104 protein-coding genes and 2 pseudogenes (1 of these 106 only partly in view) are annotated in these 113221 nt (G+C 60.9%); 63 read left to right on the top strand and 43 right to left on the bottom strand.

The annotated features are described in order from the left end of the window. Nucleotides 1–387 carry the 3' end of an IclR family transcriptional regulator gene (locus PKE98_RS17435; protein ID WP_271196595.1) on the top strand. The gene continues 480 nt to the left of window position 1, outside the view, so 387 of the gene's 867 nt are visible here — the last part of the coding sequence; its start codon lies off the left edge, out of view; it ends in the stop codon at nucleotides 385–387. A gap of 60 nt (nucleotides 388–447) precedes the next feature. Next, a complete protein-coding gene (locus PKE98_RS17430) occupies nucleotides 448–1602 on the top strand; it encodes an acyl-CoA dehydrogenase family protein (RefSeq protein ID WP_271196594.1) in 1155 nt (384 codons plus the stop codon). Nucleotides 1603–1689: 87 nt separating this feature from the next. Here PKE98_RS17430 and PKE98_RS17425 read toward each other — a convergent pair whose 3' ends face one another. Then, complete coding sequence (locus PKE98_RS17425) at nucleotides 1690–2574, bottom strand: LysR family transcriptional regulator (protein ID WP_271196614.1); 885 nt, start codon at nucleotides 2572–2574, stop codon at nucleotides 1690–1692. A 143-nt stretch (nucleotides 2575–2717) separates the two neighbouring features. On the opposite strand from PKE98_RS17425, the gene PKE98_RS17420 reads away from it, so the two are divergent. Genes PKE98_RS17420 through PKE98_RS17405 form a run of 4 tightly spaced genes read left to right on the top strand, consistent with a single transcriptional unit; the run spans nucleotide 2718 to nucleotide 6371 of the window. Next, nucleotides 2718–3722 carry an LLM class oxidoreductase gene (locus tag PKE98_RS17420; RefSeq protein ID WP_271196593.1) on the top strand — a complete coding sequence of 335 codons (1005 nt, stop codon included), beginning with the start codon at nucleotides 2718–2720 and terminating at the stop codon, nucleotides 3720–3722. A 1-nt stretch (nucleotide 3723) separates the two neighbouring features. Then, nucleotides 3724–4524: a sugar phosphate isomerase/epimerase family protein gene (locus PKE98_RS17415; protein WP_271196592.1), complete on the top strand. Its 801-nt coding sequence runs from the start codon at nucleotides 3724–3726 to the stop codon at nucleotides 4522–4524. Between the two features lie 47 nt (nucleotides 4525–4571). Further along, the gene (locus PKE98_RS17410; RefSeq protein ID WP_271196613.1) at nucleotides 4572–5336 is read left to right on the top strand and encodes a sugar phosphate isomerase/epimerase family protein; all 765 of its coding nucleotides are present in this window, start codon (nucleotides 4572–4574) and stop codon (nucleotides 5334–5336) included. A 48-nt stretch (nucleotides 5337–5384) separates the two neighbouring features. Then, a complete protein-coding gene (locus PKE98_RS17405; RefSeq protein ID WP_271196591.1) occupies nucleotides 5385–6371 on the top strand; it encodes an LLM class flavin-dependent oxidoreductase in 987 nt (328 codons plus the stop codon). Between the two features lie 37 nt (nucleotides 6372–6408). Here PKE98_RS17405 and PKE98_RS17400 read toward each other — a convergent pair whose 3' ends face one another. The 3 genes from PKE98_RS17400 to PKE98_RS17390 all read right to left on the bottom strand — a co-directional run bounded on the left by PKE98_RS17400 (nucleotide 6409) and on the right by PKE98_RS17390 (nucleotide 7802). Further along, nucleotides 6409–6693 carry a YciI family protein gene (locus PKE98_RS17400; RefSeq protein ID WP_271196590.1) on the bottom strand — a complete coding sequence of 95 codons (285 nt, stop codon included), beginning with the start codon at nucleotides 6691–6693 and terminating at the stop codon, nucleotides 6409–6411. Nucleotides 6694–6776: 83 nt separating this feature from the next. After that, nucleotides 6777–7391, bottom strand: a complete 615-nt coding sequence (locus tag PKE98_RS17395) for a nitroreductase family protein (protein WP_271196589.1) — start codon at nucleotides 7389–7391, stop codon at nucleotides 6777–6779. A gap of 57 nt (nucleotides 7392–7448) precedes the next feature. Beyond that, complete coding sequence (locus tag PKE98_RS17390; RefSeq protein ID WP_271196588.1) at nucleotides 7449–7802, bottom strand: putative quinol monooxygenase; 354 nt, start codon at nucleotides 7800–7802, stop codon at nucleotides 7449–7451. A gap of 163 nt (nucleotides 7803–7965) precedes the next feature. On the opposite strand from PKE98_RS17390, the gene PKE98_RS17385 reads away from it, so the two are divergent. Beyond that, nucleotides 7966–8865: a LysR family transcriptional regulator gene (locus PKE98_RS17385; RefSeq protein ID WP_271196587.1), complete on the top strand. Its 900-nt coding sequence runs from the start codon at nucleotides 7966–7968 to the stop codon at nucleotides 8863–8865. Here PKE98_RS17385 and PKE98_RS17380 read toward each other — a convergent pair. Continuing rightward, nucleotides 8862–10217 (bottom strand): MFS transporter, encoded by a 1356-nt coding sequence (locus tag PKE98_RS17380; RefSeq protein WP_271196586.1) that lies wholly within the window; start codon nucleotides 10215–10217, stop codon nucleotides 8862–8864. The two genes, PKE98_RS17385 and PKE98_RS17380, sit on opposite strands and share 4 nt — an antisense overlap. Nucleotides 10218–10433: 216 nt before the next feature. On the opposite strand from PKE98_RS17380, the gene PKE98_RS17375 reads away from it, so the two are divergent. The 5 genes from PKE98_RS17375 to PKE98_RS17355 all read left to right on the top strand — a co-directional run bounded on the left by PKE98_RS17375 (nucleotide 10434) and on the right by PKE98_RS17355 (nucleotide 13047). After that, the gene (locus tag PKE98_RS17375; protein ID WP_271196585.1) at nucleotides 10434–11225 is read left to right on the top strand and encodes a DODA-type extradiol aromatic ring-opening family dioxygenase; all 792 of its coding nucleotides are present in this window, start codon (nucleotides 10434–10436) and stop codon (nucleotides 11223–11225) included. Between the two features lie 26 nt (nucleotides 11226–11251). Then, nucleotides 11252–11923, top strand: coding sequence for an alpha/beta hydrolase (locus PKE98_RS17370; protein ID WP_271196584.1), 672 nt, complete (start codon nucleotides 11252–11254; stop codon nucleotides 11921–11923). Between the two features lie 11 nt (nucleotides 11924–11934). Then, nucleotides 11935–12252, top strand: a complete 318-nt coding sequence (locus tag PKE98_RS17365) for an ArsR/SmtB family transcription factor (protein WP_271196583.1) — start codon at nucleotides 11935–11937, stop codon at nucleotides 12250–12252. Nucleotides 12253–12254: 2 nt separating this feature from the next. Next, nucleotides 12255–12560, top strand: coding sequence for a LysR family transcriptional regulator (locus tag PKE98_RS17360; protein WP_271196582.1), 306 nt, complete (start codon nucleotides 12255–12257; stop codon nucleotides 12558–12560). 166 nt (nucleotides 12561–12726) lie between these two features. Continuing rightward, a complete protein-coding gene (locus PKE98_RS17355) occupies nucleotides 12727–13047 on the top strand; it encodes a hypothetical protein (protein WP_271196581.1) in 321 nt (106 codons plus the stop codon). A gap of 65 nt (nucleotides 13048–13112) precedes the next feature. Here PKE98_RS17355 and PKE98_RS17350 read toward each other — a convergent pair whose 3' ends face one another. From PKE98_RS17350 to PKE98_RS17335, 4 genes are all read right to left on the bottom strand, one after another. Further along, nucleotides 13113–13757 carry a DsbA family protein gene (locus PKE98_RS17350; protein ID WP_271196580.1) on the bottom strand — a complete coding sequence of 215 codons (645 nt, stop codon included), beginning with the start codon at nucleotides 13755–13757 and terminating at the stop codon, nucleotides 13113–13115. Further along, a complete protein-coding gene (locus PKE98_RS17345) occupies nucleotides 13754–14185 on the bottom strand; it encodes a disulfide bond formation protein B (protein ID WP_271196579.1) in 432 nt (143 codons plus the stop codon). The genes PKE98_RS17350 and PKE98_RS17345 overlap by 4 nt, the downstream gene beginning before the upstream one ends. Before the next feature lie 138 nt (nucleotides 14186–14323). Further along, nucleotides 14324–14653, bottom strand: a complete 330-nt coding sequence (locus tag PKE98_RS17340; protein WP_271196578.1) for a hypothetical protein — start codon at nucleotides 14651–14653, stop codon at nucleotides 14324–14326. Nucleotides 14654–14726: 73 nt separating this feature from the next. Next, nucleotides 14727–15692, bottom strand: a complete 966-nt coding sequence (locus PKE98_RS17335) for a cation diffusion facilitator family transporter (RefSeq protein ID WP_373877880.1) — start codon at nucleotides 15690–15692, stop codon at nucleotides 14727–14729. A gap of 422 nt (nucleotides 15693–16114) precedes the next feature. Between PKE98_RS17335 and PKE98_RS17330 the strand changes: the two genes are divergently transcribed. From PKE98_RS17330 to PKE98_RS17315, 4 genes are all read left to right on the top strand, one after another. Beyond that, nucleotides 16115–16720: a TetR/AcrR family transcriptional regulator gene (locus PKE98_RS17330; RefSeq protein ID WP_271196577.1), complete on the top strand. Its 606-nt coding sequence runs from the start codon at nucleotides 16115–16117 to the stop codon at nucleotides 16718–16720. Nucleotides 16721–16832: 112 nt separating this feature from the next. Next, nucleotides 16833–17513 carry a type 1 glutamine amidotransferase domain-containing protein gene (locus PKE98_RS17325; RefSeq protein ID WP_271196576.1) on the top strand — a complete coding sequence of 227 codons (681 nt, stop codon included), beginning with the start codon at nucleotides 16833–16835 and terminating at the stop codon, nucleotides 17511–17513. An 82-nt stretch (nucleotides 17514–17595) separates the two neighbouring features. Continuing rightward, nucleotides 17596–19053: an NAD-dependent succinate-semialdehyde dehydrogenase gene (locus PKE98_RS17320; protein ID WP_271196575.1), complete on the top strand. Its 1458-nt coding sequence runs from the start codon at nucleotides 17596–17598 to the stop codon at nucleotides 19051–19053. A 44-nt stretch (nucleotides 19054–19097) separates the two neighbouring features. Further along, nucleotides 19098–20228 carry an alkene reductase gene (locus tag PKE98_RS17315; protein ID WP_271196574.1) on the top strand — a complete coding sequence of 377 codons (1131 nt, stop codon included), beginning with the start codon at nucleotides 19098–19100 and terminating at the stop codon, nucleotides 20226–20228. Between the two features lie 157 nt (nucleotides 20229–20385). Here PKE98_RS17315 and PKE98_RS17310 read toward each other — a convergent pair whose 3' ends face one another. After that, nucleotides 20386–21132 carry a carbonic anhydrase gene (locus PKE98_RS17310; RefSeq protein ID WP_271196573.1) on the bottom strand — a complete coding sequence of 249 codons (747 nt, stop codon included), beginning with the start codon at nucleotides 21130–21132 and terminating at the stop codon, nucleotides 20386–20388. Nucleotides 21133–21341: 209 nt separating this feature from the next. Next, nucleotides 21342–21470, bottom strand: a complete 129-nt coding sequence (locus PKE98_RS17305; protein ID WP_271196572.1) for a hypothetical protein — start codon at nucleotides 21468–21470, stop codon at nucleotides 21342–21344. A gap of 584 nt (nucleotides 21471–22054) precedes the next feature. Between PKE98_RS17305 and PKE98_RS17300 the strand changes: the two genes are divergently transcribed. Further along, complete coding sequence (locus PKE98_RS17300; RefSeq protein WP_271196571.1) at nucleotides 22055–22516, top strand: DUF3574 domain-containing protein; 462 nt, start codon at nucleotides 22055–22057, stop codon at nucleotides 22514–22516. Next, a complete protein-coding gene (gene speE / locus PKE98_RS17295) occupies nucleotides 22516–23379 on the top strand; it encodes a polyamine aminopropyltransferase (RefSeq protein ID WP_271196570.1) in 864 nt (287 codons plus the stop codon). The genes PKE98_RS17300 and speE overlap by 1 nt, the downstream gene beginning before the upstream one ends. 41 nt (nucleotides 23380–23420) lie before the next feature. Here speE and PKE98_RS17290 read toward each other — a convergent pair whose 3' ends face one another. The 7 genes from PKE98_RS17290 to PKE98_RS17260 all read right to left on the bottom strand — a co-directional run bounded on the left by PKE98_RS17290 (nucleotide 23421) and on the right by PKE98_RS17260 (nucleotide 32577). After that, the gene (locus PKE98_RS17290; RefSeq protein ID WP_271196569.1) at nucleotides 23421–23870 is read right to left on the bottom strand and encodes a DUF3574 domain-containing protein; all 450 of its coding nucleotides are present in this window, start codon (nucleotides 23868–23870) and stop codon (nucleotides 23421–23423) included. After that, entirely contained in the window at nucleotides 23867–25228 is a 1362-nt protein-coding gene (locus tag PKE98_RS17285) for an APC family permease (RefSeq protein WP_271196568.1), read from the bottom strand. The genes PKE98_RS17290 and PKE98_RS17285 overlap by 4 nt, the downstream gene beginning before the upstream one ends. 116 nt (nucleotides 25229–25344) lie before the next feature. Beyond that, the gene (locus PKE98_RS17280; RefSeq protein ID WP_271196567.1) at nucleotides 25345–27729 is read right to left on the bottom strand and encodes a TonB-dependent receptor plug domain-containing protein; all 2385 of its coding nucleotides are present in this window, start codon (nucleotides 27727–27729) and stop codon (nucleotides 25345–25347) included. 451 nt (nucleotides 27730–28180) lie between these two features. Next, nucleotides 28181–28849, bottom strand: a complete 669-nt coding sequence (locus PKE98_RS17275) for a sulfite oxidase-like oxidoreductase (RefSeq protein ID WP_271196566.1) — start codon at nucleotides 28847–28849, stop codon at nucleotides 28181–28183. 102 nt (nucleotides 28850–28951) lie between these two features. Beyond that, entirely contained in the window at nucleotides 28952–29995 is a 1044-nt protein-coding gene (locus PKE98_RS17270; protein ID WP_271196565.1) for a substrate-binding domain-containing protein, read from the bottom strand. 37 nt (nucleotides 29996–30032) lie between these two features. Next, nucleotides 30033–31043: an ABC transporter permease gene (locus PKE98_RS17265; protein WP_271196564.1), complete on the bottom strand. Its 1011-nt coding sequence runs from the start codon at nucleotides 31041–31043 to the stop codon at nucleotides 30033–30035. Then, nucleotides 31036–32577 carry a sugar ABC transporter ATP-binding protein gene (locus PKE98_RS17260; protein WP_271196563.1) on the bottom strand — a complete coding sequence of 514 codons (1542 nt, stop codon included), beginning with the start codon at nucleotides 32575–32577 and terminating at the stop codon, nucleotides 31036–31038. Before PKE98_RS17260 ends, PKE98_RS17265 begins: the two co-directional genes overlap by 8 nt. A 347-nt stretch (nucleotides 32578–32924) precedes the next feature. Between PKE98_RS17260 and PKE98_RS17255 the strand changes: the two genes are divergently transcribed. The 10 genes and pseudogenes from PKE98_RS17255 to PKE98_RS17210 all read left to right on the top strand — a co-directional run. Next, nucleotides 32925–33845 (top strand): ABC transporter substrate-binding protein, encoded by a 921-nt coding sequence (locus tag PKE98_RS17255; RefSeq protein ID WP_271196562.1) that lies wholly within the window; start codon nucleotides 32925–32927, stop codon nucleotides 33843–33845. Beyond that, the gene (locus PKE98_RS17250; RefSeq protein ID WP_271196561.1) at nucleotides 33845–34990 is read left to right on the top strand and encodes a phosphotransferase enzyme family protein; all 1146 of its coding nucleotides are present in this window, start codon (nucleotides 33845–33847) and stop codon (nucleotides 34988–34990) included. Before PKE98_RS17255 ends, PKE98_RS17250 begins: the two co-directional genes overlap by 1 nt. Continuing rightward, nucleotides 34987–35865, top strand: a complete 879-nt coding sequence (locus PKE98_RS17245) for a sulfurtransferase (protein ID WP_271196560.1) — start codon at nucleotides 34987–34989, stop codon at nucleotides 35863–35865. The genes PKE98_RS17250 and PKE98_RS17245 overlap by 4 nt, the downstream gene beginning before the upstream one ends. 132 nt (nucleotides 35866–35997) lie before the next feature. Continuing rightward, complete coding sequence (locus tag PKE98_RS17240) at nucleotides 35998–38172, top strand: TonB-dependent siderophore receptor (RefSeq protein WP_271196559.1); 2175 nt, start codon at nucleotides 35998–36000, stop codon at nucleotides 38170–38172. 8 nt (nucleotides 38173–38180) lie between these two features. Continuing rightward, complete coding sequence (locus PKE98_RS17235) at nucleotides 38181–39017, top strand: HAD family acid phosphatase (protein ID WP_271196558.1); 837 nt, start codon at nucleotides 38181–38183, stop codon at nucleotides 39015–39017. A gap of 41 nt (nucleotides 39018–39058) precedes the next feature. Then, entirely contained in the window at nucleotides 39059–39658 is a 600-nt protein-coding gene (gene pnuC / locus PKE98_RS17230; protein WP_271196557.1) for a nicotinamide riboside transporter PnuC, read from the top strand. Further along, nucleotides 39655–41052: an LLM class flavin-dependent oxidoreductase gene (locus PKE98_RS17225; RefSeq protein WP_271196556.1), complete on the top strand. Its 1398-nt coding sequence runs from the start codon at nucleotides 39655–39657 to the stop codon at nucleotides 41050–41052. Before pnuC ends, PKE98_RS17225 begins: the two co-directional genes overlap by 4 nt. Beyond that, complete coding sequence (locus PKE98_RS17220) at nucleotides 41042–41773, top strand: UTRA domain-containing protein (RefSeq protein WP_271196555.1); 732 nt, start codon at nucleotides 41042–41044, stop codon at nucleotides 41771–41773. Before PKE98_RS17225 ends, PKE98_RS17220 begins: the two co-directional genes overlap by 11 nt. A gap of 221 nt (nucleotides 41774–41994) precedes the next feature. Further along, nucleotides 41995–42156 carry a hypothetical protein gene (locus PKE98_RS17215; protein WP_271196554.1) on the top strand — a complete coding sequence of 54 codons (162 nt, stop codon included), beginning with the start codon at nucleotides 41995–41997 and terminating at the stop codon, nucleotides 42154–42156. Between the two features lie 47 nt (nucleotides 42157–42203). Continuing rightward, nucleotides 42204–42797 (top strand): annotated as a pseudogene (locus PKE98_RS17210) (helix-turn-helix domain-containing protein); the annotation flags it as partial. 196 nt (nucleotides 42798–42993) lie between these two features. On the opposite strand, the gene PKE98_RS17205 reads toward PKE98_RS17210, so the two are convergent. Beyond that, a complete protein-coding gene (locus tag PKE98_RS17205) occupies nucleotides 42994–43479 on the bottom strand; it encodes a hypothetical protein (RefSeq protein WP_271196553.1) in 486 nt (161 codons plus the stop codon). 526 nt (nucleotides 43480–44005) lie between these two features. On the opposite strand from PKE98_RS17205, the gene PKE98_RS17200 reads away from it, so the two are divergent. The 10 genes from PKE98_RS17200 (at nucleotide 44006) to PKE98_RS17155 (ending at nucleotide 54789) form a co-directional block, all read left to right on the top strand. Then, nucleotides 44006–45247 (top strand): SfnB family sulfur acquisition oxidoreductase, encoded by a 1242-nt coding sequence (locus PKE98_RS17200; protein ID WP_271196552.1) that lies wholly within the window; start codon nucleotides 44006–44008, stop codon nucleotides 45245–45247. An 11-nt stretch (nucleotides 45248–45258) separates the two neighbouring features. Further along, a complete protein-coding gene (locus tag PKE98_RS17195) occupies nucleotides 45259–46452 on the top strand; it encodes an SfnB family sulfur acquisition oxidoreductase (protein ID WP_271196551.1) in 1194 nt (397 codons plus the stop codon). Beyond that, a complete protein-coding gene (locus PKE98_RS17190) occupies nucleotides 46452–47816 on the top strand; it encodes an LLM class flavin-dependent oxidoreductase (protein WP_271196550.1) in 1365 nt (454 codons plus the stop codon). The genes PKE98_RS17195 and PKE98_RS17190 overlap by 1 nt, the downstream gene beginning before the upstream one ends. Before the next feature lie 24 nt (nucleotides 47817–47840). Then, on the top strand, nucleotides 47841–48638 hold the full coding sequence (locus PKE98_RS17185) for a MetQ/NlpA family ABC transporter substrate-binding protein (protein ID WP_271196549.1): 798 nt from the start codon (nucleotides 47841–47843) through the stop codon (nucleotides 48636–48638). After that, nucleotides 48638–49750, top strand: coding sequence for a methionine ABC transporter ATP-binding protein (locus PKE98_RS17180; protein ID WP_271196548.1), 1113 nt, complete (start codon nucleotides 48638–48640; stop codon nucleotides 49748–49750). Before PKE98_RS17185 ends, PKE98_RS17180 begins: the two co-directional genes overlap by 1 nt. Continuing rightward, nucleotides 49740–50384, top strand: coding sequence for a methionine ABC transporter permease (locus tag PKE98_RS17175; protein WP_271196547.1), 645 nt, complete (start codon nucleotides 49740–49742; stop codon nucleotides 50382–50384). The genes PKE98_RS17180 and PKE98_RS17175 overlap by 11 nt, the downstream gene beginning before the upstream one ends. Nucleotides 50385–50628: 244 nt before the next feature. Further along, a complete protein-coding gene (gene msuE, locus PKE98_RS17170) occupies nucleotides 50629–51207 on the top strand; it encodes an FMN reductase (protein WP_271196546.1) in 579 nt (192 codons plus the stop codon). A 10-nt stretch (nucleotides 51208–51217) separates the two neighbouring features. Continuing rightward, nucleotides 51218–52372 (top strand): FMNH2-dependent alkanesulfonate monooxygenase, encoded by a 1155-nt coding sequence (ssuD, locus tag PKE98_RS17165; RefSeq protein WP_271196545.1) that lies wholly within the window; start codon nucleotides 51218–51220, stop codon nucleotides 52370–52372. Between the two features lie 120 nt (nucleotides 52373–52492). Further along, nucleotides 52493–53680 carry an acyl-CoA dehydrogenase family protein gene (locus PKE98_RS17160; RefSeq protein WP_271196544.1) on the top strand — a complete coding sequence of 396 codons (1188 nt, stop codon included), beginning with the start codon at nucleotides 52493–52495 and terminating at the stop codon, nucleotides 53678–53680. A gap of 8 nt (nucleotides 53681–53688) precedes the next feature. Further along, the gene (locus PKE98_RS17155; protein WP_271196543.1) at nucleotides 53689–54789 is read left to right on the top strand and encodes a sigma-54 interaction domain-containing protein; all 1101 of its coding nucleotides are present in this window, start codon (nucleotides 53689–53691) and stop codon (nucleotides 54787–54789) included. 106 nt (nucleotides 54790–54895) lie between these two features. Here PKE98_RS17155 and PKE98_RS17150 read toward each other — a convergent pair whose 3' ends face one another. The 3 genes from PKE98_RS17150 to PKE98_RS17140 form a co-directional block, all read right to left on the bottom strand. After that, nucleotides 54896–55618: an ABC transporter ATP-binding protein gene (locus PKE98_RS17150; RefSeq protein ID WP_271196542.1), complete on the bottom strand. Its 723-nt coding sequence runs from the start codon at nucleotides 55616–55618 to the stop codon at nucleotides 54896–54898. Beyond that, complete coding sequence (locus PKE98_RS17145) at nucleotides 55615–56451, bottom strand: ABC transporter permease (protein WP_271196541.1); 837 nt, start codon at nucleotides 56449–56451, stop codon at nucleotides 55615–55617. Before PKE98_RS17145 ends, PKE98_RS17150 begins: the two co-directional genes overlap by 4 nt. 115 nt (nucleotides 56452–56566) lie before the next feature. Then, nucleotides 56567–57568 carry an aliphatic sulfonate ABC transporter substrate-binding protein gene (locus tag PKE98_RS17140; RefSeq protein ID WP_271196540.1) on the bottom strand — a complete coding sequence of 334 codons (1002 nt, stop codon included), beginning with the start codon at nucleotides 57566–57568 and terminating at the stop codon, nucleotides 56567–56569. 576 nt (nucleotides 57569–58144) lie between these two features. Between PKE98_RS17140 and PKE98_RS17135 the strand changes: the two genes are divergently transcribed. The 8 genes from PKE98_RS17135 to PKE98_RS17100 all read left to right on the top strand — a co-directional run bounded on the left by PKE98_RS17135 (nucleotide 58145) and on the right by PKE98_RS17100 (nucleotide 62586). After that, nucleotides 58145–58426 carry a DUF3077 domain-containing protein gene (locus PKE98_RS17135; protein WP_271196539.1) on the top strand — a complete coding sequence of 94 codons (282 nt, stop codon included), beginning with the start codon at nucleotides 58145–58147 and terminating at the stop codon, nucleotides 58424–58426. A gap of 200 nt (nucleotides 58427–58626) precedes the next feature. Then, entirely contained in the window at nucleotides 58627–58803 is a 177-nt protein-coding gene (locus PKE98_RS17130) for a hypothetical protein (RefSeq protein ID WP_271196538.1), read from the top strand. A 72-nt stretch (nucleotides 58804–58875) separates the two neighbouring features. Beyond that, nucleotides 58876–59334 (top strand): DNA methylase, encoded by a 459-nt coding sequence (locus PKE98_RS17125; protein WP_271196537.1) that lies wholly within the window; start codon nucleotides 58876–58878, stop codon nucleotides 59332–59334. 190 nt (nucleotides 59335–59524) lie between these two features. Further along, nucleotides 59525–60499 (top strand): lipid A deacylase LpxR family protein, encoded by a 975-nt coding sequence (locus PKE98_RS17120; RefSeq protein ID WP_271196536.1) that lies wholly within the window; start codon nucleotides 59525–59527, stop codon nucleotides 60497–60499. Nucleotides 60500–60765: 266 nt separating this feature from the next. Further along, nucleotides 60766–60957, top strand: coding sequence for a con-10 family general stress protein (locus PKE98_RS17115; protein WP_271196535.1), 192 nt, complete (start codon nucleotides 60766–60768; stop codon nucleotides 60955–60957). A gap of 160 nt (nucleotides 60958–61117) precedes the next feature. Beyond that, nucleotides 61118–61684, top strand: a complete 567-nt coding sequence (locus PKE98_RS17110; protein ID WP_271196534.1) for an ATP-dependent Clp protease proteolytic subunit — start codon at nucleotides 61118–61120, stop codon at nucleotides 61682–61684. An 88-nt stretch (nucleotides 61685–61772) separates the two neighbouring features. Continuing rightward, the gene (locus PKE98_RS17105) at nucleotides 61773–61961 is read left to right on the top strand and encodes a hypothetical protein (protein WP_271196533.1); all 189 of its coding nucleotides are present in this window, start codon (nucleotides 61773–61775) and stop codon (nucleotides 61959–61961) included. A 148-nt stretch (nucleotides 61962–62109) separates the two neighbouring features. Next, nucleotides 62110–62586, top strand: a complete 477-nt coding sequence (locus PKE98_RS17100) for a PA2171 family ribosome-binding persister protein (RefSeq protein WP_271196532.1) — start codon at nucleotides 62110–62112, stop codon at nucleotides 62584–62586. Nucleotides 62587–62663: 77 nt separating this feature from the next. On the opposite strand, the gene PKE98_RS17095 is transcribed toward PKE98_RS17100, so the two are convergent. After that, the gene (locus tag PKE98_RS17095) at nucleotides 62664–63620 is read right to left on the bottom strand and encodes a methyltransferase (protein WP_271196531.1); all 957 of its coding nucleotides are present in this window, start codon (nucleotides 63618–63620) and stop codon (nucleotides 62664–62666) included. 9 nt (nucleotides 63621–63629) lie between these two features. After that, nucleotides 63630–65063 (bottom strand): iron-containing redox enzyme family protein, encoded by a 1434-nt coding sequence (locus PKE98_RS17090; RefSeq protein ID WP_271196530.1) that lies wholly within the window; start codon nucleotides 65061–65063, stop codon nucleotides 63630–63632. Between the two features lie 196 nt (nucleotides 65064–65259). Here PKE98_RS17090 and PKE98_RS17085 point away from each other — a divergent pair, with 196 nt between their 5' ends. Beyond that, nucleotides 65260–66384 carry a carboxylate-amine ligase gene (locus PKE98_RS17085; RefSeq protein WP_271196529.1) on the top strand — a complete coding sequence of 375 codons (1125 nt, stop codon included), beginning with the start codon at nucleotides 65260–65262 and terminating at the stop codon, nucleotides 66382–66384. Between the two features lie 255 nt (nucleotides 66385–66639). On the opposite strand, the gene PKE98_RS17080 is transcribed toward PKE98_RS17085, so the two are convergent. Further along, a complete protein-coding gene (locus PKE98_RS17080) occupies nucleotides 66640–67209 on the bottom strand; it encodes a cysteine hydrolase family protein (RefSeq protein ID WP_271196528.1) in 570 nt (189 codons plus the stop codon). A gap of 49 nt (nucleotides 67210–67258) precedes the next feature. Then, nucleotides 67259–68083: an alpha/beta fold hydrolase gene (locus PKE98_RS17075; protein WP_271196527.1), complete on the bottom strand. Its 825-nt coding sequence runs from the start codon at nucleotides 68081–68083 to the stop codon at nucleotides 67259–67261. 237 nt (nucleotides 68084–68320) lie between these two features. Between PKE98_RS17075 and PKE98_RS17070 the strand changes: the two genes are divergently transcribed. The 3 genes and pseudogenes from PKE98_RS17070 to PKE98_RS17060 all read left to right on the top strand — a co-directional run. After that, on the top strand, nucleotides 68321–71134 hold the full coding sequence (locus PKE98_RS17070) for an ATP-binding protein (protein ID WP_271196526.1): 2814 nt from the start codon (nucleotides 68321–68323) through the stop codon (nucleotides 71132–71134). 162 nt (nucleotides 71135–71296) lie between these two features. Then, the gene (locus PKE98_RS27185; RefSeq protein WP_373877879.1) at nucleotides 71297–71449 is read left to right on the top strand and encodes a helix-turn-helix domain-containing protein; all 153 of its coding nucleotides are present in this window, start codon (nucleotides 71297–71299) and stop codon (nucleotides 71447–71449) included. A 182-nt stretch (nucleotides 71450–71631) separates the two neighbouring features. Beyond that, nucleotides 71632–72075: pseudogene (locus tag PKE98_RS17060) on the top strand (HipA domain-containing protein); the annotation flags it as partial. Nucleotides 72076–72128: 53 nt separating this feature from the next. Here the strand turns inward: PKE98_RS17060 and PKE98_RS17055 are convergent. Continuing rightward, a complete protein-coding gene (locus PKE98_RS17055) occupies nucleotides 72129–72983 on the bottom strand; it encodes a TIGR03915 family putative DNA repair protein (RefSeq protein ID WP_271196525.1) in 855 nt (284 codons plus the stop codon). Further along, nucleotides 72974–74194, bottom strand: coding sequence for a putative DNA modification/repair radical SAM protein (locus tag PKE98_RS17050; protein ID WP_271196524.1), 1221 nt, complete (start codon nucleotides 74192–74194; stop codon nucleotides 72974–72976). Before PKE98_RS17050 ends, PKE98_RS17055 begins: the two co-directional genes overlap by 10 nt. A gap of 542 nt (nucleotides 74195–74736) precedes the next feature. Here PKE98_RS17050 and PKE98_RS17045 point away from each other — a divergent pair. From PKE98_RS17045 to PKE98_RS17035, 3 genes are all read left to right on the top strand, one after another. Beyond that, nucleotides 74737–75003, top strand: a complete 267-nt coding sequence (locus PKE98_RS17045; RefSeq protein ID WP_271196523.1) for a hypothetical protein — start codon at nucleotides 74737–74739, stop codon at nucleotides 75001–75003. Between the two features lie 5 nt (nucleotides 75004–75008). Continuing rightward, a complete protein-coding gene (locus PKE98_RS17040) occupies nucleotides 75009–75533 on the top strand; it encodes a helix-turn-helix transcriptional regulator (RefSeq protein ID WP_271196522.1) in 525 nt (174 codons plus the stop codon). 102 nt (nucleotides 75534–75635) lie between these two features. Then, nucleotides 75636–76136 carry a GNAT family N-acetyltransferase gene (locus PKE98_RS17035; RefSeq protein ID WP_271196521.1) on the top strand — a complete coding sequence of 167 codons (501 nt, stop codon included), beginning with the start codon at nucleotides 75636–75638 and terminating at the stop codon, nucleotides 76134–76136. Between the two features lie 13 nt (nucleotides 76137–76149). On the opposite strand, the gene PKE98_RS17030 is transcribed toward PKE98_RS17035, so the two are convergent. From PKE98_RS17030 to PKE98_RS16995, 8 genes are all read right to left on the bottom strand, one after another. Further along, entirely contained in the window at nucleotides 76150–77472 is a 1323-nt protein-coding gene (locus PKE98_RS17030) for an esterase/lipase family protein (protein ID WP_271196520.1), read from the bottom strand. 257 nt (nucleotides 77473–77729) lie between these two features. Beyond that, a complete protein-coding gene (locus tag PKE98_RS17025) occupies nucleotides 77730–78452 on the bottom strand; it encodes an NAD(P)H-dependent oxidoreductase (protein WP_271196519.1) in 723 nt (240 codons plus the stop codon). Then, a complete protein-coding gene (locus PKE98_RS17020) occupies nucleotides 78449–80545 on the bottom strand; it encodes an acetate--CoA ligase family protein (RefSeq protein ID WP_271196518.1) in 2097 nt (698 codons plus the stop codon). Before PKE98_RS17020 ends, PKE98_RS17025 begins: the two co-directional genes overlap by 4 nt. 13 nt (nucleotides 80546–80558) lie before the next feature. After that, nucleotides 80559–81719 carry an acyl-CoA dehydrogenase family protein gene (locus PKE98_RS17015; RefSeq protein WP_271196517.1) on the bottom strand — a complete coding sequence of 387 codons (1161 nt, stop codon included), beginning with the start codon at nucleotides 81717–81719 and terminating at the stop codon, nucleotides 80559–80561. A 36-nt stretch (nucleotides 81720–81755) separates the two neighbouring features. Next, complete coding sequence (locus tag PKE98_RS17010) at nucleotides 81756–82547, bottom strand: enoyl-CoA hydratase/isomerase family protein (RefSeq protein ID WP_271196516.1); 792 nt, start codon at nucleotides 82545–82547, stop codon at nucleotides 81756–81758. A gap of 53 nt (nucleotides 82548–82600) precedes the next feature. Next, a complete protein-coding gene (locus tag PKE98_RS17005; protein ID WP_271196515.1) occupies nucleotides 82601–83488 on the bottom strand; it encodes a LuxR C-terminal-related transcriptional regulator in 888 nt (295 codons plus the stop codon). Between the two features lie 14 nt (nucleotides 83489–83502). Further along, a complete protein-coding gene (locus PKE98_RS17000; protein WP_271196514.1) occupies nucleotides 83503–84921 on the bottom strand; it encodes an aminotransferase in 1419 nt (472 codons plus the stop codon). A 55-nt stretch (nucleotides 84922–84976) separates the two neighbouring features. Continuing rightward, nucleotides 84977–86083 (bottom strand): polyamine ABC transporter substrate-binding protein, encoded by a 1107-nt coding sequence (locus PKE98_RS16995; protein ID WP_271196513.1) that lies wholly within the window; start codon nucleotides 86081–86083, stop codon nucleotides 84977–84979. A gap of 218 nt (nucleotides 86084–86301) precedes the next feature. Between PKE98_RS16995 and nhaA the strand changes: the two genes are divergently transcribed. Then, a complete protein-coding gene (gene nhaA / locus PKE98_RS16990; protein WP_271196512.1) occupies nucleotides 86302–87651 on the top strand; it encodes a Na+/H+ antiporter NhaA in 1350 nt (449 codons plus the stop codon). A gap of 102 nt (nucleotides 87652–87753) precedes the next feature. Here nhaA and glgB read toward each other — a convergent pair whose 3' ends face one another. The 3 genes from glgB to PKE98_RS16975 are packed head-to-tail and all read right to left on the bottom strand — an operon-like array spanning nucleotide 87754 to nucleotide 95346. Next, nucleotides 87754–89952, bottom strand: coding sequence for a 1,4-alpha-glucan branching protein GlgB (gene glgB, locus PKE98_RS16985; protein ID WP_271196511.1), 2199 nt, complete (start codon nucleotides 89950–89952; stop codon nucleotides 87754–87756). Then, nucleotides 89949–93314, bottom strand: coding sequence for a maltose alpha-D-glucosyltransferase (gene treS, locus PKE98_RS16980; protein WP_271196510.1), 3366 nt, complete (start codon nucleotides 93312–93314; stop codon nucleotides 89949–89951). The genes glgB and treS overlap by 4 nt, the downstream gene beginning before the upstream one ends. A 10-nt stretch (nucleotides 93315–93324) precedes the next feature. Continuing rightward, nucleotides 93325–95346: an alpha-1,4-glucan--maltose-1-phosphate maltosyltransferase gene (locus tag PKE98_RS16975; protein WP_271196509.1), complete on the bottom strand. Its 2022-nt coding sequence runs from the start codon at nucleotides 95344–95346 to the stop codon at nucleotides 93325–93327. 289 nt (nucleotides 95347–95635) lie between these two features. Here PKE98_RS16975 and PKE98_RS16970 point away from each other — a divergent pair, with 289 nt between their 5' ends. Beyond that, nucleotides 95636–96064 carry a YqaA family protein gene (locus tag PKE98_RS16970; protein WP_271196508.1) on the top strand — a complete coding sequence of 143 codons (429 nt, stop codon included), beginning with the start codon at nucleotides 95636–95638 and terminating at the stop codon, nucleotides 96062–96064. A 75-nt stretch (nucleotides 96065–96139) separates the two neighbouring features. Here PKE98_RS16970 and PKE98_RS16965 read toward each other — a convergent pair whose 3' ends face one another. The 3 genes from PKE98_RS16965 to nirA all read right to left on the bottom strand — a co-directional run bounded on the left by PKE98_RS16965 (nucleotide 96140) and on the right by nirA (nucleotide 98968). After that, the gene (locus PKE98_RS16965; RefSeq protein WP_271196507.1) at nucleotides 96140–96625 is read right to left on the bottom strand and encodes a DUF4174 domain-containing protein; all 486 of its coding nucleotides are present in this window, start codon (nucleotides 96623–96625) and stop codon (nucleotides 96140–96142) included. A gap of 247 nt (nucleotides 96626–96872) precedes the next feature. Continuing rightward, entirely contained in the window at nucleotides 96873–97304 is a 432-nt protein-coding gene (locus PKE98_RS16960) for a DUF934 domain-containing protein (RefSeq protein ID WP_271196506.1), read from the bottom strand. Further along, on the bottom strand, nucleotides 97301–98968 hold the full coding sequence (gene nirA, locus PKE98_RS16955; RefSeq protein WP_271196505.1) for a nitrite reductase NirA: 1668 nt from the start codon (nucleotides 98966–98968) through the stop codon (nucleotides 97301–97303). The genes PKE98_RS16960 and nirA overlap by 4 nt, the downstream gene beginning before the upstream one ends. Before the next feature lie 305 nt (nucleotides 98969–99273). On the opposite strand from nirA, the gene ccoG reads away from it, so the two are divergent. Continuing rightward, a complete protein-coding gene (ccoG, locus tag PKE98_RS16950; protein ID WP_271196504.1) occupies nucleotides 99274–100689 on the top strand; it encodes a cytochrome c oxidase accessory protein CcoG in 1416 nt (471 codons plus the stop codon). A gap of 95 nt (nucleotides 100690–100784) precedes the next feature. Then, nucleotides 100785–102194, top strand: coding sequence for a GntR family transcriptional regulator MpaR (gene mapR, locus PKE98_RS16945; protein ID WP_271196503.1), 1410 nt, complete (start codon nucleotides 100785–100787; stop codon nucleotides 102192–102194). A gap of 110 nt (nucleotides 102195–102304) precedes the next feature. Here mapR and epsC read toward each other — a convergent pair whose 3' ends face one another. Next, nucleotides 102305–103279 (bottom strand): serine O-acetyltransferase EpsC, encoded by a 975-nt coding sequence (epsC, locus tag PKE98_RS16940; protein WP_271196502.1) that lies wholly within the window; start codon nucleotides 103277–103279, stop codon nucleotides 102305–102307. A gap of 563 nt (nucleotides 103280–103842) precedes the next feature. On the opposite strand from epsC, the gene PKE98_RS16935 reads away from it, so the two are divergent. The 6 genes from PKE98_RS16935 to PKE98_RS16910 all read left to right on the top strand — a co-directional run bounded on the left by PKE98_RS16935 (nucleotide 103843) and on the right by PKE98_RS16910 (nucleotide 112699). Further along, the gene (locus PKE98_RS16935; RefSeq protein WP_271196501.1) at nucleotides 103843–106029 is read left to right on the top strand and encodes an ATP-binding protein; all 2187 of its coding nucleotides are present in this window, start codon (nucleotides 103843–103845) and stop codon (nucleotides 106027–106029) included. 84 nt (nucleotides 106030–106113) lie between these two features. Further along, nucleotides 106114–107121: a ligase-associated DNA damage response exonuclease gene (locus tag PKE98_RS16930; RefSeq protein ID WP_271196500.1), complete on the top strand. Its 1008-nt coding sequence runs from the start codon at nucleotides 106114–106116 to the stop codon at nucleotides 107119–107121. Further along, complete coding sequence (locus PKE98_RS16925; RefSeq protein ID WP_271196499.1) at nucleotides 107118–108767, top strand: ATP-dependent DNA ligase; 1650 nt, start codon at nucleotides 107118–107120, stop codon at nucleotides 108765–108767. Before PKE98_RS16930 ends, PKE98_RS16925 begins: the two co-directional genes overlap by 4 nt. After that, nucleotides 108764–111340, top strand: coding sequence for a ligase-associated DNA damage response DEXH box helicase (locus PKE98_RS16920; protein ID WP_271196498.1), 2577 nt, complete (start codon nucleotides 108764–108766; stop codon nucleotides 111338–111340). Before PKE98_RS16925 ends, PKE98_RS16920 begins: the two co-directional genes overlap by 4 nt. Then, nucleotides 111337–112005, top strand: coding sequence for a ligase-associated DNA damage response endonuclease PdeM (pdeM, locus tag PKE98_RS16915; RefSeq protein ID WP_271196497.1), 669 nt, complete (start codon nucleotides 111337–111339; stop codon nucleotides 112003–112005). Before PKE98_RS16920 ends, pdeM begins: the two co-directional genes overlap by 4 nt. Nucleotides 112006–112084: 79 nt before the next feature. Then, nucleotides 112085–112699 carry a hypothetical protein gene (locus PKE98_RS16910; RefSeq protein ID WP_271196496.1) on the top strand — a complete coding sequence of 205 codons (615 nt, stop codon included), beginning with the start codon at nucleotides 112085–112087 and terminating at the stop codon, nucleotides 112697–112699. The last annotated feature ends 522 nt before the right edge of the window (nucleotides 112700–113221 follow it).

Genomic DNA, 113221 nt, shown 5'->3' with positions numbered 1-113221 from the left:
AACACCACGATGCGCCGCCAGATCGGCAGTTACCTGCCCCTGGCGCAAAGCTCGGCCGGCCGGGCTTGCCTGGCCGCGATGCCGGAAAGCGAGCGGGAGTTTCTGCTCGACCACATTCGCCAGCGCGAAGCGGACCAATGGCCTGCCATTCGCAAAGGCCTGGATCGCGCGTTTCGCGATTACACCGATTACGGCTTTTGCCTGTCGATCGGCGAATGGCACCGCGACGTCAACTCCGTTGCCGTGCCGCTGTTACACCCGCAGTTCGGGTTACTGACTTTCAACTGCGGTGGCCCGAGCTTTCAACTGCCCCGGGACACGCTTGCAGACGACATCGGGCCCCGCCTGATCAACATGGTTAACAACATCGGCGCCGCTGCCCGCTAACGGTTCAGGGGTCGGCGCCCCTTACGAAATCGGCCCACGTGGTGGGCCACAGGAGCGCATATGATCCGTGATACCGAAACCCTGCAGATTCTGGTGGACTCGCTTCGCCAGTTCGTCAACGAAGTGCTGATTCCCCGTGAAAACGAGGTGGCCGAAACCGACGCGATTCCTGCCGATATCGTCGATCAAATGCGCGACATGGGCCTGTTTGGTTTAACCATTCCGGAGGAATACGGCGGCCTGGGTGTGACCATGGAAGAAGAGGTCAATATCGCCTTTGAACTGGGCCGTACCTCGCCGGCGTTTCGCTCCTACATTGGCACCAACAACGGCATTGGCTCCATCGGCATCTTGCTTGATGGCACCGAAGAGCAACGCCAGCACTACCTGCCCATACTGGCCAGCGGCGAGCTGCTTAGCTCCTTCTGCCTGACTGAGCCAGACGCTGGCTCCGATGCCGGCTCGTTAAAAACCACCGCCGTGCGCGACGGTGATTTTTACGTTCTGAACGGCACCAAACGCTTTATCACCAACGCTCCCGAAGCCGGCATCTACACCGTGATGGCGCGCACCAACCCGGCCATCAGAGGTTCTGGCGGCATCAGCGCCTTTATTGTTGAGCGCGGCACCCCAGGCGTTGTACTGGGCAAAGCCGACCACAAAATGGGCCACAAAGGCGCCCACACCTGCGACGTGATTTTCGACAACGCCCGCGTGCCCGCCAGCCAACTCATCGGCGGCGTAGAAGGCGTTGGTTTTAAAACGGCGATGAAAGTCTTGGACAAAGGCCGTCTACACATCGCGGCCCTCAGCGTTGGCGCCGCCGAACGTATGCTCGACGACGCCCTGCACTACGCCCTGGACCGCAAGCAGTTCGGCCAACCCATCGCCGAATTCCAGCTTATCCAAGCCATGCTCGCCGACAGCAAAGCCGAAATTTACGCGGCCAAGTGCATGGTGCTGGACGCAGCGCGCAAGCGTGACGACGGCAACAATGTCAGCACCGAAGCCTCCTGCGCGAAGATGTTTGCCACCGAAATGTGCGGCCGCGTGGCGGACCGTTGCGTGCAGATTCATGGCGGTGCGGGCTACGTCAGCGAGTACGCCATTGAGCGCTTCTACCGTGATGTGCGGTTGTTCCGCATCTATGAAGGCACCACGCAGATCCAGCAGGTGGTAATTGCGCGCAATATGATTCGCGAAGTGCAGCGTTAACAACCAGAAAGCCCCTGCTTCGGGGCTTGGCGGCCATCCCTGAAAGCGCAGGCGCGCCTGCCTGTTCACGGGATGGCGCTGTGGTACTCAAGGCATTAACCGCGCTGCCAGAAAATCGACAAACACCTTTATCTTTGGCAATGGCTGGCGGCTAGACGGCCACAAAATGCTGAGGGTGCGGCGGTCTTGAATGTAGCTGTCCAACAACGGCACCAAGCGTTTTTCTTCGATCGCCAGGGCGACGATAAAGTCCGGCAAACAGGCAATACCCTGCCCGGCTTCGGCCATGGCCAGTAACGGGTCGATGGCATTGGTGACGGCGGTTTGCGGCAGGTCCAGGTGTATCTGTTTGCCATCGGCAAATAGCGGCCAGGGGTCCAGTTTGCCGCTGGAGGGATAGCGGTAGTGCAGGCAGGCGTGGGCGTTCAAGTCCGCGGGGGCCTTGGGTACGCGGCGCGCTTTCAGGTACTTCGGCGCGGCCACCAGGCGGTGGCTGAAGCCATTGAGCCTGCGCATCATCAGGCGTGAGTCCTGTACCTCACCAATGCGCATCACGGCGTCAAAACCTTCCTCGATTACGTTGACCAGGCGATCGCTGAAGTCTAACTCCAGCTCAATGGCGGGATAGGTTTGCTGGAACGCTATCAAGTGCGGCATTAAGCGCATGCCCAGTTGCGGCAAGCTGATGCGTAGTTTGCCTTGAGGGTTGCCCGCCGCCTGAGTCAGTTCACGCTCGGCCACTTCCAGCTCGGCAAAGATGCGGTGACAGCGCTCGAGAAACAATGCACCTTCGGCTGTAAGGGTGATCGCCCGCGTGGAGCGATGAAACAGCCGCACTCCCAGCCGTTCTTCCAACTTGGTGATCGCTTTGCCAATCGCCGATGACGACACCTCTAATCGCCGCCCGGCTTCGGTAAAACTCCGCCCATCGGCCGCATGCACAAACGCCGACAACGCGCCCAACTGATCCATTTTCGCACTCACCATTACATCCTTACATTCCGCAATGTTTGGAATTCTAGCTTATTTTTCTTTCCTGCCTGGCCCCCTATAGTCGCTGGCATCCTGACTAGGGCCTCGTTTGCCCTGGGTCTCTCGTTAGTCTCGAGGTATCCATGACCTATCCCGAACTCCCTAAAGAGCTGGCCGAGCACCGCGGCTTTGCCCGCGTGTTTCAACCCGGGCATCTGACCTTTGGGTTTATCGCACCGCTGGAAAGTTACCCCGATAGCCCAGGCCCCACCCTGGCCAATCATGCCGACATGGCTCGCACGGTTGACCAGGCCGGCTTCTCGGCCATCTGGCTGCGCGACGTGCCATTCTATGACCCAAATTTTGGTGACGTTGGCCAGGTGATCGACCCCATGGTATATGCCGGCTACCTCGCCGCCATCACCGAAAAAATCGCCATCGGCACAGCGGGCATCGTGCTGCCGCTGCGCGATCCATTGATCGTTGCCAAGCAGGCGGCCAGCGTCGATCAACTGTTGGGTGGGCGTTTTATTCTCGGCCTGGCCACGGGCGACCGGCCGGTGGAATACCCGGCCTTTGGTGCGGATTTCGATAACCGCGCCGACCGTTTCCGCGATGCGCTGGCGGTGGTTCGTGCCGCCACAGAGCGCGCCTGGCCGGTGCATGGCTCGGCTTATTACGGCGAACTCACTGGCAACCTGGACCTGGTGCCCAAACCTCTGGCGCCGCGCCTGCCGACCATTGTGGTGGGCATGGCCGGCCAGAGCATGGAGTGGATCGCCGAAAACACCGACGGCGTGCTGTGGTATTTCACCGACCCAGCAAAAATCCCCGACATGATCAACCGATGGCAAGACGCCAGCCGTGGACAGCCGTTCAAACCCTACGGTTACGGCACCTTCTTCGACCTGGCGGCCGACCCCAACCTGCCCCTGCAAACCGGCCGCGTGCTGCGTGCCGGGCGTAACACCCTGATCGACCTGTGGCGCCGTCAGCAAGACCAAGGGGTTAATCACGTGGCCCTGAATTTCAAGCCACAACAACGCCCCGCTGCCGAAGTGATCGACGAGATGGGCGAATACATCCTGCCGCACTTCCCGAGCCTGGAACCGGCCCTGACCACCCCTTCTGCGCCGCGGAGCCGTTGAAATGCAACATGCCGCTCACGCCATGGATTTCATTTTCCAAACCAAGCTCGGCACTTACCCGTTAGCGGTGCAGTGCGAGATGCTCGCCGAACTCGGTTATCAGGGCATCACCGTTTCGTCCTGGAGCAAAGAGCTCAAGGACTTGCCCAAGGTAAAGGCCCAATGGGGCCTCGATGTCGGCGGTGTCTATGCCATCTACCGCCAAGGCCTTGAGGCCTGGTTGATCAACCTGTTCGAGACGATCGAAGGTTGCAACACCATCGAACTGGCGCTGCATTCCGGCGACAAGGTGCAGGAACAGGACGTGCGCATGCTTGAGCAGCTGTTGCTGATTTGCGAGCGCCGCAATCTGAACATTGCCCTGTACCCGCACATCCGTTACGGCATGCAAACGACAAGCGAAGCCGTGCAACTCTGCGAGCGTTTCAACCATCCGCGCCTGGGCATTGTGTTCAATGGTTATCACTGGTTCGCCACCCAGGAAGGCGAACTGGAGCAACGCCTGGACGCCCTGTGGCCGTGGCTGAAACAGGTAAACATCGCCGGTTGCCGGCTCTCGCCATTGGGCTGGGGTGGCGCCGCCACTATCGAGCCGCTGGATGAGGGCGAGATGGATAATTTTGTGCTGCTGGGCGCTTTGCAGCGCCGTGGTTATTCGGGCCAGGTCGGCTTTCTGGGTTGGGAGAGCATGGGCGGCGATGTGCATGGCAACCTCAGCCGCTCGCTCACCGCGTTCCGCTCTATGGAGCGGCGCCTGGCGCGCAACCCGCATTGGGCGTTGATGACGGACTTCCCACGGTGAACGGCGCAAACCCCATCCACGCTCTGGACTCGTTTTTCTATACGTCCATGGGCGTGTATAGCTTCCAGGCGCAGTGCGAGATGGTCGCCGAAGTCGGCTTTGATGCCATTACGGTCGCTGCCTGGGGCGGTACTCCGCTCACCGACCTCAGCCAACTCCCGAAGGTGAAAGGTCGGCATGGGCTGGATATCGCCGCGCTGTACCTGGTGCTGCACGAGGGGCGCAACGACGCTTTGGTTCGTCGAATCGTGGAGTCGGTTGAGGGCGTTGAGCTAATCGAATTGGCGGTGCAAACCTCGGTTAACGGCCTACCTGCGATCCTGGCCGTGATCGAAGGTTTGTTGCCGATTGTGGAGCGCCGAGGCCTGCGTTTGGCGTTGTATCCACATCGCAACCACGTGACGCAAACCACCGCTCAGGTGGTGGACCTGTGCAATTACTTTCACCACCCGCGCCTGGGCGCAGTGTTCAACGGCTACCACTGGTACGCCAGCCAGGAAGGTGATTTGCAGGGCTGCCTGGACGCGATGGCGCCCTGGCTTATGCAAGTCACCACCTCCGGCTCAGCGCTGTCGCCCCTCGGCTGGGGCGGCGTAGCCACCATGGAGCCGCCAGATCGCGGCGAGCTGGATAATTTTGCCCTGCTCGGCGCCCTGTCTCGCATGGGTTACACCGGCCGCGTTGGTGTACTTGGCTGGGATTACGGTGGCGATGTGTACCTGAAACTGCAGCGTTCGCTCAGCGCCATGCGCGGTATTCAGCAGCGTCTGTCCCGCCATCCGAACTGGGCCGATATCCCGCTCAACCGCTAATTCCGGGCACGGCGCGACACCGCTGGCCTCTATCGAACTGGAGTTGTTATGACTGCACTGTCTGTGCTGGACCTGATGATGATCGGCGAAGGCAAAACCTACGCCGACACCCTGGAAGGCGCTCGCCAATTGGCACGCCACGTTGAACAACACGGCTACAACCGCTACTGGATTGCCGAGCACCATGATTTGCCCGGCATCGGTTCCATGGCCACGCCCCTGATCGTGCAACACCTGGCGGCCTCCACCAGCACGCTGCGCGTCGGCGCAGGCGGCGTGATGTTGCCCAATCATTCGCCGCTGATTGTGGCCGAGCAGTTCGGCACGCTGGAGACCTTGTTCCCGGGCCGCATCGATCTTGGCCTCGGCCGCGCACCCGGTAGCGGCGGCCCTACAGTGCGGGCCATTCGCGGCCTTGCCCCGGAACGGGATTTTGCCCAGGACGTACAGAAGGTGCGCGACTACCTGCAAGACAATGGCCGTGAAGCTGTGCACGCCCTGCCTGGTCGTCATGACATACCGATGTGGATTCTGGGCTCCAGCCTGCAGGGCGCCGACCTGGCCGCACGGATGGGCCTGCCCTACGCGTTCGCCTCGCACTTTGCGCCACGAATGCTGATGCACGCCCTGGCCCATTACCGAGAAAATTTCCGCCCCTCCGAGTACCTGCAACAGCCGTATACCATGGCCGGGGTGAACGTTATAGCCGCCGATACACGCGCCCAGGCGCAGTATCTGGCCAGCTCTCATCAACAATGGGTAGTCAGGCTACACGCAGGGCGTCCAACGCTGCTGCCGGCGCCGGAGGAAGGCTACCTGGCAAGCGTCACACCAAGGGACCGACAGGGACTCGACCAGGCCATGGCCTGTACCGCTATCGGGGATAAAGAGGATGTCGGCGCGTGGCTGCGCGAATTCATCGCCACCACCGGCGTAGACGAGTTGATGATTGATGCGCGCATCTACGATTCAGCCGCGCGTTGCCGCTCCTATCAGTTGGCGGCGGAGTCGATTGGCAACCTACTCACCCGTTAACCGCAAAGAGCATACAGACGAGCGCTGAGGAGAAACCTCAGCGGTTGTCGACGCGTTTGATAAAGGGTCGCACGTCGATAGAGGCCCAGACATTTGCCTGGTTAAAGGGGTCGTCTTGCAGGAAGCGGGTAACCGCTTCAAGGCTGTCGGCTTCATAGAGAAAGAAGCTGCCAATCATGGTGATGCCGTCCGCCGTAGTCAGCGGACCCGAGATAAGCGTTTTGATCGGCGCCGTATTGAGGTACGCCTTGTGCGCCTCGTAATGTGCCAGGCGACGCTCCAGGGCATCGTCATGATCCAGGCAATAGACGGTGACGTTCATCCATTCATCTCCCCAGCGTTCTGCCTCGAAAACGCTGGTGCCCGGTCGTTACAACCAGGCACCCCGTTCAGCCTGCGAATGGCTTAAGCAAAGCTCAGTACGTCTGCAACAGCCAGCCGCGGTTTTTTCGGCCAGTTGTCTGCAGCGGCACGCCCGACGGTAACCAGCATGACCGGCACATCGGAAGCTTCAAGATTGAATGCCTCAGTCACAGCGCCCGCATCAAAACCAATCATCGGGCAAGAGCCCAGATCCAGGCCTTTGGCAGCGAGCATCAGGGTCATGGCCGCGAGCGACGCGGAACGAACAGCTTCATCACGCTGGAGGGCCGGGTTTGGGCCGTACATGTTGCTTGCCGCGCCTACCCAGCCTTCGTACGTGGCGTGGTCAAGGATGCCGACGGATTTTGCTGACGCCAGTGCGGCCGGCAAGGTCTCTTGAATGCCCAGTTTGCCGCACACGATAAAGGTGACGGCAGCGTCCAACACTTTCTGCTGCCCATAGGCAGCTGGATGCAGACGGGCTTTTGCTTCAGGCGAGCGTACGGCGATGAACTTCCAGTTCTGGCCATTGAACGCGCTGGGCGCTTGAGTGGCCAAGGCAATCAGCTCGCCGATTTCTGCATCGGATAACTGATGGGTTGGGTCGTAGTTGTTGACCGAGGTGCGGGAGGTAATGGCTTCAATAACGTGGGTCATGGTGTATCCAAAAAGGGACTGGTGAGTGGCTGACGGGGTGACTGCCGGCGACGCGACTCAGCGCGTGAAACCGTCGAACGAATTCATGTACTGCGCACCAAAGGCGTCCAGGTGTTTGCGCGTTGGCGCATCCGGGTTGCCGTACACCATCAACTGGGTGATCTCGACCAATTCCAGGAATTTGGCCCCGTACGGCGCGAAGGTTTCTTCGATATGGCTGACCACCGCATCGGCACGGTAGCGCTCAATGATGTGAGCCTCGGTGTGCGCATCGTTCACGCTGTATTGATACATCAGGGTGCCGGGTTCTTTGCTGGTGGCCGCGACAATGTTGGCAACCAGGGCTTTGAACTCGGTGAAGTTTTCCGGGGCCAGGCGCAGGGTAAAAATACTGATGACTTCGTCTTTCATGGGGCGTCCTCACAGAGCTAAAGGCAAACCATGCTGCGCGTGCAGGCAGAGGGTTGTGGAGTCAGCGGCCATGCTAAGGTAGAGCGGCAGGCAGATAAACAGCCTACAAATCACAGATAGGTAGCATAATTTGCTACTCGAATAAGCTCTCAGGAATGCGGACATGACCTCCGAAGACTCCTTCAGCGGCATCCATATTTTTCTCGCCACGGCCCGTTCGGCGACCTTCACTGAGGCGGCCGAACGGCTAGGCCTTTCCAAATCGGCGGTAGGCAAGGCCATTGCGCGGCTGGAGGCGCGGGTGGGCACCAGCCTGTTTTATCGCTCCACTCGCCGCCTCTCCCTTTCTCCGGATGGCGAGGCCTACTACAACGTGTGGTCTGCCGCTCTGGAAGATATCAAAGCCACCGAGGGCAACCTGGGCAACAAGCTCGGTGTACCCACAGGGCGGCTGCGAGTAGACATGCCGGTGGCCTTTGGCAAACAAGTGGTACTGCCGGTATTGCTGGAGATGAGCAAACGCTTCGCGCAGCTGCAACTGACCCTGACCTTCAGCGACCAACTGGTGGATCTCACCGAAGAGGGCATCGACCTGGCCATTCGCTTTGGCAGCGTCGACAGCGTGCCCGGCCTGGTGGCAAGGCGTCTCACATCGCACCGTTGGGTCACGTGCGCATCGCCTGCCTATTTAGCCGAACACGGCACCCCGCTCACCCTGGAAGACCTGGCGCACCATCGCGGCATCGTGGGTTATCGACGGGGCAGCCTGATGCCCTGGAAGATGACCCAGGCCGGCCAACCGGTGAAGTTCTCGCCGCCGCCTACCTACCAGTTTGACGATGCCGAAGCCATGATCGAAGCCGCCCGTGCTGACCTCGGCATTTGCCAGATGCCCCTGTGTTTGTTTGAAAAAGACATCGCCACGCACGCGGTGGTTACAGTGCTGGAACCGTTCGAGCCAGCACCGGTTGAGGTGCATGCCCTGTGGTCGAAGAGCAACCACTCGCGGCCGAAAATTCGCTACCTGGTGGACGAGTTATTGAAGCTCTATGGCCGAGACTAGGCCTTACCCCGGTTAATCAGCGTCATTACGCCAATGCACGCCACCAAGGTAATTGCCGATACCAGCATGGCGTTGGACATGCCATGGGCAAACGCCGCCGCATCGGCTCGGGCGATCAGGGTTCCGAACACCGCCACGCCAATCACCCCGCCCAACTGCCTGGCCGAGGCCATCAGCCCGGACGCAATGCCGGCATCGTGTTGAGAAACCGAAGCCAGCATGGTGTTGGTGATCGAAGGCACCGAACAGGCACTGCCAATACCCACCAGCATCAAGGCGCCGTTGAGCAGCCACAGTGACGAGTGCGGGCCGATTTGCGCCAGCGCCAGAAAGCCGATTACCTGAATGCTAAAGCCGGTGGTGATGATGCGTTTGGCGCTTACACGGCGGGCAATTCGCGATGACAGCAAGGTCGACAGGGTGAGCACTGCCGTCAGCGGAATAAACGACAGGCCGGTTTTAAAGGCGTCGTAATGCAGAATGGTTTGGAAGTAGATGCTGAATACAAACACAGTGCCGTAGAAGGTGAAATTGATCACCGCCCCGGCCAGCGACATGCTCACCAAACCGGCGTTGGTAGCCAGGCGTGCCGGTAACATCGGCGCCTTTACATGGCGTTGCACCCACACAAATACCAGCAGGAAGGTTACGGCGATGGCCAGCGCCGAATACGTCAGCAGCGTCCAGCCCTGGCCGCAGGACTCGGTCAGCGCATAGGTCAGCGACGCCAGGCAGATAGCGATGCTGAACTGCCCTCCTGCATCCACACTTTTTTCCACCCGCGGCGATGGCGCGGCGTAACGACTGATAAGCCAGATCGCCAACACGCCGATGGGCACGTTAATCAAAAACACGCTGCGCCAACCCAGGTAATCAATCAGCAGCCCACCCAACACCGGCCCGGCGGCTAGCGCGATGCCGCCACATGCGCCCCACAGCGCCACGGCCGATTTGCGCCGTTGCGGGTCTTCAAAAGAGATGCGAATAAGCGTGAGCGAGGTCGGCACCAAAAACGCCGCGCCCAGGCCTTGTATCAGGCGCATGGCAATCAGCATCGGCATGTTCTCCGCCAGCCCGCAGCCAATGGAGCCCAGGGTAAACACAGCAAAGCCGGTGGTGTAGGCAGTTTTCGCGCCCCACTTATCACCGCAGGCGCCGCCCAGTATCAGCAACGCCGAGAACACCAGGGCATAGCTATTGATCACCCACTGCAAACCGGTGAGGTCGGTATCAAAGGCCTGTTTAAGCGCACCGAGGCCTACGTTGACCACGCTGACGTCGAGCTGGACCACGAGAAAACCTAAGCAACAGGCCAGCAGAATGGGTTTAAGGCGCTGAGAGGGGGTGGACATGGGCATTCGAAGTAAAGGGAGGCGGCCATGCTAACCAAGGAAAGCACTCGGAAAAACGACCCTGAGCTCGCCAATGGGTAGACGTCAGCGCTACGGTCGCCCCGCTTGATTGTTTCATTAATCGGAACGGTTATTCACGAAGCAGCGTATTTATCTCCGAAACTGAATCTATAGACTTTGGCACATACCCAATGCCCCCCTAAACAGGATTCCATCATGAGCCAGGCCTTTCCCGTGCTGTTCGTGTCCCACGGCGCGCCGACCTTCGCCATCGAGCCCGGCCTGGCCGGTGCACGCCTGGCTGAGCTTGGCCGCTCGCTGCCGCGCCCCACCGCTATTGTCATTGTCTCGCCCCACTGGATGACCCGTGGTGGCGTGCGGGTTGGCAGCAGTGCAACGCCAGAAACCATTCACGACTTTGGTGGTTTTCCTCAAGCGCTGTATCAACTGCAATACCCGGCGCCCGGTGAGCCGCAGCTGGCTTCGCACATTTGCCACCTGCTGTCTCGAAGTGGCATTACGGCCAGTACCGAAGCGAACCGCGGTCTGGACCACGGCGCCTGGGTGCCGCTGCTGCATTTGCTGCCTGATGCTGACGTTCCGGTTGTTCAAGTGTCCATGCCCTACCCGCTCAACCCGCAAGGTGCCTGGGAACTGGGCCAGGCGTTGAAACCGCTGCGCGAGCAAGGTGTGTTGATCATTGGCTCCGGCAGCCTGACCCATAACCTCTATGAGTTCCGTGGCAACGATGGCGACCCAGCTGAGTACGTCGCACGGTTTGCCGACTGGACCCGTGATGCCTTGGAAGCAGGCGACCTGTCCGTACTGCTCGACTATCGCAGCACCGCCCCGCAAGCCCAGCGTGCGCACCCCAGCGACGAACACTTCCTGCCATTATTTTTCGCCCTCGGCGCTGCCGGCGAACACTACAGCGTCGATGTGCTGGAGGGCGGTATCGCCCATGGCGTATTGGCCATGGACAGCTACCTGCTGCGAAGCGCCGCTTAACCAATATTTTTTGGAGACTCTCGACCATGAACGCACCATTAGCCATTTCCGACCTCCAGCAAGAGCCCCAATCCGGCCTGCTCTATCGCCGCGTGATCAACCCGGTAACGCCCCGCGCCCGGCTTGTTCTGTTGCATGGTGTGGGCGGCAATGAAACCAATCTGGCAGGCCTTGCCAGCCTCGTCCCTGAAGAGGTCGAGGTGCTGCTGGTGCGCAGCCGGCTGCAAATCGCCGTTGAGGGCTTTGCCTGGTTTCAAGTGAACTTCACCAACGACGGTCCGATCATTGTCGAAGAACAGGCTGAAGCCAGCCGACAGAAACTGGTGCAGTTCGTAACGGCGTTGCCATCGTTGCCAACGGTTATCGCCGGTTTCAGCCAAGGCGGCATTCTCAGCGCCAGTGTTGGTCTTAGTGCGCCACATTGTGTAGCGGGCTTTGGCGTTCTCAGCGGACGCATTCTGCCGGAACTTGCCCCGCGCGTTGCCAGTACACAGGCCTTGAGCTCGCTGTCAGCATTCATTGCCCACGGTCATGACGACAACAAGCTACCTGTTTCATGGGCACAAAAAGCCGATGCCTGGTTGACCCGTCTCAACGTGAAACATGAGACGCATCTGTACGACATGGGTCATGAAATCACTTCCGAAGAGGTTGGTGATTTCATCCAGTGGCTCAAGCCACTGTTGAATATCGCCTGAGTGTGAGCGCTATGAACAGCACTGTTCCAGTCGCTAACCTCGACCTGGCTCTGAAGGCTCTGGCTAACCCCTTGCGACGGCAAATCCTCGACTGGCTGCGTGACCCGCAAAAGCACTTCCCGCAGCAGGAACATGCGTTCCTGCTTGGTGTGTGTGCCGGGCAGATCGAGCGAAAGTGTCAGTTAGCCCAGTCGACGGTGTCGGGCCACCTGACCACCTTGCAGAGCGCCGGTTTACTGACCTGCCAGAAGCTCGGCCAGATCCATTTCTTCAAACGCCGTGAAGACACCATCGCGGAGCTGGCGCGAACGATGGAAATGCAGCTGTAAAGATGGCGCTGAGTACTGACATGATTATCTGCGAAGACACCTTCGACGCTCTTGACCTCAATTTGCTGATGGTTTTTCTGCGTATCTACAAAGAGCGGAGCGTGACCCTGGCCGCAAAGAGCCTGGGCGTAACACAGCCTGCCGTCAGCAACTCTCTGGCAAAACTGCGGGAAAAATTTGGCGACCCCTTGTTTACCCGTGTGGGCCGAGGCGTTTCACCCACACACGCTGCAGATAAAATCGCTGCCGAGCTATGCCCCGCAATGAAGCAGATCGAAGTCACGCTCATCTCGTACCTCAAGAACTAAGTACGTGCCGCCATATCCGTCCATCAGGCCGAACACCCGGCGGTGTCCATCCATCCGTGCCATCGATAATTGGCATCACCCCATACACGTTCCATCTGGGCGCCAGAGCGGGAAAATAGGGCCATCGAAAAACCCACCCTCGGCGTATCGCTACAAGGACACTTCCATGCGTATGTTTCTTTCTGCATTGCTTTTTTTAACTCTACTGACTGGGTGTGCCTCTGTGCTTGACCAGCCAACAGTCGCGTTGGCAACGGATAAATCCCCGGAAGAATTTGCCGGATGCGTCATGCCGAAGCTTGAAGCACAAGCGCTGAATCCCTCCCTCTCTCAGGGGCAGCGGCACTACAGGATTTCACTCACCAGCGCTGTCGCTGCCGACAAGGTCATCGACGCCTACAAGGCATCGGTAGGTAGCAAGGTGTTCGTTTATGAACGCACGGTGCTTGCTGCGGAGTTTGAGCAAGCGGCCAGAGACTGCGTTTAAGACAGACGACATGTGAGTACCTTGGCCGGTAGCCGCCCCGAGTGATCGGGGCAGCGAGCCTGGTACTACTTGGCTTGGGCCATTTCGCTTTTGATCAAATCGTATAGCGGCTGCGCGCCAAACTCAGGCAGCGGCTTGCCGTTGACGAAAAAGGTCGGCGTTCCTTGAACACCTGCGGCCTTCGCGTCGGCCGCATCTTGGGCCAGCACCGCATCGATCTTGGCAGACACCATCTGCTCCCTGGCTTTCTGCACATCAAGCCCCGCCGCCTCCGCTGCAGCCCAGGCCTTTACAATTTGCGGGTCGTCATGCCAGCCGGGTTGCGCTTCCAACACCGCTTCCAGCACTTGCGGGAATACGCCTTGCTGGCGTGACGCTTCGAGCAATCGCACGGCTTGCTCGGAGCCTGGATGCAGCAGTACGTAGCGCAGCACCAGACGAACGCTGCCCGGGTTCTTCGCCATCATGTCTTTGACGATGGGATAAAACGCGCGGCAGCTTTCACAGGACGGATCGAAGAACTCCACCACGGTCACCGGCGCATTGGCGGGGCCGAAGGTTGGCGAGTGGAAACGCACCAGGTTACCCACGGTTTGCGCGGGCACCTGTGGCATGGGTTTCTCTACGGTTGCACGGTAGAAATAAGCTGCAGCAGCAAAACCAACGACAGCGAGGATCAGGACGGAAAGTACGGTGGCGCGTCTGCTCATGGCAGGAGTCTCCGGCGAATCTGGATAAGAAGAATAATGATCAGGGTGAACACACCCAACGACAGCAGCGGCAATGGCAGGCCGCCGAGAATGGTCATGTCGGCGCCCGAACAGGACGGCCCTGCCCCGCAGGGCTTGAGGCTTTCCGTTATAACGCCGCTGTAAAGCAGGCTGTGGTACAGCGCGATCAACCAGCCCGTGGCTGCGACAGGCAATGCATAACGCCAGGCGCTGAAGTCATTCAGGTAGCAGGCCACGCCGAGGATCACCACCAGCGGGAACATGAACGCGCGCTGAAACCAGCACAGCACGCATGGCGCCTGCCCCATCACTTCGCCGACAAACAAGACGGCCAGAGTCGAGGCGAGTGCAAGGAGCCAGGCCGCCAGCAGCAGCCACCAAGTGTTTGAGGATCGCTTAGTGGTCATGGTCAAAGACCTCTGGTTTAGTCACGGGGGACATCAAGTTGCCGCGCTGCGAAGGCGGGACGAGCCCGTCCGCCGCTGCGCAATTTTGCGAATACATGGAAGTTTCCTGAATGAATGAGTCCGAGCCCTAAGGGGCTTTCAGGTCAGCATCCAGGCCCGCGGCGGGCGCTTGATCAGGAAGATGGGCGACGGTGGCAGCGCGAGCTGCGCAGCCTCTATGCGAGCAGACTTCTTGCCCGGGGAGGATAAGGTAAGTGCAGCGACTAGATGAGGAATGTCGTGGTGATGGTCGCCCAGGTGCGATGCATGCAGATGTTCCACGCCGGCAGCCTGCTGCAGCGGCTCGGCAAACTCGCACGTAGCACTCAACGCTCCGGTAGCTGGCGAAACCGTATGCGCCGCCCAGACCGTGAACAAGGCCATCACGAGGGCAAACAGCAACAGTGCAGGTTGGGTTCTACCGGGCATTTGCGTTCTTCATTCAGAGCAGCGCGGCATTATCACCACGAATAGGGAAAGCTGAAAGCCTGCGTGCGCTCCGCTAGTGGTGATGACCATGCTCATGCTCATGCTCATGCTCGCTTTCAGCGTCGTGCGCCCCCAGGCTTCCTGGCGGATCAACTTGCACGGTCACATGATCGATGGCGTAACGTTCGCGCAGTCGCGCTGCAACCTGCGCGGGAAGCGCTAGCGTATCCGCCCCAGCCAGGGGCGTGACATGAATGGTCGCCACTATGCTGTCGTCAGTCAGCGTCCATGCATGGAAATGTCCAGCCTCGGCAACGCCCGGCACTTGCGTGACATCCCGCTCTGCCGCACGGATTTCCAGCCCCTGCGGCACTGCCTGCAGCAGCACCCGCAGTGAGTCCGCAACCAATGACCACGCCGACTTCACCACCAGCACGGCGACCAACACCGATAATAGTGGATCGAGAAAACTCCAGCCGGTAAGCATGATGCCGATGGCTGCGGCAATTGCACCGACCGAACCGAGCAGATCCCCCATCACGTGGATTAACGCGCCGCGCAGATTGCTGTCGCTGGAGCCGCCCCTGCTGAGGATCAGCGCACCGACAATGTTCACCACTAGCCCGATAACGGCGACCACCAACATCGGCCCAGCGAGGATTTCAGTCGGGCTATTGAGTCGGCGATACGCTTCCCAGGCGATCCAGATCACCAACAGCAGCAATGCGACGCCGTTGGCCAACGCAGCCAACACCCGCACGCGATGAAAGCCGTAAGTGCGTTGTGAATCCGGTGCCCGTGCGGCCACGCGATAGGCGATAAGTGCCAACAGCAACGCCGCTGAGTCGGAGGCCATATGGCCCGCATCGGCGATCAGTGCCAGTGAGCCAGAAACGGCACCACCTATGGCCTGGATGCATGCATAGGCCGTGGTCATCACAAACACGATCAAAATTCGACGGGCGTTGGCTGAGGAGACTGAAACGGCGTGGGAGTGACCCGGTCCGGAATGATCATGGCCCGCTGTTTTATCGTTCAAGGTGTGCCTACTTAACTGTATTGGCTAGTAAAAGTCAGAGCGTATCGGGCGAAAGAGGTTCTTCAGAGTAACGACCAATCGGAGCTCGCCCGTTGATCACACAGGCTTCTTTGCTCGCGGCTTATGCTTAACACCTGGTTTTCCTGCATCTGCAAAAGCTGCCGCTCTAGTGTATTGCCCCTAGCTTGTTGCGCGACTGCTTTCTGTTCAGCCTGGCTGAGCTGCGCTTGACGATCCTACAGGCTGATATCCAGCTCGATCCTTTGAAGAGGATATTGGCCATCCTAACCTCGCAATTTCGCTCGTGCGGTTCTCTTTCGTGATCGTCGGATTTAACCAAGTCTCACGCCGAATCAGGCGATCTGGTAGCAAAGTGTAATCGCCACTAGACGACTGGTCTAATTACGTTTAGGCTTCACCCCATGACGACTTCAAACCTCCCCGAAATCCTAGACGTACGCGAGAACATTCTCGCCACTGGCCAGCGCATCATGGCGGGCAAGGGCTTTTCCGCCGTTGGCCTGAACGAGATTCTGCAAACTGCCGGGGTGCCCAAGGGCTCGTTCTACCATTACTTCAGTTCCAAAGACGCGTTCGGCGAAGCAATGCTGCATAGCTACTTCGAGGACTATGTCGCTGAACTTGAGCAAACGCTCAGTCAGCCGGGCAAGACCATGGCGCAGCGCCTGCTCCACTACTTTGAGGTGTGGCAGAACACGCAATCGTTTTATGAGTGCCAGGGCAAATGCCTGGCGGTGAAACTGGGTGCTGAAGTTGCCGATTTATCTGAAGCCATGCGCCTTGAACTAAAACGCGGTACTGCCGCCATCGTTGAGCGCTTGGCCGGTGCTATCGCCGCCGGCGTGAAAGAAGGTTCGCTGGCTGTGGACGAGACACCAGAGTGCGCAGCGCAGAGCTTGTATCAGCTGTGGCTGGGCGCCAGCTTGATGGTGAAGATTGTGCGCACGCTGCATCCCTTTGAATCGGCCATGCTAAGTACACGCAAGATCTTGCAGCTTTCCGATTAAGCCATTCGGAACGGTGCAGTAGGCACTTACAGCAAGTGCCTTTTTTTAGGCTTGCAAACTAGACGACTGGTCTAATAATAGACTGAACTTTGACCTTGAAAGGAGCAACACCATGAAAGTTTTGATGGTTCTGACATCCCACGATCAGCTCGGCAACACCGGCCGCAAAACCGGCTTCTGGCTCGAAGAGCTGGCTGCCCCCTACTACGCCTTCAAAGATGCCGGCGCCGAGGTGGTGTTGGCCTCCCCTAAGGGTGGCCAGCCGCCGCTGGACCCGAAAAGTAACGAGCCGGATTTCCAGACCGAGCACACCCATCGGTTTGAAGCCGATGCAGAAGCTACCGCGCAGCTCGCCAGCACACTGCGCCTGGACAGCGTTTCCCAGGCCGACTTCGATACGGTGTTCTACCCCGGCGGCCACGGGCCATTGTGGGATCTGGCTGAAGACCGGACCTCCATTGAGCTGATCCAGGCATTTCTCGCGGCCAACAAGCCCGTTGCCCTCGTGTGCCACGCACCGGGTGTACTGCGCCACGTAAAAACCGCGCTGGGTCGTCCCCTGGTCGAAGGCAAAAACGTTACCGGCTTTACCAACAGCGAAGAAGAAGCTGTGGGCCTTACCGACGTGGTGCCGTTTCTGGTGGAAGACGAACTCAAAGCCAAGGGCGGCCTGTACTCCCAAGGCCCGGACTGGGGCTCGTATGTCGTTGTCGATGGTTTGCTGATTACCGGGCAAAACCCGGCTTCATCCGCCGAAGCGGCCACTGTACTGCTCAAGCAATTGGCTGCCTGAGCACGTGCTTGATCGCCGCCGCATCGGTTCACAAGGCCCAGCGGCGGCACTCAACCTCCTCCCTGAAAAAGTGGTGACCTCAATGCTGGATTCACTCAAAGCAGCCGGCTGGCTGCGGCAAACCAATTTTATCAATGGTCAGTGGCTGGCGGCGGCAGACGGCCGCACGCTGGCGGTTGAAAACCCGGCCACTGCCGAGCAACTGGGCACCATTGCCTGGTCGGCCAGCAGCGAAGCACGCCTGGCCATCGATGCTGCCGACATGGCCTTCGGCACCTGGTCGCTGACCTCCGCTTTCGAGCGCGCCGAACTGCTGCTGAAAATGGCCAGTACCGTACGTGAGCACCAACATGAACTGGCCAGCATGCTTACCCTCGAACAAGGCAAGCCGCTAACCGAAGCCCTGGCTGAGATCAAATTGGGCGCTGACTATATCCAGTGGTTTGCCGAAGAAGCCCGTCGCATCAATGGTGAGATCATTCCCTCGCCCTGGAAGGACCGACAAATTCATGTCACCCGCGAACCGGTGGGTGTGGTCGGGGCCATTTCACCGTGGAATTTCCCCTTCTCCATGCTGGCGCGCAAAGTGGCGCCGGCCTTGGCGGCGGGCTGCACCATCGTGGTCAAGCCGTCGGAACTTACCCCGTACTGCGGCTTACTCTGGGGCGTACTGGCGGAAAAAGTCGGCCTGCCAGCCGGGGTGATCAACGTAGTCACCGGTGATGCCGTGGCCATTGGCGGCGAGCTCACGGCCGATCCTCGTGTGCGCAAATTGACCTTCACCGGTTCCACCGGCGTGGGCAAACTGCTGTACCGCCAATCAGCGGACACCATGAAAAAGCTGTCGCTCGAGCTGGGCGGCAATGCGCCCTTTATCGTCTTCGACGACGCGGACCTGGACCAAGCCGTCGAGGGTGCCGTGGCGTCTAAATACCGCAACAGCGGGCAAACCTGCATCTGCACCAATCGTTTTTACGTGCAGGCCGGCATTTACGAGGAGTTCGCTCGCCGCCTGACCGAGCGCGTGCGTTCGCTCAAAGTGGGCAATGGCTTCGCTGACGATGTGCAGCAAGGGCCGTTGATCAACCAAGCCGCGGTGAAGAAAGTGGAGGCCCACGTAGCCGATGCACGGGCCAAAGGCGCACGCATTCTGCTCGGTGGCGAACGCCACGCCCTGGGCAACACCTTTTTCCAGCCCACTGTGATCGCCGATGCCACCGACGACATGCTGATTGCCACCGATGAAACCTTCGGCCCGGTAGCGGCGCTGTTCCGTTTCACCGACGAGGCCGAAGCCGTTGCTGCAGCCAATGCCACCGAGTTCGGTCTGGCGGCTTACTTCTACAGCCGCGACCTGTCTCGCGTATTTCGGGTTTCCCGCGCGCTGCAAAGCGGCATGGTCGGCGTCAACGCGGGCTTGGTTACTACCGAAGTCGCGCCTTTTGGCGGGGTAAAAGACAGCGGCATCGGCCGGGAGGGTTCGTCCCACGGCATCGACGATTACCTCAGCCTGAAATACGTCAGCCTCGGCGGTTTGTAACCGCCCCCAGCCCTACTCAATCACCTTTTGGAGACTACTGAGCCATGCCGCACAGCGAACTTTTGCAGCCTGTTACTTTGGGCCGCCACACCCTGAAAAACCGCATCGTCCTGCCGCCCCTCACCCGCCAGCGCAGTGGCCAGCCAGGTAACGTACCCACCGACCTCATGGCGCTGTATTACCAACAACGCGCCAGCGCTGGGTTTATTGTCACCGAAGGCACCCAGATCGAACCGCGCGGCCAGGGTTATGCCTGGACGCCGGGCATCTACAGCGCCGAACAGATTGCCGGCTGGCGAAAAGTGACCGATGCCGTGCATGCCAGCAACGGGGTAATTTTTGCCCAGCTCTGGCACGTTGGCCGCGTGTCCCACACCGCCCTGCAACCGGACGGCGGTGCCCCGCTCGCACCATCTGCCCTGCAAGCGCAGAAGGTAAAAGCCTTTATCGAAACGGCACCGGGCAGCGGCATGTTGGTCGACCCCTCGATGCCCCGCGAGCTGAGTGTCGATGACATTCAGGCGCTGGTGGCGTTGTACGCGCAGGCTGCGCAAAACGCCTTGAGTGCGGGCTTTGATGGCGTGGAAATTCACTGTGCCAACGGCTACCTGGTCAACCAGTTCATCTCCGCCCATGCCAATCAGCGTACCGATGAATACGGCGGCTCATTGCACAAGCGCCTGCGCTTTCTGCGCGAAGTGGTTGAAGCAGTCAGTGCGGTAGTCGGGCCGGATCGTGTGGGCGTGCGCTTTACGCCGTTGTTCACCAGCACCGATGAGGATCGGGTGTATATCGGCTTTGTCGAAGAAGACCCCCACACCACCTATATCGAAGCCATCAAGGTGCTGGAAGACGTGGGCATTGCCTACCTGTCGATTGCCGAGGCCGACTGGGACAACGCCCCCGATCTACCAGAGGCGTTTCGCCGCGAGGTACGCAGCACCTTCACCGGTCGCATCATGTATGCAGGGCGCTACACCGCTGAACGCGGTGCTCCTTTGGTGGCCGCCGGGCTGGCCGACCTGATTGCGTTCGGCCGTCCTTTTATCGCCAACCCGGACCTGCCCGAGCGAATCGCCAATGGCTGGCCGCTGAACGCCCTGAATGCGGCCCCGTTATATGGCGGCACCGAAGCCGGCTACACCGATTACCCGGTCTACAGCGAAGCGGTATAACGCGAATGCGGGCAGTCAAGACAAGCAAAAACTTGACCGCCCCGCCTCGCTCCGACTCGGCTAAAGCGAAACTCGTTCTCCGGTCCCCCAGGCTTTTCAGCAGACGAAAAAAAACCGAGCACCCTGTTCCAGGAATGCTCGGCATGTGTGTGTGCGGTCAGTCGTCCACTTCGAAGAACTCAACCCTGCCACCCTCAAGGTGGTACATGCTGCCGACAATCTTGATCTTCTTTTTGTCTTCCAATTCTTTAAGTACTGGACTATTGCGACGAATATTCTCAACAGTGAGTTCGACGTTCTTGCGCGCTACTGCATTAACGAAGTCGTAATTACTGGCTTTGCGCTCGCCGGAATACTGGGTTTTTTCTATGGCCGGTTTGATTTTATCCAACAGCCCCGTCAAGTTTCCTAGTTGGGCGTTGGCAATGGCGCCTTTAACTGCGCCGCATTTGGTATGTCCCATTACAACTACCAACTTTGCCCCTGCCACCGCACAGGCGAACTCCATACTTCCGAGCATGTCACCGTTGGTTATATTGCCTGCCACGCGTGAGTTGAATGTTTCGCCAATGCCGGCATCCAGTACGATTTCGGCGGCGACACGGGAGTCAATACAACTAAGAATTACCGCTGCTGGGTACTGGCCTGCGGTGCTCTGGCGCTTTTGCGCCAGGTAATCGTGCTTGAGCGGCTTGTTTTCGCGGAACCGCAGATTGCCTTTCTTGAAGTGCTCGATAACGCCGTCAGGTGTCATGTCATCCCGGTCTTCTTTGCTCAGTGAGTCTGCAAAGGAAATGCTGGGGATGGTCACACTGGCGATGCCGGTCACGGATACGGCGGAAAGAGTCAATGCGCGTCTCAACATCGAGCGTCGGGACGGGTCTTGTGGAAGTTGGTCGCTCATGAAGGCCTCGTTTTTGGAGTTTAGTTCTAGAGTTTTGATAAATAGCAGTCAAAACTCGAACCAGACTAACCAAAACGATTGGCCGTTTTTGCACTCCCGAAGATATATATCCACTACTTACGTATGTTTGGGACGACTCCTATAGGGGTGGGTAATTTTTAAACTCTCATACTTCCAATACAGACATAGACAAGTGCTGTAGAAGTTCTTCAATACGCCGCCAATTGTAACGCCCCGTCATTTACGCCGCGCTTGATGCGTAGATAAAAACCCTGCAGTGCGGCGGTGCCGTACACCTGGGTGATCAGCAGGTGCCAGGCCAGCGCTAAGCTGGCCACCAGCAGCACCGTCGCTGCGTAGAACTAGAACGGCGCCGCGGCTGGAAATACGACGGCAAAGGCGCTGGTCCGGAATCCCGCGCGCTTCGGGTTGGTAATGCCAGTGAGTCTTCACTTGGAAATCGTGTAAGAGGGTCGAGACTGACCGGCCGGAAAACTGTACAAGAAACCGCCAATTCACCACGACAGATATCCACACTATCTGTGCATAACTCTGTGCATAGCCGGCTACAGCGAGCGGGTGGCGGTGCCCGAGACGGGTACGCTCAAATAGCGATCAGCCCTGCTTTCCGCCACATCGCCTAACGTACTTTAGCTAGAAATAACAGACACTTGGCGCACTTTATTAAGCGTTTTATTCAACTCTTCCAGCGACCGTTTACGCGGTTTTACCAAGCTGCTCGCGGACCTAAGTGCTCGTCGAGAAACACTACATCGATGACCGCCAGCCAAAAGTTGCGTTGGCTGTTATGTCAGCATTGCGTTTATGCCTATAAACGCTAACAAGCTAATTTTTAGGTCTTTTAGGAAATTAAAAACGGCTTTTATAGTGCGCATCTTTATAGCGCTATTAGGACCTGTTTATGTCGCCTCGCCTGCTGCTGCCCGCCTTGCTTCTGACCCTCGTCGGTTGCGCCGCACAGCCCCCTGCCTCGGTACACACCACCAACCCTGCCAGCTCCACCTTGCAAGGCGACGCCACGCGCCCGGCGCAAGCAAAATGGCTGCGTACCGAGCTGTATTTTTCCGTCGGCCTGATTGATGGCGGCCCGGGCAGCGTGAGCCCGGCGCGCTGGCGCGAGTTTCTCGACAAGGAAGTGACCTCGCGCTTCCCCGATGGCTTTACGGCCTTTGACGCCTACGGCCAATGGCGCGATCACGGCGCCGCGCAGCCGGAGCGCCTGGCCACCAAGGTGATCGTGGTGTTGCATGAAAACAACGCCACCAACAACGCCAACATCGAAGCCATCCGCCTGGCCTACAAACGCATCACCGGCGACTTGTCGGTGCTGCGCCTGTCGCAACCGGCGGATGTGTCGTTCTGATGGCCGACTATCTAGAGACGCTGTACCCAGGCTACGGCCAGCGGTTGCAGATCGATGAATTGCTGTATGAAGGCCACACCGACCAGCAGCACCTGGTGATTTTTCGCAACGCCTTATTGGGCCGGGTAATGGCCCTGGACGGCGTGGTGCAAACCACCGAAGCCGACGAATTTATCTACCACGAGATGCTCGCTCATGTGCCGATTCTGGCCCACGGTGCGGTGCGCAAGGTGCTGGTGATTGGCGTCGGGGATGGCGGCATTGTGCGCGAGATTGTGCGCCATGCCGGGATTGCTGAGATCGTGGCGGTGGAAATCGATGCCTCGGTGATTGAGCTGTGCCGCACCCATCTGCCGTTGCATTCGGCCGGCGCGCTGGACGACCCTCGGGTACGGCTGGTGATTGCTGATGGCTTGGATTTTGTCGCCACTACCGACGAGCGCTTTGACGTGATCATCAGCGACTCCACTGACCCGATCGGGCCGGCGGCCAGCCTCTTCAGTCGCGAGTTCTACCGCAACTGCCAACGCTGCCTGAATGCCGACGGCGTGCTGGCGACGCAGAACGGTGTGCCGTTTTTGCAGTCAGCGGAGTTGACCGATACGGCGCAGCGGTTGGCGGGTACGTTTACCGATTGGGGCTTTTTTCATGCGGCGGTGCCGACCTATATCGGTGGCAGCATGAGTTTTGGCTGGGGCAGTAATAGCGGCAAGGCGCGCGCGACAGAACTGGCTGTGGTGCGGGAGCGGTTTGCGCAAAGCGGGTTGCGCACGCGGTATTACAACGCCGAGATTCATCAGGCGGCATTTGCATTGCCGCAGTACTTTCTGGAGTTGATCGGGGCGGCGCATAAGGTCCCGTAACTGTAGGAGCCAGCAAGCTGGCTCCTACTCACTTTCTATGTTCAAGGTGCCAACTGCTGATTGCCCTCCACCCGCCCATCCGTCCAATCCGGGTCACTGGCGCTTACCACACTTGAAACCTGCAACACCGCCATCCCGAACCTTTGGCGGAACACCTCGCCGATATCCGCCAACGCTTGGCGATTGCGCGGGTTATCGGCATGGATCAGCAACATGATCCGTGACGGCAATTTCTCCGGCTTGCCACTGGGCCCACGCCACTGGCCATTCACGTCATACCAGCTCAAACCATCGGGAAACCGCGGCGTCACTTCCTGCTCCAGAAACTGCTCCCACTGCCCTGCCTCCACCGCGCCAAAATAAAGCTCGGTGCGTTGCATGGCGTGTTCTCGCGCCGGTTTGGCCGGGCTGGCAACGCTTTGCAGCAAGCCGGCAGCGCCGGCGAGCACGATTACAGCAGTGGCAACCGCTGCCTTTTTAAACACACTCACGGCGTTACCTCCACAACCCCATCACTGCGGCGGCCACTCAACAGCAGTTGCAGCACCACGCCGACCGCCAGCACCGCCACACCCAGAAATGCGCCATAGCCGACATACGCCAGGCTCGACCACAGCATGTACAGGCACAGCGCGAAGAACAGCAGCGGCAACACCGGGTACAACGGCACACGAATGGGCCGTGGCACCTCGGGGTGGCGGCGGCGCAACAGAATCAGGGCCAAGCTGCTCAAGGCCAGAAACAGCCAGTACACCGGCGTCATGTACTCGACCATGGCGTTGAAGCCGCTGTTGGCCAGGCTACCGAACACCACCAGCAGCAGCGCAAACGCGCCCTCCACCACCAAAGCCCGACGCGGCACACCGCGGCTGTCGTCCCAGGTGCCGAGGCGGTGCAGCGACGGCACATCGCGGGCGGCGGCGTAGGTGGTGCGTGCCCCTACCATCAGGGTCGAGTTGATGCTGGCAATCGCGGCCACGGCTACCACCGGCAAAATAATCAGCACGCCAAAAGAGCCAAACGCTCGCTGCAGCAGTTCAACGGCGGGCGCCGCGCTGGCGGCCAAGCCGTCGAAACCCAGGCCACCAACAAAGGCCCAGTTCAGCGCCAGGTATATGCCCAGCAGCACGGTCAGGGCACCGAGCATGGCGATAAACATACCGCGCTGGCCGTCGCGCACTTCGGCCGACAAGGTGGCCGCATCGCTCCAGCCGCCAAAGGCCAGAAACACAAAAATCATCGCGGCAGAAAAACCCGCCACACCGGTTTGTTCAGGTTCGGCCGGGAATGCTGGCAAGGGCGCTTCAACACCTTGCCAGGCCAACCAGACACCGGCCGCGACAATGGAGAAAAAGCCCAGGGTGAGCAAACTGACCAGCACCGTCTGGGTGGCAAAACCCACGCGCACCCCGAGCAAATTGACCAGCACCAACGCCGCGATCAAGCCGCCGGCGTACAGCGCTGAACCGTGCGCGCCAAGCGGCAGCACGGCGTTGAAATAGTCACCGAACAGAAACGCCGACAAGGCGATCCAGCCGGTGTGCAGCACGGCAAAGCGCGACCAGGCAAACAGAAAGCCCACCCGGTCGCCATAGGTGCGGCGTAAAAAGTGATAGTCACCACCGGGGTGGGGAAAGGCCGTGGCCATTTCCGCAAAACACAGCGCGCCGACCATCGACAACACCCCGCCCAGCACCCACACCCAATAGAAATGCTCAGCGCCCACGTTCAAGGCCACCGTGGGCGCGGTTTTCAGAATGTCGGTGGTAATCACCATGCCCAGGGTCACCAGCAGGGCCTGGAAAACGCCGAGATGGCGTTTGGGGCCGGCGTCAATAGGTTGAGTCATGCTCACCTCAGCGAAAGCAATCGCTGCCCCGTAGGGTGTGCTATGCGCACCGTTGCGATATCAAGCGAATCGCGCGGTGCGCACAGCACACCCTACAAGAGCAGGCTGCGTTTAGATCAGAACGCGTACGTCGCGCGACCGTAGTAGTAGGCACCGTTGCTGCCCACCGGCGACAACACGTCATACGGCAGGTTGCCGCCGTAGTTGATCTCGTCGCTGGATTTCTCCGGGTACTTGTCGAAGATGTTGTTGCCGCCCAAGGCCACGGTGAATTGCGGGGTGAATTTGTAGGCCACCTCGGTATCCACTTGCCACACGGCGTTGTAGGTCTGCTCCGGGTGGTCGCCGCCGCCGAAATCGAACACGCGGGTGGTCGAGCCTTGGCGGGTCAGGCGAGCCAGCAGGTTCCAGGTTTCGTTGCTCCAGGTGGTGGAGAACACGAAGCGGTCTTTGGGCGCGGCATCGGTCAGGGTGTTGCGCTCTTCCACGCCTACCAGCGCATCCTCGCCAATCCCCAGGGCGGCCAACTGCTCAGGCGTGCCTTTGGTGCTGGTGACTTTGGTGTGGTTGTAGGTGTACGCCGTGGTCAGGCCCAGCTCGCCGTCGGCAAAGGGCTGGTGGTAGTTCAACACCAGTTCGGCACCGTCGGTTTGGGTGTCGGCCGCGTTGGTGAAGAAGTTCACATCATGCACACCGGCCTGGCCGAAGTTGTCGAGGATGTATTGCTCCATGGCGTCGCTGCCGATGCGTTGCGACAGGGTGATGCGGTCTTTGACGTCGATGCGGAACACGTCGAGCGAGGCGTCGAAGTTGTCGTTGAATTTGGCGGTTAGGCCGATGCTGAAGTTCTTCGAGGTTTCCGGGTCGAGGTCTTCGGCGCCCAGGGCTTTGGCAATGGGGTCGTTTACCGACAGCACGCGGATATCGGTCAGGGTGCCGCCGGTGCCGAAGTTGCTGGTGGTGTGCTGGAAGCCCACTTGGGCCAGCGACGGCGCACGGAAGTTGTTCGACACAGCGCCACGCAGCGCGAGGATATCGGTCAATTGGTAGCGGCCGCTGAACTTGCCAGTGAGCTTGCTGCCGGCATCGTCATAGCGCTCCCAACGAGTGGCCAGGTCTACGAAGAAACGGTCGGTCACATCACCCGACACCTCGGCGTAGGTGCCAAACACGTTGCGGTCGATATCTGACTCTTCGCTCGGGCGCAGGCCGCTGGCACCATCGGCACCAGTACCCTCATAGGACGCCGCATCGCCGGCGTTGGTGATGTAGTTTTCGTAGCGGTATTCGCCGCCGACTGCCAACACGAATGAACGATCGGCAATGCTCAACTCGCGGGTGAAGTCCAGGTTGGCCACGGACTGGCGCAGCTCGTAATCACCGGTATCGAAGTTGGTCGGCGAGTCGGTGCCCAGCGAGGCGTTGAGCGTGCGGCGCGTGGAGGATTCAAAAATATTGCGGCCGTGGGTCAGGCTGGCGTCGTAATCCCACTGCTGGCCGAGCATGCCTTTGAAGCCGCCGTTGAGGGAGATGTCCTGGTTGTCGCCAATCGATTGCGGCAGAAAGCCGTTGGGGTAGATCGCCGGCTGTTCGTAGCCGTAGCGGTAGAACTCGGCACCGGTGGAATGGCGCTTGTTGTAGGTGCCAAACGCATAGGCCTTGGCGTCGCCAATCGGCAGCTCGCTGTTGAACCAGGTGTTGATATCTTGCAGGGCGCCATCGCCCATCACGTAGTTGCGCTGCTCGGCGCGGCCGTCAAAGGCATCGAAGCCGGCGCGGTTGGTGGGGTTACGGTCTTTGTATTCCGCACCACCGCGCACAAAACCGCCCTCCTCACCCAGCTTGGTGCCAGCTTTGGCGGTGGTGAAGGTGTTCTGGCCGTCGTAGGTGCGCTCGCCAATGGCGTCCTGATGGGTGTAGTAGCCGCCATAGGTGGTGGACACTTCGCCGCCTTCGGGGGCGTCGTCGAGGATGATGTTGATTACCCCGGCGATGGCGTCGGAACCGTACTGGGCACCCGCGCCGTCACGCAGCACTTCGATGCGTTTGATGGCGCTGATGGGGATCGAGTTGAAGTCTACAGGCGCTGTGCCGCGGCCGATTTTCGAGGAGTCATTGACCAGCGCCGACGTGTGCCGGCGCTTGCCGTTTACCAGTACCAAGACCTGGTCCGGGCTCATGCCACGCAGTTGCGCAGCACGCACATGGTCGGCGCCGCCGGAGTTGGATTGGCGTGGAAAGTTGAACGAGGGCAGCAAGGTGGCCAGGGCCTGGCCCAGTTCGCCGTTGCTGGCGCCGGTAGCCTTGATGTCTTCGGCGGTGAGCACGTCCACCGGCACGGGAGAGTCCAGTACGGTGCGCGATTTACCGCGGGTGCCGGTCACCAGCACGGTGCCCAGACGGGTGTCGTCCTGGGCGGTTGGCGTGGTGTCTTCGGCATACACAGGCGTATGGGCAAAAGCCGCCACTACAGCGACGCTAATCAATGAACGGCGAAACATGCGAACTACTCCCTGGCGCACTTATGAACGGGCCCTTTGGTTATGGCGTGGTCGTTCTGGCTAGTGTGTTAATGGCTTTATTCAGGCCGAAAGAAACCGCGACCCGTAAAAACGGGCCCAAGCACTGAAGCGGTGAATTTCGGGTAACCCTGGCAGTACGTTTCGAGTCCGGCGTTTGCAACGCTGCGGCTCGAACTCTTGGGTAATTTGGTGGGCATCCATGCCCCGATAGGGTTCCTGTGGGCGATCCTAGACGAGGGTGACGAACGGGCAAAATACCCAATAATGCTTAGGTTATATCGCGATAAGAAATCTAAACGTAATAAGTAAAAGTTGTTTCTGGGGCAGCAGCGAGTGTTGCTGGAGCAACACCTGAAGTAGGTTTCCTGGGATAAAAAAACCAAAAGCATCGAGGCTGAAGCCTCGATGCTTTTGACGTTCAAACACTCAGTCAGTCGAACGCCTTGCGCTCCCATTCGTCCTCGGGGATATCCAACGCCTCGCCGGAAAAACGCTGTTCGCTAAACGGATCGGCATGCAGGTGAAAGCCGTTGCGCTCCCAAAAGCCCGGTGTTTCCACGTCGGTAAATTCCAGGCGCCGAAGCCACTTGGCGCTCTTCCAGAAATACCGCCCGGCCACCAATAAACGCAGCGGCCAGCCGTGTTGTGGCGTGAGCGGCTTATCGTCGTAACCCAGGGCCAACACACTGTCGGGCAGAAGCAAATCTTCCAGGCGCACATTGGTCTGGTAGTCACTATCGGCATGGGCCATCACAAAGCGGCCCGCAGGCTCGATGTGCAATGCCGCCAGCACATCGCGCAGGTGCACGCCATACCAGCGGGTGTCGAACTTGGACCAACGCGTTACGCAGTGAATATCGCACTGCACCTGGGTCTGCGGCAGCTTCAGTAAGTCGTCGTAGCTCAGGCTCAGTGGCGCGGTGCCAAAGCCGTCGAACGTCAGCGCCCAATTGGCCAGGTCGTACTGCGGTACTTCCCCTTCATGCAGAATCGGAAAGCGCTCGGTCAGAATCTGTCCGGGCGGCAAGCGCTTGCCGTGGGCGGGGTCACTGATAATGGGCCGGGCCTTTTGCAGGCGCGCGGCTTTATTGTTTTTCACTCGGTTGCCTCTCGTAGGGTGTGCTCCGCGCACCAAGCGATTCCTGGGCGAACGCAACGGTGCGCGGAGCACACCCTACGAAAGCGGAGCGGGCTGTGTTGGCTATTTGGCCACGGGAATCCACGGCGCCTGCGCCACACCCGCCGCATCACCAAATGCCGGTACTTTCTGCGCCAGATCGCGGACGTTTTTTACGTCCAGATCCAGCAACTGCTGACGGGTAATCAGCGTCGGCGGCACCAGTACATGCTCGCCCGGATTTTCCCCGGCAATCCGCAAGGCCAGGCTGCGCACGCTGATCGCCCCGGCCACTTCCGGGTTGATGGCTGCGGTGGCGGCCCAGGCGCTGTCGGGCTCTTTCATGATCTGGATATCGGCGGTGGAAATGTCGGCGCTGTAGATCTTCACCTGCTTGTTCAAACCTGCTTCGTCCACGGCGATCTTGGCGCCTTTGGCGAATTCGTCGAACGGGGCAAAAATCACCTTCAGGTCGGGGTTGGCGCGCAGCACCGCGCTGGCCTGGTCGGCGACCGAGTTGGCAATGGGCGGGTTGAGCGTGCCGAAGCGGGCTTTTTCAATGATGCCGGGGTTGGCAGCCTTCACTTCCCGCCAGATTTCGTCGCGGCGCTCCATCGGCGTAAAGCCGCCGATAAACACATAGCCGGCCTGGAAACTGGTGCCGTTGTCTTTCAGCGCCTGGCCCAGCGCAAGGCGGGCCAGTTCATGGTGGTCCTGCTCGATCTGGGTGACCTTGGGGTTGCCCAGGTCGATGTCGAACGCCACCACCTTGATGCCTTTGGCCACCGCTTTGTCGACGGTGTCTTTGAGGGTTTCAGCCAGGCCCAGCTGCACAATGATGCCGTCTACGCCCAGGTCGATGGCTTGCTCAAGCATTTCGCGCTGGGTGGCCGCCTGCTGGCGGGCGTCGAACAGGCGCAGGTCGACGTCCAGGGCTTTGGCTTGTTTTTCTACCCCGCGCAGATACGCCTCGGGGAAATCACCGGAAAACAGGTAACCAACCAGGGCGATTTTGACCCCGCCTTTATCGAATGGCGCCGGCGCGCCGGCAATACCGGCGGCCTGCACAGCGCCAGCCAACGACAGCGCCAGGGTGGCGCTCAACAAGGTGCGGATTACGGCTCGCATCACTTAAATCCTTCTGTAGAAATGAGGTTGGCTGGTGTTAGCGGCTCTTGGGCGCCAGACCAAAGGTGAACATCAAGGCCAGAACCAGCACGGTGCCTTTGACGAAATCTTGTGCGTAGTACGGCGCATTAAGCATGGTCAGGCCGTTGAGCAACGTGGCCACCAGCAAGGCGCCCACCAGCGTGCCGAAGGCATTGGGTTTGCGCGCGCCGAGCACAGCAAAGCCAATCAGCGCGGCGCCCAGAGCGTCGAGCACCAGGCCGTTGCCGGAACTCACATCGCCACGGCCTAGGCGCGCGGCCAACAGCAAACCGCCCAGGGACGCAAGCACCGCTGACAACACGTAAGCGAGAAATTTGTAGCGCTGCACCGGCGCCCCTGCCAGGCGCGCGGCGCGCTCGTTGCCGCCGATGGCGTAGAGCACGCGACCAAACCGGGTGCGTTCGAGAAACGCCCAGACCAGCACCGCAATCACCGCCATCACCACCACCGGAACCGGCACGGTGTCCCACAAACGGGCGCGGCCCAGGGCCAGAAACGCGCTGCTGAAACTGCCGATGGCCTCATCGCCGTTGGGCAAAGTCATGCCCACGGCAATCGAACGGCCGCCGGTGGGAATCAACTGCAAACCAATCACCAGAAACATGCTGCCCAGGGTGGCGAGAATGTCCGGCACGCCCATGCGCACAATGAGAAAACCGTTGAGCAAGCCCACCAACGCACCGCAGCCAAGGCTGATCAGCACGGCCGGCAGCGGGCCCCAGCCGAGCACCACCATCACGTAACTGGCGCACATCAAACTCATGGCGGCCACTGCGCCGATGGACAGGTCGAGGCCGCCGACCGCCATGGTCAGCGTCACGCCCAGGGCCAGCAGCGCGACGATGGACACCGACTGCAAAATGATAAACAGGTTACCCACGCGCAAAAACGCCGGTTCCAACACGGCGAATAGCACCACGACCAGCGCCAGTACGAGCAGCAACCCGTAGTGAATGGCCAGGCGCAGCCAGGTTGCCGGCGGGTTGGAAGAAATCGATTCAGGCACACGCAACTCCTTGGCGCTGTGTGGTTAAGGAAGGTGCGGTAATACCGGCGATTTGCGCCACCAGGTCGTCGCGTTTCAGCCCGGGACGGGGGTAGCCAGCCACTACGCTGAAGTCGCGGACCACCAGAATGCGGTCGGCGATTTCCAGGGCTTCGTCGGGGTCGGAGCAGATCACCAGCGTGGCGCGTTGGCCGGCACTGGCACGAATACGGGCACCGATTTCGCGGCGGGCGCGGATGTCCACGCCTTGAAAGGGTTCGTCGAGAATCAGCAGGCGGCCATTGCCCAGCAGCCAACGGCCAAGCACCACTTTTTGCTGGTTGCCGCCGGACAAGGTGTCCATCGCCACCTCCAGGCCTTCGCACTTGATACCCAGGTGCTGAACCTGCTCAGCCACGGCGGCCCGTTCGGCGTCGCGGCGGATGAAACCGCCACGGCTGAAGCGCTGCATAAACGGCAAGGTCAGGGTGCGCGCCAGGGAAAAACCGGGCACCAGGGAATCCCGCGAGCGGTCTTCAGCCGCCATGAAAACGCCGCCGGCAATGGCCGCTCGCGGCGACGTCGGTTGCCAGGGCTGACCGTCCAAATCAAGCGTGCCGGCATGGGGGCGGCGCAAGCCGAACAACACCTCGGCAATCTCGGTTTTGCCGGCACCGAGCAGACCGGTCAACGCCACCACTTCGCCCTGATGCAGGCTGAAATCAAATGGCTGACTGCGCGCAGTCAGTTGCACACCACGGCCGCGCAATACTTCGGCGCCCTGCTCTGCGGCGCCTTCCACCAACGGCGCCAGGCTGCTGCCCAGCATGGCGACCAACGCTGCCGGCACATCCAGTGGCGCCGGGAACTCCCCGGCCAGGCGACCGTCGCGCAGCACGATGGCGCGGTCGGCGATGCGCGCCAGGTCCGACAAGCGATGGGAGATATACACAATCGCCACGCCGCGCTCGCGTAGGCTGTCGATCAAGCCAAACAGACGCTCGGCTTCGCTGGCAGAAAGTGACGCGGTGGGCTCGTCCAGCACCAACACCTTGGGCTGCAACGCCAGGGTGCGGGCCAATACCACCAACTGGCGTTCGGCACTGCCCAGGCTGTCGATGCTGGCCTGCAACGGCAGGCGCAACTCCAGGTCGGCGGCAATCTGCGCGGCGCGCTCCTGTACCCGTTTGGGGTTGCTCCACAGGGTGCCACCGGGTTGGCAGAGTTCGTCTAGCACCAGGTTTTCCGCCACGCTAAAACCCGGCACCAAGGCCTCTTCGGCATGTTGATGCACGGCTACGATGCCGGCCCGGCGTGCTTCATGGGGGGAGGTAAAACGCACCGCCCTGCCCTGCACCCACAGTTCGCCAGCGTCATGGCCGTGGCTGCCGGCGAGTACTTTCACCAGGGTGGATTTGCCCGCGCCATTGGCACCGAGCAAGGCCACCACTTCGCCGGGATACAGGTCCAGATCGATGCCCTGTAACACCGGGCTGGCGCCAAAGGACTTGCCCAGCGAGCGGGTGCTGACCAGAGCGGTGGAAGGCAGATTCATGGGGGTCTCAAACAATCAATCGAAGCGCCGAATGGCGGCGCGTTTGATATAGCGTATGAGTCTGATGGAATAAAAATAAATAACGGATTCGAATATGAATAGATCAAGAACTCGAGACTTAGGGCGACTATCGGCCAAAACGATATCCTCCGATGCCATGGTGCAGACGGCGGATATCCGCGGGACGGATATTCGCCCTACGCCTTACAGGGCAGATTTAAAGAACAAAAAGGCATAAACATAGCCGCAAACGATATTGGTATATACCAGATTGAAACGCTTTAAATCCGCAGCATCAAAAACGAGACGTCAGGCCCCACACGTCGGCCTGACTGGAGTACGTCGCAATGAATGCTGTTCGGGTAATGCTTGAATACTTCCACCCCTGGCCCAACTCGGCGGGCTTCTATCTGGCCCGTGAACGCGGCTGGTATCAGGAACTGGGCCTTGATGTGGAGCTGGTGGTGCATGACCCCTACCGTGGCGACACCCTGGAACACCTGCTCAACGGCGCCGCCGATTTCGGTGTGTTCCCCAGCAACCGTCTGCTGGTGCGCCGTGGCCTGGGCCAACCGCTGCAAGGCATCGCTGCCATCAACCATGGCGGCCTGGAGTCGATTCAGACCCTGACCGACACCGGCATCCGCCGCCCCCGCGATCTGCAAGGCAAACGCCTGGCGCTTAACCCGACGCCACGCGGCCTGGCCATGGTGCGCCACCTGGTGAGCACCGATGGCGGTGACCCGGACGCGGTGATTCTGGTGGACAGCGGCGTGCGCGAACTGCGCCCCGACCAGCTGGCCGATGGCATTGCCGACGCCAGTTTCGGCGGCTACTGGGCGTGGGAAGCCTTGATGCCCAGCACCATTGCCAGCGAGCGGCGCGTGGTATTGCCGGTCGACAGCATCGGCGCGCCGGCCTATCACAGCTATCTGCTCGGTGCCCACGAACAAACCCTGAGCGCAAAACCCGAGGTGGTGCGTGATTTTCTTGCCGCCACCGCCCGTGGTTTTCTCGCCGTGGCGCAGGACCCGGATAGCGCCCTGCAAGCTTACGAAAGCGTAACGCCTTACTTCCCGGCAGAGCTGCTTAGCGCTTCACTGCACGCCATTGCCCCGAGCTGGCTGCACAACGGCCAGTGGGGCGAACAGCGCGAGCCGCTGGTGGCCGGTTATGCGCAATGGCTGCATCAGCACCGTGTGCTGGATAATCCCGAGATCTGGCGCGGCGCTACCAGCAACGCCTTCCTTCCCGAGTCGGTGCAGTAATGAGCAATACACCCCTACGAACCGCCCACGGCCTGACCAAAGACCCCGTGGCTGCCGATTGGCCAGCGCTGCGTGAAGCCGATGTGGAGCGCCTGCTGCTGGAGTACCCGCATCTGGGCGTGTTGCACAGCCTGCATTGGCACAGCCCGCGGCCGTTTTCCGCTGCCGGGCTGATTACCACCAGCACCGGCACGCTGTTCGTCAAACGCCATCACCAACAGGTACGCCAAGCGGCGTGGCTCGAAGAAGAACACCGCTTGCTCGCCCACTTGCATGCCCAGGGCGCCCCAGTGGCTGCCGTGGTAAGCAATCGCCACGGCCGCACCGCGACCGTTCAGGATGAGTGGACCTACGAAATTCACCGGGTTGCCGCTGGCGTAGACCTGTACCGCGACGCGTTGTCGTGGACGCCGTTTCAGAGCGTGCACCACGCCCACGCCGCTGGCCGTGCCTTGGCCCAGTTGCATAACGCGGCAGCTGGTTACCAGGCGCCTGCGCGGCAAACGCCGGTTTTGGTGATCAACGCCAAGCTGATCGAGCAAGAGGACCCGCTCGCGGCCATCACCGCTGCGGCTCAAGCCGACAGTGCGCTGGGCACGTACCTGCAAGACAAGGACTGGCACGCACAGCTGTCCAACCTGCTGTTGCCCTACCACGCCGAGCTACTGCCGTTACTCAAACAGCAGCCGGCACTCTGGACCCACAACGACTGGCACGCCTCCAACCTGCTGTGGAGTGATGATAGCAGCACAGCCGTGGTGAGCAGCGTGCTCGATTTCGGCCTGGCTGACCGCACGTTTGCGTTGTTCGATCTGGCCACTGCCATCGAACGTAACGCGGTGCCGTGGCTGGACCTGGACAGCGGCGGCTCAGCCCCGGCAGACCTTGATGCCGTGGATGCACTGCTGGCCGGCTACCACGCAGTAAAACCGCTGAGCGCCACCGAGCTGCACACGCTGACGGCGCTGTTGCCATTGGTACATATCGATTTCGCCGTCTCTGAAATCGCCTATTTCGCCGGTGTGGTGCAGTCCGTCAGCAGTGCCGATATCGCCTACAACGCCTACCTGATCGGCCATCTGCACTGGTTCAATGGTGCCGAAGGCCAACGGTTGCTCAACCACCTGGCGCAGGTAAAACCATGAGCCTGACGCTGCCCGGCATTCTGGTGGATAGCGCCTGGTTGCAGGCCAATCTAGCTGCCCCCGAGTTACTGCTGCTGGACGCCACGGTGGAATTGCCGGCGCCACGCTTTGACGGCGATTACCGTTCCAGCAGCGGTTACGCCGGTTGGTTGCAAGCCCATATTCCCGGTGCGCGGCATGCCGATTTATTAACCGAGCTGGCCGATACCGACGCGAGTTTCAGCTTTGCGCTGCCCACGCCAGAACGCCTGCTAAAAGCGCTGGCAGCCTTGGGGCTGAACGATGAAAAACGCCTGGTGATCTACGACCGCGCTGAAGGGTTTTGGGCGGCACGCTTGTGGTGGATGTTGCGCAGTGTGGGTGTTGACGCGGCGGTGCTTGATGGTGGATTCAAGGCCTGGCAGCGCTTGCAGGACGTAGGGTGTCCTGTGCGCACCATTGCGCCGTGCCCGATGCCGCTCGGTGCGCAGAGCACACCCTACTGGGTTGATCGCACGCATGTTGAAGCAGTGGTCGCCGGCCACACCCCTGGCACCTTGATCTGCGCCCTTGGCACCGCCCTGTTCGACGGCAGCGCCCCCAGCCGCTACGCCCGCCGTGGGCATATTCCCGGCAGTCAAAACCTGCCGGCCCGCACCCTGTTCGATGAGCAAGGTCATTACCTACCCAAGGACGCCCTTGTTCAGGTGCTCGATGCGTATCTGCACGACGACACCCCGCTGATTCTCTACTGCGGCGGCGGTATTTCCGCTGCCGCCAATGCGCTGGCCCTGACGCTGTTGGGCCGCCAGCACATCGCGATCTACGACGGCTCGCTGCAGGAATGGGCAGCCGACGCACGCTTACCAATGACCACCGGAGCACCTCCGGCCTGACGCCTTTCGGCTAAACCGCCTTTTCATTCAGTACTGGCAACCCTCCGTTGCGCAGCACCGGGCTCCTTTGGCCCGTGCTTGGTGTTTTCACAGACATGCCGCAACCGGAGCAGGACCCTAGGAGCACTCCACATGGCTACACCCCATCACTACCCCGTACGCGGGCAACTCAGCCTGCTGAGCCTGGCCATTGCCCTGGCCTCGAGCCCGGCATGGGCCGACACCGACAGCAGCACCACGGCGCTCGACGCCGTCACGGTCTATGGCCAGGACGACACCGCCTACGAGGCGAAAAAAGCCTCGGTGGGCGGCTTCGATAATGCCCCGTTGCTCGACACCCCGGCCTCGGTCGCGGTGATTACCGATGCACGGCTGAAAGACCAGCAAGCCCGCCTACTCAGCGAAGTGCTGAAGAACGACGCCTCGGTGGGCGATGCCTATGCGCCGGTCGGCTACTACGAGAACTTCGTGGTGCGCGGCTTCTCGCTGAACTCGGCCAACAGCTACAAAATCAACGGCCGCACCATTACCGGCGAGCAGAACGTGGCGCTGGAAAACAAACAGCAAGTGGAAGTGCTCAAGGGCCTGTCCGGCCTGCAGAGCGGTGTGTCGGAGCCGGGCGGCCTGGTCAATTACGTCAGCAAGCGCCCGGAAAACGTGCGCTCGGTAACCGTCTCCACCAACCTCGATGGTGAGCAATACCTGGCCACCGACCTGGGTGGCTGGTTTGGCGCTGAGCAACAGTTCGGCGTGCGGACCAACCTCGCCCATGAAGAGATCGGCTCCTACGTCGACCACACCGACGGCAAGCGTGATTTCGCCTCCCTGGCGGTGGACTGGAACATCAGCCCGGACGCGCTGTTGCAGCTCAACGCCGAGTACCAGAAGCGCGAACAGCGTTCAGTGCCAGGTTACCAATTGCTCGGCGGCACCGAAGTGCCCCACGGCGTCGACCCGCACGATTTGCTGGCGTACCAGAGCTGGTCCAACCCGGTGGGCATCGAGTCGTTGAACCTCGACGGTCTGTTTGAATACCGCTTTAACGATGCCTGGAAAGGCACCCTGAGCGCTTCTCGCAGCAAGGTGGTGATCGACGATTACAGTGCCTTTGCCTACGGCTGCTACTACACCGCCAGTTGCGCGAGCGACCTGCTGGCCAACTTCGGCGCCAACGGTGATTACGACGTCTACGACTACCGCAGCCCCGACGACACCCGCCGCAACGACGAAGCGCAAGGCGCGTTCAACGGCCAGTTCGACACGGGCAGCCTCAAACATGACCTGACCTTTGGCACCAGCGCGCTGCGCCGTGTGGTGGACCGTCGCGCGTCGGTGAACGAATACATTGGCACCGGCAACATTAATGAAGACTCGAGCGACTTCACCCCGTACTCCGGTGAGCTGGGCGACTCCTACCGCCGTCTGGACAGCCGTCAGTACGGCCTGTTCGCCACCGACCGCATCACCTTCAACGAGCAGTGGCAAACCATCCTCGGCGGGCGTGAAGTGCGTCTGGACGAGAAAACCTTCGACAGCGACGGCAACACCGATCGCCACACCCAGCTGTGGAAGTTCCTGCCGCAGGCGGCGCTGATTTACAAACCACGCCTGGATACCTCGCTGTACGTCAGCTACAGCAAAGGGCTGTCGCTGGGTGGCGAAGCCTCGTGGTTTGCTGCCAACTCCGGAGAGATCTTGCCGCCCACCACCTCGCGTCAGCTCGAGCTGGGCATCAAGCGCGACTGGCAACGCCTGAGCGTGACCGCCGCACTGTTTCAGATCAGCCAGGACTTCCAATACCCACGGCCCAATGGCGACGGCACGTTCAACTATGTGCAAGCGGGCAAACAGGAAAACACCGGCCTGGAGCTCTCGGCCAACGGCCGTGTGAGTTCCAACCTGCAGATCAGCGCCAGCCTGGCCGCGATTCGCGCACGGGTGATCGACAGCGGCACCGATGCCTACGAAGACCACCAGGCCATCAACGTGCCCGAAGTGCGCGGCACCGTGCATGCCGATTACAGCATTCCCGGCGTTCCCGGCCTGGCCGTGTTGGGCGGCGTGCAATACAGCGGCAGCAAATACGCCAACCGCGAAGGCACGGTAAAAGTGGGTGACTACGCGGTATGGGACCTGGGCGGCCGCTACGCCACCAAAGTGGGCGACTACGACACCGTGCTGCGCCTGACCGTGGACAACCTGTTCGACAAGCGCTACTGGCGCGACGCCGGCGAGTTTATGGGCGATGGCTACCTGTTCCCCGGCGCACCGCGTACTGCGCGGCTGTCGGCCACGGTCAACTTCTGAGGTGGGCCATGCATAACCGGGTAACGGCCAGCACGCTGGCCCTCCTCGCCCTGCTCGGTGGTTGCCAGCAGCAGCCACCGGCCAACGATCAGTTGGACGCGGTGCTGTGGACGCAAACCTCCATCGAGCATGAGCTGATTTACCGGCAAGTGTTTGTCAGTGCCACGCGCCAACTGGACGTGGCACTGGCCGACCCCACCTGGGATGCCCTGCCCTTGCCGGCGCGCAACTTGAGTGGCTTGCCGCCAGCGGTGGTCGTTGATATCGATGAAACCCTGCTGGACAACATCCCACTCAATGCCCGCGATATCCGCAATGACCAGCCCTATTCCTATGACCGTTGGAATACGTGGGTGCAGCAAGCCCAGGCTCAGGCCTTGCCGGGAGCAGCGGCTTTTCTGCAAGCTGCGGCCCAGCGCGGTATCCAGGTGTATTACCTGACCAACCGCGAGCATGGGCAGGTGGCCGATACCGTTAAAAACCTGCGGCTGCGCGGTTTTCCGATAAGCGATGCGTCGCAGGTACTGGCTGCAGCCACGCCTACCGGCCAGTGTGAAAAAGCCGGGTATGGCAAAAACTGTCGACGCCAATGGGTGGCCGAGCATGCGCGGGTATTGCTGTTGGTTGGCGATTCATTCGGTGATTTTGTCCAAAGCGAAGCCAACACCCTGAGCGCCCAGCGTAAAGCCGCAGCGCCCTATCTGGCGTGGTTGGGCCAGCGTTGGTTTGTGCTGCCCAACCCCACTTATGGCAACTGGTACAGCGCGCCCTATGGCGATCAGGACGACCTGCCTGCCGCGCGCAAACGCGAACTGAAACAACAGGCACTGGAGCTGCAGCCTTAAGGCTGCCCTCCCCCTCACTTATTTGGATTGGAGAAGTACCCATGTCTGCGCTGGAAATCGTTGCCGTGTTGTTCAATGTGGTCGGCGTGTGGCTGACCGCTCAACGTATTCGTTGGTGCTGGCCAGTCAGCGTGGTGGCCGTGCTGTTGTATGCGTGGATTTTCTACGACGTAAAACTGTACTCCGACCTGCTGCTGCAACTGATCTTCGCCGTGCTGCAAGGCTACGGCTGGTGGCGCTGGAGCACCGGGCGCGTGGATGCCGGCAAGGTTCGTGTGGAGCGTCTGCCGCTGCGCACCGCCGTACTTAGCCTGCTGGCGGGCGTGGTTGGTGCCCTGACCCTGGGCAGCGTGATGCACTACCTTACCGACGCTTCGATTCCGTGGGCCGATGCCGCGCTGACTTCGTTCAGCCTGGTGGCCAGCGTCTGGGCGGCGCGCAAGTACGTGGCGAGCTGGTGGCTATGGATCGTGCTCGACACCCTCTATGTAGGCATGTACTGGTACAAGGATCTGTATCCGACCGCCGGCCTGTACGCGGCCTTTGTACTGCTGGCCATCTACGGCCTGCGTGCCTGGCAGAAAGACCTGCGCACCCAGGACCAGCAACCGCCGGCAAATACCGTGGGCGCAGCGGCATGAGCAAACGCATCCGCCTCAATGGCCTGCGGCAGAACACCGTGGGCCATACCGCGATGGGGCTGTGGCGCCATCCCGCTAGTCAGGCGCACCGCTACCGCGAGCTGAGCCATTGGGTCGAGACTGCGCAGATTCTCGAGCGCGGCAAGTTCGATGCGCTGTTTATCGCCGACGCCCTGGGGCCGCTGGAGGTGTACCAGGGCAAGGTCGATGCGGCGCTGCGCGATGGGATTCAAACGCCCACCGATGACCCGCTGTTACTGGTCAGCGCGCTGGCGGCCGCCACACAGCAGCTGGGGTTCGCCGTGACGGTGTCGAGCACCTACGAACAGCCCTATAGCTTCGCGCGCAAGATGACCACCCTTGACCACCTGAGTAACGGCCGCATCGGCTGGAATATCGTCACCTCGGCGCTGGAAAGCGCGGCACGTAACCTCGGCCTGGACCAACAGATTCCCCACGATGAGCGCTATGCCATTGCCGAGGAATTTATGCAGGTGGTCTACGCCCTCTGGGAAGCCAGCTGGGCCGACGATGCGGTGCGGTTCGACCGTGAGGCCGGGGTGTTTATCGACCCGGCCAAAGTCCAGCCCATCGCCCACCAGGGGCGTTACTTTCAGGTGCCGGGCATTGCCCTGTCCGAACCGTCGGTGCAACGCACCCCGGTGCTGTTTCAGGCAGGCAGTTCCACGGTGGGCAAAGCCTTTGCCGCACGGCATGCCGAGGGTGTGTTTCTGTCGTCCTATGATCCGCAGATCACCCGCAGCATGGTCGACAGCATTCGCGCCCAGGCCAGTAGCGAAGGCCGCGATCCGCAGTCGTTGAAGATTTTCAATATCGTCACCGTCATCGTCGCAGCCACCGATGCCGAGGCACAGGCCAAGCTGCTCGACTACCAGCAGTACACCAGCCTGGAAGGCAGCCTGGCGCGCTATAGCGCTTTGCTGGGTATCGACCTGTCGGTACTCGATCCGGACCAGCCGTTGCAGTACGCCGAGACCGAAGGCATCCGTGGGTTGCTGGAAGTATTTACGCGCCTGGATGCCAGCCGCCTCTGGACACCGCGGGCGATTGCCGAGTTCGTGGGCGTGGGTGGCGGCGGCCCGGTGATCGTCGGCTCGCCCCAGACCGTGGCCGATGAACTGGAACGCTGGATGGCGGTGGCCGATCTCGATGGCTTTAACATCGCCGACCCGGTGCCGCCGGTAACCCTGGGCGATTTTGTGAAGTGGGTGGTGCCCGAGTTGCAGCGCCGCGGTAGAGTCTGGGCCGACTACGAAGGCGCCACGTTGCGCGAGCGTTTTCGCCGGCCGGGGTTAAGCCAGGTGAGCGACGACCACCCCGCTGCGCGCCACCGTCAACGCCGCCATCCACAGGGAAGCCCGGATGTCATTTGAAGCCGTGCAATCGCAGTTTTTACGCATCCGCGACCAACTCGCCAACGACCTCGCCCAGGGTGTGCTGGCCCCGCAAGGCAAGCTGCCGGTAGAGCGCGAACTGGCCGAGCGCTTTGGCTGCACGCGCGTCACCTTGCGCCAGGCGCTGCAGCAGCTGGAAGTGGAAGGCCGCATCTACCGCAAAAACCGCAGCGGCTGGTACGTCAGCCCACCGCGTATTCGCTACGACCCCACGCGCATCAGCGGTTTTATGGAATACGTCAGCGCCCAGGGGCGCACCCCGCTCACTGAATGCCTGCATGCCGAGCAACGCCCGGCCGGGAACTGGCTGGCGGCGCGCATGGGCTTGGCGAGTGCCGATGAACCGATGTTTTTCCTGCAGCGACGACGTTGGGTAGACGGCCGACCGGTGCTGTTAGAACTCAACGCACTGGTCGCCAGCTGGTGCCCGGACCTGCTGCAAGCCGACCTCAACACCTCGCTGACCACCCTGCTGCGCGAACGCTTCGGGCGCGTGCAATCGCGCTGCGAGTTGACCATGCACCCGGGAACGGTGAATGAGGAGCAGGCCGAACTGCTGCAACTCACGGCCGGCTCCAGCAGCTTTTATCTGGAGCGGCTGAACTTTGGCGAAGACGATCAGCCGGTGGAATTCGACCAGGAGTTCTGGCGGCCGGATTCGCTGGCGGTGGTGGTGAGTACGAAGTATCCCAGTCCGTAGCCAGAACATCCGTCATTCCCGCGCAGGCGGGAATCCAGTCTTCAGCAGGTAACTTCGTTCGCCGAACCAATCTGGATTCCCGCCTTCGCGGGAATGACGGTGTAAACGGCGAAGACAGAAAGAGCAAAAAAGAATTACCAAATAAAAAATCGGTATTTATGGTTATAAACCGAGTTGCGTAGTCTCTGGCCATCGTCCTTTTCACCACAGTGAAGTGCCGCATGAAACCGACCGACAACGTTATCGACTTCGCCCTCTACCGCAAACGCAAACAGGCGCAGCAACTGGCACGGGTAATGTGGGACATGTACGCGCGCAACGCCGGCTTTGCCGCGCTGCAACTGACTCAGCACAATCAATCGACCGAGACGCTTCACGCGTGAGTGCCCAGGATCCGGTGCGCTTTCTCGCCACCGGCGACGAACCTGCGCTGGACCTCAGCGCCCTCGACTCGCCTATCGATGACCCCATTTCCGAACGCGTCGCGCAGAACCTGCAACGCCTGCGCAGCAAACGTCACCTTTCCCTGGACGGCCTGGCGCGCCTGTGCGGCGTAAGCCGGGCGATGCTCGCGCAGATCGAATCCGGACGTAGTGTGCCGTCAATCAAAGTGCTGTGCAAAATCGCCAAAGGGCTCAAGGTGTCGGTGGCCGCCTTCCTCGAAAATCGCGCGTTCGAAGGCGTTGAGGTGCTGGCCGCCAGCAAGAGCAAACGCCTGGTAAGTGCCAATGGCACCTTTGTCAGCCGCGCCCTCTTCCCCATCGATATCGCCCGCCACTCCGAATTTTTCGAACTGCGTGTCAGCGCACTCGGCGAAGAAGACTCACCCGGCCGCGGGCCCGGTGTGCAAGAAAACCTGGTGGTGGCCCAGGGCGTGCTGGAAATCAGCGTGAACGACGAACGCTACCTGCTCTCCACCGGCGACTCGATCCTGTTCTACGCCGACCAGCCCCACCGCTACCGCAACCCGGCAGACAGCGAAGCCGTGGCGTACCTGGTAGTCACCTACCCCGAACGCCTGGATCGACCCCAAAATGCAAAAAGGCCGCTCAATCGAGCTGCCTTTTTTATCTCTCAAATCTCGGGCTCACGCCGCTCAAGATCGTGCGAGCTAGGTATGGCAAGGCAAAATCGTTTTTTTAAGCGGAGTTGGCTATAGCCAATGAGCATTCAAAAAACGATTTTAACGCAGCCATACCGACGCGCAGCCGATCGGTTCCTTACACAGTGCAGCACATCATGGGCATGCCATTGCAACTCATCATCATCGGCATGCTGCAGTCGTTCATCATCTTCATCATCAGTGCACAGCAGCTCTTCATCATGTCCATGTTCATGCCTGCCATCGGCATGATTTTGCACATCATGCAGTCGGCCATCACGGTGCATTCCATCACGCACTTCATCGACGGCATCGGCATGCCCATCATGGGCATCGGCATCATGGTGCCCATCATTGGCATGGCCATGGCCGCCTGAGACATGCACATCATGCTCATGTTGGCGCAGTGCATCATCATCTGCATCATTTCGGCGCTGTTCTTGAACATGGCCATGTCCATGCCAGCGGCCGGCATCATTTTGCACATCATGCCGTCGTCCATCATTTCGCAGGACATGGTGGCCATCATCATGGGCATGCCCATCATTGGCATCATCGGCATAGCGGTGTTCATCGGCATTTGCATCTGCATTGCATTCATCATGGTGAAACTCCCTAAGTGATTCGATTGAGTGGACCGAGTGGATGGAGCCAGATTCTAGGGATTGAGCAGCCCCCCACAAGGTGGCAGCCGAGCAGCGAGCGCGCCTGTTACGCCGGTGGAAATGCTGTCAACTCCACGCACTGTTCTGCGATAGCGTCCGTTACGACGTTAACGCGGTCACGAAGCGAGCCAAGGCGCGGTTTATGACGCTATGGATATTCGATCCAGAACCATGCACCTAACCGAAAGAAATAATCGGTCTAACCCCGCCGCACTTTCTCTCCAGCAACAACTGTTTGCCGGCCAACACTGAAGTGTTGCTCGGCGAACTGTTGCCCACGCCACTTCTATCCATATTCCAAAAAGCATGTTTATTTAAGATTAATGAACACTTAGGGTATATGAACCGGACCACCGGACCTTCTTGCAACCGACAGCACCGCTCTATTACGCGCTGTTCAACCAATGAGGCAGTCATGGTCCGCTTTCTTCACCGTCTTCTTAGTCAGCGCAAGGTAGCGCGCTGATGTCGAACCTTTCCCACGCCAAGCCCGAAAGCGATGTGGATGTCGCTCCGCCCCTGTTGCCTGCGCAGGTGTTGCTTAACGATGCCCAGGCACTGCAGGCCGCCTTTGAGCTGGCCAGCATTGCCCGAGAGCACGCTGCCCGCCGGGATAGCCAACGCAAGCTGCCGTGGCGCGAAGTTGAGTTGTTTACCCGTAGCGGCCTGGGCGGCATCGGCATTCCCCGTGCTTACGGCGGCCCGGCGTTGTCGTTCGTCACGCTGGCCAAAGTCTTCGCCATCATTTCCGCCGCCGACCCGGCGCTCGGGCAAATTCCGCAGAACCAGGTGGGCGTGCTCAATCTGATTCTGGGTTGCGGCAACGACGTACAAAAACGTCGCCTGCTCAGCAGCGTCCTGGACGGTTGGCGCATCGGCAATGCCGGGCCTGAACGCGGCAGCAAAAACACCCTGACCCTACAGGCGCGCATCACCCGCGACGGTGACGACTACGTTATCAATGGCCAGAAGTTCTACTCCACGGGCGCCTTGTACGCCCATTGGGTCTCGGTAAAGGCGCTCAACGATGATGGCAAGCAAGTGCTGGCCTTCGTCCGTCGTGGCACGCCCGGTTTGCGCATCATCGACGACTGGTCCGGCTTCGGGCAGCGCACCACCGCCAGCGGCACCGTACTGCTTAATAACGTGCGCGTGGAAGGCGACCTGGTGCTGGATAACTGGCGCATCAACGACTCGCCAAACATCCAGGGCGCGGTGTCGCAGCTGGTGCAGGCCGCCATCGATGTCGGCATTGCCCGCGCCGCTATCGACGATGCCATTGCCTTTGTGCGTGAGCGTTCACGGCCGTGGGTAGATGCCAATGTCGAGCGCGCCAGTGACGACCCGTACGTGATCGCCGATATCGGCAAACTGAAAATCGAACTGCACGCCGCCGAGGCGTTGCTGCGCAAGGCCGGCCTGGTACTGGATCAGGTCAATGCGCTGGAGATCACAGCCGAATCCGCCGCCCATGCCTCGATTGTGGTGGCCGAAGCCAAAGCGCTCTCCACCGAAATCGCGCTGCAGGCCAGTGAAAAGCTGTTCGAGCTGGCCGGCAGCCGCGCCACCCTTGCCGAATTCAACCTCGACCGTCATTGGCGCAACGCCCGCGTGCACACCCTGCACGACCCGGTGCGCTGGAAATACCACGCCATCGGCGCTTACCGCCTGAACGGCCAATTGCCGGCCCGGCATTCCTGGATTTAAGCGAGTACGCCATGCCCACTACTCACCATGCGGCGCCGATCAGCAGCGACGAACAGGCACTGATCGTGGCCCGCGATCTGGCCGACGAATTCAAGCGCGACAGCGCCTTGCGTGACCGCGAACGCCTGCTGCCGCTAGCCGAACTGGACACCTTTTCTCGCTCGGGCCTGTGGGGCATCAGCGTGCCCAAGGAATTCGGCGGCGCCGGTGTGTCCAACGTCACCCTGGCAAAAGTGGTCGCCCTGATTGCCCAGGCCGACGGTTCCCTGGGGCAGATCCCGCAGAACCATTACTACGCCCTGGAAGTGCTAAGGGTTAACGGCACGCCCGCACAACAATTGCGCCTGTACGGTGAAGTGCTGGCGGGCCAGCGCTTTGGCAACGCCCTGGCTGAACTGGGCACCAAGACGGCCCATGACCGCACCACTCGCCTCGCCCGCGACGGTGCCGGCTACCGCATCAATGGCCGCAAGTTCTACGCCACCGGCGCGTTGTACGCCCAGCGCATTCCCACCTCGGTGGTGGATGAACACGGCATCCAGCACCTGGCCTTTGTGCCGCGCGAAAGTCAGGGACTGAGCGTGATCGATGACTGGAGCGGCTTTGGCCAGCGCACCACCGGCAGCGGCTCGGTGGTGTTCGACAACGTATATGTCAGTGCCGACGATGTGCTGCCTTTTCAAAGCGCCTTCGAACGCCCGACCCCGGTCGGTCCGCTGGCGCAGATTCTTCATGCCGCCATCGACACCGGCATTGCCCACGCTGCGTACCAGGACGCCCTGCACTTTATTCGCACCAAAACCCGGCCATGGATCGACGCCACCAGCGATAAAGCCAGCGAAGACCCGCTGACGCTGAAAAGCCTCGGCCAATTGAGCGTGCGCCTGAGCGCCACCGATGCGTTGCTGGAGCGCGCAGGCGAGTTGCTCGACAGCGCCCAGGCCGACTCCACCGCCGCCAGCGTCGCCGCCGCGTCCATCGCCGTAGCCGAAGCCCGCGCCATCAGCACCGAAACGTCGTTGCTTGCCGGCACTACCTTGTTTGAGCTTGCCGGCAGCCAGGCCACCCTCGCTGAACATGGCCTGGACCGCCACTGGCGCAACGCCCGGGTGCACACCCTGCACGACCCCGTTCGCTGGAAGTACCACGCCGTGGGCAACTACTACCTTAACGACCAGAACCCACCGCTGCGGGGCACGATCTGATGAGCGCGGCCAACGGCAAAAAACAGATGCTGCTCAATGCCTTCAACATGAACTGCATCGGGCATATCAACCACGGGCTGTGGACTCATCCACGGGACAATTCCACCGCTTACAACACGGTCGAATACTGGACCGAGCTGGCCCAGTTACTGGAGCGCGGGCTGTTCGACGGCTTGTTTATCGCCGATATCGTCGGTGTGTATGACGTGTACCAGAACTCGGTGGACGTGCCGCTCAAAGAAGCCATTCAGCTGCCGGTCAACGACCCTTTGCTGCTGGTATCGGCCATGGCGGCGGTCACAAAAAACTTAGGCTTTGGCCTGACCGCCAACCTCACCTATGAAGCGCCCTACCTGTTCGCCCGGCGCTTTTCCACCCTCGACCACCTGAGCCGTGGCCGCGTCGGCTGGAACATTGTCACCGGCTACCTGGACAGCGCCGCCAAGGCCATGGGCCTCACCGAGCAGATCGAGCACGACCGCCGCTACGACCAGGCCGATGAGTACCTTGAGGTGCTGTACAAACTCTGGGAAGGCAGCTGGGAAGACGGCGCCGTGGTCAACGACCGCGAGCAGCGCATCTATGCCCAGCCTGCCAAGGTGCACAAGGTCGAGCATCACGGCGAGTTTTATCAGGTAGAGGGTTATCACCTCTGCGAGCCGTCGCTACAACGCACGCCGGTGCTGTTCCAGGCTGGCAGCTCCGAGCGCGGTTTGCTGTTTGCCGGGCAGCATGCCGAGTGTGTGTTTATCAGCGGGCAGAACAAGGCCTCTACCAAAGCCCAGGTGGATAAGGTGCGCGCCAGTGCCGTGGCGGCCGGGCGCAAGGGCGACGACGTAAAAGTCTTTATGGGCCTTAACGTCATCGTCGGCGAAACCGAGGAAGCGGCCCAGGCCAAGCTTGCCGAGTACAAGCACTACGCCAACGCCGAAGCCGGCGTGGCGCATTTCTCCGCGTCCACCGCCATCGACTTCTCCCAGTACGAACTGGACGAACCGATCCAACACGTAAAGAGCAACGCCATTCAGTCGGCCACCAAGATTCTGCAAAACAACGACTGGACCCGGCGCAAGTTGCTCGACCAGCACGCCCTGGGCGGCCGCTACATCACCCTGGTGGGCTCGCCCGAACAGATGGCCGATGAGTTGGAAAGCTGGATTGCCGAAACCGGCCTCGACGGCTTCAACCTCACCCGTATCGTTACCCCGGAAAGCTATGTCGACTTTATCGACTTGGTGATTCCCGAACTGCAACGCCGCGGCTCGTACAAGACCGCCTACAGCACCGGCACCCTGCGCGAAAAACTGTTTTACCAAGGCGCTCAGTTGCCACCCCAACACACCGGCGCCAGCTACCGCCGCTAACGCTCGAACACAGGAAACCCGTTGATGAAAAACGCTCCATTAAAAGCCCTCACTCTGGCCCTGGGTCTGTTTGCCAGCGCTGTCTTTGCCGCCGATGCACCGCTGAAAATCGGCACCACTGCCGCCTTCGCCATTCCGTTGGAAACCGCCGTGGCCGAAGCGGAAAAACAGGGCCTGAAAGTGGAACTGGTGGAGTTCACCGACTGGATCGCGCCCAACGTCAGCCTGGCGGCCGGCGATATCGACGTGAACTACTTCCAGCACATTCCCTTCCTGGAAAACGCCAAGGCCGCCGCCGGTTTTGATCTGGTGCCATTTGCGCCCGGCATCATCAACAACGTCGGCCTGTACTCGAAGAAATACAAAAGCTTCGCCGAGCTGCCTGAAGGCGCCACGGTGGCGATTGCCAACGACCCGATCAACGCCGGCCGGGGTCTGCAACTGCTGGCCAAGGCCGGGCTGCTTACCCTGAAACCGGGCGTGGGTTACAAGGCTACCGAAGACGACATTCTCACCAACCCCAAAGACATCAACATCATTCAGGTAGAAGCCGTGCAACTGGTGCGTGCCTACGATGATGCGGATCTGGTGCAGGGTTACCCCGCGTATATCCGCCAGGCGAAGAGCTTCGATGCCACCTCGGCGATTCTCTTTGACGGCCTGGACCACCCCGAGTACGTCATTCAGTTTGTGATTCAACCCAAGAGCAAAACCGACCCGCGCCTGATCAAGTTCGTCGACATCTACCAGCACTCGCCGGTGGTGCGCGCAGCGCTGGATAAAGCCAACGGCACCCTGTACCAACCAGGCTGGAAAAACTGATGAGCGTGGTTAGCCTGCCCCGCCAGCACCCTGAAACCGATCGGCCACTGGCCGAACAACGGGAACTGCACCCTGAGCTGAACAAGGCCCATGTGCGCTTTATTGGCGTGGGCAAAACCTATGGCGAACTGCAAGCGCTGCACAGCATCGACCTGGCCATTGCCCGTGGCGAAGTGTTCGGCATCATTGGCCGCAGCGGCGCGGGCAAGTCCTCGTTGATTCGCACCATCAACCGCCTGGAACAACCCAGCAGAGGCCGCGTATTGATCGACCAGGTGGATATCGGTGACTTCAACGAAGACCGCCTGGTGGAGCTACGCCGACGCATTGGCATGATCTTTCAGCACTTCAATCTGATGTCGGCAAAAACCGTGTGGCAGAACGTCGAGCTGCCGCTGAAGGTGGCTGGTGTGCCCAAGGAAGATCGCCGGCGCAAGGTGCGTGAACTGCTGGACCTTGTGGGCCTTGCCGACAAACACCACGCCTACCCGGCGCAACTGTCCGGTGGGCAAAAACAACGCGTCGGCATCGCCCGCGCCCTGGTGCACGACCCGGAAATTCTGCTGTGCGACGAAGCCACCTCGGCACTGGACCCGGAGACCACGCAATCGATTCTCGGGCTGCTCAAAGCCATCAATCAGCGCCTGGGCCTGACCATCATTTTGATTACCCACGAGATGGCGGTAATTCGCGAGATTTGCGACCGCGTAGTAGTGCTGGAACACGGTCGCATCGTCGAGCAAGGCCCGGTGTGGGAAGTGTTCGGTAACCCGCAACACGAGGTCAGCAAAACCCTGCTGGCGCCGTTGCAGCACGACTTGCCGCAAGAGCTGCGCGATCGCCTGCACAGTTCTCCGGCAACGGCCGAGGCCGCCGTGGTGCTGCGCTTGAGTTTTACCGGCAGCAGCCAGGAAGAACCCGACCTGGCCGCGCTCTTTGCTGCGCTGGGCGGGCACGTGCGCTTGCTGCAAGGCGGCGTCGAACGCATTCAGGGCCACGCGCTGGGGCAACTGCTGCTGGCCGTAAGCGCCTCGGCACTGGACGCCGAACGCCTGCGCCAACGCGCCGGACAATGGGCACAACAGGTAGAGGTGCTGGGCTATGTGGTTTGATCGTTTGCTACAGGGCGTACTCGACACGTTGCTGATGGTGGGCGTGTCTTCCTTGATCGCCCTGCTCGCCGGTATCCCGTTGGCGGTGATTCTGGTCACCAGCGACAAGGGCGGCATCTACCAGGCGCCACTGATCAATCGCGCGCTGGGCGCCTTCGTCAACCTGTTCCGCTCAATTCCCTTTCTGATTCTGATGGTGGCGTTGATCCCCTTTACCCGGCTTATCGTGGGCACCACGTATGGCGTGTGGGCGGCGGTGGTGCCACTGACCATCGCGGCCACGCCGTTCTTTGCGCGCATCGCCGAAGTAAGCCTGCGAGAAGTCGACCACGGTTTGATCGAGGCCGCACAGGCCATGGGCTGCCGGCGCTGGCATATCGTCTGGCATGTGCTGCTGCCCGAGGCGCTGCCCGGCATCGTTGGCGGCTTCACCATCACCCTGGTGACCATGATCAACTCCTCGGCCATGGCCGGTGCCATTGGTGCCGGCGGCCTCGGCGACATTGCCTACCGCTACGGCTACCAACGTTTCGACAGCCAGGTGATGGTGAGCGTGATTGCGTTGCTGGTGATTCTGGTGGCGGCGATACAGTTGGGCGGGGATCGGTTGGCCAGGGTGTTGAACAAACGGTGAACCGCTTTTGTAGGGTGTGCTCCGCGCACCAAAGGGTTGGCAGGACACTCGCAAGTGTTTGCTCAGCAACTGTTGCTACAGCAACACCGAATCAGCAATAGCTTGCCCAAGGAACACCATAAATACGCGAAGGAAGTCTGAAAGCGCCGATTCACGGGCCTTCCAACGCTGGTACAGCCTTTGCAACCGTCCTGGCAGACGCGCGAATCAGCCTGTTGCTCGCGCAACACCACAGGAAACAGACATGACCACAGCCCTGAATGTAATCGCCATCGCCGGTAGTTCTTACCGGCCGTCCCGCACCCTGGTGCTGGCCGAAGAACTGTTGGCGCAACTCACCCGGCAATTGACCGCAGACGGTCGCAAGGTCAATGGCCAACTGATTGAGCTGGGCAGTATTGCTCGGGATGTCGGCGGCGCGATGTCGCGCAGCGAATTGCCGCCCGAGGTCGAAGCGCAGCTACAAGCCATCGAGAACGCCGACCTGCTGATCGTGGCGTCGCCGGTGTACCGCGGCTCGTACCCAGGCCTGCTCAAGCACCTGTTTGACCTGGTGGAAATGAATGCCCTGATCGACACCCCGGTGCTGCTCGCCGCCACCGGCGGTAGCGAGCGCCATGCGCTGGTGATCGACCACCAACTGCGCCCGCTTTTCAGTTTTTTCCAGGCGCTGACGTTGCCCATTGGCGTTTACGCCAGCGAGTCCGACTTCAGCAATTACCAGGTCAGCAACGACTTGCTCAAAGCCCGTATCCAGCTCGCCGTCGAGCGTGCCGCGCCGTTGTTTGCCAACGGTATCGCCACCCTGAAGAAAATTGCCTGAGGCTCTGCAGATGAATGTGTTCTGGTTTCTCCCCACCCACGGCGACGGCCATTTTCTCGGCACCAGCCAAGGCGCCCGCCCGGTCACCCTGCCCTACCTCAAACAAGTGGCCCAGGCCGCTGACAGCCTGGGCTATTACGGCGTGCTGATTCCCACCGGCCGCTCCTGCGAAGACTCCTGGGTGGTGGCATCGGCCCTGGCGCCGTTGACCGAGCGCCTGCGTTATCTGGTGGCGATTCGCCCCGGCATCATTTCGCCCACTGTCTCGGCACGTATGGCCGCGACGCTGGATCGCCTGTCTGGCGGCCGCCTGCTGATCAACGTGGTTACCGGCGGCGACCCTGATGAAAACCGCGGCGATGGCATTCATCTGTCCCATGCCGAACGCTACGAAGTGACCGACGAATTCCTCAAGGTGTGGCGCCGTGTGTTGCAAGGCGAGTCGGTGGACTTCGAGGGCAAACACATCCACGTACAGAACGCCAAGGCCTTGTACCCGCCGATTCAACAGCCTTACCCGCCGCTGTACTTTGGCGGTTCCTCCGATGCCGCCCATGACCTGGCGGCCGAACAGGTAGACGTGTACCTCACCTGGGGCGAACCACCGGCTGCGGTCGCGGAAAAACTCGCCGATGTGCGCGCCCGCGCCGCCAAGCAAGGCCGCACCGTGAAATTCGGCATTCGCCTGCATGTGATTGTGCGTGAAACCGCCGATGAAGCGTGGCAAGCGGCCAGCAAACTGATCGAACACATCAGCGACGAGACTATCGAGTCGGCGCAAAAATCGTTTTCGCGCTTTGATTCCGAAGGCCAGAAACGCATGGCCGCGCTGCACAACGGCCGCCGCGACAACCTGGAAATTGCCCCTAACCTGTGGGCCGGTGTCGGTCTGGTTCGCGGGGGTGCCGGCACAGCGTTGGTGGGCGACCCGCAGCAGGTGGCGGCGCGTATCAAGGAATACGCTGACCTTGGCATCGAGAGCTTTATTTTCTCCGGCTACCCGCACCTGGAAGAAGCCTATCGCTTTGCCGAGCTGGTGTTTCCGTTGCTGCCCGAGCCGTATGCCAGCCTGGCCGGCCGTGGCGTGACAAACCTGACCGGGCCGTTTGGCGAAATGATTGCCAATGATGTGTTGCCTGTGATCAAGAAGCCGCAGTCCGCTTGAGGCTTTTGCTAACCCGGAAATTCTGGATCCCAGCCTTCGCTGGGATGACGGTGATCCGGACACAAACATCCGTCATCCCAGCACACGCTAGGATCCAGATTTCAAAATGAGGAACACGTAGTGAGCACCCACCCCAACCCGGCGGTACTCAACCCTCTGCAAACCGCCCGCCTGCTGGCCGCCGACTTTGCCGAAAATGCCGTGGAGCGCGACCAACGCGGCGGCACGCCCAAAGCCGAACGCGACGCCTTGCGGGCTAGCGGCCTGCTGGCCCTGAGCATCCCCACCCAGTTCGGTGGTATTGGCGCCAGCTGGAGCGAAACCCTGAACATCGTGCGCGAGTTCGCCAAGGTCGACAGCTCCATCGCCCATGTCTTCGGCTTTCAACACCTGATGCTGGCCACCGTGCGCCTGTTTTCCCGCCCGGAACAATGGCAGCCGTGGTTCGAAGCCACAGCGCGCAAAAACTGGTTCTGGGGCAATGCCCTTAACCCGCTGGACACCCGCACCGTGGTGAAGAAATTCGCTGACCATCGCGAGTTTTCCGGCAAGAAAAGCTTCTGCTCCGGCGCGACCGATTCGGAAATGCTGATTGCTTCGGCCATCGACGAAAGCGCTGGCGGCAAGCTGCTGATTGCTGCCGTGCCCACCGCCCGTACCGGCATCACCCTGCATGATGACTGGAACAACATGGGCCAGCGCCAGACCGACAGCGGCAGCGCCACCTTTGAACGGGTGCGGGTTGAAGAATCCGAACTGCTGCTCGACCCGGGCCCGCTCAGCACGCCATTCGCCTGCCTGCGCCCGTTGATTGCTCAATTGCACTTTGCCCATATCTTTCTCGGCATCAGTGAAGGCGCCCTGGAAGAAGCGCGCCACTACACCCTGAAAGAAGGCCGGCCCTGGTTTAAATCCAAGGCCGCCAGCGTCAGCGAAGACCCCTATGTGCTGCGCCACTACGGCGAGTTCTGGGCCGAGCTGGAAGGCACCCGCTTGCTGGTGGAACGCGCCGCCCATCTGCTCGATGAGGCCTGGCACAAAGAGCACGCCCTGAGCAGCGACGAGCGCGGCCACCTGGCCCTGGCCATTGCCGCGGCCAAAGTGTCCGCTACCCGCACCGGCCTGGACGTGTGTAGCCGCTTGTTCGAAGTGACCGGCGCGCGCGCCACGCATGCGTCGCTGCGCCTGGACCGTTACTGGCGCAACCTGCGCACGCAAACCCTGCATGACCCGGTGGACTACAAGGTTCACGAACTCGGCGACTGGGCACTGAACCACACATTGCCGACCCCGACCTTTTACTCATAGGCATCCCCATGCAACTGCTGACGCTCCCCGCTTCCCCCGCACTGGCAACCTCGATCCGGGCCACCGCACAGGTGTTTGAAGACCCCAAATCGCAGGCCCTTCTCGCCCACTTGCAACAGGTTGCTCCCAGCGAGGCCAGCGTCCTGATCATTGGTGAGACCGGTACCGGTAAGGAGCTGGTGGCCCGGCATATCCATAACCTCAGCCGCCGCAGTAGCGGGCCGTTTGTGGCGGTCAACTGCGGCGCCTTTTCCGAGTCGCTGGTGGAGGCCGAGTTGTTTGGCCACGAGAAAGGTGCCTTTACCGGCGCCCTGGCGGCCAAGGCGGGCTGGTTCGAAGAAGCCGACGGCGGCACGCTGTTTCTCGACGAGATCGGCGACCTGCCCATGGCCATTCAGGTGAAGCTGCTGCGGGTGCTGCAAGAGCGCGAGGTGGTACGCCTGGGCTCGCGAAAGAGCATCCCCATCAACGTGCGGGTGTTGGCCGCCACCAACGTGCTGTTGGAAAAAGCCATCAACGCCGGGCATTTTCGCGAAGACCTCTACTACCGCCTCAACGTCGTAAGCCTGCAACTGCACCCACTGCGCGAGCGGCCGGGCGATATCCTGCCGCTCACCCGCCACTTCGTGCGCAGCTACAGCGGGCGGCTGGGCTACGGCGACGTACAGATCAGCGCCGCGGCCGAGCAGAAGCTGGTGAACTACGGCTGGCCGGGGAATATCCGCGAGCTGGAAAACGTGATTCACCACACCCTGCTGATTTGCCGCGACGACCTGATTCGAGAAGAAGATTTACGCCTGTCCAACCTGCGTATCGAGCGTCAGGTGGAACAACAGGCCGAAGATGAATCGGCGTCCGCGCTGTTACAGCGGGCGTTTCAGCGTCTGTTTGAAGAGCAGGCTGGCGGGCTGCATGAGAAGGTTGAAGACGCCTTGCTCCGCGCGGCGTACCGCTTCTGCCATTACAACCAGGTGCACACTGCCAGCCTGTTGGGGCTTAGCCGCAACGTGACGCGGGCGCGGTTGATTGTCATTGGGGAATTGGTGGTGAACAAGCGGCGCGGGGATGAGGTGCAGGCGGGTAATCGGGTGTTGCATTTGTCGATTTGAGCCCTCAGGTCTAGGTAGGAGCCAGCTTGCTGGCGAACCCTGCAAGCTGCGGTCACGAATACCTTTTCCAGGGTTCGCGACCAAGGTCGCTCCTACACGTCCACGGTTAAATCACATGGGCTAATTGGAGTTCGGTTAATGCCTCCCCTTTCAACGCTGCCAACCGCGCATCGCGCCGGTCCCTCGGCCGAGCCAGCGCCACCGGCAACTCCAGGCGCAAACTGCTCGACTGCGAGCCTCCCATCACCAGCACCCGATCGCTCAGGTACAAGGCCTCATCCACATCATGGGTAACCAGCAACAAGGCAATGCCATGGTGCTCGGCCAGCTGCAACAGCAGATCCTGCAACTTCATGCGGGTAAACGCATCCACCGCGCTAAACGGCTCATCCAGTAGCAACACCCGCGGCCGCGAGTACAGCCCACGGGCCAACGCCACCCGCTGCGCCATGCCGCCCGACAATTGCTTGGGCAGGGCGTCGGCAAAACCCTCCAGGCCAACTTCGCGAATCAACTGCTGCACCCAGGCTTGGTCGTACTGGCCACCGGCGCTAAAGCCGATGTTTTGCGCCACGGTTAGCCACGGCATCAGTCGAGGTTCCTGGAACACAAAGGCCACTTCCCCGCCTTGCCCGCCGCGACTCACCGCGCCGTTGAACTCGCGCTCAAGCCCGGCGGCAATGCGCAGCAAGGTGCTCTTGCCGCAGCCGCTAGGCCCGAGCAAAGTCACCACTTCACGCGGCTGCAACTGCAGGTCGATATTGCGCAGCACCGTGACGGCCGCGAAGTTTTTGCGCTCCACGCGCACCCTCAACAGGGCTTCGCTCATGGTTTTGCCTCGCCGGTAAAGGCATCACGCCAATCGAGAAAATGGGTTTCCAGTTTGGCCAGCACGCCGTCGCACAGCTTGCCCAACAGGGCCAGCACGATAATTGCCGCCAGCACGATATCCGGCCGTGAGGTTTCGCGGCCGTCGGTGAGCAGGTAGCCCAGGCCCTTGGTGGCGGCGATGAGCTCGGCGGCCACCAGAAACATCCAGGCCAGGCTCATGCCGCTGCGCAGCCCGGTGAACAAACCCGGCAATGCCGCCGGCAGCAGAATGCGCTTGGCCAACTGCGCGGAACTGAAGCCATACATTTGCCCCACTTCCACCAGCTTGCGGTCGATATTGCGGATGGCGGCCACGCCATTGAGGTACACCGGAAAGAACGCGCCGATGGCGATCAGCACCACCTTTGAAGTTTCATCAATGCCCAGCCACAGCAGCAATAACGGCACCCAGGCAAGGCTGGGAATCGCCCGCAGGCCGGCAAAGGTTGGCTCCAGGTAAGCCTCGGCCTCACGGCTCAAGCCAACCCAGGCAGCCGCCAACAACGCCAGCCCCGCACCAATGGCAAAGCCCAACAGCACCCGCGCGACACTGGCGCCTATGTGTTTGTACAACGGGCCGGCGGCCAGGTCGCTGAGGGTGATGAAAATATCGCTGGGCGCCGGCAGTTGGTACGGCGGCACCCACCCCAGGCGCACCACTACTTCCAACAGCAACAAGGCCACCACCGGAAGCACCAGGCCTTTGCCGCGGCGTTTCCAGGCCGCGGAATCCACGCCGGGTTTCCATCGCTGCTCGGTGGGCGCTGGTAGAGTTTTGCTTTTGCTCGTCATAGGGTTGTCCCTTATATAAACGTGCTTGCGACGGTAGGAGCGGCGTTAGCCGCGATGCTTTCAAAGGTCAAAAGCTTCGCGGCTGAGCCGCTCCTGCACGGTCGCCAACAGCCATTTATCTGCCGGCAATGGCCTGCTTGCTGAACGACGGCTCGATCAGTTGATCCACCACGGCGTTTACGTCCACGCCTTTGCGCACCAGCTCTTCGGTCACCAGAATCGGCGCCGCGGCTTTCAGTGCGGCGATGTGCTCGGCACCCGGCTGCGAGTTGCTGAAGTCAGTGCGCTGCAATTGCAGCTTGGCAACGTCCAGCGGCAAGCCGGACTCTTTGGACAGAATCTGCGCCAGCTCTTCAGGGTTTTCCTGCGCCCATTTGCGCGCTTTTTCGTACGCGGTGATGACCTTGTCGATGGCTTGCGGGTACTGCTGGGCAAATTTCTCGGTGACGTTGATCACGCCATAGCTGTTGAAATTCACGTTGTGATAAAGGATGCGCGAACCGGCCTGCAACTGGCTGGCTGCCAGCAGCGGGTCGAGCCCGGCCCAGGCGTCCACGTCACCTTTCTCCAGAGCAGTGCGACCATCGGCGTGTTGCAGGTGCACCAGCTCCACGTCGTTCTTGCTCAGGCCAGCTTGTTCCAGGCTGCGCAGGGTAAAGAGGTACGGGTCGGTGCCTTTGGTGGCGGCGATCTTGTGGCCCTTGAGGTCGGCGACGGTTTTGATCGGCGAATCCTTGGCCACCACCAATGCCGTCCATTCCGGGCGGCTAGCGATATACACGGTCTTGATCGGGCTGCCGTTGGCGCGGCTCAATACGGCAGCCAAGCCGGCGGTGGAGCCGAAGTCGATGCTGTTGCTATTGAGGTATTCCAGCGCGCGGTTGCTGCCTTGGCTGAGCGTCCAGGTCACCTTGCTGCCCTCGCCCACGCTTTGCTCCAGCCAGCCAAAATGTTTGAGCACCAGGCTAGTGGGCGAGTAATACGCGTAGTCCAGGCGCAATTCCTTGGGCAAGGCGTCGGCGGCTTGCGCCAAGGGTGCCAGAGCGGCTCCAAGCGCCAGGCTGGCCGCAGTGAAAAAACGAGCCAGACGGCCGTGGCGGAACGGGGTGGTACTCATGGCAAAACTCCTTGCGAGGGCGGGCGCGATGGTTCTTTGCTTATTCCTTTAAAGCAGGTTTAAGCCTTACATCGCTATTCTCAAGGAATAATGCAGCAGTCGTGCCAAACGCCGAGAGCGCGACGCAGCAAGGGTTTGCGGGCATTTGAATCCATGGCCGTTGTCACTGTGGCAACAGCGTGTTGATCGAGTGTTGCTGCAGCAACAGTTGGTCAGGAAACAATCGGTTCGCCAGCGTGCCGTTGAGGTTTAGCGCGCATTTGCGTGATTTCAGAGCCCCGACACGATTACCCAGCCTACAAACTCCTCGTACCTAACTGCCAGATTTCCCTTGCATACCTCCCTAACATGGACTTCGTCGCTGGATAACTGGCGACCGGATTTAGTCGTCCGAACGCGTTAGCGCAATTGGCTCTAGCCATAAAACGCAGTCAGCCATTTTTGTCTGTGTTTGCAGTTATGGCGGCTGGGTTTGGGACACCTAACGGTGTACCGGAGTTTGCTGGTAACGCTCGGTCGACTAACCCTGACCCAGCTGCCTCCTTTCAGGGGGCACACACTGTCTTGGAGTGGAACATGGAAGATCAACCTGCTAAATCCGCAATCGTTACGACCCGCCACACCTTTCTCAAAACCGACGGCCATCACCTGTTTACCGTACGAGCAGGTGTGCCGGTTGAGTTGGCGCTGGAACAGGCCTGCATCCTGCTGGACTGCACCCAGCGCGTGGTGCTCAACCGGGAAAACCTAGGCGGTGACATCCAGACCAATTGTCTGCAATACCTCACCGACATGATCCGTGCACTGGTAAACGCCAGTTCTGCCGGGCTGGCGGAATACGAACGTACATCGTCGTGAATCTGGCTCGTAGGGTGTGCAGATGCAATTGGCATTGCGCACACCTGCCCACTTCAACCTAATGCGCACTTGCCACACCCCTGAGCAAATCGGCACTCACTTTGCCGGTATTTACCGACGCAATATTGGTCACGACACCAAGCCCGGCAGGCATTTCTGTTTATCGACGACCGACAAACGACGCTTCTGGATCCGGGCACATGGTCGATAAATTTGTCGCTATGGCAGCGCTGAGCTTCATTACTTATCACCTCGCGCACTGGCGTATTGAGCGGACTGCCTTGATGGGAAAAATTCAAAGCCTACTGATGAAAAAAATCCGTTTTCATCAAGGAAACGCGGCGTGCTTGCGCTTATCCCACCCCCATGTCCACTGAGCGGTACACCAGAAACTCTTGCGCTGTGCGTCGGGTCACTCGGTAACTATCGGAAGATTGAAAGGAAGCGAAATGACCAGAGCCCATATTGTGGCGCGACAGTTGGGTTTGGCTGAGGGCTTGGCCGAATGTAACGACAAAGCGCTCTTCAAATGGCTGGTGGCGTGCCTGCTGTTTGCCAAACCGATTCAACAAACCATTGCCTGGCAGGCCTACAAGGTCATCGTTGAAGAGCACCAGTACGACAGCGCGCGCAAACTTGCCGCGTGCAGCAAAGCAAAATTGGTGGGGCTGCTGGGCGCTGCCCATTACGTGCGCTACGACAACTCGACCGCGGAACGGCTGATCAAGCTCGGAAGAAAGCTGGTCGACGAATACGACGGCAAGGTAATGAACATCCGCCAGCAAAGCACTGACGCCCCAGCGTTTGCCCAACGTCTGCTGGCGTTTGCAGGCCTGGGCCCCAAGGCCGTCGACATTTTCATGCGCGATACAGCCAGGTTTCTATTTCCTGACACCGGAGCCCGCTGACCCGCTCGCCCCACGGCCGCTCAGCCACCGTAACGCGCTTGCTCTGCTCGCCCCAACCGCAACACAAGGCTGGTTTGGGGCGCCGGTAAATATTTCTTGAACGCTCGTGCCTGTGCGCTTTCTACCGCGTGGGTCTTTTCCCTCGGGAGAGGCCCGATTATAAGAATTCCACACGCGCACGGAGCTCCGCATGAAAGTAAACGCCTTACAGGTGCTGTTGGTTTCCGCCTTGGCCGCCGCCAGTGCTCACGCTGAAGTACTGACCTTGAAGGTTGATAACGATGTGTTTACCGGCGGCCGCGATGGCCATTACACCAGCGGCTTGGAAGGCTACTGGGCATTCGAGCCTGAGCAGGACCATTGGACCCGCAACCTGGCGGGGCTTATCCCTAGCTGGGCGGCCAGCGATCTGACCTACAGCGCCTATCGGTTTGGCCAGCAGCTGTACACACCCGAAGATATCGAACGCGAAGATCTGCAGTCTGACGACCGCCCATACGCCGGCATGCTGTTTGGTGGTGTGTCGTTGTTCAAGGCAACGCAGGAGCAAGGCTACCGCGTGACCGACACAGCCACCGTCGATGTGGGCCTGGTTGGCCAAGGCGCCGGCGGGGAAAAATCCCAGCGCTTGGTACACAAGGCTACTGGCAGCAAGAAGGCTGAAGGCTGGGACCATCAGTTGACCAATGAGCCATTCCTGAACCTGGGCTATGAAAAGCGCTGGTGGATGCAGGACAACTTCGGCGGGCTGGAAACCGAATACGGTCCGAGCGTTGGCGGTGCCGTTGGCAACCTGTACACCTACCTCTCCACGGGCGCCGGCATCCGTCTGGGCCAAGGCTTGTCGCGCAGCCTCAGCCAGTCGTCAGTAACCCCAGGGGCCGGTGGCGTGCAGTTCTTCAAACCGGACGGCGGCTTTGGCTGGTTTGTGTATGCCAACCTGGAAGGCCGCTACATGGCGCAGAACATGTTGCTTGACGGCAACACCTGGCACGACAGCCCCTCGGTGGATCGCGAGAAGCTCGTGGGCGATGCCCAGGTCGGTTTGGCGTTGACCTGGGACCGCTGGCAGGTAAGTTTTGCCAACGTGTGGCGTACCCGTGAGTTCGATGAGCAAAAGGGTCATGACCAATTCGGCTCGCTGTCGATCTCGACCTGGCTTTAAGTACCTGCTTATCTGCATTAAAAAAGGTCCGTGGGCCGCTGGGCTCACGGTCTTTTTTTTTGCCTTCGAGGTCGCGAAATGGACCCGATTTTTAACCTGACAGCCACGACAGTGCTCGCTCGGGGCAAACTGGTATCAAGGTAATATCGTTTATTTTTCAGTAACTTAATTCGCAATAAAACTGAACCAAGCCCGCGCTGCCCCGGCCTACTGTGTGTGGCGGCAATTATGCTCCCACGTCCTCAGCATCCCTTGGGAGAACTGAAATGACTACGGCAAACAAGAACCCAGGCAATTTTTCCAACGACCGCAACAAGGCGTCGGAAGCGGGCAAGAAAGGCGGCCAAGCAAGCGGCGCCAGCAACACCGGCGGCAGCAATGTAGCCAACGATCGGCAGAAGGCGCCCGAGGCCGGCAAAAAAGGCGGCCAACGCACCGGCGGTGGTGGTCGCGCTTAAGTGACCCGCGTGTGGGACGAGGGCCTGCTTTGCCAGGCCCTCAACTTTTTGCGAACCCAATCCCTCCATTTACGCTCAAGGGTATATAAAAAACACAAGCCGATTCCCCCATGATCAGCGACCGGGTTATTGCCCAGGATGCTGTTAGCGAGGTGAGCCGATGACCGAGCATATCGTTCACTTTCATTGCCAGATTGACCAGGGCACGACCGAGCACTTTCGCGATTGTTGCCTCGAAGCCATCGAGCAAGGCGCCAGTTCGCTGCTGCTGAACTTGTCCACTACCGGCGGCAGCACCAACTTCGGCTTTACCCTATACACCTTCCTCAAGTCTCTGCCCGTGCCGCTGCTGGCGATTAACGCCGGCAATATCGAGTCTATGGGCATCATCATGTTTCTGGCCGCGCAACACCGTATTACGGCGCCCCACTCGCGCTTTCTGATTCATCCGATGAATTGGTATTTCAGCCAGAGCTCGGTGGATCACCAACGCCTGCGTGAGTATCTCTCCAGCCTCGACAATGACCTGGCGCGCTACGTGAAGATTTTCGAGTTGGAAACCCACGCGGCGGCTACCAAGCTGGACATTTTCAAGTGCCTTTCTGCCGAAGAAAAAGTCATCGCTGCCCACGAGTCGCTGGCTTACAGCCTAGCCCACGAGATGAAACAGCCGGTATTCGCCGATGATGTAAAACACTGGAAAGTGCGCGGCAGCCAGCACGGTTAGCCAACGGTCCGTCGGGAAAGCGCAATGTTCGGCGGCGCATGCAGTCCTCTGTATGCAGTGCCCTCTCTTTTACCTCCCGAGGTTTACCGTGAACATACCTATCGACAACGATCCCATTGATGACGCGATCAACGACCCAGGCAATGAAGATCCAGGCTCGGTCTGGCCCATGGAGCCTGTGCCTGGCCGGGCGCCCAACCCCGATCGACAGGAACCCAACCGGCACCCGCCGATTGATGAAGACGAGCCTATCCATGAACAGGATGACGCTGAGTAACGAAATACTGCGCTCAACCACGTCTCCAATGAATACGAGCCTACCGCTGGGTTAAACACCTCGAACTAGTTAGGCACTGGCCCAGTCAACTTTTAAGGCGCGGCACAGATCGCGACCGATTCCGACCTGATTAGTCTTGAGGTGAACAATGAACGCGATTGACCTGCTTAAAGCCGACCATAAAGTCGTGCTGGATCTTTTGGAACAACTCAGCGCTACCACCGAACGTGCAGTTAAAAAGCGCGTGGAGCTGATCAACAAACTCGAACTGGAACTGTACGTACACACCCATATCGAGGAAGAAATTTTCTACCCAGCCTATAAAAAAGCTGGGGAAAAAGAACAGGCGAAAATGTACTTCGAAGCCATTGAGGAACATCGCGCCGTCGACGCCTTGGTGCTCCCGCACTTGAAAACCACCGCACCGGATAGCGTCGAGTTTTCCGGGCGCGCCAAAGTGCTTAAAGAGCTGCTGGAGCACCATATCGAGGAAGAAGAAGAGTCGATGTTCAAAGAGGCGAAGAAGCTGCTGCCAGCCGCTCAGCTAAAAGAGTTGGGTGCACAGATGGAAGCCCGTAAAGCCTCGCTTAAAAGTGAGCTGCTGCAACAGCGTAAAGCGGCCTGACGACAGGAAATACGCATCGAGGCTCAAGTGCCGCACATCAGATGCTATGTGATGTGCGTCACTTGAGCCTCATCGTTTCAATGTCTGGTTACGCGCAATACTACCGCCGCAATTCGTTCTGCCTGTTGATACGCAGGTTCGAGCAACTCCTCCCCAAATACGTCCGAGTCCATCTCCCAATATTGCCATTCACAACCGGCAGCCCGCAGTCGGTCGCTTACCGCCGTGAAAAAGGGATCAGTGCCGTCGAACATCGCGACCCCGGTGTACAGCAACAGACTCCCGCCGGGTGACAGGCGGGCTAGCGCGGCCTCCACAATGGCAATGGACAGGCCGGCGCCATGTTCGCCGCCGCCATCGCGGTACGCGCGTTGCTCGGCGTCGGCCATATAGGGCGGGTTGGCGATAATCAGGTCGAACTCACCGTCCACTTGTTTGAGCACGTCGCTGTGCAGTGTGCGCACATTGGCCGCCCCGGCGAGCTCGGCATTCACCTCGGTGTAGAGCAGCGCTTTGGGGTTTATATCCAGCGCCCACACCTCGCTGTGCGGACGCTCCAAGGCCGCCACGATGGCGCCCACGCCTGCGCCGCAGCCAATGTCGGCGATGCGCAAGTGTTCACGCGGCTCATCGTGCAGATGGGCCAACAGCGCCTGTATGAACCGGTAACTGTCGGGGCCGAAAAACACCGCATCCTGTTCCTGGGTGGGAAAGCGCGAATGCACAAACAACCGCCCGTGCAACGTGGACCAGCGCACCGCACTGTGCCATGTGTCGCCTTGGGTCAGCAGACTGTTGGCGTGTTCCAGAAAACGCAGCATCGAGTCGTCCAGCACCCCGTCTTTGAACGGCCTGCTCCAACCAAATACATCACGTAAATGCTCGGCCAATTCATTACCGGGGCGCGCATTAACGCGCTGATGGGTCAGCGGTGTGACAGTGGTGAATGAGTAACCTAATTGCTCGAGCGCCTGCCCCAGTTGGAGTAGCGCTTCCCGTTCCCCGTAACCTCGGGGCTTTACGTCTGGCCTCATGCCTCGCTCCTAACGAACCAGGGTGGAAAGGATGCGCGTAGCCATCAAACCTGCCGGGGTGCAATGGCTGGCAGGGCTGGCGAGGTCCACCAGCCGGCGCTCCCGTTCTTCTGTGGTGAGTGCCGCCAATTCCTCCGCCAGGGCGTATTGCTCGCAGTCGATATCGCTACTGGGCGCCAGCTCCCCCAGGCCTGCCGGGTCGACCCGCCGATGCGCGGCACGCATACGCCGCGTGGCATCGTTATGAGCGGGTACGCCAACGGCGGTATAGGTCGGTTTGTGGTCGCTTAGCCAATCGCCGGCAATCCAATCGTGCAGCACCTGCAGTTCATAGGGGGTGAACACGCCGAACATGGCTGCGCCCTCGCCTTGTACCAGGTGCCAGAAACGGCTGTTATCCGGCGCTTGGTGCCGCACGATCCAGCCACGATTCTGCAAGGCAGCAAGAAACCCGCGAATCGGCTCAGGCCCGCTCAACCACTCGTTTACGGTGCGGCCTTCGATGCGGCAGTAGTCCGAGTGCACATGCCCGGCGAGCGAACGTTTATTTTCCAGCATCGTCAGCAGTTCGTGCTCAAGGTCAAACCGCTGGATCGCCGTGGTGGAGCCAAGGCCAAGCTCATTGAGTTGATAGCCGTCGCGCACGCGCTGGTAAAACTCCGCGGCATCGCCAACCTGCGGCACGTTATCCAATACGGTTTGCACGGCTTTGCGGGCGTGCCCGGCAACCGCATTATCGATGGTGACATGCAGCTTGAAGTAGTACGGATCGACGCCCAACTCATCCAACTCGTAGGCGCTGATGAGCAAATGCAGTGGCAATTGCTCGTAGCCCAGGTTGTAGCCGATCACTTCCGGCAAGTAATGCTCGCCCAGTGTACCCAGTGCGAGCTGCAGCGCACCTTGCACGTAATTTTCATCAGCCAGGGAAGCCAGTTCTTCGCAGCCGTTGCTGCTCAACAGCTGCTGATACATCAGCACATGGTTCATCTGCGGCACGCCGTCGCCCAGCTCCTCAAGGTAGGTTTGTACCAGGGTACGCAAGCGGCTCTCGCGCCAATGGCGCAGCGTGCTGTAGAGCCAGGCGCCGTCCACCAGTTTGGTGGGCGCCACAGCACGTAGAAAGTACAACGCATGGGCGCGCCCGGAGAAGTAGCGCCGGGGCTCACCGTCTTTGCGCCCTTGCAGATAGGCGTTGTACTGCGACGTAGCGCGACAGGTTTTGGCTCGCACCCACTGCATCAATTGCTGCGGGCTGTCCGGGAGATCGCACGGCAGGCTGATGGCTTGGCGCAAATGGGCATCAAGAAATTCGCGCGTGGTGTCCAGATGCTCCTGCGGCTGGCTGAGCAGTTTGACGTATAGGTCCTGGGCGGGACCGCGGTGTGGGGTAAGCGTGGCGAAGTCGAGATGTTCCGTATCGACCAGACTCAAGATGGACATTGCGCACTCCAGGCAATTACCTCACAGCAGAGGCATGAAGCTGGGAGCCGGCGCCCCCCACAAAGATTCCACCAATACGCTGAACGGTAAGCCATGCCGCACAGGGGGAGGCGGCAAAGGCGCGGTGAAAAGGTGGAACCGCCGCTCTGGCCTTGGCGTCTTCTGCTTACCGCCGCACGCGCGAAAGGACCTGCACATGCCCGCCATCAAGCCGCTGAATTTCGGCATCGAAGAAGAGTATTTCCTGTCCGATCTCACCAGCCGTGAGCTTGCATGGGAACCGTCGCCGACGTTTTTGCCGGCGTGTCGCGAAGCCTTGCCGGACATGATCGCGGCCGAGATGTTCGTGTCTCAGCTTGAACTGGTGACCCCGATTCTCAGCAGCCAGCACGAAGCCCGCGACTGCCTGGCCAAGGCGCGCACCACCTTGTCGTGGCTGGGGGAAGAGCATGGTCTTGGCATCGTCGCTGCCGGTACCCATCCACTGGCGCAATGGCGTTTGCAGCACGGCACCGACCTGCCCCACTACCATGATCTGTTCAACGATATGCAGATGGTGGCCCGGCGCAGCGTGCTTTCGGGCTTGCACGTTCATGTGGGCGTTCCGGGCGACCGTATTGTGGTGATGAACCGGGTGCTGCAGTGGCTACCGATGTTGCTGGCGTTGAGCGCGTCTTCACCGTTCTGGGGCGGCCGGGTCAGCGGCTTGCACAGCTATCGCCAGGCGGCTTGTGACGAGTGGCCCCGCATGGGTATGCCGGAGCACTTCGCCAGCCAGACGGATTACGAGCGATACGTGGATGCGCTGGTTGCCAGCGGTAGCGTACGTAGCCGCAGCGATGTGTGGTGGAACATTCGCCCGGCGTTGCAGTTTCCAACGTTGGAGTTGCGTATTGCCGACGCCTGCCCGCACCTGGAAGACGCGCTGTGCATTGCCGGGCTGTTTCGCGCGATGGTCACCTGGGCAGTGCAAAACCCCACTCCCGGCCCGAGCGAAACCCCTGAGCAACGCCAGCTGCTAAAAGAAAACCGTTGGCGGGCCAAGCGCTTTGGCATTCACAGCGAATACATCGAACCCGGCACCCAGCACAGCATCAGTCTGGAAAGCTGGCTGGACAAAACTTGGGCGAAGATCGGCGAGTACGCACGCGCCGGTGGCGATGAAGGGGTATACGCCCGCGCCCGGCATATTCTCAGCACGGGAAACAGCGCTACCCAGCAGCTGCAGCGCTACAACGCGGGTATACAGCGCGGTGCTTTGCCGCTAGAGGCATTGAGCGGTGTGGTGGATCAACTGCGCAATCAAACGCTGGCGGTTTAACTCAGGCCGACCAGGACCGAGCAACATAGAAAGACAGAGTTCTAGTTTTTGATGGCGCTACCTGAGCGTGCTGGAAAATGGAGAAAGTCGCCTTGGTATTGTTTGCCTCAATCGAGGCTGAAGCCTCTCCTACGGGTGGGCGATTTTTTTGTAGGAGAGGCTTCAGCCTCGAGGTTTAGACCGGGGCGATTTACGCCAATCGTTCAATGGCCGGTGCCGCGAGCGCACCGGTCATGGCCAAGCCAATCAAGCGTTTCATGCAGCCGCCCGCACATGCTGGCCGAGGTATTCGGCAGTGGAAATCACCGGTGCATAGCCGAAGCTCAGGGCCGCCATAAAGGCCGCGTGCACATGGGCGGCTGGCACTTTCACCCCGTCGAATTCCAGGTCCAGGGTGGCGCAGGCATCATGCAGCACCGTGGTGCGGTAGCCGAAATCGACCGCCGCGCGGGTAATGCCGTCGACGCACATATGGCTCATATTGCCGACCACAATCACTTCCTCGATGCCGTGCTGGTCGAGGATGGGCTTGAGCTCGGTTTCGCGGAAGGAGTTGATGTAGTGCTTGAGCACCACCGGTTCTTCCGGCTGGTTGATCACGCTCGGGTGCAGCTTGGCGCCCTCGCTGTGGGGGCGGAAGAAAGGCGCGTCCTGACTGGTGAACTCGTGGCGGATATGCACCACCAGATCACCGCTTTCGCGAAAGGCTGCAATTACCTGGGCGGCCTTGGCCGCAGCGTCTTCAACCTTGCTCAGCGTCCACAGACCACCAGGAAAGTAGTCGTTCTGAATATCTACCACGATCAATGCTTTTTTACCGCTCATAGCGACTCTCCTTGTGTACGTGCCCGGCTGAATGCCGGGCGATGAGGGTTTAGCTGCGCAGAAAGGCCAGCAAATCGGCGTTAAGTTTGTCTTTGTGGGTGTCGGTAATGCCGTGGGGCGCGCCGGGATAGATGACGAGCTTGGCGTTGCGCACCAACTCGGCAGAGGCACGGGCAGCGGCGTCCACAGGCACTATCTGGTCGTCGTCGCCGTGCAGGATCAGGGTCGGCACGTCGAACTTTTTCAGGTCTTCGGTGAAGTCGGTTTCAGAGAATGCCTTGATGCAGTCATAGGCGTTCTTGTGCCCGGCGAGCATGCCTTGCATCCAGAAGGCATCGATCACGCCTTGCGAGGGCGTAGCACCGGGGCGGTTGTAGCCAAAGAACGGACCGCTGGCGATGTCTTTGTACAGTTGCGAGCGGTCGGCCACGGAGCCTGCGCGAATGCCGTCAAATACGGCGATAGGCAGGCCGCCGGGGTTGGCGTCGGTCTTTACCATCAGCGGCGGCACCGCCGAAATCAGCCCAGCCTTGGCCACCCGCGCTGTGCCGTGGCGGCCGATATAGCGCGCCACTTCACCACCACCGGTAGAGAAGCCAAATAGCGCGGCGCCGCGTATATCAAGGTGGTCCAGCAACTGGGCGAGGTCGTCTGCGTAGGTGTTCATTTCGTTGCCGTCCCAGGGCTGACTGGAGCGTCCGTGGCCTCGGCGGTCGTGGGCTATTACCCGGTAACCGTGGTTGGCCAGGAAAAACATCTGCGACTCCCAACTGTCGGCGTTCAGTGGCCAGCCGTGGCTAAGCACTACCACCGGGCCGTTGCCCCAGTCCTTGTAATAAATCTGTGTGCCGTCGCGCGTTGTAATGGTGGCCATGGGTGCTCTCCTTTTGCGGGTTGCCACACGCCAACTGCGTTGAATTCCATGGCGGTGAAGGGTGGTGACTGAAGCTACCTGTCGGCGCAAAAAGGGTCCTGTAGAAAACCTGAAGAATCCTGAATTTTGTGATTAGCTTAGGAGTTGCTGCTTGTAGGGCTTCGGGCCTGGCTGTTAAGTGTTGTGCGTGCGTTACGCCGTTGCCTTTTCTTTGTCAGACCTGCGCGAGGATGCGCGATGAACTCCCCTACTTCTGCAGCGCCTCTGCGCGGCCTCTGTGAAGTAATTCCCGCAAAGCGCGTGGTACGTGTGGACGGCCAGGCCGTGGAACTGCATGGCCGCGCGTTCGACGTATTGATGGCGCTGCTTGAAGCCAATGGCCAGGTGGTCAGCAAGGACGAGTTGATGAAGGCGGTCTGGCCCGGCCGCATCGTCGAAGAAAATACCTTGGAGGCGCAGGAGTCGCTGCTGCGCAAGGCGCTGGGCCAAGCGCGCGGCGCGATACGCACGGTGTCCGGGCGCGGCTATCAGTTTGTCAGCCAGACCGAACAGCCCACGCCGGGGGCCAATCTGTTTATACCCGCCAGCCTCTCTCGCCTGATTGGGCGCGACGATGCCCTGCTCGACCTTGAACTCGATGTCAGCCATCACCGCCTGGTCACGTTGATCGGCCCCGGCGGCATTGGCAAAACCCGCCTGGCGCTTGAGTGCGCGCGCAATCTGGCCAGCACGTTCACCGACCGCGTGTGCCTGGCGGACCTGGCGCCGCTTTCCACAGCTGAATTTCTGGTGCCCACCCTCGCCGCTGCATTGGGCCTGGCACCGGCCAGCGGTAGCGCCAGCCTGGAACAGATAGCCGCGAGCCTGGTCGGCAGCAGAATTCTTTTGGTATTGGATAACTGTGAGCACCTGATCGACGCCGCCGCCAACGCGGTTGAGACCTTGCTGGTGTACAACCGCGGCCTGCATGTCATTGCGACCAGCCGCGAGGCATTACGCATTGAAGGCGAATACCTGTTTCGCGTGGCCCCGCTGCACGTGCCGACGGCCGACGCCAGCGCGCAGGCAATGCGTGAGGCCAGTGCCGTGCAACTGTTTGAGGCGCGTCTGGAGCATGGGCAGTCGGAGCAACATACGGTGCCCCAGGCGCTAGAGCTGAAGGCGCGCATCTGTCGGCGGCTCGACGGCATTCCGCTGACTATCGAACTGGCCGCCGCGCGGGTGACGACGCTGGGCCTGCGGGTGGTGGTCGAACGCCTGGAAAATCAGCTGGAGTTGCTTGCCGGCGGTAACCGTTCGGCCCTGCCTCGTCAGCAAACGCTGCGGGCCACGCTGGACTGGAGTTTTAACCTGCTGGGCGACGAGGACCGCACGCTGCTGCGCCGTCTGGGCGTTTTTGCCGGTGCATTTGGGTTGGATGGCGCATTAGCGGTCGGAATTTGCGCCGAGCTCAACGCCGAGTCCGTGGTCAGGAGTATGGCCAGCCTGGTATCCAAGTCGTTGTTGGCACTGCAGCACGACCCTGGCAGCGTGAAGTACAGGCTGCTGGAAGTCACCCGGCGCTACGCCAATGACAAGCTGCGCGAGGCAGGCGAATTCACCCGTTCCCGCCGGCTGCACAGCCTGTATCTGCTGGAAGCGTTTTCCGCAGCAGCACCGCTCTGGGAGCTGGGCGCGTCGCCGCGCAGTGCCTTGTGTGAAGCGTTGCAGGAAGACTTGCGCGAGGCCTTGCGCTGGACCCTGGATGAACAACAGGACACCACGCTCGGCATCGACCTGACCCTTGCCGCTCTGGCGTTCTGGCTACACCGCTCGCAGATTACCGAGTGCCTGGTCAGCGTCAATCGCGCATTGGCCCACTTGGCCAACCAGGGGCTGTTCGAACGCAAGGTAATGAAGTTGCAGGCCGTGCGCGGCAAGGCCCTGCTGTATACCGGCGCTGCCAACCAAACCCGTGAGGCGTTTCTGCTGACCCTTGATATCGCCAAGCGCCTGGCCGATCACAACCACCAGGCGCTCGCTATCTGGGGACTGTGGGCCCACGGCTACCTCAATGGCCCCTACCGGCAAAACGTCCAGCTTGCGCAGACATTTCTGGCCCATGCGTTGCTGCAGCCCGCTGCCGGTGATGAATGGGTGGCCAGGCGCATGGTCGCCCTCTCCCAGCTATGCCTGGGCGAGCTGCAGGCGGCGCGCAGCGGCCTGGAGGCAGTGCTGCGTCACTATCCCGAGGAGCTTCGCCTGCGTCATATGCTGCGCTACGCCTATGACCAGAAAGCCGTGGCGCTTGGTGCCCTGGCCTACACCTTGTGGTTGCAAGGGTTTGCCGATCAGGCCAATAAAGCGTTGCAGGAAGCCGAGCATCAAGCCTTGGCAACGGGCCACCTGGCGAGCCGCTGGCATGTGCTGACCATGAGCACTTGCCCGATTGCCTTGTTGACCGGTGGCGTCTGTGCGTTGGCGCTACCGAGCCAGCGCCTGCTGGCAGCGCGCACCTGGCATCAATTGGGCGCTCACTCCATCGGCGCCGGACAATTCTGGGGCGGCGAATTCTGGAGCGGTCTGTACCAGCTCTGGCAAGGCGATGTGTCGGCCTATGACCGCATTATCAGCCCAGCGTTGGAGCGGCTGGGCCAAGTGCGCTATGCGTCCTACCTGGCGCCCTACACGTCGGCGCTGTGCATGGTGTTGGCGCAGCACGGCCGCCCCACTGAAGCGCTGCGTCTGATCGAAGCCGCCATTGCCCATGCCGAGCAAGCCGATGACCAGTCCGCACTGCCCGAACTGCTGCGCTGCCACGCCGAGCTATTGATAAGTAGCGGTTTGACGGGCGCAGAGAGGCTGTTACACAAGGCCCTGCTCGTTGCCCGGCAACACCAGCTGAAGGCCTGGGAGCTACGCATTACCACCAGCCTGGCCAGACTGTGGGCCAAACAGGGGGAAACCGGCCGAGCACGCGATGAATTGAGCGCGCTGATGGATTGGTTTGGCGAGGGATTCGACAGTGCCGATTTTGAGGCGGCGCGGCAGGTGCTTAGATCGCTGGCATGAAAGTGGCCTGGCGATGCTAAACATAACTTCAGGAAAGCAAGCCTTAAGCCAGCATAAACCACTTAAGCCTCTACAAAATGAATTTAATCGCCTTCGCGGCAAAGGCTTTAGCGCGATAATTTTGCCAATTAAGCCGATTATTCAGCGCTAAGGCCCAAAATCATGGTTTTAGAACTCAGCAAACCCGATGAGGTGGTGGCTCTCATTTGCAATCGTCTGCGTCATGAGCGGCTGGCGTTGAAAATGACTCAGAGCGACGTCGCCGCGCGGGCAGGAATCAGTGCCGGCACGCTATCGAATCTGGGCGTGGCGTAGCCCTGGAAAGTCTGGTGCGCGTGGCAATGGGCTGGGCCGCATAAAGAGCTAGAGGCGCTGTTCAAACCCAGGCTGCAGACCCTCGAAGATTTTGCCCGTTACGAAACCGCGGCTACTCGGCAACGGGTCAGGAAGAAAACCAATGGTTAGCCGCGTAGACGTTTACTACGAAGGTTGGGGCGGATTATGTGAGCTTCTTGCGGGCGACGGGGCTATGTACCAACGACGTGAGACAAAAGGCGCTGGCGTTCCAGCGGGCGGTTTTCAACGTTGTGTTCAACAACCGCGATGATCATCCGAAAAACTTCGCTTACCTGATGTCGGCCGGCGGGGAATGGGCGCTCGCGCCCGCCTACGACGTGACGTTTTGCGAGGGACCTGGCGGGTACCACCAGATGGATGTTCTGGGCCAGGCATTGGATATTTCCCGCGGGCAATTGCTGCGACTGGGCGTAGAGGAAACCGACATGACGGGCAAAGAAGTCGCCGATACCATCGATTTGGCTTGTGAAGTTGCCAGCACGTTCACGCAACGAGCGCAGGACAGCCTGCCCGGCGCTATTACCAAGAGCACCGTCAGAACGATTCAAGCCCGCATCAACCAGAACATCGCTTTGCTGAAATGAACAGGGGCGTTCAGCCCCAGCCGAGCCGATGATTTGTGTCTGTCCGGCGCAGGTTACAGCGGGCCGCTTTGGCCTCGCGGCACAATGCGCTTTCCTCCCTGGCTCGCCACTTCAGCCGCCTGGCCATCGCGCTGCTTGCCTCGTTGCGCCTGCCCCACCAGTTGCCCGATTAACGCCCCTTCCGGCAAATGGCGCCAGAAACGGCCGGGCATATGTTGCGCCAACGCTCCTGGGTTGACGCGTGCCGGGTTGAAGGTGTGCCGGTAGTAGGTTGGCCACAGCTCGCCATCCGGGTCGTCAGCCTGCTGCGCCCACTGTTGCCATTGCTCGGGACACTGCTTGCGGTAGTCCAGTGCATTACCGTCGTAGCGGATGCCATCTTCAGGCGTGGCGATAAGCCAACGCTGGCGGCCCAGGCGTTCGGCAAAGTGTTCACTGGCGCTGTGCAGAATGTCATGGGCCGGCTCGTGAAAGGCCACCAGATCCAGTTGCAGGTGCTCGGCCAGCTGCGGCGGCAGCGGCACGAAACGCACAAATGCGTGCAGGTGATGGGCTTCGCGGCTGACCTGTTTGATGCGCCGTTGCAACTCGCTACCGAGGCGGTCGCCTGCCAGCATCGCGGTGCGATCACCGTGCGCAACCCGCCAGAGCACTTCGTACAGCAAGCTCCAGCGCTGGTCACCGCGATAACGGCCGGCTTGCTCCAGTTGGCCCAGCAGAGCCGCCGGAATTCGTGCCCGAAAGCTGCCGCGCCCGGTAGGCAGCGGGGTCGGCAAGGCCAGCAGATCGTGCATCAGGCCTTGGGCCCACACCACGTCGCAGGGGTCGATGTTATGGCTGAGCAGCGTGCGCGCCTGTTCGCGCCAGGTGGCGAAGTCGTTGCCACAGTCGAGCGCGATCATGCCCATAACCCCATTTGCTGGGGTGCCTGCGGTTCTCTCAGTCGGGCACGCAGCAGGCCGCTGCGCACTTCCGCTTCCGGCGGGCGGTAGTCGCTGGTGACGATAAACGGACGGGCCTTGTCCAGCACGCAACGCAACTGCACCAGATCGTCGTAGCGAATCCGCCGCTCGCGACGCAGCGCCACCAACCGTTGCACGCTGCGCAGACCAATACCGGGAATGCGCGCCAGCAGTGCTGGCTCGGCACGGTTTACATCCAGCGGAAAGACCTCGCGGTTAGCCAAGGCCCAGGCCAGCTTGGGGTCGATGTCCAGCGCTAGGTTGCCCGCCTCGCGCAGCAATTCACCGGCGCTGTAGCCGTAGCCACGCATCAGGAAATCAGCCTGGTACAGCCGGTGCTCGCGCAACAGAGGCGGCGCGGCGAGCGGCACGCTGCTGGGGCTGTCGGGGATCGGGCTAAAAGCTGAGTAGTAAACGCGCTTTAGGGCGTAGCCCTGGTACAACGCCTGGGCGTTGCCCAGAATGGTGTGATCGTCCGTGCTATCGGCGCCGACGATCAGTTGGGTGCTCTGCCCGGCCGGGGTAAAGCGTGGCGCGTTGCGTTCCCCTGCCACCGCCAACTGCCCCTGGTGAATCGTGCCCATGGCCAGGCGAATGGTGCTCGCCTTCTTTTCCGGGGCCAACAGTTGCAGGCTCTCGTCGGTAGGCAGTTCGATATTCACGCTCAGGCGATCGGCCAGGCGGCCTGCTTCTTCGATCAACAGCGGGTCGGCGTCTGGAATGGTTTTGAGGTGGATGTAACCGCGAAACTCGTGCTCTTCGCGCAGCAGGCGCGCCACGCGGATTAGTTGCTCCATGGTGTAGTCGGCCGAGCGGATGATGCCCGAGCTCAGAAACAGCCCGCTGATGCAATTACGCCGGTAAAAATCCAGCGTGAGGCGCACCACTTCCTCCGGCGTAAACCGTGCCCTGGGCACATTGCTGGTGCGGCGGTTGACGCAGTACTGGCAGTCGTACAGACAGAAATTGGTCAGCAGCACCTTGAGCAAGGAAACGCAGCGGCCATCCGGCGTGTAGCTATGGCAGATTCCCATACCATTGGTGGCGCCCAGCCCATCGCGACCTTTGGAACTGCGCTTGGGCGCGCCACTGCTGGCGCACGAAGCGTCGTACTTGGCGGCATCGGCGAGAATGCCCAGTTTGGCGATAAGCTGCATGACAGACACCTGAGTACTGATTATTCATACAGTAGTTTAGGAGGGTGTCGGCTGGCAAGCGCCAGTGGGCGCCTGATGGAGAATTGGCGAAAGCCTTCCAGCGCGAGCTGGCGATGAACCAGCCATCCGCCACTGTGCCGACCGCTCCTACCTGCGCTACGTCGACGATAGGAACGGCGTTAACCGCGTCTTTAAAAAGCATCGCTGCCGCTGTAGCAGATGGCGCTACAGAGCCTGGCGATTTGCTGCGCCAGTTTCTCCCAAGAGCTCGTCAGAGCAATCCAGATAGTCAGCTTCGTCAGCATGGCATTGCCGCGCCATGAAGTGCCTGCACGTCCCGTATCCAACGGCATCGCCGCCCGTGAAGGGCCGATTGCCCCCGCACTTGCTGACGGCGCACTGCGGTTCCAGCGCCGCCCTCCCCTGCAATCTCCCCTTAATTTCAGATGCACACTTTGCAGCGGCATCAATCTGTCGCTTGAACCAAACGAAGGTTGTCAGTTGACAACCCGCAGATCTTTTAGCACACTGGAGCTCATTGGATGACTCGTTCCGCACATTCAAAAAAGGACGTTGAGCAAGCCCTCAGCTATGTCGAACCCCATGGCTGGAGGGTGGTGGAAGGCGGCGGCCACTGTTGGGGAAAAATGTACTGCCCCTACAACGACCGCGACTGCCGATGTGGCGAGTTTTGTATCAGCAGCATCTGGAGCACCCCGAAAAATCCGGGGAATTTCGCCAAGGCCATACGGCGTGTGGTCAGCAACTGCACCACGCACCTGGCCCGGAAAATTAGCCAAGCGGAGTAATGACCATGGACTACATTTTCACCCTCAAATACCAACTGCCGCCGCACGAACAGGACATGGACGCTCTTATCGGCCGACTGGGCGAAGCCGGCTGCGACGATGCCCTCATCGGTATCGGTCAGCCTGGCCGCCTCGCGCTGGCCTTTACCCGCGAGGCGGCGTGCGCCGAAGACGCCATCAACAGTGCGCTGGCCGATGTACGCCAGGCCCTGCCCACCGCCACCCTGATCGAAGCGACCCCCGACCTGGTGGGCCTTACCGATGCCGCCGAGCTAATGGGTATGAGCCGGCAAAATATGCGCAAACTGATGCTGGCCAACGCCGCTACCTTTCCGCCGCCCATTCATGAAGGCTCAGCGTCGATCTGGCACCTGGCGGAAATCCTGGCGTGGATGCAAACACGCGGCAGCTATGCCCTGAAGCAGAACCTGATGGACATTTCCCAAATGGCCATGCGAGTGAATGTGGCAAAAGAGCAAACACGACTGGCCGGGCCGGCCAAGGTCGAGCCAGGTGTGCTGGCCTGGTAATTCCTCGCGGCGGCTGTATGGTCCATTTACTTGGGATCTGACTCTGTTAGCCGCGACGACCGCGTCCTAGCATCGGCAACATTCACTGGCTCGGGGCGCGACATGAACAGCATTCCAGACACCATCGACTTCGCTCCATTACAGCTGCGGCGCTTAGCCCCAAGCGATCTTGAGCTGATCTGCGCGCACCGCGAAACCATGTTTCTGGAAGCCGGCGGCGATGCGGGTCAGTTGCAGGTAATGACCGAACACTTCCGCCCCTGGCTCATACCGCGCCTGGCCGATGGGCGTTACTTCGGGTTTATCGTGCACGACGACGACCAGCCCGCTGCTGCCATCGGCCTGATGAGCATCGAATGGCCGCCCCACCCCTCCCATCCCACCCAGGACCTGCGTGGTTATGTGTTGAATGTATTCGTTGAGCCAGCCTATCGGCGGCGCGGACTGGCCTCGCGGTTGATGCAGGTGGCCGAAGCGCAATTCAGCCAGCGAGGCATCAGCTTCGCCGTGCTGCATGCCACTCAGGTGGGCAGGCCCGTGTACGAAGCCTTGGGCTGGGGCGGCACGTCGGAGATGGCCAAGCGGATCAATCTCTCAGACTGATCCGCTGGCAACATCACAAGGTGAACGTAGACGCATCGATCTGCCGGTCGATCACGATCTCCACCAACAGCGTGGTGTGCGCGACAAAGAAGTTTTTTAGCTCAGCCGCAGGAATCGCCAACCCGTCGGTGCTGCTGGCACTCACGCTGCCGTACCCCACCGGTTGCTGTGGTGGGCGAAACAGCGGTTGCGCTGACAGGCTCAGATACATGAATTCCAGGCCAAACTTCTGCACCACCCGTTCCAACTCACTGATCGATAGGTAGATGGAGCGGTAGGAGCCGTTGTCTTCATATGGGTGAACGGTGGTGATCACCTTCTCGTACAGCTCTTTTTCAAACTTGCGGTCCGAATTCACCTGCCGGTACAGCTGGAAAAAATAGTCCAACACATCGTGCTCAAGGTCGTCGCTTACATGGGCGGCGAGGTTCTGATAACGCGGCGATTGGCTGCCAATAAACGGGCTTATCTGGTCGATTTTGCTCTGCCAGGCAAACGAGCCGTTGGCTGGAGCGAAGTCGGCATCGGTGACGTTCAACGCCGCCTGAATAAGGGTCAGGGTGTTGGGGTTTTTCGGCCCTCTGTCTTTCAACGCAACAGTGCTGTGGTTTTCCTGGTCGACAATGCCGAATGCGATTGCGCCATTGGCGCGCTCAAGCTTCCAGCCGGGTTTTGCCTGCTGATGCTGGTCCAGCGCCAGGGTCAAGCGTGACGCGTTGAGGTTGGCGGTACTGATGCGCACGGTGCCGTCGCTGCCGTCTTCGTTGGCGATAGCCTCCACCCCGTCATAGCCGACGTTGCCAACCAGCACGGTCGCCAGAATCTTGCCGCTGCCATACCAGGTGCTGGTGCCGAACAGATCGCGGCGAGCGAGCTCCATGGTGTAAGGCGAGCCTAATTCAAGCCCCTTGAGAATCTGCGTGCCGGTCTGGCCGATAAAGCGGTTCCAGCCCTTGAGCACGCGGCCAATAAACGAGCGGCCCTTATGGGCCAACGGTGAGCCGAAGTTCGCCGGTGCCAGCATTACGAAACGCTGGATCGGCGCGGTGTCGCTGGTGTAGTAACGGGTCATCCATTCGCGCACCACCAATGCCCCGGTGCTGTGGGTGACGATATCCACGCTGTGGGGCTTTTTTGACAGGCCACTGGCAATCCAGGCGCGCTCCATGGCCACGGCCAGATCGGCATAGGTGACATCGTTTTGCAGGGATATCCAGTCAGCGATCCTGATCTGGACAGGCGGCGCGCCAAACCAGGTGGTTATCTGCTTGGCCAGCTTGGTGAATGACTTGCCTTCGTCGCTCCAGCCATGAACGATCACAATTGAACGAGGCATGTTGGCCTCCTGAATCAGCAGTCCGCTTCGCATCCTTGACTGCCTGACGGGATGCCCCCTGCCGCGTGTGCGGCTAGATCAGCGTAGTGTCGGGTTTGGGATTGGCAAGTTGCTGGCTGATGTGAAGCGCGGCGCTCGTCGTTTATCAGATACCGCCGCCCGCTTGGCGATTCTTGATCCCCGCCTTCGCGGGATGACGATGAACGTTGAAGTGCCCCCGTCGTCCCCGCGCAGGCGGGGACCCAGAATACCGAAGCCTATGGCGAGCTAGGCGACACGTCAGCGATCGGCTTTAACGCCTCATCAAACTGCGCCAACTTCGGAAACTCCAGCGGTTGCTCGTCATCCAGATGCTGTAGGCGCTCGGCATAACGGCGCAGAAACTCGCCACGCGCCTCGTCGCTGATATAGGGCACATGCCAGGCCACAAACGGCGCCAGCACTTCAAACCCCACATACGCCAGGGTGCCGCGCAGCAACGGTCGCAGCATGTCTTGCAACGGGCCATGGATGGCGCCGTCGCCGAACATATGTTCGCGCCCACCCAAGGTCAGGCTGACCAGGGCTTTCTTGCCGCTCAAGCCGCCCTGGTCGTAGAACCGCTTACCGCCGTAACAAATACCGCTGACCAGCACCCGGTCGATCCAGCCCTTGAGCATGGCCGGCACAGAAAACCAATACAGCGGAAAATTGAGAATCAGCAGGTCTGCCCACAGCAGCTTGTCCAGCTCCTGCCGGATATCAACGGCCAGGCTGCTGTTTTTTACCGCCAGGCGCTGCTCCAGGGCGTACACCAGGTAGTCCGAATTCTCCCGCTCGGAAAAATCGGCCGCGCTGGCCACCGGGTTCCACTGCATGGCGTACAGGTCGCTGGTTTGCACCTGATGGCCCTGCGCTTGCAGCGTCTGCCGCGCCAAGCTGGCCAGAGCGGCGGTGAACGATTTGGCTTCGGGGTGGGCATGCACTATCAGTACGTTCACGGTTGCTGCTCCAGGCGAATCAGTGCGTCTACGCCAAGGGTGGTATCAACGCCAACCAGCAGCGGATTCACGTCCAGTTCCAACAGGTGCCCGGCGTTTTCACAGGCGTAATCGGCGACCGCGCGTATGGCTGACACCACGGCGTCCAGATCCGCAGCCGGCCGCCCGCGAAATCCTTGCAGCAGGCGCACGCTGTGCAGGCTCAATAACGCGGCACGAATGGCCGCATCGGTGGTGGGTAGCAACAGGCTGCGGCTATCGTTCAGCAACTCAACCAATACGCCACCTGCACCAATGATCAGCGCCAAGGCAAAGCCGCTCTCCCGTTTGATGCCCACGATCAACTCGGCCAACGGCGCTGTGGCCATTGGCTCCAGCAAAACCTGGTCGAAAGGCATCTGCGGTGCATAGGCCGCGATACGTCCGCGCATTTCTTCCAGCGCCACTTGCAGCGCCTGTGGCGTGGCCAGGTTCAGCGCCACTGCACCGGCTTCGGTTTTATGCGGCAACTGGCAGCTAACCGCTTTAAGCACCAACGGATAACCCACGCGCTGGGCGGCGGCCAGGGTGCGTTCCGGGGTGCTTAATTCGCCGGCCGGCACTGGCAGGCCAAAGGCGCGCAAGGCTTGCTTGGACTGCCATTCGTTCAACAGCACGCCCTCGCCTGCCACTGCCTGCGGGCAAAGCGGCAGCAACGCCGACTCGCCTCGGGCCAGCAAGGTGGCGCGGTGCTGTTGGTAGTGGGCGATCTTGCCCCACGCCGCCAGGCCGTCTTCAACCCCTTGCAAGGCGGCAATCCCTTGGGCATGCAGCCGCTCACGAGCGCTGGCAGGCAGTAATTCGGGAAACGCCGAGGTTACAAAACCGACCTTGCCGTGTCGCACCAACGCTTCGCTGTAGCGCTGCAGCAGCAGGTCGCATTCCTTGCGTTCCCCGGTGGCCTCGCTTGGGTAGTCGAGCACCAGAACAGCGGCATCGGCTTCGGTGCGCAAGGTGCTGTCGAGCATCTGCTGCAACGCTGCGCCATCGCCCCAGATAGCGGTGGTGAAATCCAGCGGATTGACCAGGTTGGCGTAACTGGGCAGAACGCTGGCCAGCTCACCGCGTTGGACGTGGTCTAGCGACGGCAGCTGCAGACCATTACGCTCGCTATAGTCCGCCAGCAAGCCGGCGTCGCCGCCCGAGCACGCCAAGGCAATCAGGCGATTACCGGCCGGCAGGTTACCGCAGGCAGCGGCCTTGAGCGTCTCAACAAAGCTCACCGGGCCGCTGACGCGAATCACGCCCAAGCGTTCGAACAGGCTGTCGTACAGCGTGTCGGAGCCCGCCAGCGAGCTGGTGTGGCTCAGCGCCAACTGCGCGCCAAGCTGCGACACACCGGTTTTTAGCGCAATGATAGGAATGCCCTTGAGCAGCGCCTTGTGGGCCGCCGCGGCAAAGCCGGGGACGTTCTTTAGCCCTTCGAGGTGCAAGCCGATAGCGGTAACCCGTGGTTCGTCCAGCAGCACATCCATCAACTCCGCCACGCCGGCCTGCGCCTGGTTACCCACCGATGCCATATAGGCGATGGGTAGCGAGCGGTCGCTCATGGACAGGTTGTACGCGAAGTTGCCGCTCTGGGTCAGCACCGCCACGCCCTTTTCCACCGCCTTGCCACCATGGGCCACCGGCCACAGCGCGGCGCTGTGCAGGTAGTCCAGCAGGCCGTAGCAGTTAGGCCCCAGCAGCGCCATATCACCCGCTGCCCGCAGCAGTTGTTCCTGCAGCCGGGTGCCCGCCTCACCGGTTTCAGCGAAGCCGGAGGCATAGCAGATCGCCCCGCCGGCACCTGTGGCCGCCAGTTGCGCCACGCACTCGAGGGTCAGCTCGCGGTTGGTGGCGACAAACACAGCGTCCGGGCCGCAGGGCAAATCGGTAACGCTGGCCACGCACGGCACGCCATCAAGTTCGGCATGGTGCGGGTTCACCAGCCACATCGGGCCTTGATAGCCACCCTCGGCACAGCGCTTGAGGGCTCGGGCCATGCTGCGCCCGCCGACAAAGGCCAGGTGCCGTGGGGCCAGCATACGTTTGAGGTTGTCACGCAGGCTCATATCCACACTCCCCTTAACGCAACAACGGCCGCAGCAATTCGCGGGAAATGATGTGGCGCTGGATTTCCGACGTGCCCTCCCAGATCCGCTCGATCCGCGCGTTACGCCAGATGCGTTCCACCGGCCCTTCGTCCATCAAGCCCATGCCACCGAAAATCTGCACCGCTTCATCGGCCACCTTGCCCAGCACTTCACTGGCAAACAGTTTGGCCATGCCCGCATCGCCATCGGTCATGCTGCCCTGGTCCATTTTCCAGGCGGTGTGCAGGGTGAGCAGTTCTGCTGCGCGAATTTGCGTGGCCATATCGGCCAGCTTGAACGAAACGCCCTGGTAGCTGCCGATGGCCTGGCCGAATTGTTTGCGGTCTGCTGCCCATTGCAAGGACACATCCAGCGCACGCTGCGCCTGGCCCACGCAGTTGGCGGCAACCATCACCCGCCCGGCGGTCAGCCAGGCGTTGGCCACTTCCCAACCTTTGTCGACTTCGCCCAGCACCTTGCTGGCCGGTACCCGGCAGTCGTCGAAGAACATCTCGAAGGTGTGGTAGCCGCGGTTGCTCACGCATTTGGGGCCACGGCGAATGGTCATACCGGGAGTGTTGCGGTCGACCAGAAACGAGGTCACGGCATTGCGCTTGCGGCCGTTGTGCTCGTAGCTGTCGGTGACGGCGAACACGATGGCGAAATCGGCATGCCCGGCGTGGCTGATAAAGTGCTTGCTGCCGTTCAGGACAAAGTCGTCGCCATCACGCACTGCGCGGGTTTTGATCGCATTGGCATCGGAGCCCGCACCGGGTTCGGTCAGGGCAAAGCAATCGACCTTTTCGCCCTGCACGCACGGCAGCAGGTAGTCCTGAATCTGTTGGCCCTTGCAGGCCATCAGGATTTTCGAGGGCCGCGCGACAAACACATGCACTGCCCAGGAAACCTTGGACAACTCGCGCTCGATCAGCGCCTGAGACAGATAATCCAGCCCGCCGCCGCCGACCTCCTCCGGCATATTGAAAGCATAAAAGCCGGCGGCGATGGCCTTGCTTCGAATCTCGGCGGCAAGCTCGGGTGACACTTCATCGGCGCGATCCACCGCGTCTTCGTGGGGCAGCAGTTCCTTGGCGACAAAGCTGCGTACCGACTCCACCAACATTTCTTGTTCTTGCGTGAGTTGGAAATTCATACCTGCACCTGCCCGCTCTACGGGGTTGTTATTGGGTTAGCGGCCGATAAACCGCGGCGCGCGTTTTTCCACGCTGGCGCGCAACGCTTCTGCGCCATCAGCACTGCGACCACACAGCAGGCCGGCCGCCAGTTCGGCTTGCAGGTGCTGCGGCAGGTCACGCTGTTCGCCGTCACGAATAAGCTGTTTGGTTTGCGCAAAGGCAAAGGTCGGCCCGTTGGCCAGACGCTGGGCCAGCTCGGCGACGGCACTGGGCAGTTGCTCATCGGCACACAGCTCACCGACCAAGCCGGCAGCCAGTGCGCGCTCGGCGCCCCAGAGTTCGTCGAGGAAAAGAAACCGCTTGGCCAGCTCGGCGCCGATCAGGCGTGGCAAGTGCCAGCTGGCGCCGGCATCCGGGGAGTACGCCATGCTGGTGTAGCCGGCCTTGAAGCGTGCTGACTGCGCGGCAATACGCAGGTCGCAGCACAACGCCAGGTCCATGCCCGCACCCACGGCCGTGCCGTTGATGGCAGCGATGGTCGGTTTTTCCAGGCTATACAAACGCGCCATCAGGCGGTGCGCCGCTTCGGTCCAGCCGTAGGTTTCCAGCTGGCCGCGGGCTTCGGCGGCGGCCCATTCGGTCAGGTCGGCGCCTGCGCAAAAGCTGCGGCCGTTGCCGGTAACCACCACCACTCGCACCTCGGGGTCCTGGTTTAATTGCTCGAGCAGGTCGTGCAAAAAATTCAGGCTGGGGATATCCAGCGCATTGCGTTGTTCAACGCGGTTCAGTGTCAGGCGGGCAATACCGGCTTCTTTTTCGCAAAGCACAGCGAGCTGCGTGGTCATAGGCGGCCTCGAAGGGTGTTAAGTCGTGTGGGGAACGCGTAGCGTGGTGGGCGTCAGCCCTGGCGTAACCAGTCGATAAACTGGGCGAACAACTCCGCTTGCGAGTTGATCCCCAGTTTCAGGTACAGGTTTTTGCGGTGCATGCGCACGGTTTCGGGCGAGATCGCCAGCTCGTAGGCTGCCGATTTCACCGAATGGCCGCGCAGCACCATGTGCGCCACTTCCCGCTCGCGCTCGGTGAGCAGGTCACAACCAAAGTTGTTGAATGCCACCTGAATGCGCTGGCTGAGCACGGCATGGTCCTGCTCGGTGGCGGCATCGCCGGCGCCGCTTTGTTGCAGCCAGTGCCGGCCGAATTGCGCAAGCACTTCACGCACCATGGGCTGCATGGCCCGCAGCAGGTTGAGCTGCTCGGGCGCCAGGTTTTGCGCGCCCATGCCCTGGAACAGGCACACGGAAAGCTTGCTGCGGCTGTCGAGGTTGACGATGTAATAGCTGTCTTCGGCGCAGCCGATTTCCAGGTAGTAGTTTTTGTAGTACTGGCTTGAGAAAAAGTCGTCGGGGGCGATTTCGCTCAAGTGGTAAAACCCTTCGGCCAAGCCGCCCTCCACGGCCAGGCAAAAGGGGTCAAGCAGATAACCGCCGGAGAAATACCGGTTAAGCATCCAGTCGCGGTAATGCTCGGGAATACCTTGCTGATAGAGCAACTGCGGCGGCTGGTCTTTACGCTCCAGGCTGATCATCAGCGACTGCACCGGCACCAGGTGGCCGAGCGCACCGGCCAAATGGCTGAGCGCTTGCAGCCCCTCGACATGGGTCAGGGCCAGTTGCAGTTCGCTATGCCACTGGCGCAGCGAGCCCAGCGGCAGGGAAACCAGGGAATCATCGGCGTTGTTCATGGCCCGCAGTCTATGCAGGCGCTCCGAGTGACGTAAAGCCATGGATACACTCATTGTCATTGCCCCGCGTATTGGCCGCTGACGGTCAACTCGTCGGCCACTTCCAGAATGCACTCGCGCAGGGTTTCCACAATCTCGTCCACTTGAGCGCGGCTGATGATCAACGGCGGCGACATCACGTTCAGGTGCACCATGGGCCGTACCAGCAGCCCTTTGGCTTGCGCGCGGGTATGGATTTTTTCGCCGATGTTCAGCGCTTCCGGAAACAGCGCCTTGCTACGTTTATCCGCCACGAACTCCACACAGGCCATCAGCTTTTTGCAGCGCACATCACCCACCAACGGCAGCTCGCGCAACGTGGCCAGGCGTTCTTCCAGGTAACCGCCCACGTCGTTCACATGGGCCAGCAGGTTTTCCCGCTCAATGATCTCGATGTTCTTCAGCGCCGCGGTGCAGCACACCGGATGGCCGCTGTAGGTAAACCCGTGGGTAAAGCAGCGGCCCTTGCCGGGCTCATCGATCACTTTCCAGATACGGTCGGAAAAAATGCACGCACCCAGTGGCAGGTAGGCTGAGGTCAGGCCCTTGGCGGTGGTGATGATGTCCGGCTGCACACCGAACAGCGCTTCGCTGGCGAAGAAAGTGCCCAGACGGCCGAACGAGGTCACCACTTCATCGGCGACAAACAGAATGTCGTAGGTTTGGCACACCTCCCACATGCGTTTGAGGTAGCCGTCTGGCGGAATGATCACGCCGCCAGAACCCATGATCGGCTCGGCAAAGAAGGCCGCCACCTTGTCGGCACCGATGCTGAGAATCTTGTCTTCGAACTCGGCAATCAGATAGTCGACAAACTGCTCCTCGCTCATCCCGGCCGGCGCGCGGTACGGGTTGGGGTTGGAGATGTGGTGGATGCGGTCGTTGGCATAATCGAACTCGGGCACGCGGTCGGCGGCCTTGTTGCCGATCTGCATGCACAAGGCGGTGGAGCCGTGATAGGCGTTGTAGCGAGCGATAACGTGCTTTTTCTCCGGCTTGCCGCGGCAGTTCTGGTAGTACTGAACCAGGCGGTAGGCGGTGTCCACGGCGGTGGAGCCGCCGGTGGTGAGAAACACATGATCGAGATCGCCCGGCGCCAGGCTGGCGAGTTTTTTACACAGATCGATGGCGACGTTGTTGGCCATGTCGCAGAACGGGTTGGCGTAGGCCAGTTTGCGCACCTGGTCGGCAATGGCCAGGGCCATTTCCTCACGGCCCAAACCGATATTGGTGCACCACATGCCACCCACGGCATCGAGAAAGCGGTTACCCGCCGTGTCGTAGATATAAGCGCCTTCGCCGGCAACGATATTCAGGGAGCCTTGCTCGCGGTGCTCATCAAACACGTGGTACCCGTGCATGTAGTGCGCCTTGTCCGCCTGGACCAGGTCCGCATCGGCAAAGCCATCGAAAAAAGCCTGAGTTGGAGTCGCCATAACCATTACCTGCACAACAGATTATTCGGAAGTGTTGAAGTGTTGTTGCTCCGGCTTACATGCCGGTCTTGATGGTGTTCCACACCCGTGTGATGGCCCGGCTCTCCTTGGCATCGTGGGTTTTCTGCGGGAACAGGCGCTTGAGCGTTTCGGCGTCGGGGTAGATCGCCTGGTTGTCACGCACATCGGCATTGAGCAACGGCGTGGCCTTGGCGTTGCTGTTGGCGTAGTGGATGTAATTGCTCACATCGGCCATCACCTGCGGTTGCAGCAAGTACTCCAGAAACTTGTGGGCGTTGGCCGCATGGGGCGCATCGGCCGGGATGTACATATTGTCGAACCAGATCAGCGAACCTTCCTTGGGAATGAAGTACGCCAGGTTGATCTTCAGCCCCGCTTCCTCGGCGCGGGCCTGGGCGGTGGCGTAGTCGCCGGACCAGGTCATGGCCATGCACACATCGCCGTTCGGCAGGCTGGTGAGGTAGTTCACTGAGTCGAATTTGCGGATATAGGGGCGCACCTTCATTAACAGCTCTTGCACTGCTTTGAGGTCTTCGGGCTTTGCACTGCGGGGGTCGCGGCCGAGGTATTGCAAAGCCAGGGGGATGACTTCGGTGGGGGCGTCCATGATGGTCACGCCGCAGTCGGCGAAACGCGACACCACCTTGGGATCGAACATCATCGCCAGCGAGCCAATCGGCGCGGCGGGCATGCGCTCTTTAATCTTGTCGACGTTATAGGTGATGCCGTTGCTGCCCCAGGTATAGGGCGCTGAGTACACCAGCTGCGGATCGTAGCCTTGCAGGTTCTTGATCACTTGCTGATCGAGGTTGCCCAGGCTGGGCAGCTGTTTCTTGTCCAGCGGCTGGAACACTTTGGCGCTGATCAGCGGCGGCACCAGGGAGGCGTTGAGCACCACCAGGTCGTAACCGGAGCGGCCGGTAAGGAGCTTGGCCTGGACGGTTTCGTAGGCGTCGAAGGTGTCGTAAATTACCTTGATGCCGGTGGCCTTCTCAAAATCGGCCAGGGTGTTTTCGCCAATGTAATCGGCCCAGTTGTAAAGCCGCAGCGTATTGGCGCCCTCTTCCTGCGCGGCAAACACCGGCGCGGTCAGCGAGATAACTAAAGAACAGCGAACGACAAAAGCAAACACCTTACCCATAGTCATTTCACCTTGTGAGTGTCATCTGCCCTGGATGAGCGATGGCTGCACTATTGGCGCAAATGGCGGGGGCGACCATACCCTGATTGGGTAGGTTGGGCTGGCCTGGATGGCCTTCGCGGTGTAAGGTTGCACCCGGGTGTCGCGACTGCAATCGGTAGTCAGGCAGGTTTTTTGTGTTGGTCGGGCCGCCACACAGTCGATACAAGTGAGCGACCATGAACCGTATCCTTTCCCCCAAGGACCTCCCTGCTGCGCGCCGTGTAGCAGACAAAGCCTTTAGCGCCCTCGAACATTTTCTGCACATTGAAGCTGTGAGCGGCATCGTCCTGATGCTGGCTGCGGCCATCGCCCTGATCTGGGCCAACTCCCCCGCCGCCGACAGCTATCACCACCTGTGGCATATGCCGTTGGGTTTCGGCTTGGGCGAATTTCAGGTTTCCCAGTCTCTGCACTTCTGGATCAACGACGGTTTGATGACCGTGTTCTTTCTGGTAGTGGGCCTGGAAATTCGTCGCGAGATCCACGAAGGCGCCCTCGCCACCCTCAAGCTCGCCACGCTACCCATGGCCGCTGCGCTAGGCGGTGTGGCCGTACCCGCACTGCTGTACCTGGCGGTCAATGGCGACCCCGGCTTGCGCGCCGGGTGGGCAGTCCCGACCGCCACCGATATCGCCTTCGCCATGGGCGTGCTGGCCCTGCTGGGCAAATCCATTCCGCCGTCGGTGCGGGTGTTTCTGCTGGCCCTGGCGATCATTGATGACATCGCTGCGGTGCTGATCATCGCCCTGTTCTACTCCGGCGGCCTGGAGCCGATCGGTTTTCTGATTGCCGGCGGCGGCATTGCCCTGGTGCTGATCTTTCAACAGATTGGCATCGGTTCGGCCTACGCCTATGTGCTGCCAGGCGCGCTGCTGTGGTTTGGCTTGCTGAAAACCGGCGCCCATCCGACCTTGGCCGGCGTGGTGTTGGGCCTGATGACTCCGGTGTTTTCCCGCCCTGACACCGAGCGCCCATTGGACAGTGCCCTGCGCGCCGTCAACACCGTGGCCGAGCGAGCCGATGGCGACGCCCAGCACCTGCTAAGCCCGGTGAAACAACTGCGCGCCGCGCAACGTGAATTGCTGCCACCGGTGATTCGTGTACAAGCATCCTTGCACCCGTGGGTAGCGTATGGCGTGATGCCGCTGTTTGCCCTGGCGAACGCCGGCGTAAGCCTGGGTGGCGTTGACCTGGGCGATTCCGGCTCGCTTACCGTGATGCTGGGCGTGCTGTTCGCCCTGGTCGTGGGCAAGCCTGTTGGTGTGATGTTCAGCACCTGGCTGTTGGTACGATTGGGCTGGTGCACCTTGCCGACGGGCATGACCTGGGCCTGGTTGGGGCTGGTGGGTTGCCTGGCGGGGATCGGCTTTACCATGTCGATCTTTATCGCCTCGCTGGCGTTTACCGACGCGGGGCTGCTAAGCGCCGCGAAACTGGGCGTGCTACTCGCCTCGGCCATTGCGGCCACGGTGGGGTTGGTGATTGGGGCAATTGTGGTGCGGCGCTCGCGGGCTTCCACGTCGTAACCGGCTCGCAAGCAAGATCAAAAACTCGAGGCTGAAGCCTCTCCTACAGGGTTGTGTGTGCCGTGTAGAAGAGGCTTCAGCCTCGATGCTTTTGGGGCGATGTCAGGGCTTGAGAATCAAGGTCCCCAACGGTGGCAAGTTGAGCGACAACGACTGCGCCTGCCCATGGCTCTCGATGCCATCGGTATGCATCGCACCACGGCTCCCGGCATTGGAGCCAGCAAACACTTCATCATCGCTGTTAAGCAGCACCTGCCACTCCCCGGCCTGCGGCACGCCAATGCGGTAGCCTTCGCGCGGCACCGGGGTGAAGTTGTGCACCACCAGCACCGGCGCGCCATCGTCGCCGTGGCGTAAGAAGGCGTACACGCTGTTGGTAGCGTCATCACCAATCAACCATTGAAAGCCTTCGGCCTTGCCGTCGCGCTGGTGCAGTGCGGGGTGTTGGCGGTACAGCTGGTTGAGCACTTTCACCAGGTTTTGCGTGCCTTGGTGTTCGCCGTAGCGCAGCAGGTACCAGTCCAGTTCATGATCGTGGCTCCATTCGCGCCACTGGCCAAACTCGCACCCCATAAACAGCAGCTTTTTCCCCGGATGGCTCCACATAAAGCTCAGGTACAGACGCAGGTTGGCGAACTTTTGCCAGCGGTCGCCGGGCATCTTGTCGAGCAACGAACGTTTGCCGTGCACCACCTCGTCGTGGGAAATCGGCAGGATAAATTGCTCGGTAAAGGCGTAGAGCAAACCAAAGGTCAATTTGTCGTGGTGGTGCTGACGATTGAGTGGGTCTTCGGCGATGTACTTCAGGCTGTCGTGCATCCAGCCCATGTTCCATTTATAGGCAAAGCCCAAGCCGCCGCCCTGGGTGTCGTGGCTGACGCCAGGCCAGGCAGTAGACTCCTCGGCAATCACCAAGGCCCCCGGCACTTCGGTGTGCACCACGTCGTTCAGATGACGGAGAAAATCGATGGCTTCCAAGTTCTCGCGGCCGCCGTGGCGGTTGGGAATCCACTCGCCGTCTTTGCGCGAATAATCGCGGTAGAGCATGGAGGCCACAGCATCTACCCGTAGCCCATCGATATGGTACTGGCGCAGCCAGTGCAGCGCCGACGCCAGCATATAGCCGTGCACTTCGTTGCGGCCCAGGTTGTAGATAAAGGTGTCCCAGTCCTGGTGAAAGCCCTCGAACGGGTGCGCATACTCATACAGCGCCGTGCCGTCAAAACGGGCCAGGCCGTGGCTGTCGGTAGGGAAATGCGCCGGCACCCAGTCGAGAATCACGCCGATGCCCGCCACATGGCAGGCGTCGACAAATGCAGCGAAATCAGCAGGACTGCCGTAGCGCGAACTGGGGGCGAATTGCGACAGCAACTGGTAGCCCCAGGAGCCGCCAAACGGATGCTCCATAATCGGCATTAGCTCGACGTGGGTAAAACCCATCTCGTGCATATAGGGAATCAGTTGGTCCGCCAGTTCAGACCACTGCAACACCCGGCCATCTTCATGATGGCGCCAGGAGCCGACGTGCATTTCATAAATCGACAGCGGCTGATTGTGGGCTTGCGCATGCTGGCGTTTTTCCAACCACTGCTGGTCATTCCAGACAAACTCAAGCGGTTGTGCCACCACCGAGCCGGTGGCCGGCGGCAGTTCGGTGGCCAGGGCGATGGGGTCGGCCTTGAGTGGCAGTACGCCGTGGCTGCCAAGAATCTCGTATTTATAGACTTCGCCTGGCGCCAGGCGCGGAATAAAGATTTCCCACACGCCCGACGGATGCCGTGCGCGCATGACATGGCGGCGCCCGTCCCAGCCATTGAAATGGCCGACCACCGACACCCGTCGGGCATTCGGCGCCCACACGGCAAAGCGCACACCGGAAACGCCGTCCACTTCCACCAACTGGGCGCCAAAGGCTTTGCCCAGCTCACGGTGGTTACCCTCACCGAACAAGTAGATATCCATATCGCCCAACTGCGGACCAAACGAATACGGGTCTTCGATCTCCTGCTCGCCCTCGCCCCAACGAATCCGCAGGCGGTAAGGGCGCTGGTCGAGTGGGCGGATGGTGAACATGCCGGGCACCTCGCCGAGCGTCATCTCCCCCATTCTGCCGCCCGTGTTGGCGTCGATCAGGTCCACGCCCAACGCACCGGGCAAATACGCCCGCACAATCGGTCCCTGCTCGTCCCGGTGCGGGCCGAGGAAGGCAAAGGGGTCGCTGTGTTCGGCACGCACCAAGGCTTGCACATTGGGGTCCGGCATTTCGGCGTTCAGCGGGGCCGGCACAGTCAAGTCAATCATCGTGCAGCGCTCCCTAACAGGTGTTGGCCCAACTCCACCAGCCCCTGCACCGGCACATTCAGCCAGTCGGGACGGTAGCGAGCTTCGTACAGAATTTCGTAGGCGGCTTTTTCCAGGCTGAACAACGCCAGGGCCGCCACTTCGCCGTCGCGCTCGTGCCAGGCATGTGGCAGATCGGCAGCGGCCAGGCGATAGGCTTCCTGGAAGGCCGTGCGCGCCTGGCTGCGATAACTCGCCGCCACTGCACGGCGTACTGCATCGGCTTCGCGCGAAGCATCGGTGCTCTGCGTGTTGCGGATGGCCATCGCGGCGGCGTAGTCGAACGAGCGGATCATGCCGGCCACATCCTTCATCGGGCTGTGCCGGGTGCGACGCTCTTGCAGGCTGCGGGTTGGCTCGCCTTCGAAGTCGATCAGGTAAGCATCGCCCTGCACCACCAGCACTTGGCCCAGGTGCAAGTCGCCATGCACGCGAATGCGCAGGCCGCCCAGGCACAGTTGCGCCAATTGGTTAACCGCCGCCAGCAGTTGTTTGCCGTGGCTGGCCAGCCATTGCGCGCTGGTCGCGTCTGCGCTCGGGCTGTTGGCCACCTCATCTAGCGCTTGCTGCAACTGCGCGCTGATGCTGCTGGTCCACTCGTCCACGTCGGTTTGCGTGCTGGTGATCGCGCCAAAATCCGGGTTGTCGCTCGGCTGGGCCAATACCCGGTGCATTTCCCCCAGGCGCCGTCCCAGTTGCCGGGCAAAAGCTGCGAGCTCGACGCTGGCCGGAGCAATAGCGCCATCGGCCGCCGGGTTGGTCAACTGGTCGCGTATGGCCCGCTCCAGGGTGTTTTGCGTCCAGAGCCAGGCATCACCCTGGTTGCTCAAGTAGCGCTGCAAGACCATCAGTGTATGCGGCACACCCTGGGCATCCACGCGGCGTACCTCACCGAGCAGTTGCGGAATATTGGCGAAGCCTTGAGCGGTGAGATAACCGCCCATTTCGGTTTCCGGGTGAATGCCAGGCATCACCCGACGCACCAGCTTGAGCACCATGCTTTGGCCAATCAACGCCGAGCTGTTGGACTGTTCGGCAGACACCAGATTAATTTCTTCTTCGGGGTTATCCGGCAACTCCTGCAGTTGCGGCGTCGACAGAAACTGCAGTTCGCAACCCGCCGAGTTGAGCACCTGCCCTTCGCGCAAATAACGCACCACCTGTTGGCTGAATTCCCCCAGGGTAAAGGCATCGGTAAGCAGCCCCACTTCGCGCCCACGGCGTAAACGTGCCAACGCCAGTTGCTGCGGCACGCTGCTGCCTGCGGCATTTTCTGCCACATAGCTCAGCGGCAATTGATAGTGCTCCACCTGGTTGCCGTTGCGCACCTCCACTTCGCTGAGCACGCTGCGGGCGCCAAAAGGCACGGCGTAGAGCAGCTTGTATTCGGCAGCGGCGGAGTCATCCAGGGCCGAGAACCAGCGGCGTTTCGGCAGGTAGGCTGGCAACGATTCGCGGCTCAACGTCAGGCTGCACCGCGATTGCATCAGTTCGGTCAGGTCACGTTTGATGACCAGCGTCGGCAGCTCCGGCATGCGGTCGACTGGCGGCACGTGCCAAGCCGGCATCTGCGCCTCCTCGGCCAGCAAAAACCAGTAGAAGCCATAGGGCGGCAGCGTCAGCAGATAGTTGAGCTGGCCAATGGGCGGGAACGACGTACCGCCGACCATTTCCACCGGCACCTTGCCGTTGTACGCCGACAGCTCCAACTCGGCGGCTTGTGCGGCGCGCGACATATTGGCCACGCACAGAATAATTTCGTGTTTGCCATCAACGCCCGTGTATTCGCGCAAGTAGGCGAGAATGCGGCGGTTGGACGGTGCGAGCATTTTCAATGTGCCGCGGCCGAAGGCTTTCTGCTGCTTGCGAATGGCGAGCATGCGCCGCGTCCAGTTCAGCAGCGAATGGGTGTCGCGCTGCTGGGTTTCGACGTTGATGCTCTGAAAGCCATAAAGTGGGTCCTGAATCGGCGGCAACACCAGGCTGGCCGGGTCGGCGCGAGAAAAACCGCCGTTGCGGTCGATGGACCATTGCATGGGCGTACGCACGCCGTCCCGGTCACCCAGGAAGATGTTGTCGCCCATGCCAATTTCATCGCCGTAATACAGCGTCGGCGTGCCCGGCATGGAGAGCAGCATGCTGTTGAGCAATTCAATACGGCGACGGTCGCGTTCCACCAGCGGTGCCAGGCGCCGACGAATGCCCAGGTTGATACGGGCACGGCGATCCGCCGCGTAGTAGTTCCACAGGTAGTCACGTTCGTGGTCGGTGACCATTTCCAGCGTCAGCTCATCGTGGTTGCGCAGGAAAATCGCCCACTGGCAGTTGTCCGGAATCTCGGGGGTCTGGCGCAGGATGTCGGTAATCGGAAAACGGTCTTCCTGAGCGATGGCCATGTACATGCGCGGCATCAGCGGGAAGTGGAACGCCATATGGCATTCATCACCGGGGCCGCCGTTCTCACCGCCAAAATACAGCTGGGTGTCTTCCGGCCATTGGTTGGCCTCGGCCAGCAGCATGCGGTCAGGATAAGTGGCGTCCAGTTCGGCGCGAATCTTCTTCAGCACCACATGGGTTTCGGCCAGGTTTTCGTTATTAGTGCCTTCGCGCTCAATCAGGTACGGAATGGCATCCAATCGCAGGCCATCAACGCCCAGGTCGAGCCAGAAGCGCATTACGCTGAGCACTTCCTTGAGCACCTGCGGGTTGTCGAAATTGAGGTCTGGCTGGTGCGAATAGAACCGGTGCCAGAAGTACTGGCCGGCCACCGGGTCCCAGGTCCAGTTCGATTTCTCGGTGTCGAGAAAGATAATCCGGGTTTCCGGGAATTTCTGATCGCTGTCCGACCACACGTAAAAGTCCCGTGCCTTGGACCCCGGCTTGGCGCGCCGCGCTCGTTGAAACCAGGGGTGCTGGTCGGAGGTGTGGTTGATCACCAGCTCGGTAATTACCCGAATGCCGCGTTTGTGCGCCTCGGCAATAAACCGCTTGGCGTCGGCCATGCCGCCGTAGTCGGGGTGCACATCGCGGTATTCGGCAATGTCGTAGCCGTCATCGCGCCGCGGCGAAGGGTAAAACGGCAGCAGCCAAAGCGTATTCACGCCCAGGTCGGCAATGTAGTCGAGCTTGGAAATCAGGCCGGGGAAATCACCAATACCGTCGTCGTTGGAGTCGAAGTACGACTTCACGTGCACCTGATAAATCACCGCGTCCTTGTACCAGAGCGGGTCTTCGATAAAGGCAGCTGGCCGGCGCTTTTTGCGGCGTTCAGTGGTTTGTGCCGTGTTTTTATTCACTGGATCGTTGTTTGCTTGGTCGCTCATCGCGTCCCCCTTAGCCGGTTACGCGTACACGCCAGATACCGAATGGCTGGTGCCACGGTTCAATGCGCATCCATTGGGTTTTGCCATGCCAGGTCCAGGTGTGCCCGGTCATCAGGTCTTCACCGTGCAGGCTGGCGTCGTCAGGCAGGCCGAACTCCCAAAGTGGCAGTTCAAAATGGGCTTCCTGGGCGTTGTGTGGGTCGAGGCAAACCGCGACCAGTACAAAATTGCTGAGGTCGGCCGTACGTTTGCCGAACAGCAGAATGTTGTCGTTGTAACAGGTGTACACCTGCAGCCCCAGATGGGTTTGCAGTGCCGGGTTTTGCCGGCGAATACGATTGAGCTGGGCAATCTCGCTAACGATATTGCCGGCCTTCTGATAATTGCGCGGGCGGATCTGGTACTTCTCCGAATCCAGGTATTCCTCTTTGCCTGGCACGGGCGCGGACTCGCAGATTTCAAAGCCCGAATACATGCCCCACAGCCCGGAACCCATGGTGGCCAGGGCCGCACGAATCAGAAAACCGGCGCGGCCATTGTTGTGCAAGAAGGCTGGGTTGATATCCGGCGTATTGACGAAAAAGTTCGGCCGGTAGCAATCGCGCCACGGTGCTGTGTTGAGTTCGGTGAAGTAGCTTTCCAACTCGGCCTTGGTGTTGCGCCAGGTGAAATAGGTGTAGCTCTGGCTGAACCCGACCTTGCCCAAGCGCGCCATCATCGCCGGGCGAGTAAAGGCCTCGGCGAGAAAGATGACTTCCGGGTGCACCGCACGGATATCGGCGATCAACCATTCCCAGAATGGCAGCGGCTTGGTGTGCGGATTGTCAACGCGAAACAGCGTCACGCCCTGCTCCACCCAGCCTTTGACCACGTCACGCAAGGCCAGCCACAGACCCGGCATGGCGTCCTCGGCGTAGAAGTCCACGTTGACGATGTCTTCGTACTTTTTCGGCGGGTTTTCCGCATGGCGAATGCTGCCGTCGGGGCGCCAGCTGAACCAGCCCGGATGTTCTTTGAGCCAGGGGTGGTCGGGCGAGCACTGAATGGCAAAGTCCAGGGCGATTTCCAGACCATGGGCTTTGGCCGCTTTCACCAGGGCGCGAAAGTCCTCGAAGGTGCCGAGTTTTGGGTGAATGGCGTCGTGGCCGCCGTCCTTGCTGCCAATGGCATAGGGGCTACCCGGATCATTGGCGCGGGCTTGCAGGGAATTGTTGCGGCCCTTGCGGTGGGCACGGCCGATGGGATGAATGGGCGGAAAATACAGCACGTCAAAACCCATATCACGCACATACGGCAGGCGTTCGATCACATCGCGAAACGTGCCGTGGCGGTCTTCATCGTCAGTGGCCGAGCGCGGGAACAGCTCGTACCAACTGGCAAATTCGGCCAGCTTGCGCTCCACATCCAGCGGGAACGCCGGGCTGTTGATTCGGTGCGGGTGGGCTTCGGTCAGGCGCATGGCCTGGGTGGTTTCCGGGGCGAGAAAGAACGTTACGCGCTCTTCCACCGACTGGGTGTCCTGCAACGCCCGCAGGCGCTCGGCCATCAACTCGCCGTGCTCGGGGCCGGCGTTTTCGGCCGCCTTGCGCAGCAGTTGCTCGCCTTCTTGCAGCTCAAGCGTGATGGGCACACCGGCCGAGAATTTTTTCAGCAGCTCATAGGCGAAGGTGGCGTAACCATCCCACCAGGCTTGTACGGCGAACTGATAACGCCCGGGCTGTTCGAGGGTGAACTCGCCTTGCCAACGATCGTTGCCAAGGTCCGTCAGCGGCACGCGGTGCCATTTTTCTTCCAGCTCGGCGCGCCAGAGCACGGCGCCGTCGAGCTTTTCGTGGCCATCGGTAAAAATCACCGCGCTGACCACCACCGTACCGCCGGCAATGCTTTTGGCCGGAAAGCGACCGCCCTCCACCACCGGCGTCACGGCCTCGATGGCGATGCGCGGTAACTGCAGGGCGTCTTCTACGGGTAAATGGGTGGTCTGGCGCTGTGCAACCTGGTCGAGGGGGAGCAAGGGGCGTGCATGCGACATCGAATCGGGCTCCTTCACTGCAAACCGCCGCCGCCCGATGAACCGGGAGGCGGCGTGTCTGGATTCGTTGTCCCTGCGCTAAACAGGGGGCGTACAGTTCCGAGCCCCGGTGTAGAGCAAAAGTTCAGGGTTTTGGTCAGGTTTGTTTGGCCGCTGCGCAGGGCGCAAAAGTCTGGATTCCCGCCTAGGCGGGAATGACGGTGACCGTGGCAAAAAGCTCGCTTGTCCCCGCGTACGGCAGATACCCATACGGGTATTCGCCCTACGGTTGCGTTAAAGTCTCGCGCTTATGCTCACTGCCTACCTCAGCCTCTTCACCATCGCCTTTCTCGCCGCCACGCTGCTGCCGTTGCAATCGGAAGCCGTGCTGGTGGGTTTGTTATTGGCCGGTGATTACTCGCCTGCCGGCCTCCTGGCGGTGGCCATCAGCGGCAATGTGCTGGGCTCGTGGCTGAACTGGATACTGGGGCGCGGTATAGAACGCTACCGCGAGCGTCGCTGGTTTCCAGCCAATGCGCAGCAAATGGCCCGGGCACAGCAGTGGTATCAGCGCTATGGCTGCTGGACCCTGTTGCTTAGCTGGCTGCCGGTGGTGGGCGACCCGCTCACCTTGATCGCCGGCGTCATGCGCGAACCGCTGTGGCGCTTTTTGCTGCTGGTAACGGTGGCCAAAGCCGGTCGCTACCTGGCGTTGGCCGCAGTGGTAATGAATCTTTAAAACCGAAGCCTCGCCTACATGAGACAACAATTCCCGTAGGAGAGGCTTCAGCCTCGCGGCGTTTTAAAGCACCGGCTAATCATCCAAAGGCGCGGGCGCCGGCTGATTCGGGTCTACGGGTTTACTCAGCTCTTTCTGGCTGGCCGGCAACTGGTCCACCGTGCTGAACAACTGCTGTGGCTCAACCGGCCCGGAATGCTCAAGCTTTTTCTCGCCATCCTTGCCCAGCAAAATCACTTTGGCTTGTGCGCTGGCGCCCAGCTTCAAGGCACGAATCAGGGCCATGGTGCTCTGTGGGTCGAGGTCTTTGCCTTCGCGCTTACCCAGGGTATTCACCACGGTGTACAGCACCATATTGCGTTCTTTGAAGGCGGCCTGATTGGCAGGCTCTTTCAAGGCAGCCTGCAGTTTTACCAAGGCGGGGTCGGCCGCGCTGTTGGCAATTACGATCACCGGCCGCGCCTGGCCACGGTCGGCGTTTAGCGGGCTGTCGTCATTGTCGGCCACTACCGGGCCGCTGAGGGCAACCAACAACGCCATGCTGAATGAGCGCAAAAACATAGATACCTCCTTTGAAATCCAACCCGACAGAGATTGCGGTTTAGGTGCAAAGGTTCACTGGTGACCGCCAGCAGGGCCACGTTTTTGCTGTTGCAAAAGATGATGTCGAGAATAACGCGCAATTGCCCGCCCTAGGAAAGTCCTCTCTACCAAGGAAGCAACGAGCCTGGATCGAGTGTCGTACCGTTTGCTTGATCCGGTTCCCCTCGCCCGCTCGCGGGAGAGGGGCTGGGCCTGAGGGTCGTCCTCAACGCCGCCGAAACAACGGCCGAGGCTCAATGGCCGAGCGCCCATACAACACACTTACCCCCGCCAACCCTTTAACCGCATCCTCCACCGACTTGTCGGCGCGCACGGCAAAGCTGTCGAAGCCGCACTGGCGCATATGGCTGAGCTGATCACGCAACACATCACCCACCGCACGCAACTCGCCTTGCCAGCCCAAACGCCGGCGCAACAGATACGCCTGGCTATAGCCCCGGCCATCGCGAAAGCTGGGAAAGTCGATGGCAATCATGGCCACGTCGGCCAGTAACGGTTGCAGGCTTTCCACGTCATCGTCCGGGCCCAGCAGCAGGCCTTCACCGGCTTGCCATTGCGCCAGGGGCACGATTGCCAGCGTGGGGTCAGCGCTCTCGATCACGGGAAGCCCGTCCACCAAACGGATCAGCTTGTTCATGCCACCTCCTGCGTGCGGTACACCCGTTCCTTGAACGGCTCCAGGCCAATGCGCTGCACCGTATCGACGAAACGCTCTTGGTGTTCGCGGTAGTCGGTAAAGGTTTGCACGATGCGCTCGATCACCTGTGGCACCTGCTCAGCCGCAAACGAAGGGCCAATCACCTTGCCCAGCGCCGCGTGCTGACCCTGGGCGCCGCCAAGGGTGATCTGGTACCACTCGCTGCCGTTCTTATCGACGCCCAGAATGCCGATATTGCCGATGTGGTGATGGCCGCAGGCATTCATGCAGCCGGAGATATTCAGGCTCAGCTCGCCGATGTCGTGCAGGTAATCCAGGTCATCGAAATGCGCCTGAATGCCTTGAGCGATAGGGATCGACTTGGCATTGGCCAGCGAGCAGTAGTCACCGCCCGGGCAGGCAATGATGTCGCTGAGCAAACCGATATTTGCCGTGCCCAGCCCCTGCTCGCAGGCGGCCTGCCACAGCGCGAACAGATCGCGCTTGCGCACATCCGGCAATACGATGTTCTGCTCATGGGCAATGCGTATTTCGCCAAAACCAAAGCGCTCTGCCCAGTCGGCAACCGCCTCCATCTGCGCGCTGGTTACATCGCCAGGTGGCAATGCCGCGCCCGGTTTGGTCGACAGCACAACCGAGGCATAGCCGGGTACCTTGTGGGCTTTGACGTTGCGCTGCACCCAACGCTCGAACCCCAGGTGCTGCGCCAGGTGGCTGCCGTACTCCAGATCAACGACCGGCAAGGACTCATAGGCGGGCGGCACAAAGGCGCTGGCCACGCGCTGGTACTCGGTGTCGGTCAGCTCGGCCGGGCCGTCTTTGAGGTGCTGCCATTCGCGCTCCACTTCGGCGGCGAATGCCTCGATACCCAAGGCTTTAACCAGAATCTTGATGCGCGCCTTGTACTTGTTGTCTCGCCGCCCATGGCGGTTGTACACCCGCAAGATGGCCTCGACGTACGACAGAACGTGCTGCCATGGCAGGCCGTCGCGTATCTGCTGGGAAAGAATGGGCGTGCGCCCCAGCCCGCCGCCGACCATCACCCGCAGCAGCATTTGCCCGGCATCGCCCTGGTACAGATACAGGCCAATATCGTGCATCTGAATCGCCGCACGGTCTTCAATGGCCGAGCACAGGGCGATCTTGAATTTGCGTGGCAGAAACAGGAATTCCGGGTTGACCGTGGACCACTGGCGCAGGATTTCTGCCAGCGGGCGCGGGTCCAGCAATTCATCGGCCGCCACCCCGGCGAAGGCTTCGGTGGTGATATTGCGCACGCAGTTGCCGGAGGTCTGGATGGCGTGCATTTGCACCTCGGCCAGGCGGGCGAGAATGTCCGGCACCTGCTCCAGTTCTATCCAGTTGAACTGGATATTTTGCCGCGTAGTGAAGTGCCCATAGTCGCGGTCGTACTCACGGGCAATGGCGGCCAGGCAGCGCAGTTGCTCGGCGCTGAGCGTGCCGTAGGGAATGGCCACGCGCAGCATATAAGCGTGTTTCTGCATATAGAGGCCGTTCTGCAACCGCAGCGGCAGAAACTCTTCCTCGCTCAGTTCGCCACTGAGCCGGCGTTGCACCTGGTCGCGAAACTGCGCAACCCGCTCGTGCACCAGCGCGTGGTCGTAATCGTCGTATTCATACATCGGGGCGGCCCTCGGTTAGTGAGGGGACTATGCCGGTGACACCGCGGTACGAAACAGCGGCAGATGAGACGTTAAAAAGCGGATCAGATAGCAGCGCTGCCTGCCATATTCTGGATTCCAGCCTGCGCTGGAATGACGGAGGTCTTTGCCCAATCTACCGTCGTCCCAGCGCAGGCTGGGACCCAGAGTAACGGATCAGCGCACGGCATCTGATCCGCTTTTTTCCATTCAACCTGAGTCTGTTATCGAATCAGTTGCCCACCCATCATGCCCTCGCCTGATAAAGAGCCTGATGGGGCCATGCCATGACTGACCGTATTCCCGCCAAGATCATCGAAACCATTGATCCGCGCCAACCGCTGCGCCTGACCCCGGCCCAAGCCGGCGGGCCGATTCACACCCGCGCTTTTACCGGCCTGTACCGCAACCTGCGTCTGTACGGTGCAGGGCTGCTGTTTGCGATTTTCTTCGGTACAGCCTGGCTGAACTGGGAAGGCCGCCAAGCGGTGCTCTGGGATCTGTCCGGGCAACGCTTTTACATCTTTGGCGCTACCTTCTGGCCGCAGGATTTCATTCTGCTGTCGGCGCTGCTGATCATTGCCGCCTTTGGCCTGTTCGCCATTACCGTATTCGCCGGCCGCGTGTGGTGCGGCTACACCTGCCCGCAAAGCGTGTGGACCTGGGTGTTTATGTGGGTGGAGAAGGTCACCGAAGGCGACCGCGGCCAACGCATCAAACTGGACGCTGCGCCCTGGTCCGCCAACAAGGTGCTACGCCGCTCGGCCAAACATGCGTTGTGGCTCGGCGTAAGCCTGGTCACCGCCATCGGTTTTATTGGCTACTTTGTGCCCGTGCGCCAACTGGTCAGCGAGCTTGTGACATTCAGCCTCGACAGCGGCAGCGCCACCTGGCTGCTGTTGTTTACCGCGGCCACCTACCTCAATGCCGGCTGGCTGCGGGAAAAAGTCTGCCTGCATATGTGCCCCTACTCGCGCTTTCAAAGCGTGATGTTCGACAAGGACACCCTGCTGGTCAGCTACGACGCCGCCCGTGGCGAAAGCCGCGGGCCACGGCGTAAAGAGGTTGCCCCACAAAGCGTCGGGCTGGGTGACTGCATCGACTGCACGATGTGCGTGCAGGTATGCCCCACTGGCATCGACATCCGCGACGGCTTGCAGTTGGATTGCATCAGTTGCGGCGCCTGCATCGATGCCTGCGACTCGGTGATGGACAAGATGGGCTACGCACGTGGCCTGGTGGGTTACCGCTCGGAAAGCGCGCTGGCCGGTGGCAAAACCCACTACCTGCGCCCACGCCTTGTGAGCTACGCCGCCGCACTGGCCTTGATGATTGGCGCCTTCGTGTGGGCATTGGACGCGCGGCCATTGCTGTCGCTGGATATCACCCGCGACCGTGGCCTGTTTCGCGAAAACAGCGCCGGGCAAATCGAGAACATCTACAGCGTCAAGGTCATCAACAAAACCCAGCAAAGCCGCACCTATGAGTTGGCCTTGAGCGGAGATGGGCCGTTCGAGCTGCGCGGCAAGACCCGTGTGGAGCTGGCGCCTGGCGAGATTACCGACGTGCCGTTGAGCGTGGTGTTGACCGCGCCGCAGGTCACCCGCACCTCGCAGAAGGTGCACTTTGAAGTGCATGAAGTGGGGGCGCCTGAAAACCGGGTGGCGGGTGTCAGCACCTTTGTAGCGCCGTTGAATCGCTAACCGCATCGAGGCTGATAAACGAGGTCCATCGCATGACTGCGCCGCTTTCCGTAGAGTACCTTCCTGCGCATCCGCCCGTGGTCTTGCAGGACAAGATGAAACGCTACGAAAAATTCGCCGATGAAATTGCCGAACTGATCCGCACCGGCGTGTTGGCTGCCGGCGAAAAAGTGCCCTCGGTACGCCACGCCAGCCGCACCTATGGCGTCAGCCCGTCCACGGTATTCCAGGCTTATTACCTGCTCGAAGACCGTGGGTTGATTCAGGCGCGGGCGCGCTCAGGCTACTTTGTGCGCGAACATGCCAAACAACCGTTGCCCGATGCCCAGAGCAACCCACGCCCGGCACACACCACTGATGTGGACGTGAGCGAACTGGTGTTTTCGGTACTCGGCTCACTGAAAGACCCCAACACCGTGCCCTTCGGCTCGGCCTTCCCCAGCCCGCATCTGTATCCCCTCGCTCGCCTGGCCCGCTCCATGGCGCAGAGCCTGCGGGTGCTATCGCCCCATGCAGTGATTGCCGACATGACGGCCGGCAACCCTGACCTGCGCCGGCAGATTGCCCTGCGCTACATGGTCAGCGGCGTCATGCTGCCGCTGGAAGAATTGGTGATTACCAATGGCGCCATGGAAGCGCTCAACCTGTGCCTGCAAACCGTCACCCAGCCCGGCGACCTGGTGGCCATCGAGGCGCCTGCCTTTTATGCCACCTTGCAAGTGCTGGAACGGCTGAAATTGAAAGCGGTGGAAATACCCGTGCACCCGCGCGAGGGCATCGACCTGCAAACCCTGGCCGACAGCCTGGCGCACTTGCCCATCAAGGCCTGCTGGTTTATGAGCAGCCTGCAGAACCCGTTGGGCGCGAGCATGAGCGAGGAGAAAAAACGCGCGCTTTACGAACTGCTGCAGCAACACCAGGTGCCGCTGATTGAAGACGACGTGTACGCCGAGCTGTACTACGGCACCCAGCCGCCCAAGCCGGTAAAGAGCTTCGACCGCGACGGCCTGGTGATGCACTGCGGCTCGTTTTCCAAAAGCCTGGCGCCAGGTTATCGGGTGGGCTGGGTGGCCGGTGGGCGCTACGCAGAAAAAATCAGCCGACTCAAACTGATGACCACCATTTCCCCGTCAGTGCCTGCGCAGGCGGCAATTGCCGACTACCTGCAGCACGGCGGTTACGACCGCCACTTACGCAAATTGCGCCACACCCTGGAGATGCAACAGAGCGCCATGCTCGCCTCCGCGGCCCGGCATTTTCCGGCGCAAACGCGGGTGACGCGGCCCAGCGGCGGCTATTTTCTGTGGGTTGAATTTCCCGAGCAGGTCGACTCGCTGCAGCTGTTTCAACTGGCGTTGGCCCAAGGCATCAGCCTCGCGCCGGGGCCGATCTTTTCTGCCACGCGGCGTTTCGGCAACTGCGCCCGGTTGAACCATGGGCATCCGTGGGATGAGGCAAGTGAGCGGGCGATGGAGATGTTGGGCCGGATTGTGACAGCGATGTAGGGCGACTATCGCCGCAGGCGATAGTCGCCGACACGCAAGGCTCGGGGCGATGGACTTTCGTTGATCACAATTGCGTGAATCGGCGGATATACGCTTTGCGGATATTCGCGCTACGCCTCACCCGGGCATTGGCTCTGCGCCGTTGCCTGACTCACATTGCTCCCCGCCGGCACACTGCGGGTCAGCCACACATTGCCGCCAATGGTCGAGCCTTTGCCCAGGGTAATGCGGCCCAGAATGGTCGCGCCGGCATAAATCACCACGTCGTCTTCGACAATCGGATGACGCGGCTGGCCTTTGTGCAATTGCCCGGTCTCGTCAGCGGTAAAGCGCTTGGCGCCCAAGGTCACGGCCTGATAGATGCGCACGTGGTTGCCGATGATCGCGGTTTCGCCGATGACCACACCGGTGCCGTGGTCGATAAAGAAGCTATGGCCAATCTGCGCGCCGGGGTGAATGTCGATACCGGTGGCCGAGTGCGCCAGTTCCGCGCTGATGCGCGCCAGCAATGGCAAGCCGGCGCGATACAGGTGGTGCGCAAGGCGATGGTGAATCACTGCCAGAATGCCGGGGTAGCACAGCAGTACTTCGTCCACGCTGCGTGCCGCCGGGTCGCCCTGGTAGGCGGCAATCACGTCGGTATCGAGCAGACGACGCATGGCCGGCAAGGCGCTGGCGAAATCGCGCACGATGGCCACGGCGTCGGCTTCGCCGACCGGGTCTTCACCGCGCTGACGGGCGGCATAGGCCAGTTCCAGGCGGACCTGGGCCAGCAGGCAGTTCAGCGCGTTGTCCAGTGTGTGGCCAACGTAGAAGTCTTCGCTTTCCTGGCGCAGGTTGCTTGGCCCCAGACGCATGGGAAACAACGCGCCGATCAGGCCATCGAGAATAGTGGCCATGGCCTGCCGGGACGGCAGCTCACGGCCCACCAATTCACGCGAGCGGCCGTTGCTGCTGCGCCATTCGGCGCGCACGGCATGCAGTTCGCCGACTATCTGCTCCAGTTGCCAATTTACCGGTTGGCTGACGGCCTCGGTGGGCGTTGGGGTCAGCTGGTCGAGGCCGGCGTTGAGCTGTTTGGTCATGGCAATCCCTGGGCTTGAGCCCTTATCAGGCGGGATGGCTACTCTATGCCGGGCCTCAAGAACGACCTAAATAATTAATTCGTTTAGGCTAATAACCAAATCATCTAGCGCAAGATCAACAACATCGAGGCTGAAGCCTCTCCTACCGCAAACGTGGTCGCTGTGAGCGCGCGTCAGCCTCGCTGCTTTCTATGCGCTAGCGCCATGCCCCTCTGCCATCGCCACAATCACTTTGCGTTTGCCGGTAAACGTCGAGCGCACCGCCCACCTCACGATGAGGCGCAGATGCGCGTGGCGCTGAACGACGCAGTCCCGCTCTACCGCGATACCCCGCCTGCCCAGGCGATAACAAACAATGCCGAACAGACCATGCGCACCGGCCAAGATAAAAATCTATAGCGATGCCATGGCGTTGATGCTGTGCAGTTACCTGGAAAAACTAGCCGGCACCTGAGTGTTTGCGGTCGGCGGTGTTTTTGCAGTCGGCAGTTGGAGTGCACCGGCGCAAACGGTATAACGAACGCCTCAAAGACCGCAGGTCTTGATGCAACGGACGAGGACAAATGGTGCAGTGGCTCAAAGGTGACGAGCAGATGGTAGAGCGCATACGGGCCTATGATTGGGCCGGCTCGCCGCTGGGCCCTATCGAGGATTGGCCCGATGTGCTGAAAACCACGGTGGCCCTGACCCTGGGTTCGCGTTTTCCCCAGGCCATCGTTTGGGGCGACAGCCTGACCACCCTGCACAATCAGGCTTTCAATGAGCTGCTGGGCAACAAACCTTCTGCCATAGGCCGGGCGTTCAGCGACGTGTGGAGCGAAGTCTGGAGTGATATCCGCCCCATCGCTGAAGCTGCCTTTGCCGGCCAGGCCACCTACCTGCAAGACTTTCCGCTGCTGATCGAACGCGGCGGCAGCCCCGAGCAGGCGTACTTCACCTTTTGTTACAGCCCCATTCGCGACCACACCGGCCGCGTGGTGGGCTTTCTCGATACCGTGACCGAAACCACCGCCACGGTGATGGCCAATCAGCGCCTGGCCTTTCTCGATGGTCTGAGCCGCGCCGTAGCCACGGCCACCAGCGCCGATGTGATTCTGGCCACCACCACGCGCATGCTGGCGCAGCAGCTGGGCCTGTCCAACTGCGCCTATGCCGATATGCATGCCGACCAGGACGGCTTCACTATCCGCGGCGACTGGGCGGCGCCAGGCTCGCCGCACATTCTGGGTATCTACAAACTGGCTGATTTTGGCGAACTGGCAGTGCGCAACCTCGGCGCTGGCCTGCCGCTAGTCATCAACGACAACCTGAGCGAACTGCCGGCCCATGAAGCCGCGGCGTTTCAGACCCTGGGCATCACCGCCACCCTGTGCATGCCGCTGGTCAAGGACGGCCGCCTGACGGCACTGATGGCGATTCACGACAACGTGCCCCGGCAATGGACCGACGCCGACCTGGGCTTGCTGCGCGAGGTAACCGAACGCTCGTGGGCCCATATCGAACGAGTGCGCGCCGACGCCGAGCTGCGCGAAGCGGTCAACGCCCTGGCGGCGCTTAACAGCACGCTGGAGCAGCGGGTGCAGGAACGCAGCGCGCAACTGGTGGAAACTGAAGCCAAACTGCGCCAGGCGCAAAAGCTGGAAGCCATCGGCCAGCTCACCGGCGGCGTAGCCCATGACTTCAACAACCTGCTCACTATCATTCGCTCCTCCATCCACTTTCTGCGCCGCCCCGACCTGCAGAGCGAGCGGCGCAACCGTTATATCGAGACGATTGCCAACGCCATCGAACGCGGCGCCAAGCTCACCGGGCAACTGCTTGCCTTCGCCCGTCGCCAGCCACTGAACCCGGAAGTGTTTGAAGTGGGCCAGCGCCTGCAAGCGTTGCTGGACATGCTGGACTCGGCCGCTGGCTCGCGCATTGAGGTGGTGCTGGAGTTGCCCGGCCAACCCTGTTTTATTCGCGCCGACCTCAGTCAGCTGGAAACCGCGCTGATCAATATGGCCATCAACGCCCGTGACGCCATGGGCGGTGAAGGCCAGCTCACCGTGCGCCTCACCTGCAACCAGCGCATGCCGGCCGCCAGCGAGTCGCTTGACCAGACCGGCCTGCTCGCGGCCATCGCCGTGAGTGACACCGGCGCCGGCATCAGCCCGCAGGTATTGGGGCGCATTTTCGAACCCTTCTTCACCACCAAGGAAGTGGGCCAGGGCACGGGGTTGGGTTTGTCCCAGGTGTTTGGCTTTGCCAAGCAATCGGGGGGCGATGTCGACGTGTACTCCGTGCCCGGCCAAGGCACCACCTTCACCCTGTTTTTGCCGCAGGTCGAACACCACACCCCCACACCGTCCCTCGCTGCCCCTCTGCCGTTGCCCGCTCCCCAGGGCGCCCGGCAACGCGTTCTGGTGGTGGAGGACAACCGTGAAATCGGCAGCTTTGCCGCCGACATGCTGCAAGACCTGGGCTACGACGTCACCTGGGCCAGCACCGCCGAGGAAGCCCTGCAACGCATGGGGCCCGAGGCGCTGGAATTCGACGCGGTGTTTTCCGATGTGATGATGCCCGGCATTGGCGGCGTGCAACTAGCCAAGGAGTTGCGCCGGCGCCGCGCCGACCTGCCGATCATTCTCACCTCCGGTTACAGCCAGGCATTGTCGGATGATGGTTTTGAAGGCTTTGAGTTTTTGCACAAACCCTACTCCGCCGAGCAGGTGGCGCAGGCGCTCAGCGACGCCTTGCGCGGGGCATAGGCTGCGTACCGCCGCGAAAAAACCAGCCGAACCTAATCCCACCCCGGGCTCTCTTAGTTTTACCTACCCTGCCAAGGTGCCTGCATGGAGCTGGTGATAGCCCGACCCGAAGGCCTGTATTGCCCGCCAGGCGATTTTTATATCGACCCCTGGCGCCCAGTGGAACGCGCGGTTATCACCCATGCCCATGGCGACCATGCGCGCACGGGCAACCAGCGCTATCTGGCGGCAGCGCCCGGCGAGGGCATTTTGCGTTCACGCCTGGGCCAGGACATCAACCTGCAAACCCTTGCCTATGGCGAGCGGCTCGATCACCACGGCGTAACCTTGAGCTTTCACCCCGCCGGCCATGTACTGGGCTCGGCACAGGTGCGCCTGGAATACGAGGGCGAGGTCTGGGTGGCTTCAGGCGATTACAAAGTGGAAGCCGATGGCACCTGCACGCCGTTCGAGCCGGTGCCGTGCCACTGCTTTATTACCGAGTCCACCTTTGGCCTGCCCATCTACCGCTGGCAACCGCAAGCGCAGATTTTCGCCGGCATCGATGACTGGTGGCGGGCCAATGCAGCTGCCGGCCGCGCCAGTGTGTTGTTTGCGTATTCCTTTGGTAAGGCGCAGCGCATTCTGCATGGCATCGACGAAAGCATCGGACCGATTCTGGTGCATGGCGCGGTAGAGCCGTTAAACGCGGTGTACCGCGAAGGCGGCGTGCGTATTCCGCAAACCCTGTACGCCGGCGATATCGCCAAAACCGATCCCTTGTTGCGCCAGGCGCTGATCATCGCCCCGCCCTCCGCCGCTGGCAGCACCTGGCTGCGGCGCTTTGGCGAGTACAGCGACGCCTTTGCCAGCGGCTGGATGCTGCTGCGCGGTACCCGCCGGCGGCGCGGCGTGGACCGTGGCTTTGTGTTGTCCGATCACGCCGATTGGCCCGGGTTGTTATGGGCCATCGAGCAAACTGGCGCCGAGCGGGTGATGGTCACCCATGGCCAGGTCAATGTGCTGGTTCGTCACCTGCGTGAACTTGGCCTGGATGCGCGCGGTTTCAAAACCGAATACGGCGACGAAGATGAAGCGGAGCCCGCGGCATGAAAGCCTTCGCCGACCTGTACACGCGCCTCGACGCCACCACCTCCAGCAACGCCAAATTGCAGGCCATGCAGGACTACTTCGCCACGGCCGCGCCGGACGATGCCGCCTGGGCCGTGTATTTCCTCGCCGGTGGCCGCCCTCGGCAGGTGGTGCCCACCCGTGTGCTGCGTGAATTGACCACGCGCCTGGCGGGGTTGCCGGAGTGGCTGTTCGAGGAGAGTTATCAAGCAGTCGGCGATCTGGCCGAAACGATTTCGCTGCTCTTGCCCGAAGCCGAACACAGCAGCGAGCACGGGTTGGCCTGGTGGCTGCAGGAGCAGTTGCTGCCGCTGCGCGGCCTGCCGCCGGAAGAACTGGCGGTCCGCCTGCCGCCGCTGTGGGCGCAACTGGATCGGCAGAGCCTGATGGTCAGCCTCAAATTGCTGACCGGCGCGTTCCGCGTGGGTGTTTCCAAATTGCTGGTCACCCGTGCCCTGGCCGCCATGGCCGGTATCGATGCCAAGCGCGTGGCGCAGCGGCTGGTGGGCTACACCGACCTCTCCCATCGCCCCAGCGCCGAACGCTATCTGGCGCTGATTGCCGCCGAGTCCGACGACGAACACGCCCAGCGTGGCGGCCAGCCTTACCCGTTTTTTCTGGCCCATCCGCTGCAGCAGCCGACCGACCAATTCGACACCGTACTGGGCCCGGTCGAGGACTGGCTGGTGGAGTGGAAGTGGGACGGCATTCGCGCTCAGTTGGTAAAACGCGACGGGCGTTTATGGATCTGGTCGCGGGGTGAAGAGTTGGTCACCGAACGCTTTCCCGAGCTGCATGAGCTGGGCAACGCCCTGCCCGATGGCACCGTATTGGATGGTGAGCTGGTGGTGTGGAAGCAACAGACCGACAAGGCCTTCGGCATTCAGCCCTTTGCCTTGTTGCAGCAACGCATCGGGCGCAAAACCCTGAGCGCCAAACTGCTGGCCGAGGTGCCGGTGGTGCTGCTGGCCTATGACCTGCTGGAGTGGCGCGGCGCCGACTGGCGCAGCAAACCGCAGGCCGAACGCCGCACGCGCCTTGAGGTGCTGGTGGCGGAGCTGGGCGATGAACGCTTGCGCCTGTCACCCGAGGTCACCGGCCGCGACTGGAGCGACCTTGCGCGCCAGCGTGAAGCCTCACGCGAACTGGGCGTGGAAGGCATGATGCTCAAGCGCCGCGACTCACTCTACGGTGTGGGGCGCACCAAAGACCTGGGTCTGTGGTGGAAATGGAAAGTCGACCCGTTCAGCATCGATGCGGTATTGATATACGCCCAGCGCGGCCATGGCCGGCGGGCCAGTTTGTACAGCGACTACACCTTCGCCGTGTGGGATGACGCCAGCCCCGGCGAGCGTGTGCTGGTGCCGTTTGCCAAAGCCTACTCCGGGCTGACCGATGAGGAGATGCGCAAGGTCGACGCCATTATCCGCAAGACCACCGTAGAAAAATTCGGCCCGGTGCGCAGCGTGACACCCAGCCTAGTGTTCGAACTCGGTTTTGAAGGCATCGCCCTGTCCAAGCGGCACAAGAGCGGCATTGCAGTGCGGTTTCCGCGCATGCTGCGCTGGCGCACCGATAAAACCGTGGAAGACGCTGACACCCTGGCCACCTTGCAGGGCTTGCTTTGAGCCTGGCCAGTGCCTGGTTTGCCTTGCGCAGCTGGAAGCCTTTCGCCTTCCAGAAAGAGGTATGGCAGGCGGTAAAAAACGGCGAGTCCGGCTTACTGCATGCCACCACCGGTGCCGGCAAAACCTATGCGGTCTGGTTTGCCGCGTTGAACCGCTTCGCCAAGCCGCTCCCTGCCGCCAAACCCAGCACACGCCCCACTACCCGCAAACCGGCCATGGCACCATTGACCGTGCTCTGGATTACCCCCATGCGCGCCCTGGCTGCCGACACCGCCCGCGCCCTGCAGGCACCGCTGGACGAGTTGCAGATTGCCTGGAGCGTGGGCATGCGCACCGGCGATACCAGCAGCGCCGAGCGCGCCCGGCAAAGCCGCAAGTTGCCCAGCGCGTTGATCACCACGCCGGAAAGCCTGACCCTGCTGCTCACCGGCGCCAACGCCCGCGCCACCTTTGCCGGCGTGCGCATGCTGGTGGTGGATGAATGGCATGAGCTGCTTGGCAATAAGCGCGGCGTGCAACTGCAACTGGCGTTGGCGCGGCTGCGGCAGTGGAACCCGCAGCTGATTGTCTGGGGCTTGTCTGCCACCCTGGGCAACCAACCCCATGCCATGGATGTGCTGATGCCGGTCGGCCGTCTGGTACAGGGCAAACTGCCCAAAGACTTGCTCGTCGACACCCTGCTGCCGCCAGGTATCGAGCGTTTTCCCTGGGCCGGGCACCTGGGCCTACGCATGCTCGGGCAGGTGGTGGCCGAGCTGGAAACCAGCAGCACCACGCTGGTATTTACCAACACCCGCTCGCAGGCGGAAATCTGGTACCAGGCACTGCTCGAGGCGCGTCCGGACTGGGCCGGGCTGTTGGCGTTGCACCACGGTTCGTTGTCGCGCGAAGTGCGTGACTGGGTGGAATTGGCACTCAAGCAAGGCGCGCTCAAGGCAGTGGTGTGCACGTCCAGTCTGGATTTGGGTGTGGATTTTTTGCCCGTGGAGCGCGTACTGCAAATCGGCTCGCCCAAGGGCGTGGCGCGGCTGATGCAGCGTGCCGGGCGTAGCGGCCACGCGCCGGGGCGGCCTTCGCGGGTTACGCTGGTGCCCACCCATAGCCTGGAACTGCTGGAAGCGGCCGCCGCACAAACGGCGGTGGCTGAACGTCGAATCGAAGCCCGTGAGTCACCGGAAAAACCGCTCGATGTGCTGGTTCAACACCTGGTGAGCATGGCCCTGGGCGGTGGCTTTCAGGCCGAGGCCCTGCTGGCCGAAGTGCGCAGCGCCTGGGCTTACCGGCACCTCACAGACGAAGAATGGCAATGGGCCCTGGCCTTTATTCGCCATGGCGGCCACTCCTTGACCGCCTACCCCGACTACCGCCGCGCCGAACCGGACGCCGAAGGCCTCTGGCAGGTGCCGGATGCGCGCCTGGCGCGACGCCATCGCATGAGCATCGGCACCATCGTCAGTGACGCCAGCCTTAGCGTGAAATGGTGGGCCAAAGGCGGCAGCGGTGGTTCGCTGGGCAGTGTGGAAGAAGGCTTTATCGCGCGCCTGCGCCCCGGCGATGGCTTTCTGTTTGCCGGGCGTTTGCTGGAGCTGGTGCGGGTGGAAAACATGACCGCCTATGTGCGCCGCGCCACCAGCAAAAAGGCAGCGGTGCCACGCTGGAATGGTGGGCGTATGCCACTGTCCAGCGAACTGGCCGATGCGGTGGTGGACAAGCTCGGCGAGGCCGCGAAAGGCGTGTACGCCAGCCCTGAAATGCGCCTGCTGCAACCGCTGCTGGCGGTGCAGGCCAGTTGGTCGGCGCTGCCCACGGCCCATACATTGCTGGCCGAAGTGCATAAATCGCGCGAGGGCTGGCATTTGTTTCTCTACCCGTTTGCCGGGCGCTCGGTGCACCTGGGTCTGGCCAGCCTGCTCGCCTGGCGCCTGGGCCAAGGCCAGCCGCTGAGCTTTTCCATTGCGGTTAACGACTACGGCTTGGAGCTGCTGTGCGCCAGCCCCATCGACTACACCCAAGTGCTGACCCCGGCCCTGTTCAACAGCGATAACCTGCTGCACGACGTGCTCGCCAGCCTGAACGCAGGCGAACTGGCGCGCCGCCGTTTTCGCGAAATCGCCCGTATCGCTGGGCTGGTGTTCTCCGGCTACCCCGGCGCGGCCAAAAGTGCGCGGCAGTTGCAGGCCTCCAGCGCGCTCTTTTTCGATGTATTCCAGCAGTACGACCCCAGCAATCTGCTGCTCACCCAGGCGCAGCAGGAAGTGCTGCGTCAGGAGTTGGACGTGCAGCGTTTGCAGCACACGCTGGAACGTTTGCAGGGGCGTACGCTGGATATTCGTTTAGTCAAACGCGCCACGCCGCTGGCCTTTCCCTTGTTGGTAGAGCGCTTTCGCGAAAGCCTCAGTTCGGAAAAACTGGCCGACCGCATCAAACGCATGGTGCAAGACCTGGAACACGCCGCCGGCCCGGGTGGTTATCAGGCCGACACCGATGCCCGCTTTGCCATCGACGACGAGCGCCCAGCCCCGCGCAAAGGCCGCACACCCCGGCAAGGCAAAGACGGGCGGCCGCGTACATGAGCAGCCATATTGCACTGCAATTGGCCGGCTGCGAGGTATGGCTGCTGGCGGACAAAGCCATTTACTGGCCCGAGCAGCAGACGCTTCTGATTGCTGACCTGCACCTGGGCAAAGCCGCTACCTACCGGCAGTTGGGCCAGCCGGTGCCCCACGGCACCACGGCGGACAACTTCCTGCGCCTGGACCAATTGCTGCAGCGTTACACCTGCCAGCGCCTGATTGTGCTTGGCGATTTTCTCCATGCGCGCCAGGCGCAGAACACCGCCACGTTGCAGGCACTGGGCGACTGGCGCCGGCGTCACGCGGCGCTCGCCATTACCCTGATTCGCGGCAACCACGATCGCCATGCCGGCGACCCGCCGCCGGCGCTGAGTATCGAGACAGTGGCCGAGCCATTGCTGCTGGGCCCGTTTGCGCTGCAACACGAACCCCATGCCCATGCCAGCCACCATGTGCTGGCCGGGCATGTGCACCCGGCGTATCGGCTGCACGGCCGTGGCCGACAAAGCTTGCGGTTGCCGTGTTTTGTGGTTGGGGAACGCGTAAGTCTGTTGCCGTCGTTTGGTAGTTTTACCGGTGGGTTTACCGTGCGGGCGCAGGTGGACGAAAAGGTATTTGTGGTGGGCGATGGTGGTATTTGGGAAGCACCTCGTTCAGGCTCATGATTGTCCAATCAAACGCATCGAGGCTGATGCCTCTCCTACGAAGCACGTTGTTCGAAGATCAAGCGGAATTCAGCTGCCAATGAACGTTCTTGTCGCCCTTGCCTATCTGATGGTTCTGCCCGGAGCCTTTGCCGCTGACCTCGATCCTAACGTTGCCGCTCCTGCGCCTTGGCCCGTGCGACAAGTGGAGTGGCGCGCGGTGCTGGCGGAAATCAAATCACCGGTCGCCAATCTGGAGGCACGGGCCAGCCGTGAGGCGAGCCTGCTGCATGGCACCAGCGAGGTGGCCGCCGAAGGGCTGGTGGACCGCATTGCCGGCAACGACAATTACCAGCTGCAGCCGTTGCAGCCCTTTGTGGCCAATGTCGGCACGTCGGCTACCTTGTCGACCTTTGTCGATACCCAGCGCAACCAGGCCGTCAAACAGAACGGCACGTTGGTGAATCAGCCGCAACCGCTGCGCGTGGGTTATTCGATTGTGGTCACACCCAGTGTGCAACCCGGTACGCCGGAGGGTGTGGTGATGAGTGAAGTGGTGGTGGCGCAGACGCTGGCCGATGGCAATGCGGTGCATCAGGCCAATGCCTATAACAAGGCTGGTTTGCGCGAAGGGGATTTTCAGACGTTGGTGTGGACGACGGGGAATCGGCAGTTTTTGTTGGTGTTACGGCGTAAGGCCACTGGGCCGTTTTAGGCTGCGTTGCCAACTTGAGACTCTGGATCCCAGCCTTCGCTGGGATGACGGTGCTGGCTGGAAAAACGCCGTCATCCCGGCGCAGGCCGGGATCAAGAATTCCGAGCGCTACTTCGTTTTGGACCGCATTGCCAACTTGAGACTCTGGATCCCAGCCTTCGCTGGGATGACGGTGCTGGCTGGAAAAAAACCGTCATCCCGGCGCAGGCCGGGATCCAGAATTCCCGGCTTTACCTCGTTCTGGGCCGCATTGCCAACTTGAGATTCTGGATCCCAGCCTTCGCTGGGATGACGGCGCTGGCTGGAAAAACGCCGTCATCCCGGCGCAGGCCGGGATCAAGAATTCCGAGCGCTACTTCGTTTTGGACCGCATTGCCAACTTGAGACTCTGGATCCCAGCCTTCGCTGGGATGACGGTGCTGGCTGGAAAAAAACCGTCATCCCGGCGCAGGCCGGGATCCAGAATTCCCGGCTTTACCTCGTTCTGGGCCGCATTGCCAACTTGAGATTCTGGATCCCAGC

This window comes from Pseudomonas turukhanskensis (assembly GCF_027922365.1).
Lineage (GTDB): Bacteria > Pseudomonadota > Gammaproteobacteria > Pseudomonadales > Pseudomonadaceae > Aquipseudomonas > Aquipseudomonas turukhanskensis.
Note: the sequence above shows the minus strand (reverse complement) of the source record. Positions and strands in the feature narration are given on the sequence as shown.

What these genes read in the sequence shown, in the direction of transcription:
- PKE98_RS17430 (WP_271196594.1), top strand. Translation starts at nt 448, where the DNA reads ATGATCCGTGATACCGAAACCCTGCAGATTCTGGTGGACTCGCTTCGC.
- PKE98_RS17425 (WP_271196614.1), bottom strand. Translation starts at nt 2,574, where the DNA reads ATGGATCAGTTGGGCGCGTTGTCGGCGTTTGTGCATGCGGCCGATGGG.
- PKE98_RS17420 (WP_271196593.1), top strand. Translation starts at nt 2,718, where the DNA reads ATGACCTATCCCGAACTCCCTAAAGAGCTGGCCGAGCACCGCGGCTTT.
- PKE98_RS17415 (WP_271196592.1), top strand. Translation starts at nt 3,724, where the DNA reads ATGCAACATGCCGCTCACGCCATGGATTTCATTTTCCAAACCAAGCTC.
- PKE98_RS17410 (WP_271196613.1), top strand. Translation starts at nt 4,572, where the DNA reads ATGGGCGTGTATAGCTTCCAGGCGCAGTGCGAGATGGTCGCCGAAGTC.
- PKE98_RS17405 (WP_271196591.1), top strand. Translation starts at nt 5,385, where the DNA reads ATGACTGCACTGTCTGTGCTGGACCTGATGATGATCGGCGAAGGCAAA.
- PKE98_RS17400 (WP_271196590.1), bottom strand. Translation starts at nt 6,693, where the DNA reads ATGAACGTCACCGTCTATTGCCTGGATCATGACGATGCCCTGGAGCGT.
- PKE98_RS17395 (WP_271196589.1), bottom strand. Translation starts at nt 7,391, where the DNA reads ATGACCCACGTTATTGAAGCCATTACCTCCCGCACCTCGGTCAACAAC.
- PKE98_RS17390 (WP_271196588.1), bottom strand. Translation starts at nt 7,802, where the DNA reads ATGAAAGACGAAGTCATCAGTATTTTTACCCTGCGCCTGGCCCCGGAA.
- PKE98_RS17385 (WP_271196587.1), top strand. Translation starts at nt 7,966, where the DNA reads ATGACCTCCGAAGACTCCTTCAGCGGCATCCATATTTTTCTCGCCACG.
- PKE98_RS17380 (WP_271196586.1), bottom strand. Translation starts at nt 10,217, where the DNA reads ATGTCCACCCCCTCTCAGCGCCTTAAACCCATTCTGCTGGCCTGTTGC.
- PKE98_RS17375 (WP_271196585.1), top strand. Translation starts at nt 10,434, where the DNA reads ATGAGCCAGGCCTTTCCCGTGCTGTTCGTGTCCCACGGCGCGCCGACC.
- PKE98_RS17370 (WP_271196584.1), top strand. Translation starts at nt 11,252, where the DNA reads ATGAACGCACCATTAGCCATTTCCGACCTCCAGCAAGAGCCCCAATCC.
- PKE98_RS17365 (WP_271196583.1), top strand. Translation starts at nt 11,935, where the DNA reads ATGAACAGCACTGTTCCAGTCGCTAACCTCGACCTGGCTCTGAAGGCT.
- PKE98_RS17360 (WP_271196582.1), top strand. Translation starts at nt 12,255, where the DNA reads ATGGCGCTGAGTACTGACATGATTATCTGCGAAGACACCTTCGACGCT.
- PKE98_RS17355 (WP_271196581.1), top strand. Translation starts at nt 12,727, where the DNA reads ATGCGTATGTTTCTTTCTGCATTGCTTTTTTTAACTCTACTGACTGGG.
- PKE98_RS17350 (WP_271196580.1), bottom strand. Translation starts at nt 13,757, where the DNA reads ATGAGCAGACGCGCCACCGTACTTTCCGTCCTGATCCTCGCTGTCGTT.
- PKE98_RS17345 (WP_271196579.1), bottom strand. Translation starts at nt 14,185, where the DNA reads ATGACCACTAAGCGATCCTCAAACACTTGGTGGCTGCTGCTGGCGGCC.
- PKE98_RS17340 (WP_271196578.1), bottom strand. Translation starts at nt 14,653, where the DNA reads ATGCCCGGTAGAACCCAACCTGCACTGTTGCTGTTTGCCCTCGTGATG.
- PKE98_RS17330 (WP_271196577.1), top strand. Translation starts at nt 16,115, where the DNA reads ATGACGACTTCAAACCTCCCCGAAATCCTAGACGTACGCGAGAACATT.
- PKE98_RS17325 (WP_271196576.1), top strand. Translation starts at nt 16,833, where the DNA reads ATGAAAGTTTTGATGGTTCTGACATCCCACGATCAGCTCGGCAACACC.
- PKE98_RS17320 (WP_271196575.1), top strand. Translation starts at nt 17,596, where the DNA reads ATGCTGGATTCACTCAAAGCAGCCGGCTGGCTGCGGCAAACCAATTTT.
- PKE98_RS17315 (WP_271196574.1), top strand. Translation starts at nt 19,098, where the DNA reads ATGCCGCACAGCGAACTTTTGCAGCCTGTTACTTTGGGCCGCCACACC.
- PKE98_RS17310 (WP_271196573.1), bottom strand. Translation starts at nt 21,132, where the DNA reads ATGAGCGACCAACTTCCACAAGACCCGTCCCGACGCTCGATGTTGAGA.
- PKE98_RS17300 (WP_271196571.1), top strand. Translation starts at nt 22,055, where the DNA reads ATGTCGCCTCGCCTGCTGCTGCCCGCCTTGCTTCTGACCCTCGTCGGT.
- speE (WP_271196570.1), top strand. Translation starts at nt 22,516, where the DNA reads ATGGCCGACTATCTAGAGACGCTGTACCCAGGCTACGGCCAGCGGTTG.
- PKE98_RS17285 (WP_271196568.1), bottom strand. Translation starts at nt 25,228, where the DNA reads ATGACTCAACCTATTGACGCCGGCCCCAAACGCCATCTCGGCGTTTTC.
- PKE98_RS17280 (WP_271196567.1), bottom strand. Translation starts at nt 27,729, where the DNA reads ATGTTTCGCCGTTCATTGATTAGCGTCGCTGTAGTGGCGGCTTTTGCC.
- PKE98_RS17270 (WP_271196565.1), bottom strand. Translation starts at nt 29,995, where the DNA reads ATGCGAGCCGTAATCCGCACCTTGTTGAGCGCCACCCTGGCGCTGTCG.
- PKE98_RS17260 (WP_271196563.1), bottom strand. Translation starts at nt 32,577, where the DNA reads ATGAATCTGCCTTCCACCGCTCTGGTCAGCACCCGCTCGCTGGGCAAG.
- PKE98_RS17255 (WP_271196562.1), top strand. Translation starts at nt 32,925, where the DNA reads ATGAATGCTGTTCGGGTAATGCTTGAATACTTCCACCCCTGGCCCAAC.
- PKE98_RS17250 (WP_271196561.1), top strand. Translation starts at nt 33,845, where the DNA reads ATGAGCAATACACCCCTACGAACCGCCCACGGCCTGACCAAAGACCCC.
- PKE98_RS17245 (WP_271196560.1), top strand. Translation starts at nt 34,987, where the DNA reads ATGAGCCTGACGCTGCCCGGCATTCTGGTGGATAGCGCCTGGTTGCAG.
- PKE98_RS17240 (WP_271196559.1), top strand. Translation starts at nt 35,998, where the DNA reads ATGGCTACACCCCATCACTACCCCGTACGCGGGCAACTCAGCCTGCTG.
- PKE98_RS17235 (WP_271196558.1), top strand. Translation starts at nt 38,181, where the DNA reads ATGCATAACCGGGTAACGGCCAGCACGCTGGCCCTCCTCGCCCTGCTC.
- pnuC (WP_271196557.1), top strand. Translation starts at nt 39,059, where the DNA reads ATGTCTGCGCTGGAAATCGTTGCCGTGTTGTTCAATGTGGTCGGCGTG.
- PKE98_RS17225 (WP_271196556.1), top strand. Translation starts at nt 39,655, where the DNA reads ATGAGCAAACGCATCCGCCTCAATGGCCTGCGGCAGAACACCGTGGGC.
- PKE98_RS17220 (WP_271196555.1), top strand. Translation starts at nt 41,042, where the DNA reads ATGTCATTTGAAGCCGTGCAATCGCAGTTTTTACGCATCCGCGACCAA.
- PKE98_RS17215 (WP_271196554.1), top strand. Translation starts at nt 41,995, where the DNA reads ATGAAACCGACCGACAACGTTATCGACTTCGCCCTCTACCGCAAACGC.
- PKE98_RS17205 (WP_271196553.1), bottom strand. Translation starts at nt 43,479, where the DNA reads ATGATGAATGCAATGCAGATGCAAATGCCGATGAACACCGCTATGCCG.
- PKE98_RS17200 (WP_271196552.1), top strand. Translation starts at nt 44,006, where the DNA reads ATGTCGAACCTTTCCCACGCCAAGCCCGAAAGCGATGTGGATGTCGCT.
- PKE98_RS17195 (WP_271196551.1), top strand. Translation starts at nt 45,259, where the DNA reads ATGCCCACTACTCACCATGCGGCGCCGATCAGCAGCGACGAACAGGCA.
- PKE98_RS17190 (WP_271196550.1), top strand. Translation starts at nt 46,452, where the DNA reads ATGAGCGCGGCCAACGGCAAAAAACAGATGCTGCTCAATGCCTTCAAC.
- PKE98_RS17185 (WP_271196549.1), top strand. Translation starts at nt 47,841, where the DNA reads ATGAAAAACGCTCCATTAAAAGCCCTCACTCTGGCCCTGGGTCTGTTT.
- PKE98_RS17180 (WP_271196548.1), top strand. Translation starts at nt 48,638, where the DNA reads ATGAGCGTGGTTAGCCTGCCCCGCCAGCACCCTGAAACCGATCGGCCA.
- PKE98_RS17175 (WP_271196547.1), top strand. Translation starts at nt 49,740, where the DNA reads ATGTGGTTTGATCGTTTGCTACAGGGCGTACTCGACACGTTGCTGATG.
- msuE (WP_271196546.1), top strand. Translation starts at nt 50,629, where the DNA reads ATGACCACAGCCCTGAATGTAATCGCCATCGCCGGTAGTTCTTACCGG.
- ssuD (WP_271196545.1), top strand. Translation starts at nt 51,218, where the DNA reads ATGAATGTGTTCTGGTTTCTCCCCACCCACGGCGACGGCCATTTTCTC.
- PKE98_RS17155 (WP_271196543.1), top strand. Translation starts at nt 53,689, where the DNA reads ATGCAACTGCTGACGCTCCCCGCTTCCCCCGCACTGGCAACCTCGATC.
- PKE98_RS17150 (WP_271196542.1), bottom strand. Translation starts at nt 55,618, where the DNA reads ATGAGCGAAGCCCTGTTGAGGGTGCGCGTGGAGCGCAAAAACTTCGCG.
- PKE98_RS17145 (WP_271196541.1), bottom strand. Translation starts at nt 56,451, where the DNA reads ATGACGAGCAAAAGCAAAACTCTACCAGCGCCCACCGAGCAGCGATGG.
- PKE98_RS17140 (WP_271196540.1), bottom strand. Translation starts at nt 57,568, where the DNA reads ATGAGTACCACCCCGTTCCGCCACGGCCGTCTGGCTCGTTTTTTCACT.
- PKE98_RS17135 (WP_271196539.1), top strand. Translation starts at nt 58,145, where the DNA reads ATGGAAGATCAACCTGCTAAATCCGCAATCGTTACGACCCGCCACACC.
- PKE98_RS17130 (WP_271196538.1), top strand. Translation starts at nt 58,627, where the DNA reads ATGGTCGATAAATTTGTCGCTATGGCAGCGCTGAGCTTCATTACTTAT.
- PKE98_RS17125 (WP_271196537.1), top strand. Translation starts at nt 58,876, where the DNA reads ATGACCAGAGCCCATATTGTGGCGCGACAGTTGGGTTTGGCTGAGGGC.
- PKE98_RS17120 (WP_271196536.1), top strand. Translation starts at nt 59,525, where the DNA reads ATGAAAGTAAACGCCTTACAGGTGCTGTTGGTTTCCGCCTTGGCCGCC.
- PKE98_RS17115 (WP_271196535.1), top strand. Translation starts at nt 60,766, where the DNA reads ATGACTACGGCAAACAAGAACCCAGGCAATTTTTCCAACGACCGCAAC.
- PKE98_RS17110 (WP_271196534.1), top strand. Translation starts at nt 61,118, where the DNA reads ATGACCGAGCATATCGTTCACTTTCATTGCCAGATTGACCAGGGCACG.
- PKE98_RS17100 (WP_271196532.1), top strand. Translation starts at nt 62,110, where the DNA reads ATGAACGCGATTGACCTGCTTAAAGCCGACCATAAAGTCGTGCTGGAT.
- PKE98_RS17095 (WP_271196531.1), bottom strand. Translation starts at nt 63,620, where the DNA reads ATGAGGCCAGACGTAAAGCCCCGAGGTTACGGGGAACGGGAAGCGCTA.
- PKE98_RS17090 (WP_271196530.1), bottom strand. Translation starts at nt 65,063, where the DNA reads ATGTCCATCTTGAGTCTGGTCGATACGGAACATCTCGACTTCGCCACG.
- PKE98_RS17085 (WP_271196529.1), top strand. Translation starts at nt 65,260, where the DNA reads ATGCCCGCCATCAAGCCGCTGAATTTCGGCATCGAAGAAGAGTATTTC.
- PKE98_RS17080 (WP_271196528.1), bottom strand. Translation starts at nt 67,209, where the DNA reads ATGAGCGGTAAAAAAGCATTGATCGTGGTAGATATTCAGAACGACTAC.
- PKE98_RS17075 (WP_271196527.1), bottom strand. Translation starts at nt 68,083, where the DNA reads ATGGCCACCATTACAACGCGCGACGGCACACAGATTTATTACAAGGAC.
- PKE98_RS17070 (WP_271196526.1), top strand. Translation starts at nt 68,321, where the DNA reads ATGAACTCCCCTACTTCTGCAGCGCCTCTGCGCGGCCTCTGTGAAGTA.
- PKE98_RS27185 (WP_373877879.1), top strand. Translation starts at nt 71,297, where the DNA reads ATGGTTTTAGAACTCAGCAAACCCGATGAGGTGGTGGCTCTCATTTGC.
- PKE98_RS17055 (WP_271196525.1), bottom strand. Translation starts at nt 72,983, where the DNA reads ATGGGCATGATCGCGCTCGACTGTGGCAACGACTTCGCCACCTGGCGC.
- PKE98_RS17050 (WP_271196524.1), bottom strand. Translation starts at nt 74,194, where the DNA reads ATGCAGCTTATCGCCAAACTGGGCATTCTCGCCGATGCCGCCAAGTAC.
- PKE98_RS17045 (WP_271196523.1), top strand. Translation starts at nt 74,737, where the DNA reads ATGACTCGTTCCGCACATTCAAAAAAGGACGTTGAGCAAGCCCTCAGC.
- PKE98_RS17040 (WP_271196522.1), top strand. Translation starts at nt 75,009, where the DNA reads ATGGACTACATTTTCACCCTCAAATACCAACTGCCGCCGCACGAACAG.
- PKE98_RS17035 (WP_271196521.1), top strand. Translation starts at nt 75,636, where the DNA reads ATGAACAGCATTCCAGACACCATCGACTTCGCTCCATTACAGCTGCGG.
- PKE98_RS17030 (WP_271196520.1), bottom strand. Translation starts at nt 77,472, where the DNA reads ATGCCTCGTTCAATTGTGATCGTTCATGGCTGGAGCGACGAAGGCAAG.
- PKE98_RS17020 (WP_271196518.1), bottom strand. Translation starts at nt 80,545, where the DNA reads ATGAGCCTGCGTGACAACCTCAAACGTATGCTGGCCCCACGGCACCTG.
- PKE98_RS17015 (WP_271196517.1), bottom strand. Translation starts at nt 81,719, where the DNA reads ATGAATTTCCAACTCACGCAAGAACAAGAAATGTTGGTGGAGTCGGTA.
- PKE98_RS17010 (WP_271196516.1), bottom strand. Translation starts at nt 82,547, where the DNA reads ATGACCACGCAGCTCGCTGTGCTTTGCGAAAAAGAAGCCGGTATTGCC.
- PKE98_RS17005 (WP_271196515.1), bottom strand. Translation starts at nt 83,488, where the DNA reads ATGGCTTTACGTCACTCGGAGCGCCTGCATAGACTGCGGGCCATGAAC.
- PKE98_RS17000 (WP_271196514.1), bottom strand. Translation starts at nt 84,921, where the DNA reads ATGGCGACTCCAACTCAGGCTTTTTTCGATGGCTTTGCCGATGCGGAC.
- PKE98_RS16995 (WP_271196513.1), bottom strand. Translation starts at nt 86,083, where the DNA reads ATGGGTAAGGTGTTTGCTTTTGTCGTTCGCTGTTCTTTAGTTATCTCG.
- nhaA (WP_271196512.1), top strand. Translation starts at nt 86,302, where the DNA reads ATGAACCGTATCCTTTCCCCCAAGGACCTCCCTGCTGCGCGCCGTGTA.
- glgB (WP_271196511.1), bottom strand. Translation starts at nt 89,952, where the DNA reads ATGATTGACTTGACTGTGCCGGCCCCGCTGAACGCCGAAATGCCGGAC.
- treS (WP_271196510.1), bottom strand. Translation starts at nt 93,314, where the DNA reads ATGAGCGACCAAGCAAACAACGATCCAGTGAATAAAAACACGGCACAA.
- PKE98_RS16975 (WP_271196509.1), bottom strand. Translation starts at nt 95,346, where the DNA reads ATGTCGCATGCACGCCCCTTGCTCCCCCTCGACCAGGTTGCACAGCGC.
- PKE98_RS16970 (WP_271196508.1), top strand. Translation starts at nt 95,636, where the DNA reads ATGCTCACTGCCTACCTCAGCCTCTTCACCATCGCCTTTCTCGCCGCC.
- PKE98_RS16965 (WP_271196507.1), bottom strand. Translation starts at nt 96,625, where the DNA reads ATGTTTTTGCGCTCATTCAGCATGGCGTTGTTGGTTGCCCTCAGCGGC.
- PKE98_RS16960 (WP_271196506.1), bottom strand. Translation starts at nt 97,304, where the DNA reads ATGAACAAGCTGATCCGTTTGGTGGACGGGCTTCCCGTGATCGAGAGC.
- nirA (WP_271196505.1), bottom strand. Translation starts at nt 98,968, where the DNA reads ATGTATGAATACGACGATTACGACCACGCGCTGGTGCACGAGCGGGTT.
- ccoG (WP_271196504.1), top strand. Translation starts at nt 99,274, where the DNA reads ATGACTGACCGTATTCCCGCCAAGATCATCGAAACCATTGATCCGCGC.
- mapR (WP_271196503.1), top strand. Translation starts at nt 100,785, where the DNA reads ATGAAACGCTACGAAAAATTCGCCGATGAAATTGCCGAACTGATCCGC.
- epsC (WP_271196502.1), bottom strand. Translation starts at nt 103,279, where the DNA reads ATGACCAAACAGCTCAACGCCGGCCTCGACCAGCTGACCCCAACGCCC.
- PKE98_RS16935 (WP_271196501.1), top strand. Translation starts at nt 103,843, where the DNA reads ATGGTGCAGTGGCTCAAAGGTGACGAGCAGATGGTAGAGCGCATACGG.
- PKE98_RS16930 (WP_271196500.1), top strand. Translation starts at nt 106,114, where the DNA reads ATGGAGCTGGTGATAGCCCGACCCGAAGGCCTGTATTGCCCGCCAGGC.
- PKE98_RS16925 (WP_271196499.1), top strand. Translation starts at nt 107,118, where the DNA reads ATGAAAGCCTTCGCCGACCTGTACACGCGCCTCGACGCCACCACCTCC.
- pdeM (WP_271196497.1), top strand. Translation starts at nt 111,337, where the DNA reads ATGAGCAGCCATATTGCACTGCAATTGGCCGGCTGCGAGGTATGGCTG.
- PKE98_RS16910 (WP_271196496.1), top strand. Translation starts at nt 112,085, where the DNA reads ATGAACGTTCTTGTCGCCCTTGCCTATCTGATGGTTCTGCCCGGAGCC.